Annotated in this window: 103 protein-coding genes, 2 pseudogenes and 1 riboswitch (2 of these 106 only partly in view); of the genes and pseudogenes, 48 read left to right on the top strand and 57 right to left on the bottom strand. The window is 71.9% G+C overall.

Annotated elements, in window-relative coordinates:
- The 5 genes from PV796_RS20690 to PV796_RS20670 all read right to left on the bottom strand — a co-directional run.
- Positions 1-870 carry the 5' portion of a DUF4407 domain-containing protein gene (locus PV796_RS20690; protein WP_274914790.1) on the bottom strand. It extends 429 nt beyond the left edge of the window, so 870 of the gene's 1,299 nt are visible here — the first part of the coding sequence; it begins with the start codon at positions 868-870; the stop codon falls past the left edge of the window.
- Positions 863-1,933, bottom strand: coding sequence for a hypothetical protein (locus PV796_RS20685; protein ID WP_274914789.1), 1,071 nt, complete (start codon positions 1,931-1,933; stop codon positions 863-865). The genes PV796_RS20690 and PV796_RS20685 overlap by 8 nt, the downstream gene beginning before the upstream one ends.
- Before the next feature lie 78 nt (positions 1,934-2,011).
- Positions 2,012-4,168 (bottom strand): hypothetical protein, encoded by a 2,157-nt coding sequence (locus tag PV796_RS20680; protein ID WP_274914788.1) that lies wholly within the window; start codon positions 4,166-4,168, stop codon positions 2,012-2,014.
- Positions 4,161-4,583 (bottom strand): hypothetical protein, encoded by a 423-nt coding sequence (locus PV796_RS20675; protein WP_274914787.1) that lies wholly within the window; start codon positions 4,581-4,583, stop codon positions 4,161-4,163. The genes PV796_RS20680 and PV796_RS20675 overlap by 8 nt, the downstream gene beginning before the upstream one ends.
- A 423-nt stretch (positions 4,584-5,006) precedes the next feature.
- Positions 5,007-5,702 carry a Crp/Fnr family transcriptional regulator gene (locus PV796_RS20670; RefSeq protein ID WP_274919151.1) on the bottom strand — a complete coding sequence of 232 codons (696 nt, stop codon included), beginning with the start codon at positions 5,700-5,702 and terminating at the stop codon, positions 5,007-5,009.
- A gap of 522 nt (positions 5,703-6,224) precedes the next feature.
- On the opposite strand from PV796_RS20670, the gene PV796_RS20665 reads away from it, so the two are divergent.
- Together PV796_RS20665 and PV796_RS20660 are read left to right on the top strand one after the other, a co-directional pair.
- On the top strand, positions 6,225-7,307 hold the full coding sequence (locus tag PV796_RS20665) for an HpcH/HpaI aldolase/citrate lyase family protein (protein ID WP_274914786.1): 1,083 nt from the start codon (positions 6,225-6,227) through the stop codon (positions 7,305-7,307).
- Complete coding sequence (locus PV796_RS20660; protein WP_274914785.1) at positions 7,300-8,190, top strand: HpcH/HpaI aldolase/citrate lyase family protein; 891 nt, start codon at positions 7,300-7,302, stop codon at positions 8,188-8,190. Before PV796_RS20665 ends, PV796_RS20660 begins: the two co-directional genes overlap by 8 nt.
- 42 nt (positions 8,191-8,232) lie before the next feature.
- Here PV796_RS20660 and PV796_RS20655 read toward each other — a convergent pair whose 3' ends face one another.
- Entirely contained in the window at positions 8,233-9,348 is a 1,116-nt protein-coding gene (locus PV796_RS20655; RefSeq protein WP_274914784.1) for a CapA family protein, read from the bottom strand.
- Between the two features lie 74 nt (positions 9,349-9,422).
- Positions 9,423-10,466, bottom strand: coding sequence for a helix-turn-helix domain-containing protein (locus PV796_RS20650; RefSeq protein ID WP_274914783.1), 1,044 nt, complete (start codon positions 10,464-10,466; stop codon positions 9,423-9,425).
- A gap of 51 nt (positions 10,467-10,517) precedes the next feature.
- On the opposite strand from PV796_RS20650, the gene PV796_RS20645 reads away from it, so the two are divergent.
- Together PV796_RS20645 and PV796_RS20640 are read left to right on the top strand one after the other, a co-directional pair.
- The gene (locus PV796_RS20645; RefSeq protein WP_274914782.1) at positions 10,518-10,919 is read left to right on the top strand and encodes a cupin domain-containing protein; all 402 of its coding nucleotides are present in this window, start codon (positions 10,518-10,520) and stop codon (positions 10,917-10,919) included.
- Between the two features lie 43 nt (positions 10,920-10,962).
- Positions 10,963-11,328 (top strand): hypothetical protein, encoded by a 366-nt coding sequence (locus tag PV796_RS20640; protein WP_446750694.1) that lies wholly within the window; start codon positions 10,963-10,965, stop codon positions 11,326-11,328.
- Here PV796_RS20640 and PV796_RS20635 read toward each other — a convergent pair.
- From PV796_RS20635 to PV796_RS20625, 3 genes are all read right to left on the bottom strand, one after another.
- Entirely contained in the window at positions 11,312-11,689 is a 378-nt protein-coding gene (locus PV796_RS20635) for a hypothetical protein (protein ID WP_274914780.1), read from the bottom strand. The genes PV796_RS20640 and PV796_RS20635 overlap by 17 nt on opposite strands.
- A gap of 166 nt (positions 11,690-11,855) precedes the next feature.
- Positions 11,856-12,407, bottom strand: coding sequence for a LysM peptidoglycan-binding domain-containing protein (locus PV796_RS20630; RefSeq protein ID WP_274914778.1), 552 nt, complete (start codon positions 12,405-12,407; stop codon positions 11,856-11,858).
- 244 nt (positions 12,408-12,651) lie between these two features.
- Positions 12,652-13,368 carry a 4'-phosphopantetheinyl transferase superfamily protein gene (locus PV796_RS20625; protein ID WP_274914777.1) on the bottom strand — a complete coding sequence of 239 codons (717 nt, stop codon included), beginning with the start codon at positions 13,366-13,368 and terminating at the stop codon, positions 12,652-12,654.
- A gap of 278 nt (positions 13,369-13,646) precedes the next feature.
- On the opposite strand from PV796_RS20625, the gene PV796_RS20620 reads away from it, so the two are divergent.
- Positions 13,647-14,885: a sensor histidine kinase gene (locus tag PV796_RS20620; protein ID WP_274914776.1), complete on the top strand. Its 1,239-nt coding sequence runs from the start codon at positions 13,647-13,649 to the stop codon at positions 14,883-14,885.
- 127 nt (positions 14,886-15,012) lie between these two features.
- On the top strand, positions 15,013-15,708 hold the full coding sequence (locus PV796_RS20615) for a response regulator (protein ID WP_376568727.1): 696 nt from the start codon (positions 15,013-15,015) through the stop codon (positions 15,706-15,708).
- A gap of 30 nt (positions 15,709-15,738) precedes the next feature.
- Here PV796_RS20615 and PV796_RS20610 read toward each other — a convergent pair whose 3' ends face one another.
- The 7 genes from PV796_RS20610 to PV796_RS20580 all read right to left on the bottom strand — a co-directional run bounded on the left by PV796_RS20610 (position 15,739) and on the right by PV796_RS20580 (position 22,798).
- Positions 15,739-17,526 carry an FAD/NAD(P)-binding protein gene (locus PV796_RS20610; protein ID WP_274914775.1) on the bottom strand — a complete coding sequence of 596 codons (1,788 nt, stop codon included), beginning with the start codon at positions 17,524-17,526 and terminating at the stop codon, positions 15,739-15,741.
- A gap of 108 nt (positions 17,527-17,634) precedes the next feature.
- Positions 17,635-17,721, bottom strand: coding sequence for a class III lanthipeptide (locus PV796_RS20605; protein ID WP_199812551.1), 87 nt, complete (start codon positions 17,719-17,721; stop codon positions 17,635-17,637).
- A 79-nt stretch (positions 17,722-17,800) separates the two neighbouring features.
- A complete protein-coding gene (locus tag PV796_RS20600; protein WP_199812551.1) occupies positions 17,801-17,887 on the bottom strand; it encodes a class III lanthipeptide in 87 nt (28 codons plus the stop codon).
- 124 nt (positions 17,888-18,011) lie between these two features.
- Positions 18,012-18,107 carry a class III lanthipeptide gene (locus tag PV796_RS20595; RefSeq protein ID WP_274914774.1) on the bottom strand — a complete coding sequence of 32 codons (96 nt, stop codon included), beginning with the start codon at positions 18,105-18,107 and terminating at the stop codon, positions 18,012-18,014.
- Positions 18,095-20,812: a class III lanthionine synthetase LanKC gene (gene lanKC, locus PV796_RS20590; protein WP_274914773.1), complete on the bottom strand. Its 2,718-nt coding sequence runs from the start codon at positions 20,810-20,812 to the stop codon at positions 18,095-18,097. The genes PV796_RS20595 and lanKC overlap by 13 nt, the downstream gene beginning before the upstream one ends.
- Positions 20,809-21,513 carry a GNAT family N-acetyltransferase gene (locus PV796_RS20585; protein ID WP_274914772.1) on the bottom strand — a complete coding sequence of 235 codons (705 nt, stop codon included), beginning with the start codon at positions 21,511-21,513 and terminating at the stop codon, positions 20,809-20,811. The genes lanKC and PV796_RS20585 overlap by 4 nt, the downstream gene beginning before the upstream one ends.
- Positions 21,514-21,529: 16 nt before the next feature.
- Complete coding sequence (locus PV796_RS20580; protein ID WP_274914771.1) at positions 21,530-22,798, bottom strand: beta-ketoacyl-[acyl-carrier-protein] synthase family protein; 1,269 nt, start codon at positions 22,796-22,798, stop codon at positions 21,530-21,532.
- A gap of 416 nt (positions 22,799-23,214) precedes the next feature.
- On the opposite strand from PV796_RS20580, the gene PV796_RS20575 reads away from it, so the two are divergent.
- The gene (locus PV796_RS20575) at positions 23,215-23,394 is read left to right on the top strand and encodes a DUF5708 family protein (RefSeq protein WP_274914770.1); all 180 of its coding nucleotides are present in this window, start codon (positions 23,215-23,217) and stop codon (positions 23,392-23,394) included.
- A 90-nt stretch (positions 23,395-23,484) separates the two neighbouring features.
- Here the strand turns inward: PV796_RS20575 and PV796_RS20570 are convergent, their stop codons facing one another.
- Positions 23,485-24,735 carry a helix-turn-helix domain-containing protein gene (locus tag PV796_RS20570; protein WP_274914769.1) on the bottom strand — a complete coding sequence of 417 codons (1,251 nt, stop codon included), beginning with the start codon at positions 24,733-24,735 and terminating at the stop codon, positions 23,485-23,487.
- A 384-nt stretch (positions 24,736-25,119) separates the two neighbouring features.
- Between PV796_RS20570 and PV796_RS20565 the strand changes: the two genes are divergently transcribed.
- Positions 25,120-25,776 (top strand): DUF1707 SHOCT-like domain-containing protein, encoded by a 657-nt coding sequence (locus tag PV796_RS20565; protein WP_274914768.1) that lies wholly within the window; start codon positions 25,120-25,122, stop codon positions 25,774-25,776.
- Between the two features lie 51 nt (positions 25,777-25,827).
- Complete coding sequence (locus PV796_RS20560; RefSeq protein ID WP_274914767.1) at positions 25,828-26,664, top strand: ABC transporter permease; 837 nt, start codon at positions 25,828-25,830, stop codon at positions 26,662-26,664.
- Positions 26,665-26,891: 227 nt separating this feature from the next.
- Here PV796_RS20560 and PV796_RS20555 read toward each other — a convergent pair whose 3' ends face one another.
- Complete coding sequence (locus PV796_RS20555; protein WP_274914766.1) at positions 26,892-28,619, bottom strand: thiamine pyrophosphate-binding protein; 1,728 nt, start codon at positions 28,617-28,619, stop codon at positions 26,892-26,894.
- Positions 28,616-29,875, bottom strand: a complete 1,260-nt coding sequence (locus PV796_RS20550; protein WP_274914765.1) for an aldehyde dehydrogenase family protein — start codon at positions 29,873-29,875, stop codon at positions 28,616-28,618. The genes PV796_RS20555 and PV796_RS20550 overlap by 4 nt, the downstream gene beginning before the upstream one ends.
- Positions 29,876-30,240: 365 nt before the next feature.
- Here PV796_RS20550 and PV796_RS20545 point away from each other — a divergent pair, with 365 nt between their 5' ends.
- Positions 30,241-31,518: a helix-turn-helix domain-containing protein gene (locus PV796_RS20545; protein ID WP_274914764.1), complete on the top strand. Its 1,278-nt coding sequence runs from the start codon at positions 30,241-30,243 to the stop codon at positions 31,516-31,518.
- Between the two features lie 24 nt (positions 31,519-31,542).
- Here PV796_RS20545 and PV796_RS20540 read toward each other — a convergent pair whose 3' ends face one another.
- Together PV796_RS20540 and PV796_RS20535 are read right to left on the bottom strand one after the other, a co-directional pair.
- The gene (locus PV796_RS20540) at positions 31,543-32,208 is read right to left on the bottom strand and encodes a 4'-phosphopantetheinyl transferase superfamily protein (RefSeq protein ID WP_274914762.1); all 666 of its coding nucleotides are present in this window, start codon (positions 32,206-32,208) and stop codon (positions 31,543-31,545) included.
- A 422-nt stretch (positions 32,209-32,630) separates the two neighbouring features.
- Positions 32,631-32,876, bottom strand: coding sequence for an acyl carrier protein (locus PV796_RS20535; protein WP_274914761.1), 246 nt, complete (start codon positions 32,874-32,876; stop codon positions 32,631-32,633).
- Positions 32,877-33,144: 268 nt separating this feature from the next.
- Here PV796_RS20535 and fabI point away from each other — a divergent pair, with 268 nt between their 5' ends.
- From fabI to PV796_RS20520, 3 genes are read left to right on the top strand one after another with little or no spacing between them, the layout of a single operon-like run.
- Positions 33,145-33,915, top strand: a complete 771-nt coding sequence (gene fabI, locus PV796_RS20530) for an enoyl-ACP reductase FabI (RefSeq protein ID WP_274914760.1) — start codon at positions 33,145-33,147, stop codon at positions 33,913-33,915.
- A 6-nt stretch (positions 33,916-33,921) separates the two neighbouring features.
- Positions 33,922-34,407 carry a MaoC family dehydratase gene (locus tag PV796_RS20525; protein ID WP_274914759.1) on the top strand — a complete coding sequence of 162 codons (486 nt, stop codon included), beginning with the start codon at positions 33,922-33,924 and terminating at the stop codon, positions 34,405-34,407.
- Positions 34,404-35,897, top strand: a complete 1,494-nt coding sequence (locus PV796_RS20520; protein WP_274914758.1) for a class I adenylate-forming enzyme family protein — start codon at positions 34,404-34,406, stop codon at positions 35,895-35,897. Before PV796_RS20525 ends, PV796_RS20520 begins: the two co-directional genes overlap by 4 nt.
- A gap of 326 nt (positions 35,898-36,223) precedes the next feature.
- On the opposite strand, the gene PV796_RS20515 is transcribed toward PV796_RS20520, so the two are convergent.
- The 3 genes from PV796_RS20515 to PV796_RS20505 form a co-directional block, all read right to left on the bottom strand.
- On the bottom strand, positions 36,224-36,715 hold the full coding sequence (locus PV796_RS20515; RefSeq protein ID WP_274914757.1) for a DUF6344 domain-containing protein: 492 nt from the start codon (positions 36,713-36,715) through the stop codon (positions 36,224-36,226).
- 309 nt (positions 36,716-37,024) lie between these two features.
- Entirely contained in the window at positions 37,025-37,477 is a 453-nt protein-coding gene (locus tag PV796_RS20510; protein WP_274914756.1) for a DUF5994 family protein, read from the bottom strand.
- Between the two features lie 166 nt (positions 37,478-37,643).
- Positions 37,644-37,886, bottom strand: coding sequence for a hypothetical protein (locus PV796_RS20505; protein WP_274914754.1), 243 nt, complete (start codon positions 37,884-37,886; stop codon positions 37,644-37,646).
- 249 nt (positions 37,887-38,135) lie between these two features.
- On the opposite strand from PV796_RS20505, the gene PV796_RS20500 reads away from it, so the two are divergent.
- Positions 38,136-38,591: a tellurite resistance TerB family protein gene (locus PV796_RS20500; RefSeq protein ID WP_274919147.1), complete on the top strand. Its 456-nt coding sequence runs from the start codon at positions 38,136-38,138 to the stop codon at positions 38,589-38,591.
- A 60-nt stretch (positions 38,592-38,651) separates the two neighbouring features.
- On the opposite strand, the gene PV796_RS20495 is transcribed toward PV796_RS20500, so the two are convergent.
- Positions 38,652-39,227, bottom strand: a complete 576-nt coding sequence (locus tag PV796_RS20495; protein ID WP_274914752.1) for a TerD family protein — start codon at positions 39,225-39,227, stop codon at positions 38,652-38,654.
- A 217-nt stretch (positions 39,228-39,444) separates the two neighbouring features.
- Between PV796_RS20495 and PV796_RS20490 the strand changes: the two genes are divergently transcribed.
- The 4 genes from PV796_RS20490 (at position 39,445) to PV796_RS20475 (ending at position 42,878) form a co-directional block, all read left to right on the top strand.
- A complete protein-coding gene (locus PV796_RS20490; protein ID WP_274914751.1) occupies positions 39,445-39,894 on the top strand; it encodes a BlaI/MecI/CopY family transcriptional regulator in 450 nt (149 codons plus the stop codon).
- Positions 39,895-39,898: 4 nt separating this feature from the next.
- Positions 39,899-40,864 (top strand): M56 family metallopeptidase, encoded by a 966-nt coding sequence (locus PV796_RS20485; protein ID WP_274914750.1) that lies wholly within the window; start codon positions 39,899-39,901, stop codon positions 40,862-40,864.
- A gap of 199 nt (positions 40,865-41,063) precedes the next feature.
- A complete protein-coding gene (locus tag PV796_RS20480; RefSeq protein WP_274914749.1) occupies positions 41,064-41,258 on the top strand; it encodes a hypothetical protein in 195 nt (64 codons plus the stop codon).
- Positions 41,259-41,543: 285 nt separating this feature from the next.
- Entirely contained in the window at positions 41,544-42,878 is a 1,335-nt protein-coding gene (locus PV796_RS20475) for an LCP family protein (protein WP_274919146.1), read from the top strand.
- A 50-nt stretch (positions 42,879-42,928) separates the two neighbouring features.
- Here the strand turns inward: PV796_RS20475 and PV796_RS42075 are convergent.
- A pseudogene (locus tag PV796_RS42075) lies at positions 42,929-43,045 on the bottom strand (dsRBD fold-containing protein); the annotation flags it as partial.
- A 321-nt stretch (positions 43,046-43,366) separates the two neighbouring features.
- On the opposite strand from PV796_RS42075, the gene PV796_RS20465 reads away from it, so the two are divergent.
- Positions 43,367-44,104, top strand: coding sequence for a DUF4097 family beta strand repeat-containing protein (locus PV796_RS20465; RefSeq protein WP_274914748.1), 738 nt, complete (start codon positions 43,367-43,369; stop codon positions 44,102-44,104).
- Positions 44,105-44,223: 119 nt separating this feature from the next.
- Here the strand turns inward: PV796_RS20465 and cobN are convergent, their stop codons facing one another.
- On the bottom strand, positions 44,224-47,826 hold the full coding sequence (cobN, locus tag PV796_RS20460) for a cobaltochelatase subunit CobN (protein WP_274919145.1): 3,603 nt from the start codon (positions 47,824-47,826) through the stop codon (positions 44,224-44,226).
- A gap of 34 nt (positions 47,827-47,860) precedes the next feature.
- Positions 47,861-48,010, bottom strand: a riboswitch (cobalamin riboswitch).
- A gap of 84 nt (positions 48,011-48,094) precedes the next feature.
- On the opposite strand from cobN, the gene cobG reads away from it, so the two are divergent.
- From cobG to PV796_RS20445, 3 genes are read left to right on the top strand one after another with little or no spacing between them, the layout of a single operon-like run.
- A complete protein-coding gene (cobG, locus tag PV796_RS20455; RefSeq protein ID WP_274914747.1) occupies positions 48,095-49,621 on the top strand; it encodes a precorrin-3B synthase in 1,527 nt (508 codons plus the stop codon).
- On the top strand, positions 49,618-50,250 hold the full coding sequence (locus tag PV796_RS20450) for a precorrin-8X methylmutase (RefSeq protein ID WP_274914746.1): 633 nt from the start codon (positions 49,618-49,620) through the stop codon (positions 50,248-50,250). The genes cobG and PV796_RS20450 overlap by 4 nt, the downstream gene beginning before the upstream one ends.
- Positions 50,247-51,818 carry a precorrin-2 C(20)-methyltransferase gene (locus PV796_RS20445; RefSeq protein ID WP_274914745.1) on the top strand — a complete coding sequence of 524 codons (1,572 nt, stop codon included), beginning with the start codon at positions 50,247-50,249 and terminating at the stop codon, positions 51,816-51,818. Before PV796_RS20450 ends, PV796_RS20445 begins: the two co-directional genes overlap by 4 nt.
- 14 nt (positions 51,819-51,832) lie before the next feature.
- Here PV796_RS20445 and PV796_RS20440 read toward each other — a convergent pair whose 3' ends face one another.
- A complete protein-coding gene (locus tag PV796_RS20440; RefSeq protein WP_274914744.1) occupies positions 51,833-52,603 on the bottom strand; it encodes a cobalt-precorrin-6A reductase in 771 nt (256 codons plus the stop codon).
- A 17-nt stretch (positions 52,604-52,620) separates the two neighbouring features.
- On the opposite strand from PV796_RS20440, the gene PV796_RS20435 reads away from it, so the two are divergent.
- Positions 52,621-53,784, top strand: a complete 1,164-nt coding sequence (locus PV796_RS20435; RefSeq protein WP_274914743.1) for a cobalt-precorrin-5B (C(1))-methyltransferase — start codon at positions 52,621-52,623, stop codon at positions 53,782-53,784.
- A 75-nt stretch (positions 53,785-53,859) separates the two neighbouring features.
- On the opposite strand, the gene PV796_RS20430 is transcribed toward PV796_RS20435, so the two are convergent.
- The 3 genes from PV796_RS20430 to cbiE form a co-directional block, all read right to left on the bottom strand.
- Entirely contained in the window at positions 53,860-54,204 is a 345-nt protein-coding gene (locus PV796_RS20430) for a hypothetical protein (protein WP_274914742.1), read from the bottom strand.
- A gap of 143 nt (positions 54,205-54,347) precedes the next feature.
- Complete coding sequence (gene cobM / locus PV796_RS20425) at positions 54,348-55,115, bottom strand: precorrin-4 C(11)-methyltransferase (protein ID WP_274914741.1); 768 nt, start codon at positions 55,113-55,115, stop codon at positions 54,348-54,350.
- Between the two features lie 21 nt (positions 55,116-55,136).
- Positions 55,137-56,438: a precorrin-6y C5,15-methyltransferase (decarboxylating) subunit CbiE gene (cbiE, locus tag PV796_RS20420; protein ID WP_274914740.1), complete on the bottom strand. Its 1,302-nt coding sequence runs from the start codon at positions 56,436-56,438 to the stop codon at positions 55,137-55,139.
- A gap of 553 nt (positions 56,439-56,991) precedes the next feature.
- Here cbiE and PV796_RS20415 point away from each other — a divergent pair.
- Complete coding sequence (locus tag PV796_RS20415) at positions 56,992-58,008, top strand: cation diffusion facilitator family transporter (protein ID WP_274914739.1); 1,017 nt, start codon at positions 56,992-56,994, stop codon at positions 58,006-58,008.
- Between the two features lie 341 nt (positions 58,009-58,349).
- Positions 58,350-59,363, top strand: a complete 1,014-nt coding sequence (locus PV796_RS20410; protein ID WP_274914738.1) for a hypothetical protein — start codon at positions 58,350-58,352, stop codon at positions 59,361-59,363.
- A gap of 43 nt (positions 59,364-59,406) precedes the next feature.
- Here PV796_RS20410 and PV796_RS20405 read toward each other — a convergent pair whose 3' ends face one another.
- On the bottom strand, positions 59,407-60,345 hold the full coding sequence (locus PV796_RS20405) for an NADP-dependent oxidoreductase (RefSeq protein ID WP_274914737.1): 939 nt from the start codon (positions 60,343-60,345) through the stop codon (positions 59,407-59,409).
- Positions 60,346-60,533: 188 nt separating this feature from the next.
- Between PV796_RS20405 and PV796_RS20400 the strand changes: the two genes are divergently transcribed.
- Positions 60,534-61,691, top strand: coding sequence for a betaine/proline/choline family ABC transporter ATP-binding protein (locus PV796_RS20400; RefSeq protein WP_274914736.1), 1,158 nt, complete (start codon positions 60,534-60,536; stop codon positions 61,689-61,691).
- 84 nt (positions 61,692-61,775) lie between these two features.
- On the opposite strand, the gene PV796_RS20395 is transcribed toward PV796_RS20400, so the two are convergent.
- Genes PV796_RS20395 through PV796_RS20385 form a run of 3 tightly spaced genes read right to left on the bottom strand, consistent with a single transcriptional unit; the run spans position 61,776 to position 64,167 of the window.
- Entirely contained in the window at positions 61,776-62,768 is a 993-nt protein-coding gene (locus PV796_RS20395) for an ABC transporter substrate-binding protein (protein ID WP_376568411.1), read from the bottom strand.
- Positions 62,765-63,439 (bottom strand): ABC transporter permease, encoded by a 675-nt coding sequence (locus PV796_RS20390; RefSeq protein WP_274914735.1) that lies wholly within the window; start codon positions 63,437-63,439, stop codon positions 62,765-62,767. The genes PV796_RS20395 and PV796_RS20390 overlap by 4 nt, the downstream gene beginning before the upstream one ends.
- Entirely contained in the window at positions 63,436-64,167 is a 732-nt protein-coding gene (locus PV796_RS20385; RefSeq protein ID WP_274914734.1) for an ABC transporter permease, read from the bottom strand. Before PV796_RS20385 ends, PV796_RS20390 begins: the two co-directional genes overlap by 4 nt.
- Before the next feature lie 302 nt (positions 64,168-64,469).
- On the opposite strand from PV796_RS20385, the gene PV796_RS20380 reads away from it, so the two are divergent.
- Positions 64,470-65,264: a polysaccharide deacetylase family protein gene (locus tag PV796_RS20380; protein WP_274914733.1), complete on the top strand. Its 795-nt coding sequence runs from the start codon at positions 64,470-64,472 to the stop codon at positions 65,262-65,264.
- 148 nt (positions 65,265-65,412) lie between these two features.
- Here the strand turns inward: PV796_RS20380 and PV796_RS20375 are convergent, their stop codons facing one another.
- Positions 65,413-66,684 (bottom strand): alpha/beta hydrolase, encoded by a 1,272-nt coding sequence (locus PV796_RS20375; protein ID WP_274914732.1) that lies wholly within the window; start codon positions 66,682-66,684, stop codon positions 65,413-65,415.
- A gap of 756 nt (positions 66,685-67,440) precedes the next feature.
- On the opposite strand from PV796_RS20375, the gene PV796_RS20370 reads away from it, so the two are divergent.
- A complete protein-coding gene (locus PV796_RS20370; protein WP_274914731.1) occupies positions 67,441-68,859 on the top strand; it encodes a vWA domain-containing protein in 1,419 nt (472 codons plus the stop codon).
- A gap of 297 nt (positions 68,860-69,156) precedes the next feature.
- Positions 69,157-70,872 (top strand): methionine--tRNA ligase, encoded by a 1,716-nt coding sequence (metG, locus tag PV796_RS20365; RefSeq protein ID WP_274914730.1) that lies wholly within the window; start codon positions 69,157-69,159, stop codon positions 70,870-70,872.
- 158 nt (positions 70,873-71,030) lie between these two features.
- Here the strand turns inward: metG and aspS are convergent, their stop codons facing one another.
- Positions 71,031-72,818 carry an aspartate--tRNA ligase gene (gene aspS / locus PV796_RS20360; RefSeq protein WP_274914729.1) on the bottom strand — a complete coding sequence of 596 codons (1,788 nt, stop codon included), beginning with the start codon at positions 72,816-72,818 and terminating at the stop codon, positions 71,031-71,033.
- Between the two features lie 265 nt (positions 72,819-73,083).
- On the opposite strand from aspS, the gene PV796_RS20355 reads away from it, so the two are divergent.
- On the top strand, positions 73,084-75,270 hold the full coding sequence (locus PV796_RS20355) for an ATP-binding SpoIIE family protein phosphatase (RefSeq protein WP_274914728.1): 2,187 nt from the start codon (positions 73,084-73,086) through the stop codon (positions 75,268-75,270).
- Here the strand turns inward: PV796_RS20355 and PV796_RS20350 are convergent.
- The 3 genes from PV796_RS20350 to PV796_RS20340 form a co-directional block, all read right to left on the bottom strand.
- A complete protein-coding gene (locus PV796_RS20350; RefSeq protein ID WP_274919142.1) occupies positions 75,186-76,346 on the bottom strand; it encodes an AI-2E family transporter in 1,161 nt (386 codons plus the stop codon). The two genes, PV796_RS20355 and PV796_RS20350, sit on opposite strands and share 85 nt — an antisense overlap.
- A gap of 161 nt (positions 76,347-76,507) precedes the next feature.
- Complete coding sequence (locus tag PV796_RS20345) at positions 76,508-77,461, bottom strand: pirin family protein (RefSeq protein WP_274914727.1); 954 nt, start codon at positions 77,459-77,461, stop codon at positions 76,508-76,510.
- Positions 77,462-77,632: 171 nt separating this feature from the next.
- Complete coding sequence (locus PV796_RS20340; RefSeq protein WP_274914726.1) at positions 77,633-78,103, bottom strand: SseB family protein; 471 nt, start codon at positions 78,101-78,103, stop codon at positions 77,633-77,635.
- Positions 78,104-78,294: 191 nt separating this feature from the next.
- Between PV796_RS20340 and PV796_RS20335 the strand changes: the two genes are divergently transcribed.
- The 6 genes from PV796_RS20335 (at position 78,295) to PV796_RS20310 (ending at position 86,931) form a co-directional block, all read left to right on the top strand.
- Positions 78,295-80,121 carry an acyl-CoA dehydrogenase gene (locus tag PV796_RS20335; RefSeq protein ID WP_274914725.1) on the top strand — a complete coding sequence of 609 codons (1,827 nt, stop codon included), beginning with the start codon at positions 78,295-78,297 and terminating at the stop codon, positions 80,119-80,121.
- A 304-nt stretch (positions 80,122-80,425) separates the two neighbouring features.
- The gene (locus PV796_RS20330) at positions 80,426-81,721 is read left to right on the top strand and encodes a M18 family aminopeptidase (protein ID WP_274914724.1); all 1,296 of its coding nucleotides are present in this window, start codon (positions 80,426-80,428) and stop codon (positions 81,719-81,721) included.
- Between the two features lies 1 nt (position 81,722).
- Positions 81,723-83,696 (top strand): AfsR/SARP family transcriptional regulator, encoded by a 1,974-nt coding sequence (locus PV796_RS20325; RefSeq protein ID WP_274914723.1) that lies wholly within the window; start codon positions 81,723-81,725, stop codon positions 83,694-83,696.
- Positions 83,697-83,857: 161 nt separating this feature from the next.
- Positions 83,858-84,646: a DUF4232 domain-containing protein gene (locus PV796_RS20320; RefSeq protein ID WP_274914722.1), complete on the top strand. Its 789-nt coding sequence runs from the start codon at positions 83,858-83,860 to the stop codon at positions 84,644-84,646.
- Between the two features lie 333 nt (positions 84,647-84,979).
- Positions 84,980-85,876 (top strand): hypothetical protein, encoded by an 897-nt coding sequence (locus PV796_RS20315; protein ID WP_274914721.1) that lies wholly within the window; start codon positions 84,980-84,982, stop codon positions 85,874-85,876.
- Between the two features lie 182 nt (positions 85,877-86,058).
- Entirely contained in the window at positions 86,059-86,931 is an 873-nt protein-coding gene (locus tag PV796_RS20310) for a helix-turn-helix domain-containing protein (protein WP_446750611.1), read from the top strand.
- A 154-nt stretch (positions 86,932-87,085) separates the two neighbouring features.
- On the opposite strand, the gene PV796_RS20305 is transcribed toward PV796_RS20310, so the two are convergent.
- Complete coding sequence (locus PV796_RS20305; protein WP_274914719.1) at positions 87,086-88,912, bottom strand: NHL domain-containing thioredoxin family protein; 1,827 nt, start codon at positions 88,910-88,912, stop codon at positions 87,086-87,088.
- A gap of 65 nt (positions 88,913-88,977) precedes the next feature.
- Between PV796_RS20305 and PV796_RS20300 the strand changes: the two genes are divergently transcribed.
- Positions 88,978-89,508 carry an LURP-one-related/scramblase family protein gene (locus tag PV796_RS20300; protein ID WP_274914718.1) on the top strand — a complete coding sequence of 177 codons (531 nt, stop codon included), beginning with the start codon at positions 88,978-88,980 and terminating at the stop codon, positions 89,506-89,508.
- Between the two features lie 236 nt (positions 89,509-89,744).
- Positions 89,745-90,569, top strand: coding sequence for a maleylpyruvate isomerase family mycothiol-dependent enzyme (locus PV796_RS20295; RefSeq protein WP_274914717.1), 825 nt, complete (start codon positions 89,745-89,747; stop codon positions 90,567-90,569).
- Between the two features lie 226 nt (positions 90,570-90,795).
- Here PV796_RS20295 and PV796_RS20290 read toward each other — a convergent pair whose 3' ends face one another.
- The 3 genes from PV796_RS20290 to PV796_RS20280 all read right to left on the bottom strand — a co-directional run bounded on the left by PV796_RS20290 (position 90,796) and on the right by PV796_RS20280 (position 93,837).
- Positions 90,796-92,049: an MFS transporter gene (locus PV796_RS20290; protein ID WP_274919140.1), complete on the bottom strand. Its 1,254-nt coding sequence runs from the start codon at positions 92,047-92,049 to the stop codon at positions 90,796-90,798.
- 107 nt (positions 92,050-92,156) lie between these two features.
- Positions 92,157-92,843, bottom strand: coding sequence for a GntR family transcriptional regulator (locus PV796_RS20285; protein ID WP_274914716.1), 687 nt, complete (start codon positions 92,841-92,843; stop codon positions 92,157-92,159).
- A gap of 136 nt (positions 92,844-92,979) precedes the next feature.
- Positions 92,980-93,837 (bottom strand): GNAT family N-acetyltransferase, encoded by an 858-nt coding sequence (locus PV796_RS20280; RefSeq protein ID WP_274914715.1) that lies wholly within the window; start codon positions 93,835-93,837, stop codon positions 92,980-92,982.
- Between the two features lie 203 nt (positions 93,838-94,040).
- On the opposite strand from PV796_RS20280, the gene PV796_RS20275 reads away from it, so the two are divergent.
- Positions 94,041-94,217 (top strand): hypothetical protein, encoded by a 177-nt coding sequence (locus PV796_RS20275; protein WP_274914714.1) that lies wholly within the window; start codon positions 94,041-94,043, stop codon positions 94,215-94,217.
- Positions 94,218-94,321: 104 nt separating this feature from the next.
- Here PV796_RS20275 and PV796_RS20270 read toward each other — a convergent pair whose 3' ends face one another.
- From PV796_RS20270 to pdhA, 3 genes are read right to left on the bottom strand one after another with little or no spacing between them, the layout of a single operon-like run.
- Positions 94,322-95,827 carry a dihydrolipoamide acetyltransferase family protein gene (locus PV796_RS20270; protein WP_274914713.1) on the bottom strand — a complete coding sequence of 502 codons (1,506 nt, stop codon included), beginning with the start codon at positions 95,825-95,827 and terminating at the stop codon, positions 94,322-94,324.
- Positions 95,828-95,847: 20 nt separating this feature from the next.
- Positions 95,848-96,831 (bottom strand): alpha-ketoacid dehydrogenase subunit beta, encoded by a 984-nt coding sequence (locus PV796_RS20265; RefSeq protein ID WP_274914712.1) that lies wholly within the window; start codon positions 96,829-96,831, stop codon positions 95,848-95,850.
- Between the two features lie 2 nt (positions 96,832-96,833).
- Positions 96,834-98,048, bottom strand: a complete 1,215-nt coding sequence (pdhA, locus tag PV796_RS20260) for a pyruvate dehydrogenase (acetyl-transferring) E1 component subunit alpha (RefSeq protein ID WP_274914711.1) — start codon at positions 98,046-98,048, stop codon at positions 96,834-96,836.
- Between the two features lie 325 nt (positions 98,049-98,373).
- On the opposite strand from pdhA, the gene PV796_RS20255 reads away from it, so the two are divergent.
- The 3 genes from PV796_RS20255 to PV796_RS20245 all read left to right on the top strand — a co-directional run bounded on the left by PV796_RS20255 (position 98,374) and on the right by PV796_RS20245 (position 100,673).
- Positions 98,374-99,033 (top strand): response regulator, encoded by a 660-nt coding sequence (locus tag PV796_RS20255; protein ID WP_274914710.1) that lies wholly within the window; start codon positions 98,374-98,376, stop codon positions 99,031-99,033.
- Positions 99,034-99,163: 130 nt separating this feature from the next.
- Positions 99,164-99,577 carry a pyridoxamine 5'-phosphate oxidase family protein gene (locus PV796_RS20250; RefSeq protein WP_274914709.1) on the top strand — a complete coding sequence of 138 codons (414 nt, stop codon included), beginning with the start codon at positions 99,164-99,166 and terminating at the stop codon, positions 99,575-99,577.
- Positions 99,578-99,629: 52 nt separating this feature from the next.
- Positions 99,630-100,673 (top strand): phosphotransferase, encoded by a 1,044-nt coding sequence (locus PV796_RS20245; RefSeq protein WP_274914708.1) that lies wholly within the window; start codon positions 99,630-99,632, stop codon positions 100,671-100,673.
- A 30-nt stretch (positions 100,674-100,703) separates the two neighbouring features.
- Here the strand turns inward: PV796_RS20245 and PV796_RS20240 are convergent, their stop codons facing one another.
- Positions 100,704-102,368, bottom strand: coding sequence for a protein kinase domain-containing protein (locus tag PV796_RS20240; RefSeq protein WP_274914707.1), 1,665 nt, complete (start codon positions 102,366-102,368; stop codon positions 100,704-100,706).
- Positions 102,369-102,680: 312 nt separating this feature from the next.
- On the opposite strand from PV796_RS20240, the gene PV796_RS20235 reads away from it, so the two are divergent.
- On the top strand, positions 102,681-104,339 hold the full coding sequence (locus PV796_RS20235) for a Stk1 family PASTA domain-containing Ser/Thr kinase (RefSeq protein ID WP_274914706.1): 1,659 nt from the start codon (positions 102,681-102,683) through the stop codon (positions 104,337-104,339).
- Between the two features lie 78 nt (positions 104,340-104,417).
- On the opposite strand, the gene PV796_RS20230 is transcribed toward PV796_RS20235, so the two are convergent.
- The 4 genes and pseudogenes from PV796_RS20230 to PV796_RS20215 form a co-directional block, all read right to left on the bottom strand.
- Positions 104,418-104,978, bottom strand: a complete 561-nt coding sequence (locus tag PV796_RS20230; RefSeq protein ID WP_274914705.1) for a bacterial proteasome activator family protein — start codon at positions 104,976-104,978, stop codon at positions 104,418-104,420.
- 219 nt (positions 104,979-105,197) lie between these two features.
- Complete coding sequence (locus tag PV796_RS20225; protein ID WP_274914704.1) at positions 105,198-106,016, bottom strand: hypothetical protein; 819 nt, start codon at positions 106,014-106,016, stop codon at positions 105,198-105,200.
- Positions 106,017-106,166: 150 nt separating this feature from the next.
- Entirely contained in the window at positions 106,167-107,144 is a 978-nt protein-coding gene (locus PV796_RS20220) for an NAD(P)H-quinone oxidoreductase (protein ID WP_274914703.1), read from the bottom strand.
- Between the two features lie 109 nt (positions 107,145-107,253).
- Positions 107,254-107,994 (bottom strand): annotated as a pseudogene (locus PV796_RS20215) (potassium channel family protein); the annotation flags it as partial.
- 21 nt (positions 107,995-108,015) lie between these two features.
- Between PV796_RS20215 and PV796_RS20210 the strand changes: the two are divergent.
- The gene (locus tag PV796_RS20210; protein WP_274914702.1) at positions 108,016-108,264 is read left to right on the top strand and encodes a hypothetical protein; all 249 of its coding nucleotides are present in this window, start codon (positions 108,016-108,018) and stop codon (positions 108,262-108,264) included.
- A gap of 148 nt (positions 108,265-108,412) precedes the next feature.
- A complete protein-coding gene (locus PV796_RS20205) occupies positions 108,413-108,850 on the top strand; it encodes a recombinase family protein (protein ID WP_274914701.1) in 438 nt (145 codons plus the stop codon).
- Here PV796_RS20205 and PV796_RS20200 read toward each other — a convergent pair.
- From PV796_RS20200 to PV796_RS20190, 4 genes are all read right to left on the bottom strand, one after another.
- Positions 108,792-109,100, bottom strand: a complete 309-nt coding sequence (locus tag PV796_RS20200; protein WP_274914700.1) for a hypothetical protein — start codon at positions 109,098-109,100, stop codon at positions 108,792-108,794. The two genes, PV796_RS20205 and PV796_RS20200, sit on opposite strands and share 59 nt — an antisense overlap.
- Entirely contained in the window at positions 109,097-109,336 is a 240-nt protein-coding gene (locus PV796_RS42390; protein WP_446750610.1) for a DUF7848 domain-containing protein, read from the bottom strand. Before PV796_RS42390 ends, PV796_RS20200 begins: the two co-directional genes overlap by 4 nt.
- Before the next feature lie 202 nt (positions 109,337-109,538).
- Positions 109,539-109,958, bottom strand: a complete 420-nt coding sequence (locus PV796_RS20195) for an ATP-binding protein (protein WP_274914699.1) — start codon at positions 109,956-109,958, stop codon at positions 109,539-109,541.
- A 156-nt stretch (positions 109,959-110,114) separates the two neighbouring features.
- On the bottom strand, positions 110,115-111,314 hold the full coding sequence (locus tag PV796_RS20190) for a helix-turn-helix domain-containing protein (RefSeq protein WP_274919138.1): 1,200 nt from the start codon (positions 111,312-111,314) through the stop codon (positions 110,115-110,117).
- Between the two features lie 119 nt (positions 111,315-111,433).
- Here PV796_RS20190 and PV796_RS20185 point away from each other — a divergent pair, with 119 nt between their 5' ends.
- The 3 genes from PV796_RS20185 to PV796_RS20175 all read left to right on the top strand — a co-directional run.
- A complete protein-coding gene (locus PV796_RS20185) occupies positions 111,434-111,931 on the top strand; it encodes an NUDIX domain-containing protein (protein WP_274914698.1) in 498 nt (165 codons plus the stop codon).
- 232 nt (positions 111,932-112,163) lie between these two features.
- The gene (locus PV796_RS20180) at positions 112,164-112,532 is read left to right on the top strand and encodes a type VII secretion target (RefSeq protein ID WP_274914697.1); all 369 of its coding nucleotides are present in this window, start codon (positions 112,164-112,166) and stop codon (positions 112,530-112,532) included.
- A gap of 6 nt (positions 112,533-112,538) precedes the next feature.
- On the top strand, positions 112,539-113,749 hold the 5' portion of the coding sequence (locus PV796_RS20175) for an alpha/beta hydrolase (protein ID WP_274914696.1). Its footprint extends 427 nt past the window's final position; 1,211 of the gene's 1,638 nt are visible here — the first part of the coding sequence; it begins with the start codon at positions 112,539-112,541; its stop codon lies off the right edge, out of view.

Here is a 113,749-nt window from a genome sequence, read left to right as displayed (position 1 = left end):
CTTGACGGCAGCGGCACGGGCCTGGAGGAAAGTGCCGCGCGAGGCGGTGACCTTCCCCTCCAGCTCCGAGACGCGACCGTTCATCGCGGCCAGTCGATGCTCGTTCTCCTGGGTACGGTGCGTGGCTCGGTAATCCTTCGCCTTCTCGCGCATCCGCAGGCATTCGGATGTCCGCTGGTACAGCCCGCTCGCGGCGTCACGGATGAGTTGGCGGCACTCGTTCCGCACATCGGTGTCGAGAACTTCCAGGCTGGTGTTGTCCTGGTCCACGCGCTTCTGGAGTGCGGCCGACTCCCCACGTAGCTGGGCGAGTTCGTCGGACTGACCGCCAGGCGTAGCCCCGAAGGACAGTACGTAGCGGCGGCAGTCGGACGGCGCCGCCGCAGCCGTCTGGGACGGTACCGGGTTGCACCACAGCAGGTTGCCGCGGAGTGCATCGAGTTCCCCGTTCCGTTCGTCCGTGACTCGCTCCACCACGGCAGTGGCGAATATGCGAAGCACCAACGGCTCGGCGACCACTGCACCGAGCACCAGGGCGATAGCCAGACGGAGCAGCAGGGGCCCCGCCTGGCGCCGGGCGTTCGGCTGAGGAGTGACGAGCCAGCGATCCAGGTTGAGGATGAAGAGCATCCAGATCAAGGTCGGGATCACGGCCAGGAAGGAAGCCCGGCCGAGGGCCTCGGTGGCGAAGTTCCACATGGAGAAGGCCGCTACGACCGAGGTACCCAGTACCACCCCGCCGAGCGCCGTGTACCTGCTGCGTTCGTACCCGACCCTGGCGAGCAGAGTCTCGTCGACACCGGTGAGACCACGCAGTCGTCGCGTCAACTCCAGACGCGCGACGGCCCGCGCGGTGGTGGAATCACTCAAGGAGATCGTCCTCGTCCTTGACGAAATCGTCGTTCGGCCGGCCCGGGCCACGTCCCGACCGGCCGGGCGTCTCCCGGCCGGCGGGTGCCCCGGGCTCCACGGCGCGCACGGGGTTACCGTCGCCGGAGGAGAGCTCGCCGGCACTCCCGTTCAACACCTGGTCGAGAGCCTGGTGGTAGTCGATGTAGTCACCCGATTCACCCATCTGACGCAGCAGGGTGAGCACCATGTCGCTGCGCACCTTCGCCTCCGCCGCCTCCCGGGCACGAACGTGGGCCCGGTCCTCTTCGCCCGCACGATGGCGGCGTCCAGCCTCCTCGTCCGCAACCCGGTGGACCCGGGCGGCGGCCTGGGCCACGTCGATGGCTTCCCTGGTGATCCCGAAGGCATCGGCGTGGGCCGACCCTTGGGCAAGCAGCTCGGCTATTCGGTAGGTGTCCTGCGTCTCGAACTCTCGTTGCCCACGGCGGAGTTCCTGGGACCGACGCTCATCGCGCATGGTCCGTTCCCAGCTCTGCAGGTCGTCCGAGGCATGCACGTCGGCGCTCACGAACTCGACGCTCATCCCCGCGACGCGCGGCGGCACGATCGCGCTGTAGGCGGTCAACCGGTGGGTCACCTCCCGACGCACGGAGTTGATCTCCTCCACGCGGTGGCCCGCGCTCACCTGGGGCAGTTCGCTGTCCACCGCCAGGTACGCACGCAGCGGCACTACGACGTCGACGGTCCCCTGTCGAGCGACGATCGTGGGGTCAGTGACCTGGCAGGCGAACGAAGCACTGATCGTGAAGTTGTCGGCCTCGCTCACCGACGGCACGATGCGCTCAACCTCCACGATGCGCGCCCTGGTGTCCACCAGGCTGACGGAAGAGGCGTCGAGCACGTCGGGATGGGACGGGTCGAACACCATGCCTTCCGGGAATTGGCGGTAATTGCCGCCGACCCTCAGGACATAGACCGCTCCCGGCGGCAGTACGGGCATGTCGCCGCGGCGGCGACGCCGCGTCCACCAGCTGCCCTGCACGGTGCCCAGCACGTGCTCGGCGACCACTGGATAGTTCACTTTCTTTGGCCTCCTTATTGGAAGGGAGGGGGGTGGGAGGGGGAGGAGGGGCGATGCATCAGCTGCCGCCACCGGCTATCACCCCAGCGATCCGAGAAGCACGACGGCCAACTGGCGGGCGCCGGGGATCGCGTAGTCGGGGTGCTTGAGTGCGTTGGACACGTCGTTGCTCAGCTTGTTCCACTGTCGGGCGGTCATCCCGTCGCGCATCGCCTCGCCCAGCGTCGCCACGGTGCCGGCGACCGAGGGGTCGTTACGCAAAGCCGTCAAGGTCCGGCAGAGGGCGACCACCGCTCCACGGCGAAAAACACTGAGCAGGACGTTGACCCACAGCGAGCCGAGGTGACGGGCGCTGCCCGGCACGAGTCGGAGAAGCTCCGCCGCAAGCGTGCCCACGCCCTCCAGCTTTTCCGCTTGGAGCAGTTGAGTGGTGGTGCGCAACGCGACGGCACGTTTCCGCGACCGCGGAGCAGTAGCGGCGATCTGAGTGCGCACATAGCGGAGCGTGAACAGGGCACGTTCCGGATCCTGTTCCGCGGTCTGCAGCAACAGAACCATCGACCGGCGTGCCGCGGAAGCCACCCGTTCCTGACGATGGGCCAAGAACCAGAGCCAGTTGAGGGCTTCGAGGCGGTAGAGCGCCCCAAGCGTTCCGGTCAGCGCCATAGCAGTCGTGACGGCACGGCCCGCACCGCTGCGATCCGCCCAGCTCAACGCAAGGTTCAGCGCCTGGGGCGCCAGGTGTTCGTCCTCAGACATGAGTTGGAGCGTGAGCGCGGCGGTCACCCGTTGCGCGGCTACCCCGTCGGACCACACCTGCAGCAGATACTCGTCTACTTCGGCGAGCGCATGCCGGGCGTAGAGAGCGATGCCCTTGGCCACTTCAGTGCGGACGTCCAGGTCTCCGAACTCCGAGAGGTGGGTCAGCCACTGTCGCAGTGGATACCAGAGTTCGTAGCCGTAGAGGTCGTGCAGTTCGGCGATGACGAGCGCGCGGATCCGGGGCGAGCCGAAGAGGATACGACGCTCGCTACGACTGGGGTCCTGGCCCGGTCCTGGGCGCCACTCGGTGGTGATGAGGCTGGTGGCCTGTTCCTTCCACTTCACTCGCGTCTGTGTGAAGGTCACACCGCGCAACGGCACCGCTCCCGCGCCTTCTGGCTCTGCTTCGCGCGGCGCCTCGATCTGTTCCCAATCCCGCACCTGCACGCTGAGCTGGAAGGACTGCATCTCGAAGACCCGTTCCGGTATCCCCTCCAGGAAAGCAAGGGCCGCCAGCGGAAGCAGGTCGCCGGCCGGCGGCTCCTGCTCGAACCAATTCCGGACGGTCTCCCTCTCGTTGTCCCGGAGCCGCTCCAGCACGGCCTCGGGGCCGACGCGCAACTGAGTGACCGCATCGACGATCTCCGCCGGACGGCGCAGGACCGCGATCCGGCGCTCCAGCTCCGCTGCGACATCAGGCGAAAGGTCTACCAAGGGGACCGTGCGCCGGCAGTGGTCCAGTAGCTCCAGCGGATCCGGAGCGTGCCACTGCACGCAATAGTCCTTCAGCGCCAGCCGTCTCCGTATGCCCTCGGCAGCAGTGATCACCAGATAGGAGTTGCTGCGCCGCAGTTCCTCGCTCAGCTTGCGGATCTCGAACGTCTGCACCGCGTCGACGTTCATCTCACCGACGTAGTCGAGGATCACGTAAGCCTGGTGCGACTTGGTGGCCCCTTGAGTCGCAAGTTCCGCCAGCGAATTGGCGGGAGAAAGGCTGCGCAGACCGATGTCCTGCCCCAACACCTCTCTGAGCAGAGCGAATGAGCCGGCGCCCCGCCCGCTGCTCTCCGGACCCGCCAAGACCACGATGTGGGCCGCGCCAAGCTTGGCGAGCGCCTCGTCGAAGCACGGCTGCGGAGGAAGGAAGAAACGCAGTGCCCCGTCGACCTCTTCGGGCGCCACGAACCCTGGAGCCAGTCCTGGAGTCGCGGCCGGCCCAAAGCCGAAGGTGGCGTCGGACGCCGCCACCGGCCCGTAGAAGTTGTTGGACACCCGTTGGCTCAGGACGCGGCTGAGGTCGTCGTATCCCCGGCCGTCCTCCTCTCGCTCATCGTGCCGGGCGCTCGGGCTCCAGTCGGCATCGCGGTCCGTTGCCGCCTTCGAGCGGCGCGCCTCTTGCGGCTGCACGTCCTCCTCGTCCCGATCGGCTGAAGGAACTTCGCTGAGGTCCGGGACCTCGGCGTCGTCAGCCACCGGCGCTCCCGAAACCCACCACACCGCCACGCAGGTCCACGGGAGCAGTGAAGTGGTTGACGTTGACCTGCTCGCCCCAATAACCGTGGCGAGCCTCCGAGTTATTGTCGGGACCGGAGCGTGACTCTTCCGTCGTCCCGACCTCGGAGCGAAGACCGCCCACGTCGCATCCGGGCACCTGGAGCCAGGCGGCGGCCTCGTACTCCTTCTCTTGGACCATGACACGCCGGAAGTCACCAGGGGTCACGGTGGTGTGGCCACCGGCCACCGTGGACCGGTATACGTCGTCGGAAAGCAGAAGGGCGAGGTCGGCGGACTCATGCGCCTTCAGGGCGGTGTACAGGTGCCGGGAACCGAGCATCCGAGCGGTCGCCACCACCGTCGATCCGGCAAATCCGTTGTCGGCTAGTTCCACGGGCCCTTGGTGGATGGCAGCTCGTAGCCTCATCCGGGCGGACTGGACACGGAGTCCGTTGTACTCACGTAGTTCCGAGACGAGGTGCCGCACGAAGTCGTCCACCAAACGCGGTTCCGTGCCGTCCATCGGTCGGACAGCGAGTTCTTCATCCCCTTTGGGTTGGATCTGCCACTGCGAGCGGTCCAGTCCCGTGCCACTCGCCGCACGGTAAAGAATCCGCGGAAGGTCGTGCTGGATTTCTGACTGCCTACGATCGTTGTTCCCCCCGTACCCCTGCGCATCAACGGCGATGCACGTACAGGGACGGAACCCGGCCCACTCGGCCACTCGGCCATTCCTCTCTCTAACGGCACCTCTGATGAGGTGTCGCCAGAGAGGTTAGGAGAGCCGGCACCAACGGATTCCCTATCTCTATGGGATTCACTCAACTACTTTGGCGAAAGACAGAAGTTTCGGTACGTCAAGGATCAACAACCTTCTGTAACTGCGCTCGACTAGTCCGAGTTGAGAGAGCGACGCCAGCGCCCTCTCCGCCGTCGGCAGGGCCACACCCGCGAGCGACGCCAATTCCGACTGATTGAGCGATAGGCCGATCTCGTGTCGCTTTCCGACCTTTTCCGGCGTCGGGTGCCCATAGGTCTGAGTCAATTCCACCAGCACCCTGGCGAGACGAGTGGAGGAGTCATAGGCGCGGAAGTCGATGCGGCGCTGGTTTGCCCACCGCAGCCGGGCGCTCAGCATGGCCAACATGGCCCGCATCGCGTCGGGATGACGCACGAGGAAGTCTTCCAAGTCCCTCAACTGGATGATCCGGGCGGATACTTCGCTGCAGGCGACGACGGTTCCGGAGCGAGGACGCCCTTCGAACGCGGCCATCTCGCCGACGAGGTCACCTCCCACGCGGACCGCGAGCAGCATCTCGTACCCGCTCTCCGCACTGGCGACCACCTTGACCACACCGCGGGTAAGCAGCAGAACGTGCCGACTCTCGTCACCCTGCTGAAGAAGCGGCCGGTGAGTGGGATACGCGATGCGGGTTCCATGACGCATGAGGTCTTCCAGAGTGCTGCCCTGCAACCGTCCCAGGAAGGTGGATTGCGGCCACACTTGATTCATCACTACCCCCGACTGTTTCCCGGCGCGACGCAGACACGCCCTACTCAATGGAGGCCAGCCATGCTGCCGCTGCGACGCAGGAAGACAAGAGCGCCGACGGCATCTGGCTTGATATTCCCCTGCGCCGCCCAGTATTGATCGAACACGCGCTTTAACTCATTACGGGGGCCCCAGAACATCACTCACCGTCAGGATTCGTATACGCATACGCGGACCGGCGGTTGAAGCATTGAGGCGCCATGCACTACCCCGGCGCAGGCAACCGCCTTGCCCTATTCGTCACCACTCCGGACGAGAGAGACCGAGCGACCACCCACAACTGCGCTTTGCGCGTGCCTAGTCTTGAACACTCCACGAAGCACGGGACACCCTTTGCGCGACGCTCAACCCAACAACCCCTCACCATTCGTGATCAACGGCACACATACTGCGCGGTAACAAGCGGGGGGCGGCGGGCCTAGAGTGTGCGCCGTTGGCCGGCTCCGGGTGGCGGGTCGGGTGGTCGGTGCGTTGGGAGGCAGGGTGCGCTCTCCGAAGGACTTCTTCCGTCCGTTGGCCGTGGGGGCTCCGGAGCCGGTCCGGGAGGTACCGTTCCGGCCGTCGCGGATGATCCACTTCTTCGATCCGGGCAATCCGCGGATGGCGGCCAAGGTGCCGGCCCTCGCGCCGGACGTCGATGTGCTGCTGGGCAACCTGGAGGACGCGGTCGCGGCAGACCGCAAGGAGGCGGCGCGGGCCGGGCTGGTCGAGGTCGCGCGCGGGACCGACTTCGGTGCCACGCAACTGTGGACGCGGATCAACAGCCTCGATTCGCCCTGGGCGTTGGACGATCTGCTGACGCTGGTCACCGAGATCGGCGACAAGCTGGACGTGATCATGGTGCCGAAGGTGGAGGGCGCCGAGGACATCCACTACGTCGACCGGCTGGTGGCGCAGGTGGAGGCGAAGGCGGGGGTGCGGCGGCCGATCCTGCTGCACGCCATCCTGGAGACGCCGCGCGGGGTCGCCAGTGTGGAGGAGATCGCCGGGGCGAGCCCGCGGATGCAGGGGATGTCCCTGGGACCGGCGGACCTGGCGGCCAGCCGGCGGATGAAGACGACGCGGGTCGGCGGCGGCCACCCCGACTACGTGGTGCGGGAGGACCCCCGGCCAGGGGCGGCGGACGGGCCGCGGGCGGTGTTCCAGCAGGACCTGTGGCACTACACGATCGCGCGGATGGTCGACGCCTGCGCGGCGCACGGAATCCTGCCGTACTACGGGCCGTTCGGCGACATCAAGGACACCGTGGCCTGCGAGGACCAGTTCCGCAATGCGTTCCTGCTGGGGTGCGTGGGGGCGTGGAGCCTGCACCCGGTGCAGATCGGGATCGCGAAGAAGGTCTTCTCGCCGGCGCCGACGGAGGTCGCCTGGGCGCGCCGGGTCATCGCGGAGATGGGCGACGGCACCGGTGCGGTGATGATCGACGGGAAGATGCAGGACGACGCCACGGTCAAGCAGTGCCGGGTGGTGCAGGAGCTCGCCGAGGCGCTGGCGGCGCGCGACCCCGAACTGCGGGACGCGTACGCGGCGGCGGGCGGCGGAGAAGGGGAGCGGGTCCGTGGCTGACGAGGGCTACGAGGGCACGGTGCGGGCGCGGCGGTCGGTGCTGTACATGCCGGGCGCCAACGAACGGGCGCTGGCGAAGGCGGCGTCGCTGCCGGCGGACGGGCTGATCCTGGACCTGGAGGACGCGGTCGCGCCGGACGCCAAGGAGGCGGCGCGGGAGCGGGTCGCGGCGGCGGTGGCCGCCGGCGGGTACGGCGGCCGGGAGGTCACCATCCGCGTCAACGGGCCGGGCACGCCCTGGTTCGCGGACGACCTGCGGGCGGCGGCCCAGGCCGGCCCGGACGCGGTGGTGGTGCCGAAGGTGGAGTCCGCTCAGACCGTGCGGGAGGTCGAGCGGCGGCTGGAGGAGGCCGGGGCGCCGGACCGCACCGCGATCTGGGCGATGGTGGAGACCCCGCGGGCGATGCTGGACGCCCAGGCGGTGGCCGGGGCGAGCGAGCGGCTGACGGTGCTGGTGATGGGCACCAACGACCTGGCGAAGGAGCTGCACGCAGCGCATGTGCCGGGCCGGGCGCCGCTGTTGACCGGGCTGTCGCTGGCGCTGCTGGCGGCCCGCGAGGCGGGGAAGGCGATCCTGGACGGGGTGTTCAACGACGTCCAGGACGCGGCCGGGTTCGAGGCGGAGTGCGTCCAGGGGCGGCAGTTCGGGTTCAACGGGAAGACGCTGATCCACCCGTCGCAGATCGAGCCGTGCAACCGGGCGTTCGCACCGGCGGACGCGGAGGTGGCCCGGGCCCGACGGACCATCGACGCGTTCGAGGCCGCGGCCCGGGAGGGGCGCGGGGTGGTCACCGTGGACGGGCGGATGGTGGAGAACCTGCACGTGGAGGAGGCGCGGCGGGTGCTGGCACTGGCCGCGGCGGTGGCGGGCGCCGGGCGGTAGGCGAGCGGTGGCCGGCCCAACGGGCCCGGTGGGCCGGCCGGTTCAGGCCGGCCGGAGGCTCAGGGCCGGTGCCGGGTCGAGGGCGAGGGCGCCGGGGGCGAAGCCGCGGGCGAGCCGGTCGAAGAGGGCGGCGAGCCAGCGGGCGTCCTCGGCACCGACATGGCACAGCCGCATCCGACGGGTCCGGAAGGGGACGATCCGCAGCTCCACGAGGCGGCCGGTGTCCGGCTCCAGCGCGGCGAGGTAGAGCGGGCGCAGGTCGTCGCGGTAGCGCTCGTAGCCGGTGATGCCCTCGTAGTCGTCGATGAAGTCCCCGCACCCGTGGAGGATGAGCTTGCCGGCGTAGAGCTCCAGGGGGCGCGGGTGGTGCGAGGAGTGGCCGTGGACGAGGTCCACGCCGGCGTCGACCAGGGCGCGTGCGCAGGCGGTCTGGGCACGGGGGACGGCGTAGCCCCAGTTGGAGCCCCAGTGCACCGAGACCATCGCCAGATCGCCGGGGCGCTTGTGGGCGCGGAGCAGGGCGGCGGCCTCGGTGGCGGTGGCGGGCGAGGGGCCGGCCGCCCAGTGGACGCCGCCGTGCCCGGCGGTCGCGGCCCAGGTGCGGGGGACGCCGCTGGACGGCATGCCCAGGCCGAGGACGAGAAGGCGGCGGCCGTCGGGCAGCGGGACGACCGCGGGGCTGCGGGCCGCCGCACCGTCGGCACCGGCGCCCGCCGTGCGCAGGCCGACCGCGGCCAGGCTGCGCAGGGTCTCGGCCAGCCCCTCGCGGCCGAAGTCCAGGACGTGGTTGTTGGACAGCACGCAGACGTCGGGACGGGCGGCGGCCAGACAGGGCAGGTTCGCCGGGTGCATCCGGTAGTGGATCTCCCGGCCGGGGGCGAAGGTGCCGTACCGGGTGACCGCGGTCTCCAGGTTGAGCACCCGGGCGGCGGGCGCGGCGGCGTCGAGCACGGACAGCGCCTCGCCCCAGGGGTAGCGGAAGCCGACGGGGCGGGGGATCAGGCCGCCCGCCGCCTCGGCCAGTCCGGCGTAGACCCGGGCGTCCTCGACATACGCCTCGCGCAGCTCGGGGTCGCCGGGGAAGGGCAGGATCTGGTCGACCCCGCGGCCGAGCATCACATCGCCGCAGAGTGCGAGCGTGACGGGATCAGCGGTCATCGACGTTCACCGGCTTCCGCTTCCAGGTTAGGGGCCGGGCGGCGGGCCCGTCGTACGACCGTCCGGGCGGTGTTTCACGGGAAACGGCGTGTTTCACGTGAAACGGTGCGGTCTTCCGCACTCTCCGGTCCGAAGCGGCGGCGGTAGGCGGACGGGGTCAGCCCGGTCTCCCGGCGCATCAGGGCCCGCAGATGGGCCGCTGTGCCCAGGCCGCTGCGGTGGGCGACCACGTCGAGGCGGGTCTCGCCGCGCTCGATCAACCGGCAGGCCAGGGCGGTCCGTTCGGCGGTGAGCCAGGCCAGCGGGGTGGTGCCGAGCTGGGCGCGGAAGCGGCGGTGCAGGGTGGCCGGGCTGACCGCGGCGCGGGCGGCCAGGTCGGCCACCGACAGCGGGGCATCGAGGCGTTGTTGGGCCCAGGCCAGGAGCGGGGCGAGCGACGCGTCGGGGACCCGGGGCACCGGGCGCTCCACGAACTGCCGCTGGCCGCCGTCCCGATGGGCGGCGAAGACCAGTCGGCGGCTGACCGTATTGGCGATCTCCGCGCCGTGGTCGCGGCGGACCACGTGCAGTCCCAGGTCGAGCGCGGCCGCGCTGCCCGCCGCGGTGAGGATGTCGCCGTCGTCGACGAACAGCACGTCGGTCTCCAGGCGGACGGCGGGGAAGCGGGCCCGGAAGGCGTGGGCCCACTGCCAGTGGGTGGCGGCCCGCCGGCCGTCGAGGACGCCCGCCTCGGCGAGGGTGAAGGCGCCGGTGCAGAAGCTGAGCAGCCGGGCGCCGCGGGCGTGGGCCCGGCGGACGGCGTCGAGCAGCGCGGGGCGGCGGGGCACCTCGACGTCGGGGCGCTGCGGGACGATCACGGTGTCCGCGTCGTCGGCCGCGTCCAGCCCGGCGACCCCGGCAAGGGTGAAGACGCCGTCCCGCATCACGGTCCGCGGGGAGGGCGCGCAGAGCGCGAAGTCGTAGAGCTGGCGCCCTATTTCGGGGCGCGGGAGGCCGAACACCTCGATGGCGCAGCCGACTTCGAAGGGATTGGTGTTCTCGTCAACGAGGGCGACGACGCGATGCGGACGGGACGGACGGGACGGGGCGTGGCGGGGTTGCGAGGATCGTTGCGGCATGTGCGATTCCTAGCACTCGTGGCGGCCGGCCCGGCGGGACAAGATCGCCCCATGAGCACACACCCCGACCAACCGCAGGATCTCGCGGCGGCGCTGGCCTCCTTCGACGCGCTGTGGAGCCCCCGGATCGTCACCCGGGTCAACGACTACGACGTCCGGGTCGCCAAGGTCGCCGGCGCGCACCTGTGGCACGCGCACGACGACACCGACGAGTTCTTCCTGGTGCTGGAGGGGGAGTTGTTCCTCTCGTTGCGGGAGGAGGCCGGGGAGCGGACCGTCCGGCTCCCCAAGGGCGCCGTCTTCACCGTCCCCCGGGGCATCGAGCACCGGCCCCATTCCCCCGCCGGCGCCCATCTGTTGCTCTTCGAGCCCACCGGCACCTCGACCGTCGGCGACCGGCACGAGGAGGTCCCCGACCACGTGGACGCCACCACCGGCCACCCCCTGGGGTAGCCGCGCACAGGCGGGCACGGTCGCCGAGGCATGCGGGCTGGTGGTGTTCGGCACCGGAAGCGCACGGGCGCAGCCCGCTCCGGACGGTTCGCTGCTCTCCGCGGTGGCGGGTGCCGATCTCGGCACCGTCACCGGCATGGTTTCCGGCGTGATGTGCAACAACCGTCTCGCCGACTTCACCTACAGGTCACCGGTGAACCGTTCACCACACCCCTGCGTCAACGGGCCGGTGCACAGCGGAAACAGCAAGAACAGCAAGAACAGCAACAACTTCCTCAACCACGGAAACCCCGTCGACAGCGGGAACATCGAGACGGCCAGCGGCTCCACCAACAGCCTCAACACGGTCTACGGTGCGCAGCGGGGCAGCAGCAACAACATCGCCAAGATCCTCACGTTCCGGCCCTGAGCGGGCCGAAGCGCTGCATGTGGTTGGCGCTGGCCGCCGCGGCGCCCGTGCCGGTGTTGCCGCTGTTGTTGGACCCGCTGTTGTTCACGGGGCTTCCGCTGTTACTGGGATTCCCGTTCGTCCGGACGTTCCCCGCGTCCTTGGTGTTACCGCTGTTGATGGCGCCGTTGACGCAGTAACGGGCCCGGCCCTCGCACGCGAAGCCGGACGAGAACTTCACGAGGGTGTCACCGTCCGCGTCGAACGGCCCGTCCCCCCCAGCCTCCCCGCGCCGTCGCCGGCGTCGCCCCGCCCCGCCCTCCACCAACAACACCCCGAAAAACCCGGCGAACGCCAGTTGCTCACCACTCGTCTTCTTCACTTCGCGTTCCTGTCCCTCATGAGGGGAAAGCCCCTTGGAAGACCCTTGGAAAACCCGCGGTCTTGCTACCGGCACCGAGCAGACCGACCAAGCCCGAAGTGCCGCCACCCGCCCGCGTTCACCCCGGCCGCCCACCGGATTCAGCCATGACGGCCGCGCCTTCCGCTCAGCCCCGCAAGCGCAGTTGTTGTCCCGGGTGAATGCGGTTGGCGCCCTGGGTGAGGCGGTCCTTGTTGAGGGTGTAGAGGGCGGAGGGGCCGCCGGGGACGTGGGTGCGGTGGGCGATCGCGGAGAGGCAGTCACCGGCGTGGACGGTGTAGGTGGCGGTGCGGAGGGGGCCGGGGGCGCCGCTGGCCGAACGGCGGCCGTGTTGACCGCAGTTGGGCCACGGGGACAGGCCGAGGTCCTGGGCGATGCGCTCGCCGATGGCGATCTGCTCGTCGCGGGTGGCGAGGTCGGCGCGCGGGGCGTAGCGGTGGCCGCCGTAGGCGCGCCAGGTGGACGGGGAGATCTGGAGGCCGCCGTGGTAGCCGTTGCCTGTGTTGGAGTGCCAGTCGCCGCTGCTCTCGCAGGCGGCGATCTGGTCCCAGTCGGTGCCCGTTGGCGGTGGATCGGCGGCCGCGGGGCCGGCGACGCCCATCAGCGCCAGGAGGGAGGCCAGGGCGAGCAGGGCGGACGGGATCGGTCCGGCGGTGCGTCCGGCGAGCGGCGACGGCATGGGTACTTCCTCCTGCGCAAGCGGCGTCGCGGCGTCGTGCTCGCCACGACTCGAAGCACGCAACAGGTAACCCGTCAAGAGGTCCCACGGAAGTTCCGGGCGGGCCGAGGGGATTGTTTTTCACCCGGGCGGGCCCCTGCCGGACGATTGCCGGGTGGCGCAAATGAACTGTCGCGGCGCGCGGCGGGATTCCTTTTTCCGCCGGGGAGGCGGCGGAAAAAGGAAGGCGGCCGGCGCCGCGGGGTCAGCGGAAGGAATAGGCGAAGGACGGGATGACGCAGGGCGGTTCGGGGGTGGCGACCGCGAACTCGTAAGCGGCCGAGAAGCGGAAGTTCCGTACGCGGACCGGGATTTCGGTGCCGCAGGGGCCGGGGACGGCGACCGTGCCGGTGTCGGAGGGGAAGCCGGCCTCGATCCGCTCCGGGGCGAGGGAGAGGCCGCTGCCGACGGCCTGGAGGGCGGCGTCCTTGCGGACCCAGTATCGGGTGATGAGGCGTTCGCGTTCGGCGGCCGGGCGGGCGGCGGCGGTGCGGGACTCGTGCGGGGTGAGGATCTCGTAGGGGGTGTGCAGCGGGGAGGACTCCCGGCGTACGTGGCGCACGGACTCGACCGAGAAGCCCATCTGGCGGGCGCCGTCGCCGCAGGCCACGACCAGGAGGCCGTGCGTTCCGTACAGTTCCCAGTGGGCGGCGGCGGTCATCGCGGTGCGCACCCGGGACGGGAGTCGGGCGAGCAGCCAGCCGCGCGAGGCGGCGTCGAGGGTGGCTCTGGTATGGCCGTTGAGGCCCGGACAGCTCTCGGCGGTGAGCTCGCTCCCGGAGCCGGTGGGTGGGGCGGATCCTTCGGGGCCGGGGCCCACGGGAACCACGAAGACGGGCACCTGGTCGGTGCCGTCCTGGCCGGGGAGACCGTGGTCGGCGAGTTCCGGGGCGAGATCGAGAAGAGCGGCGTTCGTTTCCACGTACTTTCCGTCCTCCACAGTTGAGCGGCGGCTCGGCCGTTCCGGAAGGCGACGGCCGGCAATCGGTGGCGACTTTGGCCTCCCCCTTTTTCGCCTACATCGATCGATACAGTCAGGCCAAGGTTTGCATGTCCTCCGTAACCTTGGAGTCATCCCTCCTGCCGATGTCCGGCTACATACTTCGATGTACGGAACGGCGATCCAATTCGGCAGTCAGGGCAAGGCGTCCGCGCATCCGGCGGACGTACTGTCCTGGTGTGTGGTTACGCCAATTCGCAATGCCCCGGCCACCCCGTACGCCGATACCGCTGCGCGATCTCCGGCTGGCCGTGGGGTTCTTCGCCGGCTGTCTGATCCTCTACGTGGTCGGCGGGGCCCGGGTGATGGGCGGGCAGGTCCCCGTGTGGCAGGCGGTGCTGCCGGTGGCGGTGTTGTGCGGCTCGACCGCCTTCCGCAGCGTCGCGCCGGGCCGGGCGGTGCTCGTCGGCACGGTCACCGTCACCCTGGAGGCGGCCGTCAGCGGCGGGTTGGGGCCGGTGCTGATCTACACGGACCTCCTGTACGCGGCGGCGCTGTACGGGGCGCCGTGGCTGTGCCGGGCGCTGCAGTTCGGGACCGTCGCGGCGACCATGGCGGCCACCGTGGTCTTCCTCCTCATCGGCGACCGGTCGGAGGGGGTGACCACCGGGCTCATCGTGGCGCTGCTGCTCATCTCGCCCGTATGGACCGGGGTGTTGATACGGAACCACAAGGAACAGGCGGACGCCGAACGGCAACGGGCGGCGCAGATCAACCGGCTCGCCGAACTGGACCGCAAGACCGTGCTCCAGACCGAACGCACCCGGATGGCCCGGGAGTTGCACGACCTGGTGGCCAACCACCTGAGCGCGATCGCCATCCACTCCAGCGCGGTGCTCTCGCTCCAGGAGGCCAAGGGCGCCGACGGGGCGGCGCCGGACGCCGACGACCCGGTGCTGCGGGCGCTGGCGGTGATCCGCGAGAACAGCGTGCAGGGACTGGCCGAAATGCGCCGCATGGTGGTGCTGTTGCGCTCCGATCGGGCGGTCGACGACGACTGGGACCGGCCACAACTGGGCGCGCTGCCCACGCTGGTGGAGCAGGCCCGACCGGCGGCCGACGCGGCGGCGCTGACGTTGGTCACGGAGTTCCCCGAGCACTTCCCCGAGGTGTCGTCGGTGATCGAGGTGACCGCGTACCGCATCGTGCAGGAGGCGTTGACCAACTGCCTCAAGCACGCGGCGGCCGGGCGGGTGCGGATCCGCTGCGAGGCCGGCCCCGAGGAGCTGACCCTGTGGGTGGACAGCCCGTTGGCCCGCCCGGGCGGGCGGGGACAGCAGCGGCCCGGAGACCCGCCGACCACCGGGGCCGGCGCCGGCCTCGCCGGGATGTCGGAGCGGGCGGCGCTGGTGGGCGGGGTGTTCGACGCGGGCCCCGACCGCTCGGCCCCCGGACGGTGGCGGGTGAGGGCGGTGCTGCCGCTGGACCGGAACTCCTGAAGAGGAAGGCCCGCGGACGCGGGCCGATCCCGCACCGGGCAGCGAGCGAGAAGGGGAGCAGACAGTGGAGCGAGCGGCACAGCAGGCACAGCAGGCGGCGGGACGGACCGTGGAGGAGGTGCGGGCGGTGGGCCCCGAGGACACCGGGTCGGGCATCCGGGTGCTGGTCGCCGACGACCAGGCCGCGGTGCGGTCCGGGCTGGTGCTGGTGCTCCAGACCGACCCGGACCTGACGGTGGTGGGCGAGGCCGGCGACGGCGAGGCGGCGGTGCGGATGGCCGACGAACTCCGGCCCGACGTGGTCCTGATGGACGTGCAGATGCCGCTGCTCAACGGCGTCGCGGCCACCCGCCGGATCGTCGAGGGCGGGCTGGCGCAGGTGCTGGTGCTGACCACCTTCGACCTCAACGAGTACATCTTCGGGGCGCTGCGGGCCGGCGCGGGCGGCTTCATCCTCAAGAACGCCGAACCGGCCGTGCTGGTGCGGGCGGTGCGCGACGTGGCCCACGGGGACGGCTTCCTCACCCCGGCCATCGCCCGGCGGCTGATCGGCGAGTTCACGCACCAGGCACCGATGCCGGCGGACGGGCCCGGGCTGCCCGACGGGGCGGCACAGGCGCTGGAGACGCTCACCAAAAGGGAGTTGGAGGTGCTGGCCTGCATCGCGCGCGGCCAGGCCAACAGCGCCATCGCCGAGACCCTCCACCTCGCGGAGGGCACGGTCAAGACGCACACCAGCCGGATCCTGTCGAAGCTGAACCTGCGCAGCCGGGTGCAGGCGGCGATCCTGGCGCAGCAGTACGGGCTGACGCCGCGCGGCTGAGCGGACCGGGCGGGCCGCGCCCGCGCCGCGTCAGCCGCCGGTGAGCAGGCGGCGGGCGAGGGCGTCGGTCTGCCGCAGCGCCGTGGCGTTGGCGCCGGGCCGCGGGAACTGCGCCGGGCCGAGCACGAAGCGGTCCCGGTGGACGGCCCCGTCCGCGTCGACCGGGTGCAGCGCGGGGCCGTCCAGCCGGGGCAGCGCCGCGCCCTCGCCGCCGGGGGTCGGGGCCAGTTCGCCGCGCCGCCACAGCGCGCGCAGCAGCGGGTCGGCGAGGCGGTCGGGGGCCGGCATCGCCAGCCGGGCGTCCAGGAGGACGGCCGCCTCGTGGACGGTGCCGGGGACGGCGGGGCTGGTGGCCCGGAAGGCGTCGCGGTCGGCCGTCACCCGCAGGTCGGGTCCGGTGAACGTGACGATGCCCGCCTCGGCCAGCGCGAGCAGTTGGGCGGCCCGCAACGGCGGCGGTCCGGAGCTGAGGAAGGTGCCGAGCGCGAGGCGGCGCAGCGCGTCGACGAGCGCGGTGCCGGCCAGGTCGCCGGCCCGCCACAGCTCCTCGACGATCTCGCCGGTGCGGCGCAGGGCGTCCACCAGGGCGCGTTCGGTGCCGGCGGCCGGGCCGGTGCGGCGGCGCAGGGTCGTCACCAGGTGGGCGCGCAGCTGGCGTTGGAGGTCGTGGGAGTCGGCGAAGGTGCGGCCGGCCAGCGGGGCGGCCAGCCGGTCGAGGTCGAGCCGGTCGGCGGGGTCGGGCACCGCCGCGGCCGCCAGTTTGGCGAGCCGGCCGGCGTCGGTGACCAGCACGGCGTACTGGGCGTCGAAGTCCGGCCAGGTCATCCGGGTGCGCTCGGGGGCGGCGGCGAACAGGGCGCGGTAGTGCCACCAGCCCAACTCGGCCCGGAACAGCGGCCACAGGTCGCGGTCGAAGTCCGCGCCGGGACGGTCGAGCGCGGCCCGGCAGGCGGCGGCGGTGGCGAAGCGCGCGGGTTCCTCGGCGGCGGACGGGCCGGCCGGGTCCGGGGCCGGCTTCGGGGGGAGCGGGACGCCGCGCCGGGAGCCCGCGTACAGGCGCGGCTCGCGGCCGGAGGGGAGGTAGCGCAGCGGCCCCTCGGGCGTGCGGACGAAGCGGCCGCCGCGACCCTCGGTCAGCAGCGCCAGGCAGTCGATGAAGACCAGGCCGAGGCCGCGGGCGAGGACCGGCGCGCCGGGCGGGATGCGCTCCAGGGCGGCCGGGTCGGCCGGTCCCGGGCCGATCCGCAGCAGGCCGGGCGGGGCGGGCTCGGGAAGGACGTCGGGGTGCCCCTGGGCGAGCACCACCCGGTCGGCGCGGACGGGCCGGCCGGAGTCGAGCAGCACCTCCTGGCGGCCGTCGTCGGTGCGCCGCAGGTCGACCGCGCGCGCCCGGTGCAGATGCAGCCGGACCGAGGCGGGTGCCGCTGCGGTCACCTCGGCGAAGAAGCGGCGCAGATAGCGGCCCTGGTCGCGGCGGGCGGCGTAGGCGCCGTCGTGCAGCGGGCCGTCGAGCCAGGCGGCGGTGGTGGGGCCGGGGCGCGGCGGGCCGGCGCAGTCGACGGTCGCGTCGGGGTAGACGGTGACCTGGTCGGCGGCGGAGTTCATCCACAGCAGGCCGGGCTGGTCGGTGTGCCAGGTGCGTCCGGCGCCGGGCGGGTAGGGGTCGACGAGGTGCAGCGCGAGCGGCCGATCGCCGTACAGCGCGGGGACGTTGGCGAGGATCCGCTCGACGAGACTGGCGCCGCGGGGGCCGCAGCCGATGACGCAGAGGGCGAGCGGTGCGCCGCGTTCCGCGGGGTGCTGCCCGGCCGTGCCCATCGTCGTCCTCCCCGTGCCGTCTGCCGTGGACCGTCCGCCGTCGGTCCGTTGGTGCCCGACGCGAGGGCCCGGTGACCCGCACCGCAGGGCGGGTCACCGGGCGCGATGTCAGCAGCCGGTGCTGACGGTGGAGCCGAGCGCCTGAGCCTCACGCTCGCCCGGCACCTCCAGGCCCTGAAGGTCCATGATGGTCATCGAAAACACCTCCCTTCCGAAGTCCCTTGGTTCTGTGTACTGTTGACAGTTCCGGTGTTCCCGGACACCGGGCGGTGCGTCAGCAGCCGGTGCTGACGGTGGAGCCGAGCGCCTGAGCCTCACGCTCGCCCGGCACCTCCAGGCCCTGAAGGTCCATGATGGTCATCGAAAACACCTCCCTCCGGGGGTGAGCAGGAGCGGTGGACAGCAGCGCTGATGCGTCGGGTGCCGTTGCGGGACACCCGGTCCGGCAGGCCGTGTCATGACGGGACGCGGTCCGCCGTCGTCATTCAGCAGCCGGTGCTGACGGTGGAGCCGAGCGCCTGAGCCTCACGCTCGCCCGGCACCTCCAGGCCCTGAAGGTCCATGATGGTCATCGAGAACACCTCCCTTCCGCGTCTTCCATGGGGCCCGCCGTCCCGGAGGGGACGGTGGGGGTCGCGGCGCCTTGGGCGCCGCTGGCGCGCTCCGGGACGGCCGGGTTGACGGCCGCGGCGGACCGCGAGTCGGTGAGGAACGGCAGCAGCGGGGTGCCCCGTTCGGCGGTGGCGACGGCCAGCAGTACGCCGGCTCCACCGGTGGCCACGTCCATGGAGATCCGGGCCCGGCCGTCGCAGGGGAAGACCGTCGCGCCGTCCAGCGTCATGGCGTGGTGCTGAAGGTTGGTCAGATGGCGGGCGAGCTGCCGCTCGGCACTCTCCGCGGGCTGCGGGACCAGCGCGCGCAGGGTGGCCAGGGTGCCGATCAGTCCGGCGCGGCCACCCCACAGGCCCGACTCGATGACGAAGTCGGAGGAGCAGGCCCGCAGCAGGGCCGGCAGCGCCTCGCGGATCCGGGCGTCCTGGCGGTACCGCAGGAGTTCGGCGGCGACCAGGGCGATGCCCGCGCTGCCGTTGTCCAGGTAGGGCAACAGCCGGAACCCCTCGTCCACTTGGAGGGTGTCCCCCGGACCGGAGGAACAGCGGTCCAGGTCGCGGTGGACGGCCCGCACCGCCTCGTCCAACAGGCCCGGATCGCCGGTGGCTTGGTGGGCGCGGAGCAGGAACAGCGCCGGTCCCGACCAGCCGTACATCAGGCCGGCGGCGTGCGCGGAGCCGGTGCGGCGGCGGTGCTCGACCGGTTCCCGGCGGGCGGCGGCCAGGGTGTCGGCGAGCCGGTCGGCCAGGTGCAGCGCGCGCTCGCGCGGGGCGGGGTCGTCCCAGGCGTCGGCGAAGTGCAGCAGGCTGAGGCCGGCGCCGGCCAGGCCGCGGTAGAGGCTGGGGCAGCGGCGGTCGGCCAGCTTGCCGCGGGCCCGGTCCAGGGACTCCAACGCCCCTTCCGTGTCGCCGAGTTCCGCGAGGACGTAGGCGATGCCGTGGAGTCCGTCGTAGAAGCCGGTGCGTTCGGCCGGCACCCGGCGGGCGGCGGCCCGCAGCCAGGCGGTGTGCGCCTCGTCGCGGGCGCCGAGCGCGGTGTGCCGGGCCCACAGGACGCCGGCCGCGCCGTGCGCGAACCCCGCGCCGCCCTCGGCGAACTGCGCGAAGTCGCCGGGGAACAGCCGGTCCTCGCGGTCCGGGGTGGCGCTGGCGCGCAGCCCGCGGTCGAGCGAGGCGAGCAGGTCCGGGGGCGGGAACGGGCCGGGGGCGCTGGCCAGGGTGCGCGGCCGGGTGCCGTCGGCCCGTACGGCCGGTGCGGCCGGGGCGAGTTGGACGGCCAGCCGGGCGACCAGTTCCTCGGGGAGGTGGAACCGGCGGGCCGCGGTCTGCAGCAGCGCCGGCGCCTTGTCGGGGGCCAGGCCGCAGAGCGCGGCGAGCGGCAGGAACAGCCAGAGGGCGATGGCCGCGAGCGCGTAGTGGTCGCCGTCCGCGCCGGTGGCGTCGGCCCGGTGGAAGCCGGGGGCGCCGAGGCTGCTGGGGGTGGCCAGGTCGATCGCGTCGGCGACCTCGAAGTCCAGCAGGACGGGGATGTCGCCGTCCTGGATGACGAAGTTGCCGGGGTGCAGGTCGCCGATCCGGACGCCGCGGGCGTGCACCGAGGCGATCAGCTCCTCGATCCGGCCGAACAGGGCCAGCGCGCGGTCCCGGTGGGCGAGCACCGCCGCCTCGTCCGGTTCCGGCACGGTCAGCGGGTAGCCGCCGGCGAGCCAGGACTGGAGGTCCTTGCCCTCGATCTCCTCCAGGACCAGGAACAGGTGGTCGCGGACCTGAAAGGTGCCGAAGGTGCGGGGGATGCCCGGGAGTCCGTCGAGCCGGCTGAGGATCTCGTGCTCGTGGGCGAGCCGGGCGACCGCGTCCCGTCCGACGCCGTCGGTGCCGGAGTGCGGCCGGCCCTCCTTGAGGACGACGGTGCGCTGGCCGGCGCCGAGCGCGTCGGGACCGGTCGGCTCGGCGCGGTAGACGCCGCCGCCGTGCGAGAAGTGCAGCGCCCCGGTGATCCGGTAGGGGAAGTCGTCCACGGCCTGACGGGCGGCCAGGGAGTCCTTGAGGACGTCCGGGAGGGCGACCCACTCGGGGGTGCGGAAGACGGGGGCGCGGCGGTCCGGTTCCCAGGTGCCGTCGGGCCGGCGGATCGCGGGGACGAGGTCGCCGTGGTCGTCCTCGGTGTAGTGGGTGCGGAAGCCGCCGTAGCGGACGTACAGCGGGCCCTCGCGAAAGCGCAGGTCGGTGAGGACGTACGGGCCGGGGCGGCCGCCGACGACGGCGTCCAGCCCGTCGAGGGTGCGGGCGAACTCGGCCTCGTCCACGGGGTAGACGGTCAGCAGCTTGCCCGCGGAGGAGCGCTGGGCGTACTTGCGGCTCAGCGCGCGCACGACGTTGGCGCTCTTGAGGTACTTGAAGTGCAGGCCGTGCCCCGTGCAGTAGGCGGCGACGTCGACGAGGGTGCGCTCGGCGTCCTCGGGGACCGCGGAGACGTGGATCTTCCAGCCCTGGTCGGGGAGTTGGGGGCCGTCCCCGGCGGGCGGGCGGCAGATCGTCCAGGTCTCGTTGTCGTCGCGGGTCCAGCCGTCGGGGAGCGGCGGGGCGGGGAAGCGGGTGGCCGCCAGGTCCCAGTTGCCGGGCCAGTCGAAGAAGACCCGGTCGGCCAGGGCGAAGCTTTCGGCGCCGTCTCTCATGCCGCACCCCGCCCGTCCTCGGCGGCGTCGCGCAGCGGGCGCGGGCCGGCCTCCTGGAGGAAGGCGGCGACGGCGCTGCGGCCGGTCTCCGCCAGGTGCCCGGCGAGGATCTCGCGGGCCTGGGCCTTGTCGTCCTCGGGCACGAAGTCCGCCAGCCCGACGGCGAGGACGCGGTTGGTCTCGCTGGGCTTGAGCGAGGCGTAGTGCTCGTCGCGGAGGATGCCCCACACGATCGCGTCGTGGTACTCGCCGTCGAGGTAGCAGTGGTCCCGCAGGATGCCCTCGACCACGAACTGGGTCTTGGTCATCAGCCGGATGATGCCCTTGTTGTAGGCGGCGGTGGTGACCTGGACGCGGTGCGCGTTGAGTTGGTGGAAGAGGTAGTCGACGAGGAGGACGACGGCCTCCGCGCCGTAGCCGCGGCGCCAGAGTTCGGGGGTGCCGATCGCGCCGCCCACGGAGTAGCCGCCGATCCGGCCGGTGCGCTGGTAGCTGACGGTGCCGATGCGGTCCCCGTTGTGGGTGCGGATCACCATGTGGCTGACCCGCCCGGAGCGGTTGGCGGCCTCCACGTCGGCGGCGCCGAGCAGCTCCCAGTCGCCGCTGAGCACGGCCGCCGGCGAGCCGGGCCGCAGCCAGTCGGCGATCGCCGCCCAGTCGTCGTCACCGGGCCATTCCAGGGTGACCAGTCGTCCCCGCATGGTGCGTCGCTCTCCTTCAGCCGGTGTAGCGGGTGAGTACGAGTACGGCGTTGTGGCCGCCGAAGCCGAACGAGTTGCTCAGGACCACGTCGCCGTCCCAGTCGCGGGGGCCCTTGGTGACCAGGTCGAGGTCGGGCTCGTCGGGGTGGTCGCAGTTGCGGATCGGCGGGACCACGCGGTCCCGTAGCGAGAGCACCGCGGCGGCGGCCTCGGCCGCGCCGGACGCGCCGAGCATGTGCCCGGTCATGCTCTTGACCGCGGTGACCGGGGTGCGGCGCAGGACGTCGGGGCCGAGCACCTCGCGCAACGCGGCCGCCTCGATGCGGTCGTTGAGGACGGTGCCGGTGCCGTGGGCGCTGATCTGCCCGACGTCCTCGGGGGCCCGCCCGGCGTCGGCGAGCGCGGCCCGCATGGCGCGGACGGCGCCGGCGCCGGTGGGGTCGGGGGCGGTGGCGTGGTGGGCGTCGGTGGTCGCGGCGTAGCCGGCCACCTCGGCGAGGATCGGCGCGCCCCGCCGCTGTGCGTGCCCGGCCTCCTCCAGGGTCAGCACGGTCGCGCCGACCGCCATGACGAAGCCGTCCCGGTCCCGGTCGAAGGGGCGGCTGGCGCCCTCGGGGTCGTCGTTGCGGCGGGAGAGGGCCTTGGCGTTGGCGGTGCCGGCCAGGTCGACGGCGGTGAGCGAGTCGTCGGTGCCGCCGGCCAGCGCCAGGTCGGCGCGGCCGTGCCGGATCAGTTCGACCGCCTCGCCGATCGCCACCGCGCCGGTCGCGCAGGCCGCGGAGACCGCGTGGCTGGGGCCGGCGATGCCGTGCTCGATGGAGAGCAGGCTGGTCGGGTGGTCGATCGCGGTGAGCACCGAGTGGTACGGCGAAACCCGGCGCGGGCCCTGCTCCTTGAGGATGTCGTACTGCTGCTGGATCGCGGGGGCGGCGCCGTAGCCGGAGCCGATCACCGCGGCGAAGCGGTGCGGGTCGACGCCGGCCGGCGGGTGCAGTCCGGCGGCGGCCAGGGCCTGGGCGGCGGCGACCGCGGCGTACTGGGTGAAGCGGTCGGTGCGCCGGGCCTGTTGGGGGGTGAGGACGCCGGTGGCGACCGGGTCGAAGTCGGTGACGTCGCCGCCGATCCGGACCGGCAGTTGGCCGGCGTCGAAGCGGGTGACGGCGCTGACGCCGCTGCGGCCGGCCAGGAGGGCGGCCCAGAAGTCCGCGGTGGTGTTCCCCAGCGGGGAGACCACGCCGCAGCCGGTGACGACGACGCGCCGCCGTTCTGCCGCCCGTAACTCCATGAAGCCCTCCTACTTTTCTGCCCCTTGTCACGCTCGGGGCGTCCGCATGACTAGAAAGATGACAGTGGAGTCACTGAGCTGTCAACAGTCTCGGCGGAGTCATCACCCAAGGAAGGGCCGGTCGGACCTGCAAAGAAGGGCTGCTACCAGCGGAAACGCCGCCCCGAACGTGACTACAAGAGTCATGAAACTTGACTGACAGGGCGTCGAGACGGTGCGGTGGTGCCGACCGCGACCCCGGCGCGCCCCGGGTACGCACCCGTACGCCGGCCCCCGGGGAGGGCCCGGCGTACATAGAAAGTGACAGGGGACGCCGGGCAAAGTGCCTACCTGCGGATGATCCGCGCCCCCGGATCCGGACGGGACGCTGGAGCGGTCAACCTGCTCGACAACGGCAACAAGGGACGAGGGAACTCATGAAGGGCATTGCCGTCGGCATTTTCCTGGCGATCGTCGGCGTCATCCTGTGGCTCACGACCAAGGAAGTGGAGACGCCATACGTCTCGCTCCACAAGGCCGGACTGGTCCTGGCGATCGTCGGCGGCGCGGAGGCGTTGTTCGCCCTCCTGGGATTGGGGAAGAAAGCGAATAAATAGCGACGCATTGGCGGCGCAATGACGGCAGCGCGGCGTCGACCGCGCTTTTGGCCGTGGCCGCCACCGAGGGCCCGGTGCGCCCGGCGGACGTCAGTTGTGCTTTTCGAGGAGGTCCGCCAGCCGTTCCCGGGCCCGGTCCGCGTGCCGGTACGCCTGGGCCCGCCGGAACAGTTCCGCGGAATACCGGAAGTGCCCGGCCGCCCTTTCCCGGTCCCCCAGCCGCGCACAGGCCGCCGCGATCTCCGAAAGCGCGGCGGCTTTCTCATGGCAGCGCCCGGTATCGGGCAGCCCGGCCAGTTCCACGCCCAACGCGCGGACCCGGTCGCGGTCGCCGGCCGCCTCGGCGCAGACCGCCTCGGCGGTGGTCAGCCAGAGCGGGAAGTCCGGGTCCTGCGTCACCGAGGCGACGACCAGCCCGCGCTCCACGATGCTCCGCGCCGCGGTCCGTTCGCCGCGGCCGAGCAGCAGCAGCGCATAGCGCCCGTTGACGGCCTCCCAGAGCCGGAAGCCGGCCGCGGGGGTCACCCGGCGGGCGGTCTCGGCCAGCAGCTCGGCGGCCCGGTCGATCTCCCCGCGGTCCCACAGGTCCAGCGCCCGGTGCAGCGCGATCCGGGCGCGCGGCCCGGGCAGCACCCCGTCCGGCGAGCGCTTGTGGTCGCCGGCCTCCGGGGCCCAGTGCGCGCAGCCGCTCCAGTAGGCGCAGCGGGTCAGCACGTCGAGCACGAGCAGCGCGTGGAAGGCGCTGCCGGGCGCCCGGGCGGCGGCCGCCTCCAGGGAACCGGTGAGCGCGTGGCGCAGCCCGTCCTGGACCCGCCCGGCGGACTCCAGCAGGTCGGCCAGGGCGATCAGGGCGCGCAGCCGGGCCTCGGCGAACGCGGCCGGGGCGAGCCCGTCCAGCATCCGCAGCAGGACATCCGCGCCCTCGTCGGCGCGGCCCAGCGAGCCGAGTATTTCGGCCATGGCGAGTTGGGCCTCGGTGGATACGTCGTCCGGGCGGGCGCCCGGTTCGGCACCGGCCAGCGCGCGGAATTCCTCCAACGCCCCTTCCGCGTCGCCGCCTTCCCATTGCCGACGGGCCGCGACCAATCGTCCGACCAGGTCGAGCCGGCGGATCCGGCCGGCGGATTCCGTGGACTCGGCCGCGCCGGATATTTCCGTCACGCCGACCCCGAGCCGTTCCGCCAGGATCTTCAGAGCGCGTCCGCTGGGAATGCGCTTACCGCGTTCGACGAGGGAGATGTAGCTGGCGGACATTTCGGACCCGGCGAGTTCGTGCTGGGTCATTCCCGCGCTGACTCGTAGCTCTTTGATTCGCCGCCCGGTGTCCGCCGGCTCAGGCATTCGATTAACCCTCCGGATTCGAACGTTTTGAGGACTCCGGCCAGTTGTCCAAATCGCCGAGTCACAATGAGTGCTAGGCACTTTACCAACCAGTCAACTAGAAGTCGATACGCATTCCGTATTCTTCACCGCCCTTCACACTCCGGTGACACGGACATTTCGTTGGTGCCCGGAGCTTTAAGACACGGGGCCGAGAGCGCACCACCGGCACCCGTAAAACCGGGCGGCTGGTAGGACGAAGAACGGCGCCCGGAGGGTTGACTGCACCTTTCGATGTAGTACCGGACGCCGATGCCCGCACCCCGCGTGACGTGGTCGGATAGGGCACACAAGGGGGGCACCCCGGACCGCACCACTACCGCCCGACCAGCGGAGGCACACCCGATGACGCAACCCCAACGCCCGGATCTGCACAAGGAATTAGGGTCCGTTTCGGACGCGTCGAAGCCCGGTGCGGTGCTCGCCTCGGACGCCGAGCGCGAGGAGATGATCGAGCGCCTGCGGGAGGCCACCGCGGAGGGCCGGCTCACCCTGGAGGAGCTGGCCGAGCGGTACGAGGCGGCCTATCTGGCCCGCACCCGCGAGGAGTTGGCCACCGTCGGCCGCGACCTGCCGACGGCTGCGCCCCCGCCGGCCGCCGGCAGCGGTTCCCAACAGCGCGTCTTCAAGGCCCTGTTCGGCGACCTCACGGCCAACAGCCCGGCCCTGGACCAGGGCATCGAGGCCACCGCCGTCTTCGGCGACCTCAACCTCGACCTGTGCGCCTCCCCGGCCCCGCCGGACGGCGGGGTGACCATCACGGCCCGTGCGATCGTGGGCGATGTGCACCTCCTCCTCCCCGAGGGGGTGCGGGTCGAGTTGGCGTGCAGCAAGGTCTTCGGCGACCTGCGCGACCTGACCCGGCCGCCCTCCGGCCCGGAGTCCGCGACCCCGGTCGTCCGCGTCACCGGCTCGGCGGTCCTCGGCGACATCGTGCTCGCCCACCCCAGCAGCGACCGCCGCACGTACTGGCAGAAGTGGTTGGACGAGCGCCGGTCCTGACCGCAGTGGCACCACACGCCGCTCACGGCGAAGGAGTAGGGAGAAGAACCCATGGCCACGTCCGAGGTGTTGCCGCACCCGGCGCCACCCGTCCCGTCCGAGGACGAGCGCCGCCTGCCGCTCCGCTCCCACCTGCGACACATCGGCGCGCTGGCCCGCCGCAGCCTCCTCCACATCCGGCAGAACCCGGAGTCGATGATCGACGCGCTGCTGATGCCGATCGTGCTGACGCTGCTCTTCGTCTTCGTCTTCGGCGGGGTGCTCGGCGCCGGTGGGTCCCGCCGGCAGTACACCGCGTTCCTGATGCCCGGCCTGATGGTGATCCTCGGGATGACCGTCGCGATGGCCGTCGGCACCGGCGTCAACGACGACTTCCGCACCGGCCTGATGGACCGCTTCCGGTCGATGCCGGTGGCGCGCTCCTCGGTGCTGATCGCCAAGGTGGTGGTGGAGACCGGGCGGATGCTCCTCGCCCTCGCGGTCCTGCTGGCCGTCGCCGCGGTGCTCGGCTTCGACGTCGTCGGCCACGGCCCCGGGGTGCTCGCCGCGATCGGCCTGACCACCGTGTTCGGCACCTCCCTGATCTGGGTCTTCATGCTGCTGGGGCTGACGCTGCGCAGCGCGCAGGCCATCCAGGGGCTGTCGGTGCTGGTCCTGACGCCGCTTCAGTTCGCCTCCTCGATCTTCGTGTCGCCGGCGACGATGCCCGACTGGCTCCAGGCCGTCACCCGCGTCAACCCCCTGACCCACATCGCCGACGCGGCCCGCGGGCTGGCCCTGGGCACGGGCCCGGTGGCCGGCCCGGTGACCTGGACGCTGCTGTGGTCGCTCGCCCTGACCGCGGTCACCGCCCCCCTGGCGCTGGCCAAGTTCACCACCAAGACCTGACCCGGACCCGTACGGGGCGCGGCAGCCCCCACACGCCACGGCGTGGCCCTCCTCCGTACGAAGAAGCCGTGCCCCGGCCCCACCCGGTATTCCCCCGTGACCGGCGGGCCGGGGTACGCACCTCAACGGGTCCGGCGGGGACCGTCGTTGGGGCGGCCCCCGCCGGGCCTACACGACAACGGGCGGGCACTCGCAAGAGCGCCCGCCCGCAGGGGTGTCCGGCCGGCTCAACCGCCGTCGACGCCCTCCCGCTCGGGGAAGTCGCCGGCCGCGCCGGCCATCCCCGGCGGGGTGTCGGAGAGCGCGACCGCCACCTCGACCACCGACGTGGTGCCGGAGGCGACCTCCCGCCAGGCGGCCGCCAGCGCGGCGTCCAGCTCGCCGGCCTCGGTCACCCGTCGGTGGCCCATCCCGTAGGCGGCCGCCAGCCCCTCGGTCCCGGTGGGGCGGGAGGCGGTGAAGGCGAAGCGCGAGCCGGTGCCGGAGACCCGGTCGAGGTTGGCCTGGAGCCAGCCGTAACCGCCGTTGTCGAGCACCACGTAGAGCACCGCGACGCCGGCGTCCGCCAGGGAGGGCAGCTCGGACCGGAAGAGGTGGAAGGCGCCGTCGCCGGCGAGCGCCACCACCGGGCGGTCGGCCGGCAGGGCCAGCCGGGCGCCGGCCGCGGCGGCCGCCCCGAAGCCCAGCGGCGTCTGCTCGCTGGGCACCAGGGACCCGCCGGCGGCGCCGAGCGTCCAGTGGGGGAAGTAGTACGACCACATGTCCTGGAGGCCGTTCTCCTGGACGAGCACCCGGCCGGCGGGGACCGCGCGGTCCAGGGAGGACAGCACCGCGGCCACCGGGACGGTGCCCGCCGGCGCGGCCTTCGCCGCCCGTTCGGCCCGGTCCGCGGCCCGCTCCCCCAGGGCGGCGCGCACCGCGCGCACCCGGTCCGCCCAGGCGTCGTCCGCCCGGTGGTCGGCGAGCAGTTCGGTCCAGCCGGCCACGATCCGGGCGGCGTCCCCGAGGACGTGGTCGCCGGGCCTCTCCAGCGCGAGGCCGTCCTCACCCAATACGGCCTGGACGACCGGAAGTTGTTCCTCCGCTCCGTCCGGCCAGCCGAACGTCGCGGTCTCCTCCAGGCGGCTGCCGAGCGCGATGACCAGGTCCGCCTCCCGCCAGAGCGCGTCGGCCGGCGGGACCGCGTACAGGCCGCTGACGCCGCAGTACAGCGGGTGGTCCTCGGCGACCGTGCCGCGGCCCGAGGCGGTGGTGAAGAGGCCCGCGCCGAGCCGTTCGGCCAGGCGCTCGATCCGGCCGTCGGCGTTGCGGTGCCGGGCGCCGCCGCCGACCAGCAGCAGCGGCCGGCGGGCCGCGGCGATCCGGCGGGCGGTGGCGTCCAGCGCGTCCGGATCGGGCCCCGGGCGCTGCGGCGCGGCCGACCGCCACCGCCCGCTCCGCGGCACGGCGGCGTCCACCACCTGCTCGGCCAGCTCCAGGTAGACGGGCCCCGGCGTCCCGTTGACGGCGCGCGCCGCGGCCGTCTCCAACAGGGCGGGCAGCCGCTCCGGGGTGTCCGCGCGGGCCGCCCACTTCACGTACGGGCGGATCGCGGTGAGTTGGTCCAGCTCCTGGAACGCGCCGGTACCGAGGTGGTCGAGCCGGGTGCCGTCGGCGATCAGGATCAGCGGGACGGCGGCCGAGCGCGCCTCCAGGACGCCGGTGAGGGCGTTGGTCAGCGCCGGACCCTTGCCGACCACGCACACCCCGGGGCGGCCCGCGGCGAGTGCGTGCCCGGTTGCCATGAAGACCGCGTTGCGCTGGTCACGGCAGAGGACGACGCGGGTGTCGGTGCGCTCCAGTTCGCCGAGGAGGGCCATGTCGTCGCCCGGTAGCCCGAACACCGCGCGGGTGCCCAGGTGGTGGAGGTAGTCGGCGACCGCCGCCCAGGCCGTCGGGTAGGTCTGTGCGGTCATCGGGCGGCCCCCGGGCGGTGGGCGGCGACGGCCTTGGAGACCAGGACCGGTTCGGCACGCACCTCGTGGCCGTCGAAGACGTAGTTGGCCATCCGGCCGTAGCCGCCGAACGGTGCGTTGCCGTCGTCGATGGAGAGCAGGGTGGTGTCGAGGGTGACCGTGGTGCGCCGGCGCAGCGCCTCGACCAGGGCCGGCGCGGCGCCGTAGACGCTGGAGCCCAGGGCGCGTTCGGTGAACATGCCGGTGGTCAGGGTGGCGGCCAGGGCCTCCTCGTCGTGCCAGGCGGCGACGTTGAAGATCGGGGCGAAGAACTCCGGCACGTGGGTGCGCGGGCTGAGGTCCTCGCCGACGACGACGGTCGGGTCCAGCCGCCGGGCGCGGAAGTCCACGTGCCCGCCGTGCACGATGCCCTCCCGGTTGCGGGCCAGGAACTGCGCGGCCTCCTCCAGCGCCCCGTCGTAGAAGATCGGCCCGAAGTCGGCGTCCGGGTCGGTGTACGGGCCGTACCGCAGCCCCTTCAACTCCGCGACCAGCGCGTCGAGGAAGCCGTCCAGGAGGGAGTGGTGGACCGCGAACAGGTCCGGGCCCAGGCAGTCCTGGCCCGTGTTGAGCGTCCGGATCTCGATGGCATCACGGGCGGCCTGCTCGACGTCCGCCCCGGGGGCGACGACGAACGGGTTGACGCCCGAGCCGAGGAAGAGCAGCAGTTGCTCGGGGGAGAGTTGGGCACGGATCTGCTCGGCGTTGCGGTAGGCGCCGGTGAACACCACGACGTCCGCGGAGCGCACCTCCTCCCCGAGGAACTCCCGCTGGCTGGCGCCGCTGAGGGTGATCGGCAGGTCGTGCCGCTCGGCGAGCAGTTCGTGCAGCCGGCGCATCTGGTCCTTGACCCGGCTGGCCGGGCGGAAGACCAACGCGTCCGTATAGAGCGCGGGGACCAGGAGGTAGAGGGCGTAGGAGTAGAGGATGACGTTGGACGGCATGAACGCGGCGAGTCGGGGGACCCGGCCGGGCCGGTGCGCGGCCACCTCGTCCAGCGCCCCGTCGAGGGTGGCGATGGTGGATTCGATCTCGTAGCGCGCGGCGCGGTGGGTGGAGATCTCGCACAGCACCTCGTGGACCGCTCCGCCCTCCTCGGCCAGGAAGTCCCGGACCCGGCGTAATGCCGCCGCGGTCCGGTGCTCGCTGCGGCCCGGGGTGCCGCTCTCCTCCTCCGACTCGGCGGCCACGGTCGGCGATGCGGGAGCGGAGCTCATATGTCCCTCCTCGGGGCGTAGTCCATGGAGGGTCAGCGTCAGCCAATTGTCATTTATTGTCAAGTAGAGTCATAGCATTCAACAGTCAGCCATGACAGCCGATCGGCTCGCAATGCCGACAAAGAGCCCCCGCATCGCGGCCGTACGCCCAGCGACCAGGATGACTACCGTACGCTGATCGTGACAAAAAATGACTCGCACCGACGGTGCGGGCCCCATACCTCGACCGCGTGCGGTTGTCCACAGGCCGCCCGCGCGCAAGGGGCCGGTGAGTACACTCAGCGTCACCGCGGAGTCCGACCCTCCCACCGGGCGTCCGCACCCCGTCACTGTCCGTCCCACCGACCCAACTGCGAGCGATTCCGTTGACGATTGAGCAGCCTGCCTTCGGGAAGCGAGTGCGGGAGGTCCGGCGCGCTCAGGGCCTGTCCCAAGGGGACCTCGCCGGGGACGACCTCTCCCCCAGCTATGTCTCGCTGGTCGAGAACGGCCGCCGCATCCCCGGCGCCAAGATCGCCCGCTCCATCGCGGAGCGGCTGGGCACCACCGTCGACGCGCTCAGCACCACCGACCGTCCCGCCGACCGGCTCGCCCAACGCCTCGGCCTGGTCGGCCAGTTGGTGGCCGCCCGCGCCAGCCAGTTGGCCGGCGACTGGCCCGACGCCCGGCGCCAGCTGGAGGCCGTGGTCGCCCAGGCCGAGGGAACCGACCACGACGAGGTCCGCTGGGAGGCGCGCTGGGAACTGGCCACCGTCCTCGGCCGGCTCGACGACCCCGCCCACCACGAGGCCGCGCTGCGCCGGCTGCTCGACGACCCGGTGACCCGCGCCGCGCCCGTGTTGCACGCCCGGGTCGCCATAGAGCTCGCCCAACTCCTGCGCGCCGCCGGCCGACTGTCGGACGCGGTCCGCTCCGCCGAGGACGCCGTGCGGGTCACCGACGGGCTGGCGGCCGGCCGTCCGGAGCGGGCCCAGGCCCAGGTGGCACTGCTCTCCGCGTCCGTCGACAGCGGCGAGTGGAGCCGCGCCGACGAGCTCGGGGCACAGCTGCGCGCGGAGGTCGGGCCGCTGCCCGCGGGCGAGTTGCGGGCCAGCGCCCTGTGGGCGGCGGCCGGCGCGCAGTACCTGACCGGTGACGCCACCGGCGCGCTGGAGCTCCTGGCCGAGGCCGAGGCCCTGATCGCGTCGACGGACGGGGTGCGCCTGCGGCTCCGACTGGCCCGCGCCCGGACGCTGTTGACGCTCGCCGCCGGCTCCCCGGCCGACGCGGACGCCCTCCTGGCGCGCGCCCGCCAGGCCGCGGCACTGGTGGACACCCCCTCGACGCGGACGTGGCTGGCCGTGCTGGAGACGGGCGGCGCGCTGCGGCACGGCGATGCCGCGGCCGCGGTCGAGCACGCCGCCGCGATCGACCCCGCGGCCGCCGAGCTCTCCCCGTTGGACCGCGCCCGCTGCCTGCTCTACGTGGCCCGCGCGCACCGCGCCGGCAAGCGCCCCGGGGACGCCGAGGAGTCCTTCAAGGCCGCCGCCGCGGGGTACGAGCGGGCCGGCGCCTTCCGGTTGGCCCTGGAGACCTGGCGTGAACTGAGCGCCGGCACCCGGGACACCGGGGGCCCGGACCCGCACGCGGTGGTCATGCCGTAGCGGGCCGCGGCCGGCGGGCGGCCGTCAAGTGGCCGCCCCACCAGAGGCGTTGGCGCCCCAGAGCCGTACGCCGCGTGCCGGGGCGGGGGTCGCCGCGCAGGCCACCCATCCCGGGCCGACCGGCAGGTCCCGGACGTGCACGACCGGGCCCAGGGCCCCGCCGGCGTCCGTCAGGGCGGGCGGCAACCGCACGGTGCCGTCGTCGGCCCCGGCCCCGCTGAGCGCGTCGATCTCGTCGACCGCGGCCAGCCCGCCCCGCCCGGCCAGCCGCAACACCGCCTCCTTGCGGACCCAGAGCCGGGTCAACTGCCGGGCCCGGTCCGCGGCCGGAGCCCGGCGCAGGCTCTCGCGCTCCAACGGGGTGAAGGGGAGCAGCAGTTCACCGAGCGGGCCGCGGGGGACGGGGTGGACGCTGAGCGCCACCGGGAGGTCGCGGGCCAGGACCACCAGGCGGTGGTCCGGGTCGTCGCCGACGGCCAGGAAGAGCCCGGCGTCCGGGGGCCAGTCGGTGTCCGCGGGCGGCCGGGCGGACACCGGGCGCCCGAAGTCGTCACGGGTCAGGGAAATACCGTCCGCCGGGCAGTGCAGCAATGTGGCCAGGAAATCCAGTAAACCGTCCGGGCGCCGAATATCCCTGGTTTCCGCCGAGCAGATGTGCAGCCGGCCGTCGGCTAATTCGGCGGAACGCACCGGCCCCCAACGCCCCTCTCCGCAAGGGGTGTTGCCGGCTCCGGCGGCCTGGTTGAGCGTATGCGCGTCACAGAAAGACTCGTCCCCCCGCATAGGTCCCCTCGCACCATGGCTCCTTTCTCCGGACAGGTCACGCCCGGGAAAGCAGTGCATTGAGTCGTCTCTTAATTACCCTCCGGAGATCCTCAAGGTAACCCTGGGCTATGCCTGAGTCAACAAGCGACGACAAGACATCGACTTTGGTTTACTGACCGGCATTACTAGTTTTCGCCAAAATGTGTCGCGCTATCGCGCGGCACCGTTTCCGCGGTCCGCGATCGGCCGCGCCCGGCGGCGACGCGACGCCCGCGCCGCCCCGCCGCGACGGTGCGCTCCGGCCGGGCGGTCCGGCCCGTCCGGAGCACGCCGGCCGGCGTTCCGACTCAGGAGGCCAGCCGCTTCTCGACGCGGATCACCAGGTCCAGCACGGTGTGCAGATCGGTCATCTCCTCCTCGGGCAGTTCGATCCCGAAGCGCTCCTCGGCGATGACGATGACCTCGGCCATCGCCAGGGAGTCCACATCGAGCTCCTCGACCAGGGACTTCTCCTCGGTCACCTCGGCCGGCACCACGCCGGCCACCTCGTTCAGGATCTCGGCGAGCTGGCCGACGATCGCTTCTCTCGTCATGGCGGTCCCTTTCTCCACTGCGGCTCCGCTGCGGGCGAGGGCGGGCGGCCGATCCGGGCAACGGACGGACCGGCACGGTCACAAACGCCCAGTCAACTGATTGACTAAACTTGACTGTTGTAGTCAACTGGAGGTCGGATGCGATGTCAACGAGTTCCCTGACTACCTCTCAGAATGCAGTCATGGCGCTAGATTTGCCCGCCGGATCCGGCGACGCTCGGTGACTCCATGGTCGGAAGCGAGTCAGGATGAGTCAGACGGAGGAGCGATGAGTGGGCTGCTCGACGGGAAGCGACTGCTGATCACCGGGGTGATCACGGAGCGCTCGATCGCCTACGCCGTGGCCCGGCTCGCCCAACAACAGGGCGCCCGGATCGTGTTGACCGCATACGGCCGGCCCACCCTGGTCGCCCGGCTCGCCCGGCGCCTGCCGGTCGAGCCCCCCGTCGTGGAACTGGACGTGACCGACCAGGAACAGTTGGACGGCCTCGCCGACCGGGTCGGCGCCCACCTCGACGGCCTCGACGGCGTCCTGCACTCCGTCGCCCAGGCGCCCCCCTCCTGCCTCGACGGCGGCTTCCTGACCGCCCCCTGGAACGACGTCGCCGGCGCCCTGCACACCTCCACCTACTCCCTGGTGGCGCTGGCCCGCGCCTGCCGCCCGCTGCTGCGCCCCGGCTCCGCCGTCGTCGGCCTGGACTTCGACGCCTCCCGCGCCTGGCCCGGATACGACTGGATGGGCGTCGCCAAGGCGGGACTTGAGGCGTGCACCCGCTACCTGGCGCGCGAGCTCGGCGGCCACGGCGTCCGGGCCAACCTGGTCGCCGCGGGGCCGCTGCGCACCCTGGCCGCCAACGGCATCGGCGGGGACGGCCCGTCGTTCGAGGAGGAGTGGGCCGCCCGCGCCCCGCTCGGCTGGGACCCCAAGGACGCCGAACCGGTCGCCCGCACCTGCCTGGCGCTGCTCTCGGACTGGCTGCCCGCCACCACCGGCGAGATCGTGCACGCCGACGGCGGCCACCACGCGATCGGCGCCTGAGACCCGATGCCCGAGGAACCGGTGGGCCCGGCGCCCGCCGTGACCCGCACCCACACCCTCGACCGGAACCACCTCGCCGCCTACGCCGCGGCGCTCGGCGGCACCCCGCACCCCGCGCACACCGACCCGGCCGCCGCCCGAGCGCTCGGCCACCCCGACGTGATCGCGCCGCCCACCTACCTCGCCGTCCTGGCCGCCGGGGCGGAGGACCAACTCCTCGCCCGGCAGCCCGGGTTCACACCCGAGGGTGCGGTGCACCGAGAGCAGTCGGTGCGCCTGGCCCGCCCCGTCCACGCCGGGGAGACCCTGCGGGCCACCGTCCGGATCGCCGCCGCCGGCACCCTCGCCGGCCGCCCGCTGCTCACGGTGGAGTCCGCCTTCCACGCCCCCGACGGCACCTGGGTGGCCACCACCACCGCGTCGCTGCTGGGCCCCGCCGCACCGGAACCGGCCCGGCGCCCCCTCGACCCCACGGGATCGGAGCACCCATGACCGACACCATCGCGCCCGCCCCGCCGATCGCCGCGGCCCACCTGCTCGACGGCGCCGCGGCCCCCGCCGACGGCACCGCCCGCCTCGGCGGCCCGGCCCTCGACCACCGGATCCACGCCGCCGCCCGCGCCTTGAGGATCCTCGGCGTCCGCCCCGGCGACCGGGTCCTGGTCCAGGGCGACAACAGCGTCGACTACGTCGTGACGCTGCTGGCCCTGATGCACCTGGACACCTCCCTGGTCCCGCTGGACCACCGGCTGCCCAAGCCGGACGCCGCCGCGGCCGCCCGCCAGTCCCGCGCCCGGTGGCAGGTCACCGCCGACCCTGCGGCGGCCCTCCCCGACTTCCCGGCCCACCGCGTCCTCCCCTACCCCCGCCCCGCCGCCGACGCCCCGCCGCACCCCGACGACGCCGTCGACCTGAGCACCTGGTTCCACCGCGACGACGCGCTGGTCCTGTGGTCCTCGGGCACCACCGGGCGCCCCAAGGGCGTGGTCAAGCCCGGCGCCGCCGTGCTGGACAACTCGCTGCGCACCATAGAGGCGTTGGGCTACCGCCCGGACGACGTGATGGCCCCGCTGCTGCCCTTCTCGCACCAGTACGGGCTCTCCGTCATCCTGCTGTGGTGGCTGTCCCGCTGCACCCTGCTGGTTACCCCCTACCAGCGGCTGGACGCGGCCGTCGGCCAGGCCGCGGCGCACGGCGCCACTGCCGTCGACGCCGCCCCGTCCACCTACCACTCGCTGCTCGGCGTGGTGCGCCGCCGCCCCGAGGCGCGCGCCGCGCTCGGACGGGTCCGCGTCTGGGGCGTCGGCGGCGCCCCGCTCCCCGCCCCGCTCGCCGAGTCGTTCCACGCGACGCTGGGCCGCCCGCTCCTCGACGGCTACGGCCTGACCGAACTCGGCAATGTCGCGCTGGCAACGCCCGAAGTGCCGCACGGCTGCGGGCGTCCACTGCCCGGCGTGCGGCTGCGCGTCATGCGTCCCGACGGCACGGTCGCCGATCCCGGCGAACTCGGCGCCATCGAGGCGCTCTCCCCCGGTCTGATGGCGGGTTACCTCCAGGAGGACGGCTCGCTCGCGCCCGTCGACCGGGACGCCTGGTATCCGACGGCCGATCTCGGCAGCGTCGACACCGACGGCATCGTGCGGGTCGTGGGCCGCCACCAGGCGGTCCACCGGCTGGGCTTCACGCTCTACCCCGAGAGCCTGGAGCGCCGCGCCGAGACCTGCGGTCGGCCGGTCAAGGTGCTGGCCGTCCCCGACCAACGCCGGGGCAGTGCGCTGCATTTCGTCGTCGCGGACCCCGAGGGCGAGGCCCCGCTCCTCTGGCGCCGGCGGCTCGCCCCGCACCTGGCGGAGTACGAACAACCCAACGCGGTCCATGTCGTCGACGACTTCCCGCTCACCGCGAACGGAAAGACCGACACCCGCGCACTCCGCGCCCAGTTGGGCCTGGCGCCGGGACCGATGCCCGGTTCCGGAGGCTGAACGGCCGCCCGCCACACGCGGTTTCACGTGAAACCGCGGCTAGCGCGTGCCCGCCGACGTCGAACGCAACGTCACATCAAAGTCTGTGGGTACTGCTGGGAGTCACTGCTGACAGTCACTGCTGTCCGTGGTGCCGTGTGCCGTGCTGCGCGCCACTGTCCCGCGCGCTGTGCCGCCGATCGATCCCGCTCATCATGCCGCTCGTGCAAGGGTCGTGCTTCCCGCTGCCCACCACGTGCGGTTCCCACCAGGTGACATGGGACTGCCGGTGGCCAACTCGTGCGCTCCGCACCGTGACTTCGCGTCCGCGCAGGCGCGGACGCGGCTCAGGCGGCACCGGCGGTGGTGTGCGCACGGCGGCGGGCCGCCGGAATGACCGGGGTGGCCGGGGCGGCGCCGGTGCACGGCGCGGTGGACAGCGGCTGGCCGCCGATGGCGCGGCTGCGGCGCGCGGTGGGGGAGGAGCCGTGTGCCTCGGCGCGGATCCGCTGCTTGATGGTCGGCGGCAGCGTCGGCAACGGGAACCTGCGGCGGACCAGACCGTCCTGACCGTGCCAGGGCGCGGTGCGCGCGGCGGGCACGAACGGCCTGACGGATTCGTCGGCAGGCATCAACGGCCGTGGTTCGTGGTCTGGTTCGGGTCCCACCGCCACCTCGGGGCGAGCCGGGTCGGGGGCGGTGGTGCCCAGGGTGCGCTGGTGGACGGCGGCCTCGCGGCGGGCCGCGGAGGCGGCGGCGGAGACACCCAGTGATGCGAGCAGTTTGCCGAGCACCGCAAGGCACACCGCCCAGAACTTCATGACCTTGGTCGCAGCCATGGTCCCTCGCTTTCGGTCGGGATCCCTGGGAGGGATCCACGCGTTCCTTCTGTTGCGTTTTCTTATGATGAGTACGCAATGGGAGGATTCACGGACCGACGCCCCCGGATCGGCGTTCTTCTGATGAACACCACTCGTCCGCAGTAGTCGCCCCCGCAAAACCGCAGGCCGAAGGCGGGCCGGGAGGCGGTGGACGGCTCGTTCCGCGGCGTTGCGGATGGGTTGGGGCGGGCCCGGCGGATGCGCGCATCGGGTTCCGGGGGTATGCCGATGACCAACGGGTAGGCGTGGGCGGGCGGTGACCGGGCGTCAGGCGGGCGCGGGCGGCCGCCAGGCGCTCCGCGGCGGCTGCGCCATCTCCGCCATCGTCCGGACCGCCGCGGCTTCGGGCGTCGCGGGCGCAAGGAGCAGCAGGTCCCAGCGGCCGTCGCCGGCGGCGACCAGGCAGAGGGTGTCCGGTCCCGGGCGGTTGGTGGTGTGGCGCAGGCGGACGACATGGCCGGCGACCAGGATGTGGCCTGGCAGCGCGGACCAGCCGCTGCCGTTGACCGTGGCGTGGGTGATCCGGGGCCACTCGAAGGGCAACGCGGCCAGCAGCTCGGGGAGTTCGGCGAGCAGGTCGGTGGAGTGCGGCCACCACACCCCGTCGATCCGTCGGGCCACCTCGGCGTGCGGCGCGATGGCCAGGCGGGCGACCGGGGGTGGTGCGTGGTGCTGCGCGGGGCGGGGGTGCGGGGAGCGGCCCTCGGGGGCGGTGGTCATGTGGCGCTCCTGACGCGACGGGCGACGACCGCTGCGGTCGCGGCCGTCGACAACGGAAGGGGCCAGGCTGAGCCCGTCGTTGAGGGATGTGGGGCCTGCCCTGCTCGAACGGAGGCGGGAGCTCGGGGAGGGGCGGGCGACGGGCGGGCGGCGCCGGCGGCGGGGGTCACCGGTCGTCGTCCGGCTCCCGGGTGGGCGGGGCCGGACCCGTCGTGCGCGCCTCCGGGCGGGCGTCGTGCGCGCGCTTGTGCCGCCGCTGCCCGAACGACTCCTTCAGATGCGCGTACCGGTGCGGTGCAGGGCGGCCGGCCGTCTGGCCGTTGACCCGGACGATGAACAGCACGCCCATCGCCACCAGGGCCAGCAGCACGATCACGCTCAAGAAGGTCTGCATGGCGTTCACCCGCATACTCCCGGGTGCCCCCTAAGCCGACACCGCGGGCATTTGTGAGAATCCTTCGCCTTCCGGTGGTTTTTCCACCGTACTCCGCGCAGTGGGAACGTATCGCGCCAAAGCCGGCTATGCCGACGGGGGGTGGCATCAGCGCACCTTCTACGGGGCAGTAGATTTTACTTACGCATGACCAAACGCATGCCTGAAGCATGCCCAGGGCTCGCCCTCCGCATGCTCGCCGCACGACCAGCCGAGGAGATCCAGATGGCGCTGTGGGACCGCATCAAGGAGTCCGCGACGACGATGCAGAGCCAGCTCGTCGCCAAGAAGAACGACCTCAAGAGCGGGGCCTTCCGCGACGCGAGCATGGCGATGTGCGCGCTGGTGGCCGCCGCCGACGGGGTCGTCGACCCGTCCGAGCGGCGGCGGGTGGCGCAGTTGATCGCCACCAACGAGGTGCTCCAGAACTTCCCGGCCGAGGACCTCCGGGTCCGCTTCGAGGGCTGCCTGGACAAGCTGGCCGCCGACTTCGACTTCGGCAAGGTCGCGCTGATGCAGGAGATAGGGAAGGTGAAGAAGAAGCCGGTGGAGGCGCGGGCGGTGCTCCAGATCGGCGTCGTCATCGGCGGCGCGGACGGGGACTTCGACCCCAGCGAGCGCGCCGTGGTGCGCGAGGTGTGCTTCGCGCTGGGCATCCCCCCGACCGAGTTCGACCTCTGAAAGCGCGGGCGGGGCGGGGGCCTTCGTGGCCCCGCCCCGCCCGTTGTGCCGCCCCGCGCGTCAGACGTTGACGCCGTAGTCCGCGGCGATGCCCGCCAGCCCGGAGGCGTAACCCTGGCCCACGGCGCGGAACTTCCACTCCGCGCCGTGCCGGTAGAGCTCGCCGAAGACCATCGCGGTCTCGGTCGAGGCGTCCTCGGTCAGGTCGTAGCGGGCGAGTTCGGCGCCGCCGGCCTGGTTGACGACGCGGATGTAGGCGTTGCGCACCTGGCCGAAGTTCTGGCCGCGGCCGGCGGCGTCGTGGATGGAGACCGGGAACACGATCTTGGTGATCTCGGCCGGCACCCCGCTCAGCGTGACGTTGAGGGTCTCGTCGTCGCCCTCGCCCTCACCGGTGAGGTTGTCGCCGGTGTGCTGGACCGAACCGTCCGGGCTGGTGAGGTTGTTGTAGAAGACGAAGTGCTGGTCGGAGGCGACCTTGCCGGCGTCGGTGCACAGCAGCGCGCTGGCGTCGAGGTCGTAGTCGGCGCCGGTGGTCGTCCGCACGTCCCAGCCGAGGCCGACCGAGATCGCGGTCAGGCCGGGCGCCTCCTTCGACAGCGAGACGTTGCCGCCCTTGGCGAGCGAGACTCCCATGCTTCCCTCCAGGTGATGGCCGGTGCCGGTTGCCGTTGGCGGTCCCCGGCGGTGAACTAGGACGTGGCGGAAAAACTACAGGACTGTAGAAGTTGGTGGCGGGGCGCGGCGCCATCGGGGTGCACCCGGAAAAGCCCTCCGGGTCGCGGCGGCCACCGCCGTAAACTGCCCCGGCGTCCCAGCCCGCGGGACGCCCGGTGCGACGGGAGGCGACGACATGGGCACCACCCCCTTCGGCAAGGCCCTCGGCGGCAACGGGCGGGAGCGGGCCCGGCGCGGACAGGGCCAGTTGGAGGCCCAGGTGCTGGCCGCGCTGCACCACGCGCCCGGGCCGACCACCGCCGCCTGGGTACAGGAGCGGCTGGGCGGCGACCTCGCCTACACCACCGTGATGACGATCCTGTCCCGGCTGCACGCCAAGGGCGCGGTCACCCGCGAACGCACCGGCCGGGCCTACGCCTGGACCCCCGCGGCCGACGAGGCCGGGCTCGCCGCGCTGCGGATGCGCCGCGTCCTGGACGGCGAACCGGACCGGGACGCCGTGCTGACCAGCTTCGTCTCGGCGCTCTCGGCGCACGACGAGGACGTGCTGCGCAGCCTCCTGGCCCGCGCCGAGGACGACGACGGCACCCCGGGCCGCGGCCCGGGCGAAGCACGCGGGGGGTGAGGAGGTGGGCGTCTTCGTCTTCCTGCCGCTGGTCCTGCCGCTCACCGCACTGCCGATCGCCCGGCTCGCGGAGCAGCACCTCCATCCCCGGGTCACCACCCGGCTGTTGACCCTGCTGGCCGCGGTCCTCGGCCTGTGCAGCACGCTCTGCCTGGCGCTGCTGGTGGTCGTCGGCACCGCCCAACTGCCCGGTAATCCACTGCCGGACGGCTGGTCGGACCCGGAGGTGCGGGCCGCCGTCCCGTACGCCGAGGTGGCCGGCGTCGCGGCGATCTTCGCGCTGACCGGGGCGTTGGTGGTGGGCGGCGGCGCGCTGCGCCGGGACCGCCGGATCCGGGAGCGGGCGCACCGCGCGCTGGCCGTCCTGCCGGCCGGCGTCGATCCGGTGGTGCTGCCGGACGACGAGCCCTACGCCTATGCCGTGCCCGGTACGCCCGCGCGGCCGGGGCGGCCGGCCCGGCCCGGCCGGATCGCGGTCTCCCAGGGGATGTTGCACAACCTGGACGACGACGAGCGACGGGCCCTGTTCGCCCATGAGCAGGCGCATCTGCACTGCCGTCACCACCGTTCGCTGCTCGCCGTCCGACTGGCCGGCTGCGTCAACCCGCTGCTGCTGCCGCTGCGTTCGGCGGTCGCCTTCAGCGCCGAGCGGTGGGCGGACGAGGAGGCGGCACGGACGGTCGGCAACCGGCGGCTGACCGCACGGGCGGTGGGGAAGGCCGCGTTGCTCTCGCGGCCCGCGCCGTATCCGTTGGTGACGCAGTTCGCGTCGCCCGAACCGGGGCCGGTGCCGCGGCGGGTGGCGGCGCTGCTCGGGCCGGTGCCGTCGGCCCGCACCTGGCCGCCGGCGCTGACACCGGCGGGGCTGGCCGCGCTGGTCGCGGCGGCCGGCACCGCGGCCTCCGCGCTCTCCTCGTTGAACGCCGCGGTAGCTCTGTTCCTCGTTCTGAAGGCGGCAACGCCGTGGTGAGTGCACACTGATCCCGGGCTCTCCAGGTCGCCATGCCGCGGACGCAATCTGTGATCCGTAGCACACCAACCAACTTCTACAGCGTTGTAAAAGTTGCCGGTAGGGTTGCGGCTGACATGCGCAACGGGCGCTGCCGGAGGGGGAGATGGCGACGAGGTGCGGACCCCTGACCTGGGAAAGCCCGCCTCCAGAGGCGGAGGTGCGATGGGTCTATCAGCCGGTCGAGGTCCAATATCCCGACGGTGCCTGGGAGTTGGGCCGAATCAGCGCATGGTGGACGGACGACGCGGGCGACACCTGGTGTCTGCTGCGCACCGTGCCCGGCGGCAGCAATCCGAAGTGGCTCCGCTACGACCCGGAATCCGTCCGGCTGTTGCCCACCGAGGGCATCTGAGAAACCGGTGCGGGCCGCCGCCCCACGGCCCGCTGCGCCCGCCGCTCTCGCCGTTCCCGGCATCCGGTGGCGCGCCCTCCCCCGCCTCCGCGTTCCCCTCCACCCAGCAAGACCAGTTCCAGAAGGACCATCGGCGTGCATGACAGGCAGACGCACAAGCAGGCGGCCCGGCGGGGCAACGGCAACCGGGGCGACCGGGCCGCGGCGGAGGGCGGCCGCGCCGAGCGCCGGCGGTCGGGCCCCGGGCGGCGGGCCGGCGGCTCCCGCAAGGCCGGGAAGGCCAGGATGACCCGGCGCGGCCGGATCGTCGCCTGGGTCGGCGGGGTGCTCGGCGTCATCCTGTTGGGCACCGTCGGGGCCGGTGCATGGGTGTACCAGCACCTCAACGGCAACATCCACGGCGCGGACGTGAACAGCGAACTGGGCAACGACCGGCCGGTCAACCTCAGCCCCGGCTCCAAGAACATCCTGGTCGTCGGCTCCGACAGCCGGGCCGGCACCGGCGACAAGTACGGCAGCGGCCTGACCACCATGCAGTCGGACACCCTGATGGTGCTGCACATCGCGGCGAACCATAAGTGGGCCACCGCGGTGTCCTTCCCGCGCGACTCCTGGGTGCGGATCCCGGAGTGCGACAAGGGCGACGGCGGGAAGTCCACGCCGCACCACTTCAAGATCAACGAGGCGTTCTCGATCGGCGGGCTCAGCGGCGACGTCCGCAAGGCAGCGGCGTGCAGCATCAAGACCGTCGAGAAGAACACCGGGTTGCGCATCGACCACTTCGTCTCGGTCGACTTCCAGGGCTTCAAGGGCATGGTCAACGCGCTGGGCGGCATCGAGGTCTGCCCCAAGCAGGCCATCCACGACAAGAAGGCCCACCTCGACCTGGAGGCCGGCTGCCAGACCATCAAGGACGAGAAGGCGCTCGGCTACGTCCGCACCCGCTACAGCGTCGGCGACGGCTCCGACCTCGGACGGATCGGCCGCCAGCAGGAGTTCATGAAGGCGCTCGCGGCCAAGGCGCAGTCCAAGCTGACCAGTCCGACCGACCTCTACGGCTTCCTGGACTCGGCGACCAAGTCCCTCACCACCGACCAGGACCTGGCCGGCATCAAGCCGCTCTACGACCTCGCCGCCACGGTCAAGGACGTCCCCTCCGACCGCCTCACCTTCCTCACCGTGCCGACCTACCCGCGCGAGGCGGACGTGCCCACCGACAAGGCCAACGTCATCTGGCAATACCCGCAGGCCAGCGAGTTGTTCGGCGACCTCGCCCACGACCGGGAGGTCGGCGCCGAGGGGAAGCAGAAGTTCGCGGAGGCCGCCAAGAACCCGATCACCGCGCGCTCGGTCCGGGTGCGGGTGCTCAACGGCACCCAGAAAACCGGCCTCGCCGGGGTGGGCGCGCAGAAGCTGCGCCAACTCGGCTTCACCGTCGTCTTCACCGACAACGGCAAGGCCACCGACAAGACCACCATCAGCTACCCGCCGGCCCTCAAGGCCCAGGCCGAGGTGCTCGCCGCGCGACTGCCGGGCGTCAAGGCGGTGGAGTCGGCGCAGGCGACGCCGGGGGCCGTGACGCTGACGGTCGGCCCGGACATCTCCTCGATCGAGAGCTGACGCGCGGCGCGGCTGAGGAGCTGATGGCTGAGGTCCGACAGCGCCCGCGCCACCGACAACTCGTCCCCGATGGCGGGGACGTTCTCGTCGGCCGGATTGCACTTGGCGGTTCCCTCGCCGATGATCTGCCCGCCCTCCTTGCCGCGCAGCCGGACCTCGGCCCGCACCTCGGTGCCGGCCTCGACGATGCTGATCTCGGCGTTCCACGTCTTCCTACGCTCACCCGTGCCGGTCACCGGAAGCCTCCTCCTACCGCAGGGGAACAGTCCCGACCACTTCAGCGTCGCACCGGCGCCCAGGGGCCGCACCCGGAAGCCTGCACCCGTCCCGTTGCGGGGGATAGCCCCATGGTCGGGCGGGCCACGGGCTGCCTAGAGTCGTCGTCATCCAGCCCGGAGCGGCGGCCGGCACGCCGCCCACCCGAGCTCGGGACACGGGGCGACGGGCACACCCGGAGCCATGAACGGAACGGATTCCGGGGGGATTTCATGCGCAGGAGCGTCCGCTTCATCGGGACGGCGGCGCTGGCCGGGGCCGGGGTACTGGCCCTCGGCGCGTGCAGCCTGGTGGCCGGCGAGACCTTCTCCGACGACGCCACGCTGTCGCAGAAGATCACGTCGGTGCGGGTGGACACCGGCAACGGCGGCGTGACGCTGCACGGCGGCAAGGGCGGGGACACCGTCAGCGTGCACCGCAAGGTCACCTACCGGGGCGACAAGCCGCAGGGGCCCACGCACAGGGTCGAGGACGGGACGCTGGTGCTCGGCGGCTGCGGCGACGGTTGCTCGGTGGACTACACCGTCGATCTGCCCGGCACCGTCCCGGTGACCGGCGGGACCTCCAACGGCTCGCTGAGCCTGTCCACGGTGGCCGCGGTGCGGGTGACCACCAGCAACGGGGAGATCGACCTGGACGGGGTGTCCGGGCCGGTGAACGTGCGCACCAGCAACGGCGCGATCACCGGAAAGGGCCTGGCGGGCAAGGGCGTTGAGGCCAGGACCACCGACGGCGAGATCGACCTCACCACGACCGCCCCGCAGAACGTCCGGGCCCAGACGTCCAACGGCGCGCTCACGGTCACCGTGCCGGACGCCCACTACCGGGTGTCCGCGCGGACCGACAACGGCGCCAAGCGGATCGGCGTCCACGACGACCCGGCCGGGCCGTACCAGCTCGATCTGACCACCGACAACGGGGAGCTCCGCGCCCGGACCGCGGGAAGCTGAGGCCGGCCCTCGCCGAACGGCTCCAGTGGCAAGGAGAGTTGAGGAGCGGCCGCGCTCATGTGGCGTGCGCGGGGCGGTGTTTCACGTGAAACACCGCCCCGTCGCTCCGTGCGGGACCGTTAGTCCTCGCCCTCCAGCTCGCCCTCGGTCTCCAGGAAGGCTTCCCGCAGCGCCGCCAGCGTCTCCGCGTCCGGCTTCTCCCACATGCCGCGGGACTCAGCCTCCAGCAGGCGCTCGGCGATGCCGTGCAGCGCCCAGGGGTTGGCCTCCTGGAGGAAGGCGCGGTTCTCCGGGTCCAGGACGTAGGTCTGGGCCAGCTTGTCGTACATCCAGTCGGCGACGACGCCGGTGGTGGCGTCGTAGCCGAACAAGTAGTCCACGGTGGCGGCGAGTTCGAAGGCGCCCTTGTAGCCGTGGCGGCGCATCGCCTCGATCCAACGGGGGTTGACGACCCGGGCGCGGAAGACCCGGGAGGTCTCCTCCACCAGCGTCCGGGTGCGGACCGTCTCCGGGCGGGTCGAGTCGCCGATGTACGCCTCGGGGGCCTTGCCCTTGAGTGCCTTGACGGTGGCGACCATCCCGCCGTGGTACTGGAAGTAGTCGTCGGAGTCGGCGATGTCGTGCTCGCGGGTGTCGGTGTTCTTGGCGGCCACCGCGATGCGCTTGTAGGCGGTCTCCATCTCCTCCCGGGCCGGGCGGCCCTCCAGCCCGCGCCCGTAGGCGTAGCCGCCCCAGACGGTGTAGACCTCGGCGAGGTCGGCGTCGGTGCGCCAGTCGCGGGAGTCGATGAGCTGGAGCAGGCCCGCACCGTAGGTGCCGGGGCGGGAGCCGAAGATCCGGGTGGTGGCGCGGCGTTCGTCCCCGTGCGCCGCGAGGTCCGCCTGGGCGTGGGCCCGGACGAAGTTGCCCTCGGCGGGCTCGTCGAGAGAGGCGACGAGCCGCACCGCGTCGTCGAGCAGGCCGATGACGTGCGGGAACGCGTCGCGGAAGAAGCCGCTGATGCGGAGGGTGACATCGATGCGGGGACGGTCGAGCTCGTCGAGCGGGATCGCCTCCAGGCCGGTGACCCGGCGCGAGGCGTCGTCCCACACGGGCCGGACGCCGAGCAGCGCCAGCGCCTCGGCGACGTCGTCGCCGGAGGTGCGCATCGCGCTGGTGCCCCACAGGGACAGGCCCACCGACTGCGGCCAGTCGCCGTTGTCGTCGCGGTAGCGGGCCAACAGCGAGTCGGCGAGCGCCTGTCCGGTCTCCCAGGCGAGCCGCGACGGCACGGCCTTGGGGTCGACGGAGTAGAAGTTGCGGCCGGTCGGCAGGACGTTGACCAGGCCGCGCAGCGGCGAGCCGGACGGGCCGGCCGGGACGAAGCCACCGTTCAACGCGTGCACCGCGTGGTCGAGTTCGGCGGTGGTGGCGGACAGCCGCGGGACGACCTCCCGGGTGGCGAAGTCGAGGATCGCGGCGACCGCCTCCGGGTGGCCCTCGGCGACCCGGGAGACCGCAGCCGGGTCCCAGTCGGCGTCCTCCATGGCCTGGACGAGGCCGCGGGCGACGGCCTCGGCGTCGTCGGCCGCGGTGCGGGTGGCGGCCGACTCGTCCAGCCCGAGCGCCTCGCGGAGCCCGGGCAGCGCGGAGGTGCCGCCCCAGATCTGCCGGGCGCGCAGGATGGCCAGGACGAGGTTGACCCGGGCCGCGCCGGCCGGGGCGGCGCCCAGCACGTGCAGGCCGTCGCGGATCTGCGCGTCCTTGACCTCGCAGAGCCAGCCGTCGACGTGCAGCAGGAAGTCGTCGAACCCGTCGTCCTCCGGGCGCTCTTCCAGGCCGAGGTCGTGGTCCAGCTTGGCGGCCTGGATCAGGGTCCAGATCTGCGCGCGGATGGCGGGCAGCTTGGCCGGGTCCATCGAGGAGATCGCGGCGTACTCGTCGAGCAGTTGCTCCAGGCGCGCGATGTCGCCGTAGGAGTCGGCGCGGGCCATCGGCGGGACGAGGTGGTCGACGAGGGTGGCGTGCACCCGGCGCTTGGCCTGGGTGCCCTCGCCCGGGTCGTTGACCAGGAACGGGTAGATCAGCGGCAGGTCGCCGAGGGCCGCGTCCGGGCCGCAGGCGGCGGACAGGCCGGCGTTCTTGCCGGGCAGCCACTCCAGGTTGCCGTGCTTGCCGAGGTGGACCATGGCGTCGGCACCGAAGCCACCGTCGGCGGCGGGCGTGGCGATCCAGCGGTAGGCCGCCAAGTAGTGGTGGGAGGGCGGGAGATCGGGGTCGTGGTAGATCGCGATCGGGTTCTCGCCGAAGCCGCGCGGCGGCTGGATGAGGATCAGCAGGTTGCCGCGGCGCAGGGCGGCCAGCACGATGTCGCCCTCGGGGTTCCGGCTGCGGTCGACGAACATCTCGCCGGGCGGCGGGCCCCAGTGCTCCTCCACGGAGTCGCGGAGCTCCCGCGGCAGCGTGGCGTACCAGCGGCGGTAGTCGGCGGCCGGTATCCGGACCGGGTTGCGGGCCAACTGCTCCTCGGTCAGCCACTCCTGGTCGTGGCCGCCGGCCTCGATGAGGGCGTAGATCAACTCGTCGCCGTCGCCGGACGCCAGGCCGGGCACCGGCTCGGTGCCGAAGTCGTAGCCCTCGGCCCGGAGGCGGCGCAGCAGCTCGACGGCGCTGGCCGGGGTGTCCAGGCCGACCGCGTTGCCGATCCGGGAGTGCTTGGTGGGGTACGCCGACAGCACCAGCGCCAGCCGCTTCTCGGCGGCCGGGATGTGCCGCAACCGGGCGTGCCGGACGGCGATCCCGGCGACCCGGGCGGCCCGTTCGGGGTCGGCGACGTAGACCGGGAGGCCGTCCTCGTCGATCTCCTTGAACGAGAACGGCACGGTGATCAGCCGCCCGTCGAACTCGGGCACGGCGATCTGCGAGGCGGCGTCGAGCGGCGAGAGCCCCTCGTCGTTCGCCTCCCAGTCGGCCCGCGACCCGGTCAGGCAGAGCGCCTGGAGGATCGGCACGTCCAGGCCGGCCAGCGCGCCGGCGTCCCAGGACTCGTCGTCGCCGCCCGCGGACGCCTCGGCGGGCTTGGTGCCGCCGGCCGCCAGGACGGTGGTGACGATGGCGTCGGCCGCGCGCAGCTCCTCGATCAACTCCGGCTCGGGGGCGCGCAACGAGGCGACGAAGAGCGGCATCGGGCGGCTGCCGGCCCGCTCGATCCGGTCGCAGAGGTCGTGGACGAAGCGGGTGTTGCCGCTCATGTGGTGGGCGCGGTAGTAGAGCACGGCCACCGTCGGGCCGGTCGCCTCCGAGGCGGGGCGCTCCAGCGGGCCCCAGGACGGCGCGGCCGCGGGCGGCTCGAAGCCGTGGCCGGTGAGCAGCACGGTGTCGCTGAGGAACCGGGCCAGTTGGTCGAGGTTGGCCGGGCCGCCGTGCGCGAGGTAGGCGTGCGCCTCGGCCGCGATGCCGACCGGGACCGTGGACGCCGCCATCAACTGGGCGTCGGGGGCCTGTTCGCCGGTGAGGACGACGACCGGGCGGTGCTGGTCCGCGGCCAGCAGCACGTCCAGGCCGTCCTCCCAGGCGCGGATGCCGCCGAGCAGGCGGACCACGACGAGGTCGGTGCCCTCCAGGAGCCCGGGGAGCTCGGCGACGTCGAGGCGGGCGGGGTTGGCGAGCCGGAACGGCACGGGACCCGTGGCCGCGCGGGCGCTGAGCAGATCGGTGTCGGAGGTCGACAACAGCAGGATCACGGCGCAGCCCTTCCTCGGGGATTCCACGCCCCGGGTGGTCGTATGGACGGCGGGAGTTCCTGGCTCACCCGGCGGTGGCCGGGTTCACAGTGGCGGGACCGCGCCGGATTCTCACCGGGCTTCCTCCCTTGGCGCCGTCGCTGGCGTCCGGCGGGTCAGCCGACCCGCCGACCTGCATAGTAAGGGCTGCGGCCGAGCCGCGGGAGCCCGCCTGGAGGGGCCGCCCGTACGCCCCCCTCACCCCGGTTCCGGGATCCGACGCGTAGGTATGCTCGCCGCCATGCCGCCCTCCCCCTCTCGACGCCCCGACCGGGCCGGACCGCCCGTACGGGACCGCGGTGACGCCTGCCCGGGAGCGCTGCGACTGCATCCCGCCGCCGACGGCGAACTGGCCCGAGTCCGGCTGCCCGCAGGGGACTTGACGGCATCCCAGGCCCGCGCGCTGGCGGACGCCGCGGAACTCCTCGGCGACGGCCACCTCTCGCTCACCTCCCGCGGCAACGTCGAACTCCGCGGCCTGCCCGACGACTGCGGCGGCCGCCTGGCCGCCCTCCTCACCGACGCCGGGCTGCTGCCGTCGGTCCGTCATGAGCGGATCCGCAACGTGCTGGCCTCGCCGCTGGCCGGGCTGGACCACCACACCCCCTCCGACGTGCGGTGGTGGGCCCGGAGCCTGGATGCGCTGCTGTGCGCGAGCGAGCCGGCGACGGCCCTTTCGGGCCGTTTCCTGTTCGTCCTCGACGACGGGCGGGGCGATGTGGCGGGGCTCGGCGGCGATGTGACCTTGCTCGCAGAATCCGGCCGACGGGCCCCGGCGGGCACCGCGTTCGCCCCGGGGGCGGCGTCCGGGCACGGGGCGCTGCTCCGCGTCGGCGAGGACCCGGCGGCGCTGCGGATCGCGGCGGACGACGTCCCGCGGGCGGCGCTGATCGCCGCCGAGACCTTCCTGGCCGCCGCGGCCGAGAGCGACAGCGGCGCCTGGCGGGTCCGCGAACTCCCCGCCGCGCGCCCGCTCACCGTCCACGACGTGCGGGGTGCGCTGCGGGCCGCGGGCATCACCGCCGAGCCCGCCGCCCACGCGGCGGCGACCGGCCCGCGGCCGGCGGTGCCGTACGCCGATGCCGCCGTCCCCGGCCCGGTCGAGGGCCCGGGCGGCCGCCGCGCGCTGGTGGTCCTGGCGCCGCTCGGCCGGCTGACCGCGGGCCAGTGGCGGCTGTTGGCCGAGGTCGCCGCGGCGGACGGCTCCGGCGCGCTGCGCCTCACGCCCTGGCGCGGCATCGTCGTCCCCGGCCTGCCGGCGAGCGCGGCGGACCGACGGCTGGGCGAGTTCGCCGCCGCCGGTCTGGTCACCGACCCGGCCTCGCCGTGGCGCGGGGTCACCGCCTGCACCGGCCTCCCCGGCTGCGCCAAGTCCCTGACGGACGTGCGGAGCGATGCGTCGGCCGCCCTCGCCACGGGCCGGCCCGTCCCGGCGGGCGACTCCGCCCCGCCCGTCGGCCCGCCCGTCCACTGGTCGGGCTGCGCACGGCGCTGCGGTCATCCGCACGGCGCCTGGATCGACGTCCTGGCGACGCCCGACGGATACCGCACCACCGCCGTGCGCTCCAACTCCACGGCCCCGGCGGATGTTTCACGTGAAACGCCCCGACCGAGCGCCGTTTCACGTGAAACACCACAAGGTCCGGCTTCTTGCGTACGGGCCGAACCGGCCCCTGGCACACGGGACTTGGCACCCCCCGCCGACGCCCCACACCCCTCTTCCACCCCTCAACCCACGACCCCGAGGCTCAAGTGACCGCGTTCGACTACGAAAAGGACGGGGCGGCCATCTACCGCCAGTCCTTCGCCACCATCCGCGCCGAGGCGGACCTGTCCGAACTGCCCGCCGATGTCAGCCGGGTCACGGTCCGCATGATCCACGCCTGCGGCATGGTCGATCTCGTCCGCGACCTGGCCTTCACCCCGGGCGTCGTGGCCAGTGCCCGGGCCGCGCTGCGCGCCGGTGCGCCGATCCTGTGCGACGCCACCATGGTGGCCAGCGGCGTGACCCGCAAGCGACTGCCCGCGGACAACGAGGTGCTGTGCACCCTCGGCGATCCGGCCGTTCCGGAGCTGGCCGCCCGGATGGGCACCACCCGCAGCGCCGCCGCGCTCGAACTGTGGCGGGACCGGCTGGAGGGCGCCGTGGTCGCCTTCGGCAACGCCCCCACCGCCCTCTTCCGGTTCCTCGAAATGATCGAGGAGGGGGCGCCGCGCCCCGCCGCCGTCCTCGGCATCCCGGTCGGCTTCATCGGCGCGGCCGAGTCCAAGGACGCGCTGATCGGCCACCCGTCGAAGCTGGAGCACATCGTGGTGCGCGGGCGGCGCGGCGGCAGCGCCATGGCCGCGGCGGCGCTCAACGCCCTGGCGAGCGAGGAGGAGTGAGCGTGCGCGAGCAGCAGTCCCCCAGCGGTGCGCCGGACCAGCCGGCCGCACACTCCCCGCGGCACTCCACCGGACGCCTCTACGGCGTCGGCCTCGGCCCCGGCGACCCGTCCCTGATGACCGTGCGGGCGGTGGAGGTCATCGCCGAGGCCGATGTGGTGGCGTACCACAGCGCCCGGCACGGCCGTTCCATCGCGCGCTCCATCGCCGCCCCGCACCTCCGCCCGGACCACATCGAGGAGGCCCTGGTCTACCCGGTCACCACCGAGTCGACCGACCACCCCGGCGGCTACCGCGGCGCCCTGGACGAGTTCTACGAGGCGGCGGCGGCGCGGCTCGCGGCCCATCTCGACGCCGGCCGCACGGTCGCGGTGCTCTCCGAGGGCGACCCGCTCTTCTACGGCTCGTACCAGCACATGCACAAGCGGCTGGCGCACCGCTACCCCACCGAGGTCGTGCCCGGCGTCACCTCCATCAACGCCGCCGCGGCCCGGCTGGGCACCCCCCTCACCGAGGCCGACGAGGTGCTGACCGTCCTCCCCGGCACGCTGTCCGAGGAAGAGCTGACGGCCCGTCTGAGCGCCACCGACTCCGCGGTGGTGATGAAGCTGGGCCGCACCTTCCCCACCGTCCGCCGCGCCCTGGAGCGCTCCGGCCGGATGCCGGAGGCCCGCTACGTCGAGCGCGCCACGATGGCCGGGGAGCGCACCGGCGCGCTGTCCGACATAGACGCCGACAGCGTTCCGTACTTCTCCGTCGCGGTCGTCCCCAGCCGCATCGCCACCGCGGCCGAGGAGCCGGAGCCGGCCGCCGCGGACGCCGGCGAGGTGGTCGTGGTCGGCACCGGGCCGGCCGGTCCGCGCTGGCTCACCCCGGAATCCCGCGGCGCCCTGGCCGCCGCCGACGACCTCGTCGGCTACGCCACGTACCTGGACCGCGTCCCGGTACGCCCGGGCCAGCGCCGGCACGCCACCGACAACAAGGTCGAGTCCGAGCGCGCCGAGTTCGCCCTGGACCTGGCCCGCCGGGGCCGCCGGGTCGCGGTGGTCTCCGGCGGCGACCCGGGCATCTTCGCGATGGCCACCGCGGTCCTCGAAGTGGCGTCCCAGGAGCCCTACCGCTCCGTCCCGGTGCGGGTGCTGCCCGGTGTCACGGCCGCCAACGCCGCCGCCGCCCGCGCCGGCGCCCCCTTGGGCCACGACTACGCGGTGATCTCGCTCTCCGACCGGCTCAAGCCCTGGGAGGTGATCGCCGAACGGCTGCGCGCGGCGGCCGCCGCCGACCTCGCACTGGCCCTCTACAACCCCGGTTCCCGCAGCCGCACTTGGCAGGTGGCCAAGGCCCGGGACGTCCTGCTGGAGCACCGCGCGCCGGACACCCCGGTCATGCTCGCCCGCGACATCGGCGGCCCCGAGGAGTCGCTGCGCACCGTCCCGCTCACCGACCTCGATCCCGCCCAGGTCGACATGCGCACGATCCTGCTGGTCGGCTCGTCACAGACCCAGCGAGTGCGGCGCGACGACGGTACGGAGGCGGTCTGGACGCCGCGACGGTACCCGGAGCGCTGACCGCTCACGGGGCGTCAGCCGAGCAGCGCCCGCACCCACTCCACCGCCGCGGCCGGTTCCGCGGCCACCGGCACGCCCTCCGGAACCGGTGGCCGCTGGACGACCACCACCGGCACCCCGGCCTCCCGGGCGGCGGCCAGCTTGGGTGCGGTCGCCGCGGCGCCGCTGTCCTTCGTCACCAGGACGTCGATGCGGTGGCGGCGCAGCAACTCCCGTTCCCCGTCGAGGGTGAACGGGCCGCGGTCCAGGAGCGCGGTCATCCGGGGCGGGTGCGGTGCCTCGGGCGCGTCCACCGACCTGACCAGGAACCACTGGTCCGTGAGGTGGGCGAAGTGCGCCAGACCCATCCGGCCGGTGGTCAGGAAGACCCGGCCGCCGAGCGCGGGCAGGGCGGCGGCGGCCTCGGCGAGGGTGGGGACCGGGTGCCAGACGTCGCCGGGTTGCGCGCCCCAGCCGGGGCGGCGCAGCGCCAGCAGGGGAACATGGGCACAGGCGGCGGCCCGGGCCGCGTGGAAACTGATCGTGCCGGCGAAAGGATGGGTGGCGTCGATGAGCGCGTCCACCGCGTGCTCCCGCAGCCAGCGGGCCAGGCCCTCGGGGCCGCCGAACCCACCGATCCGCACCTCTCCGGCGGGCAGCCGCGGCGCCGCCACCCGACCGGCCAGTGAACTCGTCACCCGCACCGCCGGCTCCGTCACCAACGCCGCGGCCAGCCGGCGGGCCTCCGTGGTGCCGCCGAGGATCACCACATGGCGGACGGGGTCATGGACGGGTGCGGACGACATGAGCGGCGGGAACCTCCGTGGGTGAAACGCAACCGAAGGGTACGGGAGGCCGCAGCGCACAGCTCGCGCACACCGGGCTGCGGCACGGGTGGACCACCGGGGCGTGCGCCACCGCGGCCGGCACGGCCGCCTACACCGCGCTGTTGAGCGGCGAGTTCCCGGACCCGGTCACCATCACGCTGCCGAAGGGGCAGACGCCGGCCTTCGCGCTCGCCGTCGAGGAGCTGACCGCCGCCGGAACGGGACCCGCCACCGCCATGGCCGGGGTGGTGAAGGACGCCGGGGACGATCCCGACGTGACGCACGGGGCACTGGTGCGCGCCACGGTGCGGGCGCTGCCGACCGGGAGCGGCGTGGTCTACCGGGCAGGTCCCGGCGTGGGCACGGTCACCCGTCCTGGACTCCCGCTGGACGTCGGCGAACCCGCCATCAATCCCGTACCGCGCCAACTGATCCGGGAGCATCTGGCGCGCGTCGCGGAGGCGCACCGGGGACCCGGCGCGACCGCGGACGTCGAGGTCACGATCTCCGTCGACCACGGCGAGGAGATCGCGCGCAGCACCTGGAATCCGCGCCTGGGCATCCTGGGCGGACTGTCGATCCTGGGGACGACCGGGATCGTCGTGCCGTACTCCTGCTCGGCGTGGATCGACTCGATCCGGCGCGGGGTCGACGTGGCCCGGGCCGCGGGCCGGCGGCACGTCGCCGGCTGCACCGGCTCGACGTCGGAGAAGGTCGCGGTCGCCCTGCACCACCTGCCGGAGGACGCGCTGCTCGACATGGGGGACTTCGCGGGGGCGGTGCTCAAGTACATCCGCCGCCATCCCGTCGACCGGCTGACGATCTGCGGCGGCTTCGCCAAGCTCTCCAAGTTGGCGGCCGGGCACCTGGACCTGCACTCGGCGCGGTCCCAGGTGGACAAGGGCTTTCTGGCCGAGCTGGCCCGGCGCGGCGGTGCCGACGAGGCGCTGGCGGAGGCGGTGGCCGGCGCCAACACCGGCCTCGCGGCACTCCAGTTGTGCACGGCGGCCGGCGTTCCGCTGGGCGATCTGGTGGCGGCCACGGCCCGGGACGAGTCGCTGGCCGTCCTGCGCGGCGCGCCGGTCGCGGTCGACGTCATCTGCATCGACCGGGCGGGACTGGTGGTGGGCCGGGCGGAGCCACGGGGGCCGGGTGCCTAGCACGGCCGGCGCTGGAGGTTTCACGTGAAACCCGCGCCGGCCGGCCAGGACCCGGCCCCCGCCGTACGCCGCTCGTCACATCCGCGGCAGCATCTCCCCGGTGCCCAGGCCGTCCTCACGGCCAGCGTCGTTGGCACGCCCCATGTCGTCCGCGCGCCCGGCGCCGCGACCGAGCTTGTCCTTACGCTGCCCCTTCCGGCGTTGGTCCTCGCGGGCCCGATCCATCCGGTCCCGCACACAGTTGGCGTCTCCGCCGGTGAGCGAGCCCAGTGCGGTCCCAAGGGCACAGGCGACCATCTGGATGGGGCTGTCCTTCATCCGGGGCGGGTTGTCCTTGCCGTTGGCGCTGGCGACAGTGCTACCGGTGAGGGTCAGTAGGGTCGCGGCGACGACCGCGCCGGCGGCCATTCTGGTACGCATCGTGGACGTGCTCCTTAGCGTCGGTCCCCCTGGGTGTCGACGCTTCCTTACCGGCGTCCGACGTCAGGAAAACAGACTTTCACCCCGATGCGGTCATACAATTCAGTCGGACAGGCCTGGTGCGCACGACTCTTGACGTCTTCTCAGGCGCCCTCGCCGCACGGCGTGTGCGGCCGCTCCCGCTCCGGCGAATAGAGGTGGCTGTCGCGGAACTGCTCGGCCCCCAGCGTGCGGCCGACCATGATCACCGCGGTCCGGACCACCCCGGCGGCCTTCACCTGCCCGGCGATGTCGCCGAGCGTGCCGCGCAGGACGAGCTCCTCGGGCCGGGAGGCCATCGCCACCACGGCGGCCGGGCAGTCCGCGCCGTAGTGCGGCAGCAGTTCGTCCACGATCCGGTCGACGTACATCGCCGCGAGGTGCAGCACCAGCAGCGCGCCGCTGCGGCCCAGGGTCGCCAGGTCCTCGCCGTCCGGCATGGGCGTGGCGCGCTGGGCGACGCGGGTGAGGATGACGGTCTGGCCGACGGTGGGCACCGTCAGTTCGCGCTTGAGGGCGGCCGCCGCCGCGGCGAACGCCGGCACGCCCGGCACGACCTCGTAGGGCACCCCCGCCGCGTCCAGCCGGCGCATCTGCTCGGCCACCGCGCTGAAGACGGACGGGTCGCCGGAGTGCAGCCGGGCGACGTCGTGGCCCTCCTCGTGCGCGCGGACCAACTCCGCGGTGATCGCGTCCAGATCGAGCTGCGCGGTGTCGATCAGCCGGGCCCCGGGCGGGCATTCGGCGAGGAGTTCGCGCGGCACCAGGCTCCCCGCGTAGAGGCACACCCCGCAGGAGGCGAGGGTGCGGGCGCCGCGCAGGGTGATCAGGTCGGCGGCGCCGGGGCCCGCGCCGATGAAGTGAACGGTCATGCTGTCGATCTCCTGGGGAGGTTACGAGGGGTCCTGGGGGCGGGACGGCACGGCGGTCCCCCGCGGGCCGGGCTCCATTGCACCGGGCCGCGCGGGCTTCACCGCCGACCACTGGGTGACCGGCATCGCCTGCCGCCACCCCGTGAAGCCGCCGACCGGCACCGCATGGGCGACCGCGAGCCGCACCAACTCGCCGCCGTGCCGCCGGTACCACTCGGTCAGCAGCGCCTCGGACTCCAGCGTCACCGTGTTCGCGACCAGCCGGCCGCCCGGGGGCAGCGCCTCCCAGCAGGCGTCCAGCAACCCCGGCGCGGTCAGCCCGCCACCGATGAACACCGCGTCCGGCGACGGCAGTTCGGCCAGCGCGGCGGGCGCCGCCCCGTGCACCACCTGAAGGCCCGGGACGCCGAGCGCCCGCGCGTTGCGGCCGATCCGCGCCGCCCGTGCCGCGTCCCGTTCGACGCTGACCGCCCGGCAACTGCGGTGCGCGCGCAACCATTCGACGGCGATGGAGCCGGAGCCGCCGCCGACGTCCCAGAGGAGTTCGCCGGGCGCGGGGGCGAGCGCGGCCAGCGTGGCCGCCCGGATGTGACGCTTGGTCAACTGGCCGTCGTGCTCGTAGGCGTCGTCGGGGAGTCCGGGCACGACCGGCAGCCGCGGGGCGTCCGGCTCCCGCGCACAGTCCAGCGCGATCACATTGAGCGGATCGCCGGCGGGCGCGTCCCACGCCCGCGCGGTGCCGTCGACCAACCGCTCGCGCGCGCCGCCGAGTTGCTCCCACACCCGCATCCGGCTCGGGCCGAAGCCCCGCGCCCGCAGCAGCGCCGCGACCTCGCCGGGCGTCCCGGCCCCGGCCGACAGCACCAGCACCCGCCGCCCGTCGTGCAGCGCCCGCACCAGGTTCTCCGCGGGCCGTCCGACGAGCGTGACGACCTCGGTGTCCTCCACCGCCCAGCCCAACCTGGCGCAGGCGTACGCCACCGACGACGGATGCGGCACCACCCGCAGCGGTCGCCGTACCACGGGGTCCTCCGCCATCACCTCGGTCAGGGTCCGCCCGATCCCGTAGAACATCGGGTCCCCACTGGCCAGCACGCAGACCCGCCGCCCGGCGTGCGCGGCGAGTAGCCCGGGGACCGCGGGTCGCAGCGGCGAGGGCCACGCCACCCGCTCGCCCGTGCACTCATCCGGCAGCAACGCCAACTGCCGCGCCCCGCCGATCAGTACCTCGGCCGCACCCAACTCCCGCCGCGCGGCCGGCGCCAACCCGTCCCAGCCATCGGCCCCGATACCAACGACGGAGAGCGGAAGCGGGGGAGTCACGGCGGGGTACCTCGGGGCGCGAAGGGACGGGGCTTGCGGAACGGAGCCCGTCGGGGGACGGGTGCCGAACTCTACTGACCGGCCGGGCCGCCGCGGCTTCCGGGGAGGCCCCACGCGCCGCGGCACGTTCCGGTGCGCCCACCCCGCGCCCTCCTGCACGCGATGCGCAATTACTTGCTATTACTGTCCGGGGGCCCGGAACGAGGCGGGCCCGGCCATGGACCGGACAGCGCGCGAGGGGGATCCGCGCGCTGTCCTCTTTTCTTCCCACCCGCTCGCCGGAATCCCACCGCACCGCGGGCCGGTCGCCGCCGCCCGTGAAACCGCACGCATGTTTCACGTGAAACCGGGTGTCTCCCGCAAAACGCCGAACGCTCCCCTCCGGGACAGAATCCGCCGCCGCTCGCGCGCTCCCGCAACACACCGCTCTGACCAGGCACGATAGCCCGTTCGACGGTAATGACAACGGTCACCGGTGCAGCCTTTGGATCTTTTCCCGAAGTGCGGTTTGCTTCGCAGCGACGAGCAAGGTGGAGCCGAGAAGGAGCGCGCCATGACCGAGCACGCCCACAGTGGACACAGCCATGCACACAGCCACGCCCACGGGGTCTCCCCCGACGCCGACCGGCGCTGGCTGCGGGCCGCGCTCATCCTGCTGACCGCCTACATGGCGATCGAGGTCGTCATCGGCTTCCTGGCGCAGTCGCTGGCGCTGATCTCGGACGCGGCCCACATGCTCACCGACGCGGTCTCGATCGTGCTGGCCCTGGTCGCGATGCGCCTGGCCGCGAAGCCCGCGCGGGGCGGCTACACCTACGGCCTCAAGCGCGCCGAGATCCTCTCCGCGCAGGCCAACGGCATCACCTTGCTGGTGCTCTCCCTCTGGCTGGCCTACGAGGCGGTCCAGCGGTTGATCTCGCCGCCCGAGGTCACCGGCGGCCTGGTGGTGATCACCGCGCTGTCCGGTGTCGTGGTGAACCTGATCTGCACCTGGTTCCTGTCGAAGGCCAACCGCTCCAGCCTGAACATCGAGGGCGCCTACCAGCACATCCTCACCGACCTGTTCGGCTTCATCGCCACCGCGATCTCCGGCCTGATCGTGCTGACCACGGGCTTCGCCCGGGCCGACGCGATCGCCTCGCTGGTCGTCGTCGCGCTGATGCTGAAGGCCGGCACGGGGCTGGTGCGGGAGTCCGGCCGGATCTTCATGGAGGCCGCCCCGGCCGGGATCGATCCGGACGCGCTGGGCGACCACCTGGTCGCCGGGGAGCAGGTCGTGGAGGTGCACGACCTGCACATCTGGCAGATCACCTCCGGGCAGCCCGCGCTGTCCGCGCACATCCTCGTGGCCCCGGGTGGCGACTGCCACAAGGTCCGCCGCAGCCTCCAGGAGCTGCTGCGCACCGAGTACGGCATCACCCACGCCACCCTCCAGGTCGACCACCTCGGCGAACAGGACGAGGACGAGCTGCTCACCCTGGGCCCCGGGCCCGGCCCCGTGCAGCCCTCCGGCAGCCACTGCGACGACTCCCACGGCCCCGTCCACCGCCCCGGACCGCACCGGCACTGACCCCACGCCCCTCCCGGGTTCGCCCCACTCGGCTGAACCCGGCCCGGGCACGGGCCCGCACGCCGTCAACCGGCACCGCCGCGGTGCTCGGACGACGGCGCACGGGAGCGGCCCGATGGGGTGGACAGTGATCGCCCTGGCCTGCGCGTTGTCCGCCCCCAGGGTGGTCCGGGCGGTCCGGCGCGGAAAGGCCCGACGGTCCGGCTGAGCACCGCGCGAGCGCCGTGCCGTCGCGCGTCCCCGCGGTCACCCGTTGGCACCGGCCCCGCTCGCGACCGCCCCCCGCACCGACTTGCCTGGAGGGTGGCAGCAACCGCCGGGGCAGGAAGGACCGCGACGCGATGTCAGCGAGTGCACCCGCACGCGCCGACGGCCGGGAGGCGGAGGCGCGTTGCTCACCGGGACGGCCGCGCCGGGCCCGCTCGCTGGCCGGCGGAGCGCTGCTGGTGATCGGAGCGCTGCTGCTGCCGTTGAGCCTGGCCGCCGTCTGGGCCCGCGCCGAACTCACCGACACCGACCGCTATGTGGCCACGGTCGCCCCGCTCGCCGGCAACCCCGCCATCCAGGACGCCGTCGTCCACGACGTCACCAACGGCGTGATGCCCCACGTCCGGCTCGACGGGCTGCTCAAGGCCGTCCCCCGCGCCGAACGACCGGCGCTACGACGGAAGTTCACCCTCGGCATCCGCGAGTTCGTCGACAAACAGGTGCGTCAGGTCGTCACCGCCCGCACGTTCCCCGCGCTCTGGACCGGGGTGCACCGCACCGCCCACCGGACCCTGGACGGCACCCTCGCCACCTCCGGCAACGCCCCCGTCACCCTCGACCTCGCACCGGTCCTCGCCCGCGTGAGGCACCAACTCACCGGGAACGCCCTGGGCATTGACATCGTTCGCCACGTGCCGCCCACCGGCACCTCGATCGTGCTGCTCAAGTCCCCCGACGTGCCCCACTTCCGGACCGGATTCCGGGCCGCGCGCACCGGTGCCCGGCTGCTGCCGCCGGCCGCCGCGCTCTGCCTCCTGGCCGGGCTGCTGCTCGTCCGCCGCCGACGCCGCGCGCTGGTCGGCACCGCGCTCGGCTGCGCGCTGGCCTGCGCCCTGCTGTCCGCGACGCTGGCGCTGCTCCGCGCCCGGCTCCTGAACGCCCTGCCCACCGCGGTCTCCCGCCCCGCCGCCGACGCCTACACCGACGCCCTGACCGCCGCCCTGCGCACCGGTGTGTGGAGCACGATCGGCGCGGCCGCGCTCGTCATCGCCCTCGCCACGGCCGGCCCGCTGGCCGCCCGCCTCCGCCGCACGACGGTACCCAAGCACCGACCGCGGACGGTGCCGGGCCCCGAGGCGACGCCCTAAGGACCGTTGATCCGTTGGACAGGCCCTAGCGGGGCGAACTGGCTCAGATCGCCAGGACGGTCTTCCCCTGCGCCCGCCCGGTGCGGCTGGCCGCCAGCGCCTCCGGGGCCTGCTCCAGGGGGACTTCGAGGCCCACCAGGACCGTGAGGCGCCCCGCGTCGAGGTGCCCGGCGAGGATCTCCAGGAGTTGGGGGGAGGGGCGGTTGACGAAGTTGAAGCCGCGCAGATTGTGTTCGGTGAGGACATCGGCGTCGGCGGCGCCGATCAGCGAGACCGCCACCCCGCCGTCCCGCACCGCCCGGGTCATCTCGACGAAGCCCTTGGCGTCGCTGGTCATGTCGATCAGCACGTCCACCCCTTCCGGGTGGGCCGCGAGGACCTGGTCGGCGATCGGGCCCGCCGTGTGGTCGACGGTCTCCGCGGCGCCCAACGTGCGCATCAACTCCGCCTTGGCGGGGCGGGCGGTGGCGATGACCTCGGCGCCGCGACCGGCCGCGATCTGGGTGGCGAAGGTGCCGACCCCGCCGGTCGCACCGACGATCAGTACCCGCCGTCCCTCAACGACCCGGGTCTCCTCGACGAGGTTGTACGCGGTCATCCCGGCCGTCGGCACGGCCGCCGAGGTCGCGTAGGTCACGCTGCGGGCGGCCAGCGCGATGTCGCCCTCCCGGGCCGCGGCGAACTCGGCGTAGGAACCGCCGCCCCGCTCGGGCCGCTGGAACTGGCCGAACACCGGATCCCCCACGGTGAACCGCCGCACGCCACTTCCCACCGCGACCACCTCCCCCGCCCCGTCCGCGCCCAGCACCAGAGGAAAGGTGGCCTGCATGGCTCCGAAGTGGCCGTCGGCCAGCTTCCAGTCGATCGGGTTAAGGCCGGCCGCGGCCAACCGCACCAGGACCTCACCGGGTCCCGGCTCGGGCTGCGGCAGCTCCATCAGTTGCGGGTCCTCACCGAAGGCGTTGATTGCTACGGCTCTCATGTGGCGTTCCCTTCCACCCTTCCGAGGAGGCGGCCGAAGTGGATCGTAAGCACGCCGAACGGGCCGGGCGCGGGAGGACGAGAGGCGGTGCCCCCGAAGCACTCGTACGGCCCCCGCCGCCGTTCCGTTTCCCCACTCGATTGCCCGCATGACGGGAACGGCGACGGGGCGCGGGATTCAATGGCGCAATGATCCGGTTCGAGTCGGTCACCAAGCGCTATCCCGACGGGACGACGGCCGTCGACGACCTCTCCTTCGAGGTCGGCAAGGGCGAGTTGGTCACGCTGGTCGGTCCGTCCGGGTGCGGGAAGACGACGACCATGATGATGGTGAACCGGCTCATCGACCCCACCGAGGGCCGGATCCTCGTCGACGGTGCGGACGTCTCCGGAGTCGACCCCGTGCGGCTCCGCCGCCGGATCGGCTACGTCATCCAACAGACCGGCCTCTTTCCGCACCGGACCGTCCTCGACAACACCGCGACGGTGCCGGTGCTGACCGGCTGGAAGCGGGCCAAGGCGCGGGAGCGGGCCGCCGAACTCCTGGACCTGGTCGGCCTGGACCCGGCCGTCTACGGACCGCGCTACCCCGACCAGTTGTCCGGCGGGCAGCGCCAACGGGTGGGGGTGGCCCGCGCGCTGGCGGCCGATCCGCCCGTGCTGCTGATGGACGAGCCGTTCGGCGCCGTCGACCCGGTCGTCCGGGACCGCCTCCAGAAGGAGTTCCTGCGGCTCCAGGCCGATATGCACAAGACGGTGCTGCTGGTCACCCACGACATCGAGGAGGCCATCCGGCTCGGCGACCGGATCGCGGTCTACGGTGCCGGCCGGATCGAGCAGTTCGACACCCCGGCGCGGGTGCTCGGCGCGCCCGCGACGCCCTATGTCGCCGAATTCGTGGGCGCGGACCGGGCGTTGAAGCAGCTCTCGGTGACCTCCATCGACCGCGACGACCTCGAACGACCGCCGTTCGCCCGGCTCGCCGAGCCGGCCGCGGAGGCGGTGACCCGGCTGCGGGGCGAGGACGCCCGCTGGGCGGTGGTGCTGGACGCCGACGGTGCGCTGCACGGCTGGGTGGGCACGGAGCGCCTGGCGGGCGCGGGCGGGACCGTCGCGGACCACGCCCGCCGCATGGAGGCGTGGATCCCGGTGACCGGGACGCTCAAGGACGCGTTCAGCGAGATGCTGAAGCACGACGCCGGGTGGATCGCGGTCCTGGACGGCCCGCGGCTGGTGGGCGTCCTGACCCCGACGACCCTGCACGAGGCGCTGCGCCGCACCATCGCCCCGGAGGTGCGGGGGGTGTCGCGGGGGCGGCCGGAGGTGGATTCCGTCCCGACGGAGTGAGTCGGGCGCGGAGCGGACGCGGTGTTTCACGTGAAACGGCGTACGCAGCACGGTGTTTCACGTGAAACGCTCTCTCGGGCGGCGTCAGCCTTTCCTCAACAGCCCCTTTTCCATGAGGTAGTTGTGGGCGACTTCGGCGGGGAGTCGGCGCCAGCTATCGACCTGTTCGTTGAGCCGAGCCAGATCCTCGGTGGTCAGCACCGTGTTGAGGCGGTTCAGCGCGGCGGCCGGGCGGGCGCCGCCGGCCCGCGCGCGGTTGACGACGGGGACGATGTAGTCGGCGTTCTGGAGCTTCCGGTCGTCGGCGAGGACGACGAGTCCGAACTGGTCGAGGGTGGCGTCCGTGCTGGTGGTCAGCACCATCTGGTCCTGACCGTTCTGCACGGCCTGTTTCGACGGTGTGGTGCCGACCCCCTTCGGATCCACGGCGGTGATGTCGATGCCGTAGGTCTTCCGCAACCCGGGGGCACAGAAGGGACGTTGGACGCACTCGTCACCGGCCGCCAGCCGCACCGGCAGCTTGGCGCGACCCAGGTCACTGAGGGTGCGGAGGCGGTGCTCGGCGGCGTAGGAGGCGCGTACCGCGAAGGCGTTCTGGTCGACGGCGCGGCCCGGCGGGAGCACGGTCAGACCGCGCGGCGCGGCGAGCCGGCGCAGCGCGGCCATGGTGACGTCCAGGTCGGGGGAGGCGACCGGAGCCGCCTCGGGCCCGTGCTCCTTGGCGTTGAGCCAGTCCGCGAAGGTGGCGGCGTATTCGGGGACGACGTCGATCTGGCCGGCCTCCAGCGCCGGTTCGTACAGCTCGCGGTTGCCGACGGTGAGCAAGTGGGTGCGGTAGCCGGCCTGCTGGAGCAGCGTCGCGTACATCTGGGCGAGCAGCTCGCTCTCGGTGAAGCCGGCCGAGCCGATGGACAGTTCGTGACTGTCGCCGGGCTCCGCGGTGATCGCCCCACGGTGCTCCAGCGACGGCCCACCGATGCAGGAGGCCAGCCCGGCCAACACGACCAGGGCCACCAACGCGGTCCGCGGGCCGCGGTACGGGCGGCGCGGGACCGGCGTCGGGCGGGCCGCGCTCACGGGGTCCGTCCGCGCGCCCGGGCCGGCGCGTAGCGCTGCACCAGCTCGAACACTCCCTCCATCAGCAGCGCGAACACCGCCACCACCACCGCACCGGCCACCACCTGCGGGGTGCTGGCGAGGTTGAAGCCCGCGGTGATGATCCGGCCGAGCCCACCGCCGCCGACCAGCGCGGCCAGCGTGGCGGTGGCGACGAGTTGCACGGCGGCGATCCGCACGCCGGTCAGCACCAGCGGCAGCGCCAGCGGCGCCTCCACCCGCCACACCAGTTGGACCCCGGTCATCCCCATGCCCCGCGCGGCCCGGACCACGTCCTGGTCCACCCCGCGCATCCCGACATAGGCGTTGGTGAGCAGCGGCGGGATGGCGAACAACACCAGCGCGATGATCGTCGGCCACTGCCCGTGCCGCCCGATCGGGGTCAGCAGGAGCAGCACGAGGACCGCGAAGGTCGGCACCGCGCGGCCGACGTTGGCCAGGTTGACCGCAAGCGCGCCGCCGCGGCCCAGGTGTCCCAGCGTCAGCGCCACCGGCAGCGCGATCAGGGCGCTGAGGACGAGGCAGGCGAAGGTGAGGACGACGTGTTGGGCGAGGCGGTGCCAAATGCCGTTCTCCCCGGACCAGTTGGCGGCGGTGGCCAGCCAGGCCCAGACCGCGGCGAGGGTGCTCATGCCCGCCGCCCGGAGGCGGCCGACAGCGCCCGCCCGCGGGCCGGCCGGGGGCTCCGGCCGGCCCGCCGCCAGGGCGTGAGCAGCCGTTCCGCGCCGAGCAGCAGCAGGTCGAAGGCGACCGCGATGAGCACGCAGAGCACGGACGCGGTCAGCACCTGCGCCTTGAAGAAGGAGTTCATCCCGGCGTAGATGAGGTTGCCCAGCCCGCCGTACCCGACGATCGCGCCGACGGTGGTCAGGGCGACCGCGGAGACCGTGGCGATGCGCAGCCCGGCCATCGCGGCGGGCACCGCCAACGGCAGCTCCACCGTCAGCAGTTGCCGCATCGGCCCGTACCCCATGCCGCGGGCGGCCTCCTTGGCCTCGACGGGGACTCCGCTCAGCCCCGCCAGGATGTTCCGGACGAGCAGGGTGAGGGAGTAGAGGGCGAGGCCGACCACGACGAGGGCGGCGGAGAGCCCGTAGGCCGGCAGCAGCAGCGAGAACATCGCCAGCGACGGGATCGTGTAGAGCACGGTGGTGAGGCCGAGCACCGGGCCGGCCATCCAGCGCCGTCGGCGGGCCAGCAGCGCCAGGGGGAGGGCGATCACCAGCCCGAGCCCCACCGAAACCACCGTGAGCTGCACATGCTGGCCGACCGCGTCGAGCAGGATCTGGCGGCGGGAGGTCAGGTAGTCGCCGCAGATCCAGTCGTTGCGGGCCAGGCAGTCGTCCGGCGGGGCGGTCACAGCAGAAGTCCACCGCGGGCGCGACGGAGTGTCGCGCGGAGTGCGCCCGATCGGGCTGTCACCAGGCTCACACCACCCTTCCCACACTTCTATACACATGGTGTGTACCTGGTCTGTATAGTCGCTGAAGTCCGTTCGACAGACGGTCGGCGCACCGGGCCACGACTCCGTCCGCGCCCGCTTCGTCGTGCCCGGAAAACGGGTCGCGCGCGCTCCCGGCCACCGCCGGCGAGCACCGGGCCACGCGGAAGAGCGCCGAAAAAACCACAGCAGCCAGCGAACGACTCCAGGAAAGATCTCGCATGTCGAAGCAGATATCCGCGGCCCGCCGCTCGTCCATAGCCGGGCTGCTGACGGCCGCCTCCCTGGCCCTGGCCCTCAGCGGCTGCGCCTCCTACGACGTCACCGCGCCCGCCGACGCGCGGGCCGAGGCCACGTCGTCCGACGCCAAGAACGCCAGGGCCGGGGACGCCGGCAGCGGCGACGTCGACTGCAGCAAGGCCAAGTGCGTGGCCCTGACCTTCGACGCGGGCCCGAGCGAGAACACCAACCGGCTGCTGGACGTCCTCAAGGAGAACAAGGCCCACGCCACGTTCTTCATGCTCGGCAAGAACCACATCGCCGAGCGCCCCGCCGAGGTGAAGCGGATCGCCGCCGAGGGCCACGAGTTGGCCAACCACACCTGGTCCCACCAGATCCTCACCGACATCAAGCCGGACGAGGCCAAGCGCGAGATCTCCCGCGTCCAGGACGAGGTCCACAAGATCACCGGCAAGACGCCCACGCTGATGCGCCCGCCGCAGGGCCGGACCGACGAAGAGGTCTCCAAGATCAGCAAGGAGCTCGGCGTCGCCCAGGTCCTGTGGAGCGTGACCGCGAAGGACTACCAGACCACCGACTCGGACCTGATCACCAAGCGGGTGCTCGACCAGACCAAGCGCGACGGCATCATCCTGCTGCACGACATCTACAAGGGCACCGTGCCGGCCGTCCCCGGCATCCTCAAGGAGCTGAAGAACCGCGGCTACACGGTCGTCACCGTGTCCCAGCTCCTCTCGCCCGCGAAGCCGGAACCGGGGATGGTCTACCGCCCGTGAGCCGGGGGCCCGTTGGAGCGGGATCCCGATGAAGGGGGCGGGCGACCGGGGCCGGGAACGACGCCCCACCCGCGGCCGCACGACGAAGGGGGCGCCGGACCATCCCGGCGCCCCCTTCCGCGCGCCGCCGTCGCCGGCGGCGGCCACCTCACCCCTGGGGGTGCTCGGCCTCAACCCGCTTGTGGGACCGGTCCTCGGCGGGCGTCTGCGCCTTGGACACCCCCTTCGCCTGACCCGGCGTCGGCTTGTTCGGCTCGGTGTCCTGCGGGAACGTCAACTGCTGGCTCTGCCACTCCAGGGCCGGGACGACCTCCCGCCGCCAGGTCCCGAACTGGTGGCTACCGCGGGGCAGGATGATCGAGTCGACCCGCATCGGCGGCTTCACCGCGTGGATGAAGTCCATGGTGGCGCCGTAGTCCGACTCGCCCTGGCGACTGCTGGCCACCAGCGCGGAGATCTGCGGCGCCGGCAGGTTCTTCAGCCGCCACTGGAGGTCGTGCTCGCGCTGATGCTGGGCGCCGGTCGGCCCGGGGCCGAAGAGGCTGCCGGTGGTGAGGTCGTCCTTGATCGCGTAGTCGCCGGAGAGCGAGACCGCCGAGGTGTACGCCGTCGGGTTGCGCATCGCCAGTTGGAGCGAGCAGGTGCCGCCCGAGGAGTACCCGAACGCGCCCCAGGCGCTGGGGTCGTGGCCCACCCGGTAGGCCGACTTCATGGCGTCCGGGAGGTCCTTGGTGAAGAACGTCTCGGCCTGCGGACCGCCCGGCACGTCGACGCACTCGGTGTCGCGCGGCGGCGCGATGGTGGGCCGCACCATCACCAGCACGGTCGGCTGCATCTTGCCCTGCGCAATCAACCGGCCCGCGTTCTGCGGGATCTGGAGGTGCTGCGCGAGGTTCATGATCCCACCCGGGTAGCCGCTGATGACGACCATGACGGGGAACCGCTGCCGGTGGAACTGCTGTTGGAAGTACTGCGGCGGCAGATACACGAAGGCCGGGTTGATGGCCCGGGTGCGGCGGCCGATGATCCGTACGGACTCGACCTTGCCCACCTTGTCGGCGGGCCCCTTCGGCAGTCCGGTCACCCGGTCGAGCCCCTGCGGGCCGGCGGGTTGGATCAGTCCGCCCTTGATGTTGCCGACCGTGGCGTACTGCCCGTCCCCCTGACTCACCGCGGCCGGGGCCTGCTCGTTGTTGCCCAGCAACTCGTCCCAGTTGCCGTAGAACTCGAAGTTCGCGTTCACGGCGAGGGCGAGCGCGGACACGATCGAAAGCTGGGTGACCACGATGGCCCCCAACCTCCCCAGCACATGGCGCCAGCCGTTGCGCGACAGCCGGGGCCAGAGCCACACCGTCGCGGCAACACAGGCCACCGCCAGCACGATCACCGTGATTTCGAGCGACTGACTGGTCAGCCCCATGCGCCCACATCTCCCGTCACCCTCGAAAGGGTTCTTGCCTTCTCACCGGCCACCCCCGAGGCACAACGGGCGGTCAGGACAATGGTCACCGGAGAAGACGGGCTCATCCGCGAATCGGATACCTGAGCGACTTACTTCTTACCGAGCTCTTGCCTGTTTGTTTCCCCCACGTGATGTGCGCGGGCGGGGCCGGTAGATCCCTCTCAACTGACGTAACCACGCGCATGTTTCACGTGGAACGAAGGGCCGGTGAACACCCGGCGACAAGACGCCCACGCGACCGTCGGAACCTTCCAGCGGCCGGGCGGCCTCCCAGCCCTCCGCCATGAACTGGCCGCCGCACCAAGCATGTTGGCGCCGCCGAGGCGCGTACCTCACGCCACCACAACGACATCCCCGACAAATTCTCTATCCCTCCCTCACCTTGGATGCCTCATAGGGCACTTCTGCACCACCTATGAGGTCAAGACCCGCCATACAAGCGACCAAGTAGCCCCCCACAAACGAGCAATCGGGATTTTCCGCAAAGACCGCGCACGCGCTTTCCGGAAACGGAACGTCTCTTTCCGGACCGACGAGGCACCGGGCGAAACCACCTCCACGCTCAACACCCCCGTATGGCCCAACCATCTGGGGCGCGGGTTCCCACGATCAAGCCGGTGCTGGCCGCTACCCTTACGTATCCGTCCTGGTCAGGGACATGTCCGCGCTTCACGGACATTCGCCGCACCCACCACACGCAAGAGAGGTCAGCCGATGGGCATTCGGAGTCTGCTGCGCAACGCTTTCGGTCGTTCAAAGGCGGCCCGCAACGAATCCCCCGACGCCCGGAAGAACACCGACAAGCCGGAGGCGGTGACGATCCCGGAGGCCCGCGAGGAATCCACCCCGGCTCCGGTCGTCCCGCCCACCGCGCCCCCGGAAGCCGAGGTCCCGGCCGCCCGCACGGCGCCCGCCGAGCCGGCGCCCGCGGCGGCCCCGAAGACCGCCTCACTTCCCGCCCAGAGCAGCCCGGTTGACCGTGCGCCGGAGCCCGCGGCGAAGGCGGCGGCCCCGGCGGCGACCGAGACTCCCGTACGGGACGAGCCGACGGCCGTCCGCGAGGCGCCGAAGCCGGCGGCCGACGCGACCGCGCCCAAGGACGAGGCCGCCGCCAAGGACCTCGATGAGCCGCGGCCGGGCGCCGAGGCCGGCGCGCCCGTCGCCCCTGACTCCGCCGCCGACCTGGTCAGCCAGGCGTTCGACAATCCGGCGACCACCGCGGAGGGCGACTCCGAGCCGAAGCCGGCGGCCCAGCCGGAGCAGGAGAAGGAAGAGCAGAAGGAGACGGTCGCGGCGGCGGTGACGCCGCAGAAGGTGGTGGACGAAGCCCCGGCCGCGGCCGACGAAGCGGCCGAGGCGCCGACCCCCGCGGCCGCGCCCGACGCCCAGGCCGCCGAGCCCGCCGACGAGGCCCCGGCCCCCGCCAACCCGGTCGCGGCGACCGCGCCCGCGCTCCTCCCGCTGCACGAGGCCGCGCGCGCCACGCTGGAGAAGCACGGCCTCGCCGCCCAGCGCGCCACCGTCTACCTCGTGCTCGACCGCTCCGGCTCGATGCGCAACTACTACAAGGACGGCACGGTCCAGCACCTCGCCGAGCAGGCCCTCGGCCTCTCCGTGCACCTCGACGAGCAGGCCACCGTCCCGGTCGTCTTCTTCTCCACCGACGTGGACGGCACCGCCGACCTGGACCTCGCCACCTACGAGGACCGCATCGACGAACTGCACTCCGGCCTCGGTCACATGGGCCGGACCAACTACCACTGGGCCATCGAGGCCGTCGTCACGCACTACAAGAAGTCGGGCTCCACCGACCCCGCCTTCGTCATCTTCCAGACCGACGGCGCGCCGACCTCCAAGCCCGCCGCCGAGCGGGCCCTGTGCCAGGCCGCCCAACTCCCCATCTTCTGGCAGTTCATCGGCTTCGGTGACCCCGACGCCAAGGGCTTCGACTTCCTCCGCAAGCTAGACGACCTGACCATCCCAGAGAAGCGCGTCGTGGACAACGCCGGCTTCTTCCACGCCGGTCGCGACCCCCGGAGCCTCTCCCACGAGGAGCTCTACCAGCAGTTGATGGTCGAGTTCCCGGAGTGGCTCGCCGAGGCCCGCGCCGCCAAGGTCCTCAAGGACAGCTAAGCCACCGCCGCACCCCGCAAGCACAGGCCGCGGCCGGACCCGATTCGGGCCCGGCCGCGGCCTGTGCCACGCGTAGGCGTTTCCCGTGGAAAGGAGGGGAGTCCGGGGTCGCGTGCGTGATGATGGACGGGAGTGGGCGGGGCACGTTTCACGTGGAACGAGCGGGGCGCGGCGCCCCTCATCCACCCGTTGTGGGCCGGAAAATACCCGCGCGGAGCCCCCCACCCCGTCCAGTACGATATTGACGTTGCGTAAAGCAAATCATCACTCACCGTAGCGACTTGGGAGCAGCCGGCAATGGCTCGACACCTCATCACCAGCGCCCTTCCGTACATCAACGGGATCAAGCACCTGGGCAACATGGTGGGGTCCATGCTCCCGGCCGACGTGTACTCCCGGTACCTGCGGCAGCGCGGTCACGACGTCCTCTACATCTGCGCGACCGACGAGCACGGCACGCCCGCCGAGCTGGCGGCGAAGGACGCCGGGCAGTCCGTCGCCGAGTTCTGCGCCGAGCAGCACGACAAGCAGAAGGCGATCTACGACGGCTTCGGGTTGCAGTTCGACCACTTCGGCCGGAGCTCCTCGCAGGAGAACGTCGCGCTGACCCAGCACTTCGCGCGCAAGCTGCACGAGAACGGCTTCATCGAGCAGCGGGCCATCCGCCAGGTCTACTCCAACGCCGACGGCCGCTTCCTGCCGGACCGCTACATCGTCGGCACCTGCCCGCACTGCGGCTACGACAAGGCGCGCGGCGACCAGTGCGAGAACTGCACCCGTGTCCTGGACCCGACCGACCTGATCGACGCCCGCTCGGCGATCAGCGGCAGCGGTGACCTGGAGGTGCGCGAGACCAAGCACCTCTTCCTGCTGCAGTCCAAGCTCCAGCACGAGGTCGAGGGTTGGCTGGAGGGCAACGGCAGCAAGGAGTGGCCGACGCTGGCGTCGTCCATCGCCCACAAGTGGCTGACCGAGGGCCTCCAGGACCGGGCGATCACCCGCGACCTGGACTGGGGCGTGCCGGTACCGGCCGACGTGTGGCCGGAGTTGGCCGCCGAGGGCAAGGTCTTCTACGTCTGGTTCGACGCCCCGATCGAGTACATCGGCTCGACGAAGGAGTGGGCGGAGCTGGCGCCGGAGGAGCGCGACTGGAAGTCGTGGTGGTACGAGGCCGATGACGTCCGCTACACGGAGTTCATGGCCAAGGACAACGTGCCGTTCCACAGCGTGATGTTCCCGGCGACGCAGTTGGGCACCCGCGAGCCATGGAAGCGGGTCGACTTCCTCAAGGCGTTCAACTGGCTCAACTACTACGGCGGGAAGTTCTCCACGTCGCAGCAGCGCGGCATCTTCACCGACGCGGCGCTGGAGCTGCTGCCGGCCGACTACTGGCGCTACTTCCTGATGGCGCACGCCCCGGAGTCCGACGACACCTCCTTCACCTGGGAGCTGTTCTCCTCCTCGGTCAACAAGGACCTGGCCGACACCCTCGGCAACTTCGTCAACCGTGTGCTCTCCTTCTCCCGGAAGCGGTTCGGCGACGAGGTGCCGGCCGGCGCCGAGGCCGGCGCCGCCGAGCAGAAGCTGGGCGAGGAGATCGCCCGGCTGCTCGCCGAGTACGAGGGCCACCTGGAGGCGCTCCAGTTCCGCAAGGCCGCGGCCTCGCTGCGCGCCCTGTGGAGCGCGGGCAACTCCTACCTGGAGGAGAAGGCCCCCTGGCTGGAGATCAAGACGGACAAGGACGCGGCGGCGCTGACGCTGCGGACCGCGATGAACCTCATCCACCTCTACGCGGTGGTCTCCGAGCCGTTCATCCCGGCGTCGGCGAAGGCCATGCGGGGCGCGTTCGCGCTGGACGGCGACACGGCCACCTGGGTCTCGCCGAAGGAGGCGCGGGCGCTGGCCTCGGTGCCCGCCGGGACGTCGTTCACGGTCCCGCCGGTGCTCTTCGCGAAGATCACCGAGGACGACCTGGCGGCGTACCGGGAGCGGTTCGGCGGCGAAGAGGGCTGACCTCCGGCGCGTAAGGAAGCACGAGGGCGCCCCCGGACCGGATCGGTCCGGGGGCGCCCTCGTGCGTGGTGCGGGAGCGGCGGTGCAACGGCCGTTCCCGGATTGCCGGATGTGCCGGGGCCCGGGAACACGGCTGCGGTCCCGGGCCCCGGTGCGCCTTACTTGGTCGGCTTGTACGGCGTCGGCTTCGCCGGGCCGGTGCGGATGTTCAGGTGGAGCTCCTTGAGGCGGGCCTCGTCGACCTCGGAGGGGGCGCCCATCAGGAGGTCCTGGGCATTGCCGTTGAGCGGGAAGGCGATGGTCTCGCGGATGTTGGGCTCGTCGGCGAGCAGCATCACGATCCGGTCGACGCCCGGGGCGATGCCACCGTGCGGCGGGGCGCCGAACTTGAAGGCGCGGAGCATGCCGCCGAACTCGGCCTCGACGGTCTCCTTGTCATAACCGGCGATCGCGAACGCCTTGTACATGACGTCCGGCTCGTGGTTCCGGATCGCACCGGAGGAGAGCTCGGTGCCGTTGCAGACGATGTCGTACTGCCAGGCGAGGATGTCCAGCGGGTCCTTGGTCTCCAGCGCCTCCAGGCCGCCCTGCGGCATGGAGAACGGGTTGTGGGAGAACTCGATCTTGCCGGTGTCCGCGTCGCGCTCGAACATCGGGAAGTCGACGATCCAGCAGAAGCGGAACTCGTCGTCGACGAAGTGGCCGGCGCGCTTGGCGGCCTCGACGCGGACCGCGCCCATGATCTTGGAGACCTCGTCGAAGTCGCCGGCGCCGAAGAAGACGGCGTGGCCGGGCTTGAGGTCGAGGGCGGCGACCAGCGCCTTGACGTCGTCCTCGGTGAGGAACTTGGCGATCGGGCCGGCGAGCGCGTTCTCCTCACCGACGCGGACCCAGGCCAGGCCCTTGGCGCCCTGCGCGACGGCGAAGTCGCCGAGCTGGTCGAAGAACTTCCGCGGCTGGTCGGCGGTGTCCGGCACGGCCAGGGCCCGGACGTGCTTGCCGGCGAACGCCTTGAAGCCGGAGTTCGCGAAGACGTCGGAGACGTCCACCAGTTCCAGCTCGGCGCGCAGGTCCGGCTTGTCGGAGCCGTACTTGACCATCGCCTCGCGGAACGGGATGCGCGGGAACGGGGAGGTGACCGTGCGGCCGTTGCCGAACTCGGTGAAGAGCTCGGTCATCAGCTTCTCGACGGGCTGGAAGACGTCCTCCTGCTCGACGAAGCTCATCTCGACGTCGAGCTGGTAGAACTCGCCCGGCGAGCGGTCCGCGCGGGCGTCCTCGTCGCGGAAGCAGGGCGCGATCTGGAAGTACCGGTCGAAGCCGGCGATCATCAGCAACTGCTTGAACTGCTGCGGGGCCTGCGGCAGCGCGTAGAACTTGCCGGCGTGCAGACGGGACGGGACCAGGAAGTCGCGGGCGCCCTCGGGGGAGGTCGCGGACAGGATCGGGGTCGCCATCTCGTTGAAGCCGAGGGCCACCATCTTGTGCCGGATCGCGGAGATCACGGCGGTGCGCAGCATGATGTTGCGGTGCATGCGCTCACGGCGCAGGTCGAGGAAGCGGAACTCCAGGCGCTTCTCCTCGTTGACACCGTCCTCGGCGTTGATGGTGAAGGGGATCTGCTCGGCGGCGCCGAGCACCTCGACCTCGGTGACCTCGATCTCGATCTCGCCGGTCGGCAGGTCCGGGTTGACGTTGTCGGCGCCGCGGGCGCTGACCTTGCCGTCGATGCGGACGACGGTCTCCTTGGTCAGCGAGCCGAGGGCCTCGTTGGCCGGGGTGCCGGGGCGGGCGACGAGCTGCACCAGGCCGTAGTGGTCGCGCAGATCGATGAAGAGGATGCCGCCCAGGTCACGTCGATTGTGCAGCCAGCCGCTGAGGCGGACATCGGTGTTGACGTCCGCGGCTCGGAGCTCGCCGCAGTTATGGGACCGGTACCGATGCATCGCTCATCCAAGTCGTCGCGAGTCGAGGTGGGGAGCCGTCGGGCGAGAAGGGGGACACCGGGCCCGCTGGCCCGATCACCGCGTGGATCGCCCGAAAGACCACCCCGGGAATGGCATAACCGCTCCAGGTTACCGTCCGGCCCCGACCTCCTGGTTGACATATCCCCATCAGGGTCCCCGGGCGCGGGAGCGGGCACCCGGGCTGGGACGATGGTCACGTCCGGCTCGCTGGTCGAGTCACTTCAAATCCACCTAAAGTGATGCAATGCGCACCAAGGACCTCCTGGCCGCCCTCGCGACCGGCCTGTGGCGCTGGGACAACGCATCGGGCCGGGTGACCCTCGACGCCGAGGCGGCCCGGCTGCTGGGGCTTCCCGCCGAACCGGTCGAACTGACCGAGGCCGCCGTGCGCTCCCGTTTTCACCCCGTCGACTTCGCCGAGATCAACGGCGTGGTCCAGCTCGCGGTCTCCGAGGGGACTCTCGCCGAGGCCCGGCTGCGCATCGTCGACGAGCGCGGGCGGGTCCAGCGCATCGTCCGCTCCCGCACCCGGCCGCGGATCGTGGACGGCGACTTCGAGCTGGTCGGCACCCTTCAGGAGGTGCCCGAGCCGCAGCCCGGCACGTCGGCGGCCGTGACCCCGGTGACCGGCGACTGGCGCCGCTCGCGCGAGGCGTTCCTGCTGGACGCGGGCCGGGCGCTGGCCGAGGCGCGGTCCACGGCCGAGGTGCTGCGGGTCGCGGCCGGGCTGTCCATGCCGGGCTTCATGCCGGACGGTCTGGCGGTCTTCGGCATCCAGGGCGACCGGCTCTCGGTGATCGGCCACCACGGCCACCGCCCCGGCGACGAACTGCCGTTCTCCGAGATGATGCTGGACACCGACTACCCGGCCGCCGAGGTGGTGCGGAACGGCCGGGCCATCTACCTCCCCACGCCGGAGGAGTACCAGCGCCGCTACCCCGCCACCTGGCCGCTGGCCGCCCCCTTCGACCGCACCTCCTGGGCGTTCCTCCCCCTAGTCAACGCCGGCCGGACGATCGGCGCCTGGATGGCCGGCTTCGCGCAGCCGGTGACCTTCACCCCGGACGAGCGCTCGGTGCTGACCACGGTCGCGCGGATGCTGGCCCAGGCGCTGGCCAGGGCCGGGATGCAGGAGTCCCAGCAGGAACTGGCGGTGGGGCTGCAGCGGAGCATGATGCCGACGGTGCAGCCGGACATCCCGGGGATGGCGGTCGCCGCCCGCTATGTGCCGACCGGCGGCGGGCTGGAGGTCGGCGGCGACTGGTACGACATGATCCCGCTGCCGTCCGGGCGGATCGCGCTGGTCATCGGCGACGTCCAGGGCCACGACGTGCGGGCCGCGGGCCTGATGGGACAACTGCGGATCGCGCTGCGCGCCTACGCCTCCGAGGGCCACCACCCCGATGCGGTGCTCTCCCGCGCCTCCCGTTTCCTGGCCGGGATCAACGAGACCGAGTCCCACGGCCACGGCGAGGACCAGCGCTTCGCGACCTGTCTGTACGTCGAGGTGGATCCGGCGACCGGCCTGCTGGACGTGGCGCGGGCCGGTCACCCCGACCCGGCGATCCGGATGGCCGACGGCGCGGTGATGGTCCGACCCACCGCCGGCGGGCTGCCGTTGGGCATCGACCCGGACACCGACTACCCCACCACCCGGATCGTCCTGGAGCCCGGCGAGACCATGTTGGTGTGCACCGACGGGCTGATCGAGACCGGTGGACACGACCTGGAGACCGGCTGGGGGCGGCTGCGCGGCGTCTTCGAGGCGCACGGCGGCGCGGTGGACGAGGGCAGCGCGGAGAGCCTGGAGCGGCTGGCCGACGCCCTGGTCCAGGCCGTGCACGGGCCCTCGTCGCACCACACGACCGGTCCGCTGGTGGACCGCCGCGAGGACGACATCGCGCTGCTGTTGCTCTCCCGCGAGAGCGCAAGCTGCGGGCTGGGCGCCGGCGACCGGCTCGCCCGACGGCCCGGGCGGCGCACGGTGTTCTCCGTCGCGCAGGCCGAGCCGGAGCGGATCGCCGCGGCGCGCCGCCAGATACGCGATGTGCTGCACGACTGGACCGACCCGGATCAGGTGGACTCCGCCGTCCTGCTGGTCTCCGAGATCGTCACCAATGTGCTGATGCACACCGACGGGGACGCGCTGCTGGTGGCGGAGGTCTCCGGTGAGCGCGGCTCCCGGCGGCTGCGGGTCGAAGTGGCCGACGCCAGCGACGAGTTGCCGCACCGCCGCAGGCCCGGCGAGCTGGCGTCCTCGGGGCGCGGCCTGGTGTTGCTGGAGCTGCTGGCCGGGGAGTGGGGCGTGGACCCGCGCGGGGACGGCAAGGCGACGTGGTTCGCGCTCTACGAGGACGCCGGGGCGGCGGGGGAGTCGCCCGGCCCGGTGTCGTCGGGACCGGAGGAGTCCCTGTCCGAGCCCGCGGCGTAGTGCCTGCGCAGTTCGTGCAGGACGCCGGAGGCGGCCGCGGTCAGCGGGACGGAGAGCAGCATGCCGAGGATCCCGGCGACGCTCGCGCCCGCCGTGATCGCCAGCATCACGACGGCCGGGTGCATCTGCACGGTGCGGCTCTGGATCATCGGCTGGAGCACATGGCCCTCCAGCACCTGGACGGCGACGACCACCGCGAGCGCCCAGAGCGCGATCACGAATCCCCGGTCCGCGAAGGCCACCAGGATCGCCACCGCACCGGAGATGAACGCGCCCAGGTAGGGGATGTAGGCCCCGACGAAGACCAGGGCGCCCAGTCCGAGGGCCCCCGGGACGTCCAGGACCACCAGGCCGACGGTGATGCAGAGGGCGTCGATCAGCGCGATGAAGGTGGTGCCGCGCATGAAGCCCTCGATGGACTGGAAGCCGCGGCGGGCCATCCGTTCCAGGCGCGGCGCCGAGTCGCCGGGCGCCCAGTCGTGCAGGGCCCGGACCGCCTTGTCCGAGTCACGCAGGAAGAAGAACGTCAGCAGCAGGGCCAGCACCGCGGCGGCGATGAACTGCCCCACGATGCTCACCCCGGCGAGGACCCCCGAGGCCGCGGTGGAGCCGAACCTGGTGACCAACGTCTTGGCGTGGCCGGCCAGATCGGTGAGCGAGTTGCCGGCCACCCCGAAGCGCCGGGAGAGGTCCGCGGCCGCGTCCTTGAGGGAGGCGATGATCTGGTCGCCGGTGTCGACCAGCGCGCTGATCACGACGTACCCGGCCCCGCCGACCACGATCACCAGCACGGCACAGGTCAGTCCGGCCGCCAGAGAACGGTTGAACCGCATCGCCACCAGCCGCCGGTACATCGGCCCGAGCAGCGCGCTACCGAGCAGCGCCAGCAGGACGGGCGTGACCGCGGCGCTCAACTCGACGCAGAGCCAGATGCCGAGGGCCACCACCGTGGCGACCAACAGCCCGACCGCGCACCAGGCCGCGGCACGGCGCGCCTCGATCGGCAGCAGCGGCACGGTGTGCGGCGGCCGGCCGGGCTCGGCACCGCTCCGGTCTTGATCCGAGTCGTTTCGCACCATGACAGTCCACCACGGCGGAGCGGCAGTTGAGGGGTATTGGACGGGCTCGACCGCTATGCGCGACCCGCCCGCCGATCCGGCGTTTCACGTGAAACATGCGTGCGGGGGCGGCGTTTCACAGGAAACGTCGCCCCCGCGGTGCCGCCATCGGCGGCCGCTCACCGCGCGTCGGCGGGAATCGTGCCCAGGCGGCCGGCCTGGAAGTCCTCGAAGGCCTGGGCCAGTTCGGCGTGGGTGTTCATCACGAACGGGCCGTAGTGCATCATCGGCTCGCGGATCGGCAACCCACCCAGCAGCACCACCTCGAAGTTGGGGCTGCGCGACTCCTGGCTCTCGTCGGCCCGGATCGTCAGCGCGTCCCCCTCTCCGAAGACGACGGTCTGGCCCATGTGGAACGGGCGGCCCTCGTCGCCCGCCGTGCCGCTCCCGGCCAGGGCGTAGGCGAGGCCGTTGAAGTCCGTGCGCCAGGGCAGCGTGACCTGGGCGCCCGGGCTCACGGTCACGTGCATCATCGTGATCGGGGTGTGGGTGATGCCGGGCCCCTCGTGGCCGTCGATGTCACCGGCGATCAGCCGCAGCAGCGCACCGCCGTCCGCCGAGGTGAGCAGCTTGACCTGGCCGCCGCCGATGTCCTGGTAGCGCGGCGCCATCATCTTGTCGCTCTTGGGGAGGTTCACCCAGAGCTGGAGGCCGTGGAAGAGGCCGCCGGACATGACCAGCGACTCCGGCGGCGCCTCGATGTGCAGCAGCCCGGAACCCGCCGTCATCCACTGGGTGTCACCGTCGTTGATGACCCCGCCGCCACCGTGGGAGTCGCGGTGCACGAAGGTGCCGTCGAGCAGGTACGTCACGGTCTCGAAGCCGCGGTGCGGGTGCCACGGGGTGCCCTTGGGCTCTCCCGGCGCGTACTCCACCTCGCCCATCTGATCCATCATGATGAACGGGTCCAGGTGCTTGTAGGCGATCCCGGCGAAGGCGCGGCGCACCGGGAAGCCCTCGCCCTCGAAACCGCTGGGGGCGGTGGTGACGGCCAGCACCGGACGGGTGCGTGCCCCGGCGGACGCGGCCACCTTCGGCAGGGCCAGCGGGTTCTCAACGGTCACAGCGGGCATGACGACCTCCTCGATCGTTCGCGTTTCAATAAGTTAGTTGAAAACTGAACGACTGACAAGGCGTGCGGCATTCCCCATCGCGCCACGCCCGCGTTGCCGCAGGTCAGCGCTGGGCTCCCGAGGGGCAGGGGAAGGAAGACGGGGCGGTCGCGGACCGCCCCGGGGGAGTCGTCAGCCGTACATCCGGCGCATCGCGAAGTCGACCATCTGCTCCACGGCCTTGGCGTCGAAGACCATCCGGTGGTCGCCCTCCATGTCGAGGACGAATCCGTAGCCGGTCGGCAGCAGGTCGAGCACCTCGGCGCCGGTGATCACGAAGTACTTGGACTCCTTGCCGGCGTACCGGCGCAGCTCCTTGAGCGAGGTGAACATCGGGATGACCGGCTGCTGGGTGTTGTGCAGCGCCAGGAAACCGGGGTTGTCGCCGCGCGGGCAGTAGATCTTGGAGGTCGAGAAGATGCCCTGGAAGTCCTCGGCCGACATCGAGCCGGTGGTGAAGGCGCGCACCGCGTCGGCGAGGGAGGGCGGCGACGGCTCGGGATACAGCGGCTGCTCGCCATAGCCCCCGGGGGCCGGTTGCTGCGGCGGGGGCGGTGCTCCGTACTGCTGCCCGGCACCCGCGTTCTGGTCGTAGCCGTACATGCGGCACAGCGTACTGAGTCGAGGAGGGCGCGGGGGACGCTCGTCACAGATCGGCCGCAGGGGGTTGCCCTTTATTACCGATGGGTAGCATCATCGTGGCTACTTGCTGGTATTGCGTATCGAGGTCCCTTCCTCGCGTCGAGGTCTTCCTCGGACAGAGGTCCTCCCGAACCCTTAACGGAGCCGTACCCATGGGGCACTACAAGTCGAATCTCCGCGACATCGAGTTCAACCTCTTCGAGGTGTTCGGCCGTGACAGCGTGTACGGCACCGGACCGTTCGCGGAGATGGACGTCGACACCGCCAAGAGCGTGCTCTCCGAGATCGCCCGGCTGTCGGAGAACGAGTTGGCCGACTCCTACGCCGACGCCGACCGGAACCCCCCGGTCTTCGACCCGGACACCAACACCGCACCGGTGCCGGACACCTTCAAGAAGAGCTACCAGGCGTACATGGACGCCGAGTGGTGGCGCCTGGGCATCCCGGAGGAGATCGGCGGCACCACCTCGCCGCGCTCGCTCCTGTGGGCCTTCGCCGAGACCATCCTGGGGTCGAACCCTGCCGTGTGGATGTACGCCTCCGGCCCGGCCTTCGCCGGCGTCCTCTTCGAGGAGGGCACCGAGCAGCAGAAGCACATCGCCAAGATCGCGGTGGACAAGGGCTGGGGCTCCACCATGGTGCTGACCGAGCCCGACGCCGGCTCGGACGTCGGCGCCGGCCGCACCAAGGCGGTGCAGCAGGAGGACGGCTCCTGGCACATCGAGGGCGTCAAGCGCTTCATCACGTCCGGCGAGCACGACATGGCGGACAACATCCTCCACTACGTCCTCGCCCGCCCCGAGGGTCACGGCCCGGGCACCAAGGGTCTGTCGCTCTTCCTCGTGCCGAAGTACGAATTCGACTTCGAGACCGGCGAGTTGGGCGAGCGCAACGGCGTCTACGCCACCAACGTCGAGCACAAGATGGGCCTGAAGGCGTCCAACACCTGCGAGATGACCTTCGGCGACCGCCACCCGGCCAAGGGCTGGCTGATCGGCGAGAAGCACGACGGCATCCGCCAGATGTTCCGGATCATCGAGTTCGCGCGGATGATGGTCGGCACCAAGGCGATAGCCACCCTCTCCACCGGCTACCTCAACGCCCTGGAGTACGCCAAGGAGCGCGTGCAGGGCGCGGACCTGGCGGCGTTCACCGACAAGTCCGCGCCGCGTGTGACGATCACCCACCACCCGGACGTGCGCCGCTCGCTGATGACGCAGAAGGCGTACGCCGAGGGCATGCGCGCCCTGGTGCTCTACACCGCGACCGTCCAGGACGAGATCCTCGTCAAGGAGACCGCCGGCGAGGACGCCTCCGCCGAGCACGCGCTGAACGACCTGCTGCTGCCGATCGTCAAGGGCTACGGCTCGGAGAAGTCCTACGAGCAGCTCACGCAGTCGCTGCAGACCTTCGGTGGCTCCGGCTACCTCCAGGAGTACCCGATCGAGCAGTACATCCGGGACTCCAAGATCGACACCCTCTACGAGGGCACCACCGCCATCCAAGGCCAGGACTTCTTCTTCCGGAAGATCGTCCGCAACCAGGGCGCCGCGCTGACCGGGCTCGCGGAGACCATCAAGAAGTTCCTGGCCGACGCCGAGGGCGGCGCCGAACTGGAGGGCGCGCGCGGCGAGCTGGCGAAGGCCGCCGAGGGCCTGGAGGCGATCGTCGGCGCCATGCTGACCGACCTCGCCGCCACCGAGAAGGACGTCAAGTCCATCTACAAGGTCGGGCTGAACACCACCCGCCTCCTGATGGCCTCCGGTGACGTCGTCGTCGGCTACCTGCTCCTCAAGGGCGCCGCGGTGGCCACCGAGAAGCTGGCCGGCGCCTCGTCGAAGGACAAGGCGTTCTACGCGGGCAAGATCGCCGCCGCGAAGTTCTTCGCGCACGACGTGCTGCCGGGCGTCGCGGTCCAGCGCGCGCTGGCCGAGTCCGTCGACCAGTCCCTGATGGAGCTCGACGAAGCCGCGTTCTAAGAGTGCGCCGGGGTGTGACGGTCCGGGCCCGTTCCCGGATCGTCATCCGGTTCTCACAAACCTCTCAGAATCAGTGCACACACTGACAACTGCCCGCCTCCTCCTCCCCCGGGGAGGCGGGCACCAGTGCGTCGGGACGGATGGTGCGGACGGGCCCACCGGTGCACCTGCTACCGATCGGGACGGGATCCGGCCGGCGCCGACGGCGGTTCCGCTCCGGAATGCGAAAATCGTGGCCGGAAGGCAATGGAGTCGCGCCCTAGGACCACACGGAAGTGCGGAGTTGGCTCCTTATGCTGAATCCATGACCAACTCCGCCCGCTTCGACCGCGGCCACACCGACGACCTGATGTCCTTCCTCGCCGCCAGTCCCTCGCCGTACCACGCGGTGGCGAACGCGGCGGAGCGGCTGGAGAAGGCCGGCTTCCGTCAGGTGGCGGAGACCGACGCGTGGGACGGCCGGAGTGGCGGCGCCTACGTCCTGCGGGGCGGCGCACTCATCGCCTGGTACGTCCCCGAGGGCGCGACCGCCGCCACTCCGTACCGCATCGTCGGGGCGCACACCGACTCCCCCAACCTCCGCGTGAAACCGATCCCGGACACCGGCGCCCACGGCTGGCGGCAGATCGCCGTCGAGATCTACGGCGGGACGCTGCTCAACACCTGGCTCGACCGCGATCTGGGGCTCAGCGGCCGGGTGACGTTGAGCGACGGCAGCGACCGGCTCGTCCACGTGGACCGGCCGCTGCTGCGCGTGCCGCAACTGGCCGTGCATCTGGACCGGTCGGTGAACGTCGAGGGTCTCAAACTGGACAAACAGCGCCATATGACGCCTATTTGGGGCCTGGGCAAGGTCGCCGAGGGCGACCTGATCGCGTTCGTCGCCGAGGAACTCGGGGTTCCGGCCGGGGACATCAAGGGCTGGGACCTGATGGTGCACAGCGTGGAGCCACCCGCCTACCTCGGCCGCGACCGCGAACTGGTCGCCGGGCCGCGGATGGACAACCTGCTGTCCGTGCACGCCGGTACGGCCGCGCTGATCGCCGCGGCCACCGCCGGCGGCGAGTTGACCGCCATCCCGGTGCTGGCCGCCTTCGACCACGAGGAGAACGGCAGCCAGTCGGACACCGGCGCGGACGGCCCGCTGCTCGGCACGGTGCTGGAGCGGTCGGTCTTCGCCCGCGGTGGCACGTACGAGGACCGCGCCCGGGCCTTCGCCGGCACCGTCTGCCTGTCGTCGGACACCGGACACGCGGTCCACCCCAACTACGGCGACCGGCACGAGCCGGGGCACCACCCGGTGCCCAACGGCGGGCCGATCCTGAAGGTCAACGTCAACCAGCGGTACGCCACCGACGGCAGCGGGCGGGCGGTGTTCGCCGCGGCCTGCGAACGGGCCGGGGTGCCCTGGCAGACCTTCGTCTCCCACAACGCGATGCCGTGCGGCACCACGATCGGCCCGATCACCGCGGCGCGGCACGGCATCCGAACCGTCGACATCGGCGTCGCGATCCTGTCCATGCACTCGGCCCGCGAACTGTGCGGCGCCCAGGACCCGTATCTGCTCGCGAACGCCCTCACGGCCTTCCTGGAGAGCTGAGTTGGAATTCTCACTGCTCGGCCCGATCTCCGTGCTGAGCGGCTCCGCGGAGCTGCCGCTCGGGCCCGCCAAACGGCGCAGTGTGCTGGCGCTGCTGCTTCTCCAGCCCAACACCACCGTCCCGCTTGAGCAGTTGATCGACTCCCTGTGGGAGGACGAACCGCCCGAACACGCCCGCACGGTCGTGCAGGGGCACGTCTCGCGGCTGCGCGCCACGCTCGCCACGGGCGGCGCGGAGGCGTACGGCATCGAGTTGGCCACCCACGGCTCGGCCTATCTGCTGCGGCTGCCCGAGGAGTTGATCGACGCCCACCGGTTCGGTGAACTGGTCGCGCTGGCCCGCCCGGAGGCCGCGCCGTCCGACGCGATCCCGCTGCTGCGGGAGGCGCTGGGACTGTGGCGCGGGCCGGCGCTGACCGGCACGGTCACCAGCCCGCCCTTCGCGGCCGCCGCGCACGCGCTGGAGGAACGCAGGCTCTCCGCGGTGGAGGCGCTGGCCCGGGCGCACGGGGCGCTCGGCGACCACGAACAGGCCGCGGCCGTCCTGTACTCCGCGGCCGTCAACCACCCCCTGCGGGAGGGGCTGATCGCCGCGCTGATGCGGGCGCTGTTCCGGACCGGACGGCAGTCCGACGCGCTGGAGTGGTACCACCGCACCCGGCGTTTGCTCAGCGAGGAGTTGGGGGTCGATCCGGGGGAGCGGTTGCGCACGGCGTACGAGGAGATCCTCCGGGCCGAGGCGGACGGGGACCGGAAGGCCAGCGCGCCGGCGGCCACCCCGGTCGACCCGCGCACGTTTCACGTGAAACAGGACGGCGACGCGCCGACCCCCGCCAAGGGGGCCGCGGCCGGCGACGCCGGTCCGGCGGCGGGTGCGGAGGCCGGCCGGAACAGGGCCGGTGCCGCCCCCCGGCTGCTGCCCAGGCCGCCGGCCCGCTTCCTGGGGCGCGAGGGTCAACTGGGCGCGCTGTCCGAGGCGTTGGCGGACCGCACGACCGGGGAGAGCCCGCTGGCGGTGGTCGTGGGCCCGGCCGGGGTCGGCAAGACCGCGTGCGCGGTGCAGTGGGCGCATCTGCATGCCGGTGCCTTCCCCGACGGCCAACTCTTCGCCGATCTCCGTGGGTTCGGGGAGGGCGACGAGGCCGCGCCGGCCGAGATCCTGCGCGACTTCCTGCTGGCGCTCGGCACTCCGCCGGAGCGGGTGCCGGGCTCCGCGCAGGCCGCCTCGGCGCTGTTCCGCTCGCTGGTAGCCGAGCGCCGGCTGCTGGTCGTCCTGGACAACGCGCGGAGTTCGGCGCAGGTGCGCACGCTGCTGCCCGGCGGCCCGCACTGCGCCACGGTCGTCACCAGCCGCAGCCGGCTCGACGGGCTGGTCGCCACGGACTGCGCCCGGCCGGTGGGACTCCAGGCCATGGGGCACGCGGAGGGCACGGCGCTGCTCGGCGCCATGCTCGGGCCGGATCGGGTCGCGGAGGATCCGGCCGCGGCCCGCGAACTGGTGGATCTGTGCGACGGGTTGCCGCTGGCGCTGCGGGCCGCGGCCGCCCAGTTGACCGCCCGACCGCGCTGGCGGCTGGCCCGGCTGGCCTCGGCGCTGCGCGACGAACGGCGGCGGCTGGCGCTGCTGTCGGCGGAGGACACCGGCATCGCGGCGGCGCTGCGGATGTCCGTCGCCCGGCTGTCCGCGGACGACGCCCGGCTGCTGAGGGCGCTGGCGAACAGCCCCGACGGCCACCTCAACGCGTCGGCGGCCGCGGCGCTCGCCGGGTACGACCAGGAGCGGACCCAGGACGCGCTCGAACGGCTCGCGGAGATGCACCTGGTGGACGAGGAGGCCACCGACGTCTACACGATCAGCGCGCTGACCCAGCTCTTCGCCCGGGACGCGAACGGGGAAGGCGGACGGCGACGGGAGGGCGACGGCGGGCCGGAGCCCGGCGGGCCGGGTGGACGTCCGGGCGGTGGGGCCGGCTGAGCCCGGCCGCCGCGGGGGGCGGGCGTTAGGCGGGCGTTAGTCGCACGGCAGCGGCGCTGGGCAGTCTTGTGGACAGACCACAGGACAGACCAGGCCGGGCCGGACAGGCAGGGCCGCACCGTGGGGCGCGCCACCGCCCCGTCGACCGGGGGAGACCGGATATGCCTCGCACCGACGCCACCACCGCCCGCGCGCCCCGGGCCGCCCGCCGCCGTACGCTGCGGATCGCCGCGGCCGGGCTGACCGCGGTCGCCGCACTCACGCTCACGGCCTGCGGCCAGGACAACCCGCTGAAGACCAGCGAAGCCAAGCCGTTCGACCCGGCTCCGCAGGACTCCAAGGACCCGGCGGCCAACGGCGCGCGGGGCGGGCAGGACACCAACGCCTCGGTGGACACGGCCAACGGCGGCACGGTGGGCAAGGGCGGCAACCACGGCAAGGACGGTGCGGCGGGCGCCGGGACGCACAAGACGTCGGGCGGTGCCGCGCCGTCCGCCGCCGAGCGGGGCAAGGGCTCCGGCAGCCGGCGGACAAGCTGCGACGCCGCGAAGATCCGCATCGTCGCGAAGCCGTTGACCCGCCCGATCAACCACCTGATGCTCCAGGCCACCAACACCTCCGGCGTCGCCTGCGACCTCTACGCCGCGCCCGTCCTGCAGTTCGACGAGGACCAGGCGGCGGTGGCCGAACTGCCGGACAGCACACCGCAGTCGGTGGTCACGCTGGCGCCGGGCGAGTCCGGCTACGCCGCGGTGCTGCTGTCGGGTGCCGACGGTGCCGGGCACGGCCGCAAGGCGACCTCGCTCTCCGTCAGCCTCGCCCGCCGCGACGGCCAGGGGAGCTTCGGCGGTGCCGCGAAGGTGGCGCTGCCGGGCGGCTCGTCGTACATCGACGACAGTGCGCGGGTGACGTACTGGCAGACGGACCCGAACACGGCGGCCTCCTGGTGATCCGGGCCGCCGCCCGGCAGGCGATCCGCCGCCCCTGAAGCAGGGCGCCCGCGACTCCCCCAGCGGGCGCCCTTTTCCTTTCGTTCGCCGCCCGGGTGGCCTCCTCGTCCGCCCGCGACCGTCCCGTCATGTCCCACCCGGCCCCGCGCGATGTCCCGGAATCGCTTGTCCCGTGGCATGTCTTGGCAGGTCAGGGCCTTGTGGGAGGCGAAGTGCGTCCCATGGTGGAGTGGTTGGCGGCCGACGGCCCGCATCCCGCCCCACCATGGTCTCCGTCGCGGCGAACGGAGCACCAGGACCGCACGGCGACCGACGTTTCGGAGGGTCATCGGCATGGACGGACACGGCACCACGCAGCCGGGGGACGGCACAACCCCCGCGACGGGCACGGCCTGTGCGTCGCGTCGGCCGCTGCTGCGCCGGGCGGTTCCCGCGGTCGCCGCGGCCGGTCTGACGGTCACCGGGATCGCCGGGGTCGCGCACGGCGCCGGGGGCGGAACGCCGCGGGCCGCGGCGGACACCTTCCCGACCTGGGGCACGCGTTGGGTGGTGCACACCGCCGCCGACACCGGGTCCCCCGCCGTCGGGATGCTCAACACCTCGGGGCCGGGCCGGGACCGGATCGCCGTCGACTACCAGGTCGACACCGGCCACCGGGTCTGCGAGGGCGACGCCTGCTCGACGTACATGGCGCACCTCACCGGGCCGGTGAACGGCTTCGTCACCGTGGTCGCGGTGGCCATACCCCAGGACCGGCTGCCCGACATACCGGTCCAAGGGGGCCCACCGCCGCAGCCCGGCCGCTCCCGTCAGGAGATGTTGGCGCGCGCCGCGACCTGGCTGACCGCCGACAACGGCGCACAGGTCCCGTACAGCCAGTCCGAGGTCTGGAAGGACGGCTACCGGCAGGACTGCTCCGGCTATGTGTCGATGGCCCTCGGGCTGTCGACGCCGGGCACCAACACCGTGGGGCTGGCCACCGACCGCGACCTCGCCCGGCCCATTGCGCTGGGCGCGTTGCGGGGAGGCGACCTCCTCATCGACGCGACCGGCGACGGCGACCACCGACACGTCGTCATCTTCGAGAAGTGGAACGACGCCGCGCACACCTCGTACACGGCCTTCGAGCAGCGCGGCGGCCATGGCACCGACCACCGGAGCCTGACCTACGGACTGCCGGGCGGCGACGCCGAGTTCAAGCCCTACCGGCCGGTGGTCTTCGGCGACTGAAGGCGTCGAGGACCACCGGCCCGTCCCTCGCATCCGGGCCGCGGCAATCGCGGTCAACGGCGCGCTGTTTCACGTGAAACGTCACTGAACGGTCCGCGTTCGTTCCGGATCGCGTAACGAGGGGCACTTCCGTCACAGGGGAGCGGAAGTGCCCCTCGCGCGCGCATGTCCGCTGTGCTGGAATGCCAGACGTGCCTGGCCACGAAAAACGCGTCACGAACATCCGCCGCAAGCCCCTGGCCCCACTCCCCGCAGAACTCGCCGGTCCCATACGGGACTTCGTCGCCGCCCTACGTCGCATGCACGGGGAACTCGGCTACAGCCTCCAGGAGTTGGCGAGCCGACTACCCGCCAGCAGATCGTCCCTCTCGCGTTACCTCCGCGGCCAGAGCCTGCCCGACGAGCGGCTGCTGGTGCAGTGGTGCAAGCTCTCGTTCACGGGCGAGGACCGGCTGCCCGGGCTGGTGGAGCTGCTGCACCGCGCCCAGGAGGCGGCGGACGAGGCGCCGGAGCCCGCCTCGGTGTCCGGCGCCGAGGTCGACCCGAGCGCCGACGACGCGCAGGGCGCGGAGGAGCCGGCGCGGGTGGATCCGGCGGAGGCGGCGCCCGGGCGGCGTCGGCTGCGACTGCTGCTCGCCGGGCTCGGCACCGTCGCCGTGCTGGCCGGGGCCGCGTTCACCGTGCTGGCGCTGACCGGCTCGGACGCCGGCGGTCAGGTGGACACCGCGGAAGGCCTGGCCACCGGCTCCGCCCAGATCACCGTCAACAACGTCGAGCGGGCCTGCCAGCACAGCCGCACCGACTACTGCGCGCTCGGGCTGGCGCGCGATCCCTACGCGCCGTATCTGCGGCCCAACATCGTGGGCCATGTGTGGCACGGCGATGCGCTGCACGCGATCTGCAAGATCGCCGACGGGCTCACCGTCACCGACGAGGCGGGCGGGCACAGCAGCATCTGGTTCCGGGTCGACCGCGACGGCGGCCCGGCCTGGATGCCGGGCATCCGCGTCCGGCCGGAACAACTGGACAACGGGCTGCCGCGGTGCCGGGACTAGGGCGCTTCTGACGGAGCCGGCTCGCTGGCCCTGACCGGCTGCCACAGCGGCTCCTCGACGTCGCGGAAGAGCACCGAGGCCGGCGTCGGCAGTTGATGCCGCGCGCCGGCCCCGGGTCGTCGCTCCGCGGTGACCCCGGCCGCTCCGGTCGGGGCTACTGCGCGTCCAGCCCCGCCAGGACGAGCCCCAGCCGGGCCGCGCCGCCCTCGGTGATCCGGACCGGAACGCCCCAGTCCTGCTGGTGCACATGGCAGGCCGGGTACTCGATGTCCGGGGCGTCGTCGCAGGACGCGGCCATCGCCGAGACGTGCAGCACGCCCTCGGTCACGCCGTCCGCGAGGACCAGGTCCCGCGCGAGATCGGTGCCCGCTCCGGCGCCGTCGGCGAGCAGCTCCGGCGGGGTGACGCTGACCAGCAGCCGCGTCGACGGGCCGTAGCGGGTGTCCAGCTTCTGGCCGGCCGGGGCCTGGAAGACCACGTCCAGCCGGAGCGTGCCGGGGGCGATGTCGGTGGCGGCGCGCTGGGTGCGGTGGGCCACCGCGGCGACCCGCACCGCCTCCTCCGGAAGCCGCAGCCGGGTCAGCCGGTGCCGCGCGGACTCCACCACCACGATGTCGTCGTCGACGAGGACCGCCGCGGAGGGCTCGCGCAGATCGGTCGCGAGCGTGGTCACCTCGCCGCTGGCCGGGTCGAAGCGGCGCAACGCGTGGTTGTAGGTGTCGGCGACGGCGACCGAGCCGTCGGGCAGCGCGGTCACGCCCAACGGGTGCTGGAGCAGCGCCTGTTCGGCGGCGCCGTCGCGGTGCCCGAAGTCGAAGAGCCCGGTGCCGACGGCGGTGCGGACCACATAGCCGTCACCGGGGGCGTCGCCGTCGCCGCTCGTCCCCCGCTCGATCCAGCGCACCGCGCTGGTCTCCGAGTCGGCGATCCACAGCCGGTCGCCGGCCGCCGCGAGCCCGGAAGGCTGGGCGAACCACGCCTCCGCCGCCGGGCCGTCGACCAGCCCCTCGTTGGTGGTGCCGGCCGCCACCGCGACCGTGCCGTCGGCCGGGTCGTAGGTCCAGATCTGGTGGACCCCGGCCATCGCGATCCACAGCCGGTCCTGCCACCAGGCGAGGTCCCACGGCGAGGAGAGGTCCACCTCGCGGGCCGGGCCGGAGGTCGGCGAGCCCTGCCACCATTGCTTGCCCGTACCGGCCACGGTCTCCAGGGCGCCGGTCGCGGGGTCGAGGACCCGGATGGCGTGGTTGACGGTGTCCGCGACGGCGACCCGGCCGTCGGGCAGCAGCGCCAGCCCCTGCGGCTCGTTGAAGGAGTCCGGGCCGAGCCCGCGCTCACCGGACCCGATCCGCCGCACCACCTGCTCGCCGTCGGCCGCCAGTTCCACCAGCTGGTGCCGGGTGGTGTCGGACACCAGGAAGGTGCCGCCGGGCAGCCGCACGGCCTTGCCGGGGAAGCGGAGGTCGGTGGCGACCGGCTCCGGCGGGACGTAGGGGCCGTCGCCCCGGCGCAGCGTGCCCTTCTCGGAGTGCTCGGCGATCAGCTCCTCGACCAGCCGCTCGATGGCGTGCGCATGGCCCTCGCCCGCGTGCTGGGCCACGACATAGCCCTCGGGATCGATCACCACCAGCGTCGGCCAGGCCCGCACCGCGTACTGCTTCCAGGTCGCGAGGTCGGGGTCGTCGAGCACGGGGTGCTCCACGCCGTACCGCTCGACGGCGTCCACCACCGCCTGGTGCTCGGCCTCGTGCACGAACTTCGGGGAGTGCACGCCGATGATCACGACCGAGTCGCGGTGGCGCTCCTCCAACTCGCGTAGCTCATCCAGAACGTGCAGACAGTTCACACAGCAGAACGTCCAGAAATCGAGGATGACAACGCGTCCTCGCAGGTCAGAGAGGGTGAGGTCATTTCCGCCGGTGTTGAGCCAGCCGCCCTTGCCGATCAGCTCGGGGGCCCGGACGCGCGCACGTGAAGCCATGTGGACATTCAACGTCACTCCGCCGCACACGCATTCCGCAGGGGCCGTGGGGAATGCGTCACCCCATGTCGCACTCCCACGGGGACCACTCCCCGCGCCCCCGCAAGTACTTCGTGCACGACCGGATCTTCGGCATCGGCGACGACTACTGGGTCGACGACGATCACGGCCGGCACGCCTTCCTCGTGGACGGGAAGGCGATGCGGCTGCGGGAGACCTTCGAGCTCAAGGACACCGAGCGGCGGGTGTTGATCACCATCCGCAAGAAGATGTTCAGCCTGCGCGATGCGATGACCATCGAGCGCGAGGACCAGCCGCTGGCCACGATCAAACGCAAGCGGCTGTCACTGCTGCGCCACCACTACCGCGTCGAACTGGTCGACGGCACCGAGCTGGACGTCAGTGGCAAGATCCTGGACCGGGAGTTCGCGGTCGAGTACGACGGTGAGCTCCTCGCCGAGATCTCCCGGCGCTGGCTGACCGTCCGCCACACCTACGCGGTCAACGTCGTGCGGGAGGACGCGGACCCGGCGCTGCTGATCGCGGTGGCGGTGTCCGTGATCAGGATGGCGGAGCGGGAGCGCGAGGGCGAGTGAGGGCGCATCGACGGCCGGTCAAGCCCCCTGCATCGGGGGCGAATTGACCGGTTTCGCCGGCTCCGCACCCCTCAGGACCAACGAATCGCGCACAGTACCAGCGGCAGCACTTTCGAACGGCCCCGTCGTCAAACATCGGCCTACGATGGTCACCCGAAAGCACTGCAGGGGTGCCCGTGCGCAGCGTAACTTAACTGCCAGACAGCAGCCCGCGTACGAACCGTTCGAGGGGTCCCGTGACCGTCCATCCCAGCCTTCAGTCCTCCATCGACGCCTGGACGCATTCCATAGAAGCGATAACCGAGTTGGTGACGCCGCTCGTCGAGGGTGAGTGGAGCCGGGCGACGGACCTGCCAGGTTGGTCCGTGCGCGACATCGTCTCCCACGTCATCGGTCTGGAATGCGAGATGCTGGGCGACCCCCGGCCGATCCACACGCTGCCCCGCGACCTGTACCACGTGCGCAGCGAGTCGGCCCGTCGGATGGAGGTCCAGGTCGACGTCCGCCGGCACCACACCGCGCCGGAGATGCTCAGCGAGCTGGAGTACACCGTCATTCGGCGCTCCCGGCAGCTGCGGAACGAGACCCGCCAGCCGGACACCGTGGTGCGCAGCGCGCTCGGCGAGGAACGCACCCTGGAATTCGTCCTGGAGCAGCGGGCGTTCGACGTCTGGGCACACGAGCAGGACCTGCGCCGGGCGCTCGGTGAGCCGGGCAACCTCGACTCCCCCGGTGCCCTGGTGACGCGCGACCTGCTGGTCCGGGTGCTGCCCGGGATCGTCACCAACCGCGCGAAGGCGCCGGCCCGTTCGACGGTGGTCTTCGACGTCAGCGGTCCGGTGGAGTTCATGCGCACGGTCCGGGTGGACGCCGAGGGGAAGGCCACCGTCGACGGCAGCGTCTCGCTGGGCCCGACGGTGACGCTGACGATGGACTGGGACGCCTTCCACCGGCTGGCCTGCGGCCGGATCCGGCCGTCCGTCCTCGGCGACCAGATCAAGATCGACGGTGACCACGAGCTGGCCCAGGCCATCCTCGACAACATCGCGGTGACGCCGTAACGGGCCCCGCGGCGACGCGAGGAGACACGGAGTGCGGCCTCCCGCCGCTCAATCCTCCTGCGCGGGGCGGGAGTTAGCCGTTTCACGTGAAACACCCCGTTGTTTCACGTGAAACCGCGAACCCCGGCCTCCCCCGTCAACTGATCGTTGAACGCGGGGAGATGGCATCCCCGCCACCGGGAAGCAGTGGACGGGGATGTCACGAACGACGTCGGTGGCGGCCGCCTCAGGCGGGGACGTGAACGGCCTCGACCCTGCTGACGACCAGCCGTTCCTGCTCGCGCTGCACCGCCCGTCGACGCAGCCGGAGGATCTGCGAGACCCCGATGGCCTCCAGCGCGAAGACCGAGGCGAAGGCGATCCGGTAGTTGTCGCCGGTGGCGTCGAGCAGGACGCCGATGGCGAGCAGCGTGGTCATCGAGGCGGTGAAGCCGCCCATGTTGACGATGCCGGACGCGGTGCCCTGGCGCTCCGCCGGGTTGGCCGGCCGGGCGAAGTCGAAGCCGATCATCGAGGCGGGGCCACAGGCGCCCAGCACCACACAGAGCACGACCAGCAGCGCCATGGGCGCGTGGGCGGTGGGCCAGCACAGGGTGAGTGCCCACAGCAGCGCGGTGGCCGCGACGGTGCCCAACGCCAGCGGCAGCCGGGCCGCGTGGTGGCGGGCGATGATCTGCCCGTAGACCAGGCCGACGGCCATGTTGGAGAGCACGACGAGGGTGAGCAGTTCGCCGGCGGTGCCGCGGGAGAGCCCTTGGGCCTCCACGAGGAACGGCAGGCCCCACAGCAGCAGGAAGACCATCGCCGGGAACTGGGTGGTGAAGTGCACCCACATGCCCAGCCGGGTGCCGGGCTCGCGCCAGGCGTCCAGGATCTGCCGGCGCACGAACGCGGCACCGTTGTGCTCGCGGGGCGCCGGCGGTGGGGCGAAGCCCTCGGGGTGGTCCTTGAGGAAGGCCAGCAGCAGGACCAGCACGACGATGCCGCCCAGGGCGCTGCTGGCGAACGTCGCGCTCCAGCCGAAGGTGTGCAGCAGCCGCGCCAGGACGAGCGTGGAGACCAGGTTGCCGGCCATCCCGACCAGGGCGGCGATCTGCGCGATCATCGGGCCGCGACGGGCCGGGAACCACCGCGAGCCCAGCCGCAGCACGCTGATGAAGGTCATCGCGTCACCGCAGCCCAGCAGCGCCCGCGAACCGAGCGCCATGCCGTACGAGTCCGAGAACGCGAAGCCGAACTGTCCCAGGGTGTAGAGGATCGCGCCGAGGGCGAGGACCTTCTTCGCGCCCAGCCGGTCGACCAGTAGGCCGACGGGTATCTGCATGCCCGCGTAGACCAGCAGTTGCAGGATCGAGAAGGTGGACAGCGCCGAGGCGTTGATGTGGAAGCGGTGCGCGGCGTCCAGGCCGGCCACGCCGAGACTGGTGCGGTAGGTGATCGCGACGAAGTAGACGGCGACGCCGATGCCCCAGACGGCAATGGCCTTGCGGCCGCCGGGCGGGTCCGAGGGCAGCAGCCGGGCGCCGCCGCCTCCTATGCCGCTGCCGGTGGAACTCTCGCCTCCGGCGGCGCCATCGGTACGGCCACTCATCGTTCGTCCCCCCGCGCGAGATTGCGGGCCCAACTGACGTGTCGCTGCACGGCGTCGGTGGCCGCGTCGGCGTCACCGGCCCGCAGCGCGTCGAGGATTTCGGTGTGCTCGGTGATGTTCTTGGCGATCCGGTCGGGGTGGGAGTGCATCACCGCGACGCCCATCCGCAGTTGCCGGTCGCGCAGTTGCTCGTAGAGCCGGTCCAGGATCTGGTTGCCTGCGCTGCGCACGATGGCCGCGTGGAACGCCCGGTCGGTGGCCGACAGGGCTGCCAGGTCGCCCGCGGCGGCCTGCTCCCGCATCGTCTCCACCAGCGCGTTCAGTTCGTCGATCAGCGCACCGGCGGCGGGCACGGCCTTGGCCGCCGCGTGCTTCTCCACCAGCAGCCGGGTCTCGACGACGTCGGCGATCTCCTGTGCGGAGACCGGCAGGACCAGCGCGCCCTTCTTCGGGTAGAGCTTGATCAGCCCCTCGACCTCAAGGCGCAGCAGCGCCTCGCGCACCGGGGTCCGGGAGACCCCGACGGCGTCGGCGAGCTCCCCCTCGGTGAGCAGCATCCCGCCCTCGTAACGGCGGTCCAGGACGGCGTCCTTGATGTGGGTGTAGACCCGCTCGGCGGCGGGCGGTGGTTTGGCGGTACCGGACTCCCTCGCGGGGGCGGTGGGCGCGGACGCTGATGGCATGCACACAGGATAGATACAACAGAAAGGCGAACGGTGAACCATTCCGCGATGCGGACGATCAACGAGATGTTTGTCCTGGTAGAGGCGTTATGCGGGGCCGGCCGCCGCCCGCGGCGGGGCCCCGGCCGGCCATCCCTCAGCCCCGCATGCGCCCCTGCGCGATCAGCCGGTCCACCACCTGCCGGTGGGCGGGCGCGCAGCGCTCCCAGGACTCCGCGCGGTCGAACCACGCGTACTCGGCGATCTCCCGGCCCAGGGCGGGCTCGATGTCCTGGGGTCCGCCGACGAAGCAGGTCATGTGCAGCCGGCGGCCGTTCTTGCCGTGCGCGAAGTCGTGGACGACGAACTCCTCCGACAACTCCTCGGCGGGGATGCGCAGTCCGAGTTCCTCGGAGAGCTCCCGCGAGAGCGCCTCCCGTGCGGTCTCCCCCGGTTCGTACTTGCCGCCCGGGAGGTAGAAGGTGTCGTTCCCCCGCGTCCGCACGCTCAGCAGCCGCCCGTCGCGCACGTGCAGCCAGGACACCGACCGCAGCGGTGCCTCGCGTGCCGCGACGATCAGCGGGTGGCCGGTCCGCTCGTCGATCCGCCGCCCGCGCTCCGTGAACCCCAGGTGCGCGCAGAACCGCCGGGCCCGGGCGCTCTCCTCGAAGACCTCCAGGGTCAGCGCCCCGCACCGGGCGGCCGCGTGCTCCACCAGTTCCCGGCCGATGCCCGCCCCCTGCGCCTCCGGCGCCACGAACAGTCCACCGATCTCGGCACCGCCCCGGCCCTCGTCGCCGGCCAGGAGCCGGAGCAGCCCGACGACGGTCCCCTCGCGCTCGGCGACCCAGTTCTCGGCCCGGACCAGGTACACCTCGCGGAGGAGCCGGGCCCGTTCTCCCCGGCCCTCCCCCTCGATGAACGGATGCGCCTGCCGCGCTGCCCGGGACCACAGGTCGCACACCGCGCCCTGGTCCTCGTCCCGATAGCGGCGGATGATCGTGTGACTCCTCATTTCGCCGACCGTAAACAGCCCCGCCGACGGCGGCAAACCCTTTCCGACGGATGCCCGGCGCTAACGAAAGAGGGACCTCCGGGGGACCGGGGTCCACCTCAAGGCGTACGCGGATCCGTACCTGACGCGTAGGGAACGGCCCGGAATCCATGGGTGAATGGAGACAGGGAGCCGAGAGGCCCCGTCGGACAAGGGGAGTTGACATGCAGACCAGGACGCACACCGGCCGCCGCACCCGCAACGCCACCGTGCTGGCGCTGATCGTCGCCGCCGTGTGGGCGGGCGCCGCGCTGACCCGTGGCGCCGCACAGGTCGACCCGTCCGCCCCGACCGGCCCGTTGGCGCACCTCAGCCGCGCGGTCGAGCTCATCCGGGGCTGAGTGGCCGACCGGAGGCCGCCACCAACAACGAAGAACGGGGCGCCGTTTCACGTGAAACTCACCGACGGTTTCACGTGAAACGGCGCCCCTGCTGCCGATCTGGCTCAGCCCCAGGTGATCAGGCGCTTGGGCCGCTCCAGGACCGCCGCGATGTCCGCGAGCAGCTTGGAGCCCAACTCACCGTCGATCAGGCGGTGATCGAAGGAGAGCGCGAGCGTGGTGACCTGCCGCGCCTTGACCCTGCCCTTGTGGACCCACGGCTGGAGCTTGATCGCGCCGAAGGCCAGGATCGCCGACTCCCCGGGGTTGAGGATCGGGGTGCCGGTGTCGACACCGAAGACGCCGACGTTGGTGATGGTGACCGTGCCGCCGGACATCGCCGCCGGGGTGGTCTTGCCCTCGCGCGCGGTGGCCACCAACTCGCCCAGTTCCGCGGCGAGCTGGGGTAGCGCCTTCGTGCCCGCGTCCTTGATGTTCGGGACGATCAGGCCGCGCGGGGTGGCCGCCGCGATCCCGAGGTTGATGTAGTCCTTGTAGACGATCTCCTGATTCGCCTCGTCCCAGGCGGCGTTGGCCTCCGGGTGGCGCTTGAGGGCGACCAGGAACGCCTTGGCGACCAGCAGCAGCGGGTTGACCCGCAGCCCGGCCATGTCCGGGTCCTGCTTGAGCTCCTGGACGAGCTTCATCGTGCGGGTCACGTCGACGGTGATGAACTCCGTGACGTGCGGCGCGGTGAAGGCGCTGGCGACCATCGCCTGCGCGGTGGCCTTGCGCACGCCCTTGACGGGCACCCGACGCTCGCGGGCCGCGTCGAAGGCACCGACGGCGGCCGCCGCTGCCGGAACTCCCACCGCGGGCGCGGTCGGCGCGACGGCCGGCGCCGCCTCGACCGGAGCCACCGCGGCGTGGACGTCGTCGCGGGTGATGACGCCACCCGGCCCGGTCGGGACGACCATCGCCAGATCGATGCCCAGGTCCTTGGCCAGCTTGCGGACCGGGGGCTTGGCCAGCGGCCGCCCGGCGGCGGGCACCGCGGGCGGCTCCGCGACGGCCACTGCGGTGGCGGCCGGAGCGGGCGCGCCCCGCCCGTTCAGCTCCGCCTGGAGCCCGGCGGTCACCGGCTCCGACGGGGCCCCAACGGACGCGTGCGGAACGCGCGTTGCGGGCTGCGGGCCGGCGCCCGGCTGCGGCTTGCGCGCCCGGCGCTTGGTCGAGGACGGCGCGGCGCCGTAGCCGACCAGCACCGCCTGCCGGCCCTGCGGCTCGGCGTCCTCCTCCGCGGCGTCGGCGGGCGCCTCGCCCGCACCGGGCTGCCCCTGGACGGGCCCGGCGCCCGGGTCGGTGTCCACGGCGATGATCACCGTGCCGACGTCGACGGTGGTGCCCTCGTCGAAGTTCACCGCGTGCACCACCCCGTCGTAGGGGATGGGCAGTTCGACGGCGGCCTTGGCGGTCTCCACCTCGCAGACGACCTGGCCGTCGGTGACGGTGTCACCGGGCCTGACGTACCACTTGAGGATCTCGGCCTCGGTGAGGCCCTCGCCCACGTCGGGCATCTTGAACTCGCGGATGCGCTGCGCGTTCGCGGCGCCGGCGGTCCCTGCAGTCATGGTCACGACTCCCTCAACCCTCAGTACGCCAACGCGCGGTCAACGGCGTCGAGCACCCGGTCCAGTCCCGGAAGGTACTCGTCCTCCAGCCTGGACGGCGGATAGGGGGCGTGGAAGCCGCCGACCCGCAGCACCGGAGCCTCCAGGTGGTAGAAGCAGCGCTCGGTGATCCGGGCGGCGATCTCCGCACCCGAACCGAAGAAGACCGGCGCCTCGTGGACGACGACCAGCCGGCCGGTCTTCTCCACCGAGGACTGCACGGTGTCGAAGTCGATCGGGGAGATCGAGCGCAGGTCGACGACCTCGACCGACTTGCCCTCCTCGGCCGCGACCTTGGCGACGTCCTCGCAGACCTTCACCATCGGGCCGTAGGCGGCCAGCGTGAGGTCGGAGCCGGGCCTGGTGATCCGCGCCTTGTGCAGCGGGTCCGGGATCGACTCGGTGTCCAGGCGCGACTTGTCGTGGTAACGGCGCTTGGGCTCGAAGTAGATGACCGGGTCGTCGCCGGCGATGGCCTGCTGGAGCATCCAGTAGGCGTCGGAGGAGTTCGACGGAGAGACGATCTTGAGTCCGGCGACGTGCGCGAACAGCGCCTCGGGCGACTCGGAGTGGTGCTCGACGGCGCCGATGCCGCCCGCGTAGGGGATGCGGATGACGACCGGCACCTTGACCTTGCCCAGCGCCCGGGCGTGCATCTTCGCGAGCTGGGTGACGATCTGGTCGTAGGCGGGGAAGACGAAACCGTCGAACTGGATCTCCACGACCGGGCGGTAGCCGCGCAGGGCCAGGCCGATCGCGGTGCCGACGATGCCGGACTCGGCAAGCGGGGTGTCGATCACCCGCTCGTCGCCGAAGTCCTTCTGCAGGCCGTCGGTGACGCGGAAGACGCCGCCCAACTTGCCGACGTCCTCACCCATGACGAGGACCTTGGGGTCGGCCTCCATGGAGGCCCGCAGCGACGCGTTGATCGCCTTGGCGATGGTGATCTTCTCGTGGACGGCCATGGTCAGTTCCCCTCCGCGGCGGCGTCGGCGTCGGCGAAGGACGCCTGGTAGGCGGCGAACTGCGCGCGCTCCTCATCGACGAGCGCATGCCCGTCGGCGTAGACGTTCTCGAAGATCGCCAGGTGATCCGGGTCAGGCATCGCCCGTACGACGTCGCGGACCCGCTTGCCCAGGACGTCGCTCTCCTCCTCGATCGCGGCGAGGTAGGCGTCGTCGACGAGCCCCGAAGCCTCCAGGTACTTCCGCAGCCGCAGGATCGGGTCCTTGGCCTCCCAGGCCAGCGTCTCCTCGTCGGGGCGGTACCGCGTCGGGTCGTCGGAGGTGGTGTGGGCACCCATCCGATAGGTGAACGCCTCGATGAGCATGGGGCCTTGGCCGGTGCGCGCCCGCTCCAGCGCCGCCTTGGTCACCGCGAGACAGGCCAGCACGTCGTTGCCGTCGACCCGGACGCCGGGGAAGCCGAAGCCCCGGGCGCGCTGGTAGAGGGGGACGCGGGTCTGCTTCTCGGTGCGCTCGGAGATCGCCCACTGGTTGTTCTGGCAGAAGAAGACGACCGGGGCGTTGTAGACCGCGGAGAAGGTGAAGGACTCGGCGACGTCGCCCTGGCTGGAGGCGCCGTCACCGAAATACGCGATGACCGCGGAATCGGCGCCGTCCTTCTGCACGCCCATCGCGTAGCCGGTCGCGTGCAGCGTCTGCGAGCCGATGACGATGGTGTAGAGGTGGAAGTTGTTGCTGTTGGGATCCCAGCCGCCGTGGTTGACGCCGCGGAACATCCCCAGCAGGTTCGTCGGGTCGACGCCGCGGCACCAGGCCACGCCGTGCTCCCGGTAGGTGGGGAAGACGTAGTCGTCGTCGCGCAGCGCGCGGCCGGAGCCGATCTGGGCGGCCTCCTGGCCCAGCAGCGAGGCCCACAGGCCCAGTTCGCCCTGGCGCTGGAGGGTGGTCGCCTCGGCGTCGAACCGCCGGGTGAGCACCATGTCGCGGTAGAGCCCGCGCAGTTCCTCGGCGGTGAGGTCGATCGCGTAATCCGGGTGCTCGACCCGAATCCCTTCCGGGGTCAGGAGTTGTACGAGCTCGTCCTGCTCCGCCTGGTCCGGCCCGGCGCTGTTCCTGGCCCTGGACGGCGACGCCTTTTTCGTCGTCGCCTTTTTGGCGGTGGTGCGCTTGCTGCCGTCGCGGGCGGTTTTCCGCTCGGCAGTGCCTTCCACGGTCACGTGCTGCTCCTCCGTCTGTCCGGCCCCCGGGGTCCGCCGGTGGCCGTTTGCGGCTCACCCGGTATCCGATACGGCGCACGGGGTGTGTGCGAACGCGGCCGGATCCGGGTGGAACAAAGCGCCCCGGAGTGGCCTGCTCATTGCACGTTACCCATTGTCAAAGCCGAAGTGGAAATGGCGCTGACCTGCGATTTTGCTTGGATTTCCAAGTAAATCGCGAAGGCTGGGAACAACTCCTGGTCACAGCGTTGCAGGCCGCCGGGACAACGGCACGTTATATCGGTGACCTGGAGCACGGGAAGAGTTGATGTGTGAGACTGGGAAGGTGCGCGAAGACGGAAAAATCACGGTTTTCCTGCTCGATGACCACGAAGTGGTCCGGCGGGGTGTCCACGAAATGCTGTCGGTCGAGGAAGACATCGAGGTGGTCGGCGAGGCCGGCACCGCGGCCGATGCGCTGGTCAGGATCCCGGCGACCCGTCCGGACGTGGCCGTGCTCGACGTCCGGCTCCCGGACGGCAGCGGCGTCGAGGTCTGCCGCGAGGTCCGCTCGCAGAACGAGGACATCAAGTGCCTGATGCTCACCTCGTTCGCCGATGACGAGGCCCTCTTCGACGCGATCATGGCCGGTGCGTCCGGTTATGTCCTCAAGGCGATCCGGGGCAGCGAACTCCTCTCCGCCGTCCGCGACGTGGCGGCCGGAAAGTCGCTGCTCGACCCGGTGGCCACCGCCCGCGTCCTGGAACGACTTCGCGACGGCAACGCCACCAAGAGCGACGACCGGCTGGCGAGCCTCACCGAACAGGAACGCAAGATCCTCGATCTGATCGGGGAGGGACTGACCAATCGCGCAATCGGCGAACGCCTTCACCTCGCCGAAAAGACGATCAAGAATTACGTTTCCAGCCTGCTTTCCAAGCTGGGTATGGAACGCCGTTCGCAGGCCGCCGCCTATGTCGCACGGCGGCAGGCGGAAAGGCGCTGAGCAGCGCACACACCCGCCGGGCAGGGCCGCGGAGCCGACGATTCCGCGGCCGCCGGCAGGGACCAACGTCCCGTCGATCGGGGGCGGCCGTCCCTATCCGACGCCCCGCCGGCCGGGCACCCTAGAGGCCATGCTCACCGACGTCTTCCGTGCCATCGAGCTGCTGAGCACGACCCCCTACGGCCGGGTGTCGGCCAGCCGGCGGGCGCTCCCCTTCACCACCGTGACCCGGCACCTCGTCGTCGACGGCCGGCTGCTCCTGCGGCTGCACCGCGGCTACGACTACCACCGGGCGCTGGACGGCAGCGTCGTGGCGTACGAGGCGGACAACGTCGGCGGCGCCCGCGACACCTGGTCCGTGCAGTGCACCGGGACCGCCCGGGTCATCGAACCGACCGCGGGGGAACGGGAGTTGTTCGGCCGCACCCCGCGGCTGGCCGACGGGGTACCGTACGATCCGGTCTACCTGCGGGTCGCGCCGGAGTTCGTGACGCTGCATCACCTCACGGACGTCCCGGTCTTCGGATTTGCACACCCTCTGTAAGGCTTTCCGGAACACCCACTCCACTGGGCGAAGTTGATCTAACATCTGGCGCGTGCTGCGCTCATCTGTAGTCCGGTCGGCGGCGATGCCCGACCGCGACACCCTCGGATCCCTGTTGCGCCACTACGACCGTGCCGGGGCGCCACTGTCCTGCGAGCCCGTCGCCGAAGGACTGCTCAACCACGGCTACTTCCTGGCGACCACCGGCGGCCGCTACTTCCTCAAACACCACCTCGACGGCGACCGCGTCGCGCTCGCCCGCCAGCACCGCGCCACCCGCCGGCTGGCCGGCCGCGGTCTGCCGGTCGTCCCGCCCGTCACCGGCACCGACGGCCGGACCTTCACCGTCCTGGACGGCCGCTGCTACGCCCTGCACCCGTGGATCGAGGGCCGACATCTCAGCGGCACCGCGCTGACCACCGGTCAGTCGCGCCGGCTCGGCGCCCTGCTCGGGCTCGTCCACACCACGTTGGAGCGGGTGATGGCCGACGAGCCGGCGCCGCCCCGGCCGCCCGGTACGGACGCCGCCGCCGATCCCGAGCGGACCTTCGAGACGATCGACGAACTGCTGGCGCTGGCCCGCGGCGCCCGCCCGCGCACCAGCTTCGACGAGCTCGCCGAGCACCGCCTCCTGGAGCGCCGGGCCCTGCTGGAGCGGCAGGCGCACCGCCGGCCGGCCCCCGGCGCGGAGCCGGCGGCGGGCTGGGTGCACGGGGACTTCCACCCGCTGAACGTGCTCTACCGCGGCGCCGAACCGGCCGCGATCGTCGACTGGGACCGGCTGGGCGTGCAGCCCCGCGCCGAGGAGGCGGTGCGCGCCGCCGCGATCTTCTTCGTCCGCCCCTGCGGGACGCTGGACTTGACGAAGGTCGCCGCGTACGCCGACGCCTACCGGAGCGTGTGCGGGGCCGGCCCCGAGGAGCTGGCCGCGGCCGTCCACCGGGTGTGGTGGGAGCGGTTGAACGACTTCTGGATGCTCACCTGGCGCTACCAGCTCGGCGACCGGCGGACCGATCCGCAGTTCCCCGCGGCGGCCGCACTGGCGGTGTGGTGGACCCGTGAACTCCCCGCCGTGCGGCGGGCGTTCACGGGCTGACGCGCGCGGGGGGCGTCAGCCCGATCGCCGTCAGCCGGCGGTCGTCCCGCCCAGGGGCGTGCCGCCGGTGCCGCCGTTGGTGCCCGGGGTGCCGCCGGTGTTGGTACCACCGGTGTTGGTGCCGCCCGTGTTGGTGCCGCCGGTGGTCTTCCCACCGTCGGCAGACCCGCCGGTGTTGTCACCGCCGCCCGTCGTCCCGCCGGTGGTCTTCCCGCCGGTGGTACCGCCGTCGCTCGTCCCGCCCGTGGTGTCGGTCGGCGGCTCCGAGGACGGCGACGACGTGGTGGGCGGCGCGGACGACGGCTGGGTGCTGGGCTGACGGCTCGGCCGGTGGGTGTAGCCGCTCCCGCCGCCGCTGGTACCGCCCGGGTAGGTCTCGGGGGTGCTCGGCTCGTCCGACGGCGACTGGCTGGTCTCGTCCGACGGCGACGACGAGGGGGAGTGGGAGACCGGCGGCTGCTGCGGGGTGTGGCTGGAGCCGCCGCTGTTCTTCACCGCGAAGGCCACGCCCGCCGCGATGGCGACCAGCGCGAGCACCGCGATCAGCCAGATCTTGCCGCGGCCGCCCTTGGACTGCCGGTACCCGCCCTCGTAACCGCCGTCGTCGTCCCGCATCCCGCGCGTCAGGGCCGGCTGCGCCGTGGTCTGCCCGGCGTCGGGGTGGGGGAGGACCGTGGTCTCGGCGGCACCGCCGCGCAGGGCCATGGTGTGGCCGCCCTCGGGCAGCGCGACCGGGCCGGTGTTCCAGGTGCCGGTGTGGCCGCCCTGCTCGTGCAGCATCTGCAACGAGTACTGGACCAGACCGCGCATCTCCTCGGCGGTCTGAAAACGGTCGTCGGGGTCCTTGGCCAGCGACCGCATGACCAGGCCGTCCAGCTCCGGCGGCACCGACTCGGCGACCTGCGAGGGCGGCACCGGCATGTCCTGGACGTGCTGGTAGACGACCGAGAGCGGGGTCTCACCGGTGAACGGCGGCCGCTGCGCGAGGAGTTCGTACAGCAGGCAGCCGGTGGCGTAGAGGTCGGAGCGGGTGTCGACGGTCTTGCCGAGCGCCTGCTCCGGGGAGAGGTACTGCGGGGTGCCCATGACCATGCCGGTCTGGGTCATGGTCGACTGCGCGCCGTGCAGGGCGCGGGCGATGCCGAAGTCCATCACCTTCACGGCGCCGCTGTTGGTGATGATGACGTTGGCGGGCTTGATGTCGCGGTGCACGATGCCGTGCTGGTGGCTGTAGGCCAGCGCCTCCAGCACACCGGAGACGATGATCAACGCCTGGTCCGGCGGCGGGGCGTCCGCGTTGAGCAGCAGATCGCGGATGGTGTGGCCCTCGACCAGCTCCATCACGATGTAGGGCACGGTGTTGCCGCCGACGAAGTCCTCGCCGGAGTCGTACACGGCCACGACCGCGTGGTGGTTCAGCCCGGCCACCGACTGTGCCTCGCGGGTGAAGCGGGCCTTGGACACCGGGTCCTCGGCGAGGTCGGCGCGCAGCAGCTTCACCGCGACGGTGCGGCCCAGGCGCACGTCCTCGGCGGCGAACACCTCCGCCATGCCGCCGCGGCCGAGCCGGTGCGTCAGGCGGTAGCGCCCGTCGCCGACCAGCCCGCCGTTGCCCCACATCTCCGGTGCGTCGGGGACATGCGAGCCGGTGGCGTCAGGATCGGACGGCCCTTCGGGGCGCTGCGTCGGTGCCATCGGTCCTCGCCGTCGAATCGATCCGCGTTACAGCGGTAAGGTCTCGGTCTTCGCTAGAGCACGCTACAGGTTCCGCGGCACCCACCGGTCCGTCGTGGACCGGCCATCAAACCTTCCGGATGCCAGGTGTGGCAAGTTCATCAGAGGTGAACGGGACCCCGAAACCCCCCGTGTCCGTGTCCGGATCTTGCACATCTGGTCACGGAACGGGCACACAGCTTGACGTGTCCGCGGCCTGGGGCAGACTTGGCTGCGGAATTCTAGATTTCGATCGCTAGACACAGGGCCCTGCGCCCAGGGGGAAGCGGAACGATGAGCCAGGACGGCGCTCAGGGCCAGTTCGGGGGCCGTTCGGTCGGCGGTGGACGTTACCAGCTTCGTGATCTTCTCGGCGCCGGCGGCATGGCCTCCGTCCACCTCGCCTACGACAGCGTGCTGGACCGCGAGGTCGCGATCAAGACGCTGCACACCGAGCTCGGCCGCGAGCAGGCGTTCCGCGAGCGCTTCCGCCGCGAGGCGCAGTCAGTGGCGAAGCTCACGCACACCAACATCGTCTCGGTCTTCGACTCCGGCGAGGACGAGCTCGACGGCGGCATGGTGCCGTACATCATCATGGAGTACGTCTCCGGCCAGCCGCTGCGTTCCGCGCTCGACGCCGACATCGCCCAGCACGGCGCGATGCCGACCGACAAGGCGCTGAAGGTGACCGCCGACGTGCTCGCCGCGCTGGAGGCGAGCCACGAGATGGGCCTGGTCCACCGGGACATCAAGCCGGGCAACGTCATGATGACCAAGCGCAACGTCGTCAAGGTCATGGACTTCGGCATCGCCCGCGCCATGCAGTCCGGCGTGACGTCGATGACGCAGACCGGCATGGTCGTCGGCACCCCGCAGTACCTCTCGCCCGAGCAGGCCCTGGGCCGTGGCGTGGACGCCCGCTCCGACCTGTACTCGGTCGGCATCATGCTCTTCGAGCTGCTGACCGGTCAGCTCCCGTTCGACGCGGACTCGCCGCTGGCCATCGCCTACGCCCACGTCCAGGAAGAGCCGCCGGTCCCGTCGAGCATCAACCGCTCGCTGCCGCCGGCGGTGGACGCGCTGGTCGCCCGGGCACTGAAGAAGAACCCCAACGACCGGTTCCCCACGGCCGAGGCGATGCGGGACGAGTGCCTGCGGATCGCCGGGTCCGGGCAGTCCGGGGCGACGCCGCTGATCATCAGCGGGGGGCCGCGGGCCCGCACCAGCGGGGCCTCGGTCTCCTCCGCGGTGTTCCCCACCGCCTCCGGCAACCCGCAGGCGCCGGTACCGCCCAACGTCCAGCAGCCGTACCAGCCGACCCAGCCGGCCTTCGGCCCGTCGACGCCGCCGCCGGTCAACAACGCCTACCCGACGCCCGCCCCGGGTCCGGCCCCGACGCCGGCGCCGTTCGCCAACGCCGGCTTCCAGGCCCCGCCTCCGCCGTTCCCCGGGCCGCCCGCGCCCCCGGTGGCGAGGGGAATGCCGCCGGCGCGCCCGCGGAAGAACAACAGCCCGGTGATCATCGTGGCGGCGGTGGTGGGCGTCATCGTGGTCACCGCGATAGCCGTAGGCATCGGTCTGAGCGCCGGATCCGACGGCGGCAGCGGCGGCACCGACAACCCGACGCCCGGGTACTCCTACTCCTCGCCCACGTCGAACGTCCGCCCCGAGGACAAGACGGCGACGGTCCAGACGTCCGAGTGCACCAACCCGACGCCGAGCTACAGCGAGAAGGGCAAGGTGCTCTTCCCCAACTTCAAGTTCAAGAACCTGGAGTCGGTCAAGCAGTGCATCGAGGCCGCCGGCTGGAAGTACAAGGTGGTCAGGGAGGAGAACGACGGTATCTGGGGCAAGAACACCGTCACCGACCAGACCCCGGCCGCCGTCAGTTGGTGGAACCCACGCAGCAACGACACCATCCGGCTGACCATCTCGACCGGTCGCAGCAACTGACGCCAGCGTCCCCCTGACAACGGGAGGGGCCGGCACGCGGGATGCGTGCCGGCCCCTCGGCCGTTCCGGGAGCTGCGATCAGAGGTACGGGCCCGACCGGGCACCGTCGTGACCGGGCTGCTCCGGGTGGCCCTCCATGGGGGCACCGGGCGGCAGCGCGCGGCGCATCTGCTCCAGCTGGGCACGGGCGGCCATCTGCTGGGCGAAGAGCGCGGTCTGGATGCCGTGGAAGAGGCCCTCCAGCCAGCCGACCAACTGCGCCTGGGCGATCCGCAGTTCGGCGTCGGTGGGCACCGACTCATCGGTGAAGGGCAGGGAGAGCCGCTCCAACTCCTCCACCAGCTCGGGCGCCAGCCCGTCCTCCAGCTCCTTGACCGAGCTGGCGTGGATCTCCTTGAGGCGCACCCGGCTCGCCTCGTCGAGGGGAGCCGCCTTCACCTCTTCCAGCAACTGCTTGATCATGCTGCCGATGCGCATGACCTTCGCAGGCTGCTCGACCATGTCCGTCACCGGAATCTCACGGGGTTCGTCGTCCCCGTCCCCGCCACCGGAGCCGGCGCTGCCGAGCGCCATGCCGTCCGGGCCGACGACCAGGACGTGCTGGTTCTCCTGCGACCGTTCGTTCATCGGCATATCCATGCCGCCATTCTCTCGTACGACGGGTCGGAACAGTGGTGCCCTTGGCAGAAGGTGATCCACCCGTCTCCGGAGGGTCTCTTGCACCTCGGACGGAACACCGACATTCACCCAGGCACACGGGACTTTCGCCGCACCGCTTCACTTCACACGGCACCGCGGAATACCGACCGTTTCACGTGAAACGGCGAGGCTCGATGGCGTTTCACGTGAAACGAGGGCTCAGCGGCGCCGCAGCCGAAGCCCCAGGAACGCGAGCCCCAGGCCCGTGAGCGTCATCCCCGCCCCCATCGGCAGGACCCGTTCGACCCGGGTCCCAGGAACATCGAGGGCGTACGGGCTGGCTCCCGGTTCCGGACCGGCCGCGGTGTGGTCCGGCTCAGGTGCGAGCGAGGGCGCCCGCCGGTGGTGGGCCGGAGCGGGGGCGTCGGCGAGGTCGCGGGGGCGCGTGGGGGACGGCCGGGTCGCCTCGTTCGCGGCCCGGCCGGAGCCCGACGGAGCCGGGGACTCGTCATCGTGCCGCGCCGGAGCGGGCCGGCGGGGCGCATGCCGGGCGGGGGCGGGAGCAGGAGCGGAGGCGCGGGGAGGCGCGGACGGCTCGGCGGCGTCCGCGTCCGCGGAGTCGTCCGTGACGTACTCCTCGGCGTCCGCCGCCGGGTCCGGACGCCAGGGGAAGTGCGGGCCGAAGAAGTGGTGCGGGTGGTGGTGTCGCGGCTCGTGGGCGAACGGCCCGGCGGGGTCGTTCGGAAAGCCCGGCAGGGTGCCGGAGACTCCGAGGACGATGTCCGGGAGGTCCCGGAAGTCGTCGGCACCGGGGAGGTCCGGCAGCCGTTCCGGGGCGTCGGGATACTGCTCCTCCAGGCGATCCTCGGCCAGCGGGGGATCCGCCGCGAAGTCGTCCAGCGGCTCATCGGGGCGGGCGGCCGGGGTGGCGCGGAGGTCGGCGGCCAACGCGGGGCCGGCGGTCATGGAGACGGGCAGCGCGGTGGCGACCACCAGCAGACTTGAGGCAATGCGCGTACGGAACCCTGGAGCGACCACGGTGCCCCTCCCGTGCCGAGCCGTCGAGTGACGTGCCCAGCGTCACACAGCGGTTCGACCGCGGCATCTCGGGCAGGTCGGCCGAGTGACCTGCCGGCACGGGGAGGGGCGGGGGCGATCAGCGGCCCCGGAGTCGACGGGCGGGGCGGCTCAGACCGTCAGAATGACCTTGCCGATGTGCCCGCTGGCGTCCAGGACACGGTGCGCCTCGGCGGCCTCCGCCATCGGCAGGGTCCGGTCCACGATCGGGCGGACCTGGCCGTTGCCGATCAGCGGCCAGACGTGCTCCCGGACGGCCGCGACGATGGCCGCCTTCTCGCTCACCGGACGGGCCCGCAGACCGGTGCCGGTGATCGCGGCGCGCTTGGAGATCAGCGCGGCGAGGTTGAGCTCGGCCTTCACGCCGCCCTGGAGCCCGATGATCGCCAGCCGGCCGGCGACCGCCAGCGCCTTGACGTTCCGCTGGAGGTACTTGGCGCCGATGATGTCGAGGATGACGTCCGCGCCCTTGCCGTCGGTGGCCTTGCGGATCTCCTGGACGAAGTCCTGCTCGCGGTAATCGATGAGGATGTCGGCGCCCAACTCCGCACAGCGGGCCAGCTTTTCGGGGCCGCCCGCGGTGACCGCGACCCGGGCACCGACAGCCTTGGCCAACTGGATCGCCATCGTGCCGATGCCGCTGGCGCCGCCGTGCACCAGCAGCGTCTCGCCGGGCCGCAGGTGCGCGATCATGAAGACGTTCGACCAGACCGTGCAGGCGACTTCGGGGAGCGAGGCGGCCGTGACGAGGTCGACGCCGGGCGGCAACGGCATCACCTGGCCGGCCGGGACGGCGACCTTCTCGGCGTAGCCGCCGCCGGCGAGCAGCGCGCACACCTCGTCGCCGACGGCCCAGCCGTGCACGCCGGGGCCGACCGCCGCGATCCGCCCCGAGCACTCCAGGCCGGGGTACGGGGAGGCGCCGGGCGGCGGGTCGTAGAAGCCCTGGCGCTGGAGCAGGTCGGCGCGGTTCACGGCGCTGGCCGCGACCTCGATCAGGACCTCGCCCTCGGCGGGCTGCGGATCGGGCACTTCGGCCCAGACGAGGGCTTCGGGGCCACCGGGCTCGGGGATGGTGATCGCTCGCATGGGCGCGAGGCTACTCGCCGACCGGCCACGGGGGCGAAAGGGCGGGGCGCGGACACGTTCTCCGCATAGCCCCCGGGATCCGACGCGCGCCCGCCCCGCCGACGCTCCGTCAATCGTCCGCCGGGCGCATCGGGGAGACCCCGGTGCCGGGCAACGTCGGCTTGGCGGACGGCTTTCCGGGGACGTCGGACTCCTCCGGCGGCGCGGCGCGGACGATGGTGATCAGCCGGTCCGCGGTCTGCAACGGGCTCGCCTTCGGGTCGTCGTAGCCCAGCAGCCGATGGCCGCGCAGCACGGAGACGACCAGGTCGTCGGTCTCCCGGACGGACTTGCCGACCTCGGACTTGATCACCGGCCGCTCCACCAGGTCCAGCCCGCTGCCCTGTTGGATCAGGTCCTCCATGACGACGCCCGCGCTGGGGCTGTGCACCGACAGTCCCAGCAGCCGGCCGGCGGCACTGGCCGAGGTGATCACCGCGTCGGCGCCGGACTGGCGCAGCAGGGGCGCGTTCTCCTCCTCCCGCACGGCGGCGACGATGGTGGCGCGCTTGTTGAGCTGACGGGCGGTCAACGAGACCAGGACGGCGGTGTCATCGCGTTGGGTGGCGATGACCACCTGGTGCGCGCGCTGGATCTCGGCCCGCAACAGCACGTCGCTGCGCGTCGCATCGCCGACCACCCCCGCGAACCCCTCGGCCACCGCGGACTCGACCACCTTGCTGCTGGGGTCGACGATGACGATCCGCTCCCGGGGCAGTCCCGTGGCGCACAGGGTCTGCACGGCGGACCGGCCCTTGGTCCCGAAGCCGACGATGACGGTGTGGTCGCGCAAGGCGTTTCTCCAGCGTTTTGACGAAAGTAACCTAAGCCCATGGACAACGAGCCTGTGCAGATGGCCCGTTGGGGCGATCTCAAGGGACAGAACTGGGCCGGTCTCGTCCGTCTGTCCCTCGAAGTCGACGAGGAGTCCACCGCTACTGAGAACGACGCTACCGACAATGCGAAGGCCAAGCCCACCTTCTGCCCCATGACCGGGCGGGACATCAAAGGCCGCGACGAGCAGGAGAAGGGCAACTGCTCGTTCGTGGAGTCACGGGGCGGGCGGTACGTCTGCACCTAAGAGGAACCGGACACCAGCGCGTGGAAGCGGAAGCGCGTCCGCCTGCCCAACGGGGAGATCGGCTTTCGCGTCGTCCGTCCCGTGTTCGAGGGGTCGCTCGAAGACCTCAAGCGCGAGATCACGCCGAACGGCCAGCGAAATCGACGGATTGATCGTCACCAACCTCGACCGGCTCGCCCGCGACAATCGGCACCTCGAAGACGCGATCGAAGTCGTCGAGAACTTCGGACGCCCGATCATCGACTCCACCGGCTCTCTCGATCTCCTGACCGGCAACGGCCGTACGGTCGCGCGCATCGTGACTGCCACCAACGGCAAGCAGTCAGCCGACACCGCGCACAGAGTGGCCCGCAAGCACCGTGCGCCGCAGCAGGTAGGAATCCCGGCGGGTGGCACCGGGGTTCGCGATCGTGGGCCCCAGCCGGACCACCCCGCGCCTGCCAAGGTTTCAGGGGTGGTCCGGTATGACGTCTGTGGTTATTGTGCGCGAAGTGAGCACCATCCCCAGGAGGGTTGGCACGCTCCTGTCAGTGATCTGCCGCCGTTCGCCGTCGCAGCAGCGCCCGGTACAAAGCGCCGGGCTTGATCCCGAACTTCGCCGCGATCTCGTCACGCGTCACGCCGCCGGAGCGCAGCCGTTCGTACTCAGCCACCGCCCTACGTGTTGCCGAGTCCGGGCGCGCCGTTCCCCGCAGCGGAACCTCATGACGCCGAAGCAGGTTGTAGAGCGCCCACGTCGAGATCGCGAACCGCTCCTCCAGCCGCTTCACAGGCAGACCCTCGTTGTACAGCGCGATGATCTCCGTCGCCCGCTGCTCATGCTGGTCAGCAGTCATCGCCGAGCCCCTCCCACGAGGGAAGCCCGGAAGAACGTCGTAACCGCGCACCGGAAGTCGGTGTGCCCCGTCTGCTCCGCGTGCCGCAAGCACCACGCATCCGGCCCATCGGCCGTGACCGCCGGGCTGGACTTCTGTCCGCAGGTCATGCACTGGTGCTTATAGATCGACCCGCTGTCCGAAGACTCGACGTCCAGGCCCCAGTTCGCGACATGCCAGGTCTCGGTGGTCGCCATCACCGCCGCCCCCACCCATCACGGCGCACGGCCAGCTCTTCCCCGGCATCGATGCTGAGCGACGGGCCCTCCTTGAACGTCAGCACCGCCAGAGGGCGCCCCGACGACCGAACGCCAGACCGGACCCCCTTGACCTCTCGCCACCGGCCGCCGACGCAGACCACGTCGCCACTGCGAACCTTCAGCACGGACAACCGCGCCATCACGCCTCACCTCCGTCGGGGGCCGCAACGACGGCCCACACCAACTTCCCGATGCCGCCGTCCCGCACCTCCGTGCCCCAGCAGGCAGCCAGCGCAGCAACGATCGTCAGGCCCCTGCCACCGTCGGCGTCGACGTCGGGCACACAGGGCTGCGGCCAGCTCTGGGCAGCGTCATGTACTTCGATACGAACGCCGTGTGGCTCCCGGGAATACCGCGTCTCGATCTCCCGGCCGCGGGAACCTTGGGCATGGCGCACTGCGTTGGTCAGCAGCTCGGACAGCACCAGGAGGGCATCGTCGGAGACCTCGGTCAGCCGCCACCGGACGAGCACCTTGCATAACTCGGCACGGGCCAGCGCGACGCAGCGTGGATGCCGCGCCCAGCGGCTCACCACCGGCCGACCTCCGGTCCTGGCCACGCTTCTTCGGGTGAGGGTGACCGTCGCCCTGCGATCCACCGTCGCACACCGCCTTCCAGACGCCTACGGGACGTCGAACGGTGAGAAGGTAGGCCCCCAAACACGAGCGGACTCGGAAGATAATTCCGGGTCCGTGATTTTCTTCTTGGTCTCGTGCTAGGCGATCGCCCCTAGGGCCACGGCGAGTTGCTGCGCGTCCCGCCGATGCGTGCGCTTGTGCAGCCTACGCGCCAGGTCCCGGGCGAACTCATGAGCCTTCATCTGCTCCGGCGCGGTCCTATAGGCCCGCTTCAGATTGTCCACCGCGTCATCGGTCTGTCCAGCCTCCCCGTAGGCCCGAGCGACGTCGAGCCGCAGCCGCGCCCGTCGTTCCTTGGGAAGCCCGACCGCCCGCACCGTGGGCGCTATGTCGACGGCCCGCTGGTAGTCCTCGAACTCAAGGGCGGTCGCAAGCCGGTGGATGCCCACGTTCGCCGGACCGAAGGCGGTCCACATCTCGTTGCCATCCGCGCCCAGCCGCTCGGCCGCTTCGTTCGCCTTGCCGAGCATGTACGTGGTCATCTCGCGGTTTCTCATCCGGGCGGCGGCGATGGAGCCGTTGAGGAACAGCGTCCCGTACAAGGAGAGCGCCACCGGGGAGGACTCCCACCAACCGCGCTCCAAGCCGTCGGCACTGTCCAGAGTGCTCTTCACTGCTTCCGCCGCCAGGTTGGCCCCGAGCTGCACGTGGGCGATCCCCCGCCGCAAGGACAGGATCGCAGCGGTGTCACCCGACTCAAGCGCCGCGATCTCGCCTTGATCCGCCGCCGTCCACGCCAAGTTGGTCTCGCCCAGCTTCCGGAGCAACGCCGCCGCGACGTGACACGCCAGGGCGAACAGCCTTTGCGCCGCACGGCGTTCGTCACCCGACGCCTCGTTCATCGCGGACCGCGCGTCAGCCAGCAGGCGGGGCAGCCGGTCAGCCAGCGAGGCGAACTCCCCAGCCTGATACAGCTCCCACGCGGTCCCGACCTCCATCTCCAGGAGTCCCAGCCTCAGCGGTTCCCTGTTGGTGATCAGAGAACCGGCCAGCCGCCGGGACTGCATGAGCGCGGCCCGGATGGCGGGCACACTGGCCGCGAACCCGTCGCTGTCCTCCAGCAGCACCGGCGTTCCTTGCAGGTCCTCAAGGTGTACCCGCAGCGCATCAGCCAGATCCGCCAGCATCTTGACGTTGTTCACGGGAATCCGGCCGGTCTCGACCCGGTACACCCAGTCCTCGGATCGCCCCAGCAGCTCGCCGAGTTGGCGCTGCTGCACGCCCCGGCGCTTGCGGTAGAACCTCACGCGCTTGCCGAACTCAAGATGGTCAGTCATGCCGCGCACGGCCGCCCTCCCCTCGCTCTGCCCCACCGAGTGTCACACGACGTGCATAACGAATGACAGGGTTCGAGGCATCTCTCGCCTGCGGGGCAGAGGTCGTTAGGGTCGGCGACATGGCCGAGAACGAGCACGAGCAGCGCATGGCAACTCCCCGGATGGCAGCGGGCGCGCTGTTCTTCGACGACCAGGACCAGGTCCTGTTGGTCAAGCCGTCCTACAAGCCGAAGTGGGAGATCCCGGGCGGGTACATCGAGCGAGGAGAGTCACCCTTGGCCGCCTGCCGACGGGAGGTCGAGGAGGAGCTCGGCATCACTCCGGCCATCGGGCCGCTGCTGGTCGTCGACTGGGCCCCGAGCGAGGCCGAAGGCGACAAGGTCCTGTACGTGTTCGACGGCGGGCAGCTATGCCCCGAGCAACTGGCCAGGATCAATCCCGCTTCTGACGAGTTGCTGGCTGCCGAATTCCACCACGCAGACAAGCTCGATGAACTCTTGATCCCGCGACTTTCCCGGCGCGTGAAGGCCGCTATCACGGCCAGGGCCCTGGCGCACTCCGTGTACCTGGAACACGGCGAGCTACCCAAAGACGAGCGAGACCCCGCCACGCCCTGAACGAGACAGAAGGTGATGGGTAGCTTCTCTTCCGAAGGGTTGTGAGCAGCTCCAGCAACCAGGGACTCGACAACTGCAGCGCAGTGAAGGCCGACTGGCACAGTATTGGCCGGATGTAGCCGTTTAGGTGAGTTCTGGAGTCATCGCGTACGTGTCAGACTGTCCACGCCTGAGGGGCGCTTGACAATGCTCCCTCACGGACTCAGGAGAAAACGGGGAATCGGGGGGAACTTTGTCGACCACCAAAGTCAAGCCAACTGCGCTTCGCTCGGCCGCTACCCATAGCGAAGAGATGCAAGCCGGCATAGGAACTGCCCTTGGGAGCCTGAACGCACAGCACCAGGGCATAACGGGGCAAACAGAGGGGTTCGAATTCGTTGGGGAACTGATGAAGACTCATCAGTCTTGGCATGATCGACTCATCGACGTCCAGAAGGAGTGCGGCGAGGTCGCACGCTCGCTCAGGGACACTGCGGACAACTACGAGAAGAACGACGAGACAACCGCCCAGTCGTTCACCCGGCCTGCTGCCGGGAACAACTCTGTCTCCATCCGCCCAGCGATGCAGAGCACCGCCAACCTCGACAATCCCTTTGGATAATTCTCGATGACTCTAACCGTACAAGTCCTCCAGAACCTCCGCCTTTCCGCGCTGGAAGGTGCAAAGGAAGAATGGGCGCAGATCAATCGTCGACTCGGGGGCTATTCTGACCGACTCGACGCATACATGCGCCGCCCACTGGAGCGTGAATGGTCCGGAGAGGCAGCCGATAAGGCACAGCAGCGCATGAGCAAACTAGGCGAGAACTTCCAGTTCGGCGCCCAGGAATGCGCGCTGATCGAGACAACGTTGGACGGGGTCATCACGGAACTTCGAGCGCAGCAAAAGGCGCTTGATCAGGCATTGAACGAAGCCACCACGAAGGGCTACAAAATTGCGCCGACCGGTGAGGTTATCTACGCCGACGAGGGCGACATACCCACCGGTGACCCTGACGCAGGAGTGCCGGCAAAGGAGCAGGAGCGGCGCGGCCTTGAGGGCAACATATTCTCCGTCTTGCGCAATGCTGCGGAGATAGATGCTCGCTATCGAGTTGCCCTGTCGAGATTGCAGGTCGCCCGAGGGCTTGCCGTAGACGGCATGAAGTCACAGCGGGACGCCTCGGACATTTCCAAGATCGCGGGACCGGCCGTCGGGCTTGAATCGGCTCCAGCGAAGGGGACGGACCCGAAGAAGGTCCGGGACTGGTGGAACGGTCTAAGCAAGGAGGAGCAGGAGGAGCAGCTGGCACTGAATCCGATCATTATCGGAAACCTAGACGGGATACCCGCAAAGACTCGCGATAAAGCCAATCGAGTTAATCTCGACAGGTTGATTGCCGCGTATCCGGACCCTGCGCCGAACGAGGTGAAGGACAAGCACGACGGCTTCAAGGCGATCAGAGAGCGCCTAGAGAACGGCGATGGGAAAGAGCCGGAACCGCTTCTGCTCGGCATCGGACCGGAGGGCCAGGGACGAGCCATCCTGTCGTATGGGGATCCCGACACAGCGGACAATGTCGCCGCCTACGTACCTGGTTTCAGCACCACACTCGCAGATGTGGGAGGAGAGGACGGAGGGCGCGCCGAGAATGTCTGGGATTCCGCGAATAAGGCAGATCATCGACAAAAAACTGCCTCGATCGTCTGGCTTGGATACGATGCGCCGCAAGGTCCTGAAGTTGCGGGAACAGGGCGAGGTGAGCAGGGCGGGGCGGACTTCGGAAAATTCCTGGACGGCATCCAAGCGACCCATCATGGAGACCGCCCACACGTTAC

Origin of the sequence: Streptomyces sp. WZ-12 (assembly GCF_028898845.1) — a bacterium.
Taxonomy (GTDB): Bacteria; Actinomycetota; Actinomycetes; order Streptomycetales; family Streptomycetaceae; genus Streptomyces.
This window is presented reverse-complemented; position numbering and strand designations above follow the sequence as displayed.

Bases quoted from the DNA above. Each gene is read 5' to 3' on its own strand.
- PV796_RS20510 (WP_274914756.1), bottom strand. From the start codon at position 37,477: ATGACCACCGCCCCCGAGGGCCGCTCCCCGCACCCCCGCCCCGCGCAG.
- PV796_RS20610 (WP_274914775.1), bottom strand. From the start codon at position 17,526: ATGGGCACGGCCGGGCAGCACCCCGCGGAACGCGGCGCACCGCTCGCC.
- PV796_RS20400 (WP_274914736.1), top strand. From the start codon at position 60,534: ATGATCCGGTTCGAGTCGGTCACCAAGCGCTATCCCGACGGGACGACG.
- PV796_RS20440 (WP_274914744.1), bottom strand. From the start codon at position 52,603: ATGTCGTCCGCACCCGTCCATGACCCCGTCCGCCATGTGGTGATCCTC.
- PV796_RS20630 (WP_274914778.1), bottom strand. From the start codon at position 12,407: ATGCCGTCGCCGCTCGCCGGACGCACCGCCGGACCGATCCCGTCCGCC.
- PV796_RS20190 (WP_274919138.1), bottom strand. From the start codon at position 111,314: ATGACTGACCATCTTGAGTTCGGCAAGCGCGTGAGGTTCTACCGCAAG.
- PV796_RS20505 (WP_274914754.1), bottom strand. From the start codon at position 37,886: ATGCGGGTGAACGCCATGCAGACCTTCTTGAGCGTGATCGTGCTGCTG.
- PV796_RS20520 (WP_274914758.1), top strand. From the start codon at position 34,404: ATGACCGACACCATCGCGCCCGCCCCGCCGATCGCCGCGGCCCACCTG.
- lanKC (WP_274914773.1), bottom strand. From the start codon at position 20,812: ATGAGAGACGGCGCCGAAAGCTTCGCCCTGGCCGACCGGGTCTTCTTC.
- PV796_RS20580 (WP_274914771.1), bottom strand. From the start codon at position 22,798: ATGGAGTTACGGGCGGCAGAACGGCGGCGCGTCGTCGTCACCGGCTGC.
- PV796_RS20600 (WP_199812551.1), bottom strand. From the start codon at position 17,887: ATGACCATCATGGACCTTCAGGGCCTGGAGGTGCCGGGCGAGCGTGAG.
- PV796_RS42390 (WP_446750610.1), bottom strand. From the start codon at position 109,336: ATGGCGACCACCGAGACCTGGCATGTCGCGAACTGGGGCCTGGACGTC.
- PV796_RS20495 (WP_274914752.1), bottom strand. From the start codon at position 39,227: ATGGGAGTCTCGCTCGCCAAGGGCGGCAACGTCTCGCTGTCGAAGGAG.
- PV796_RS20310 (WP_446750611.1), top strand. From the start codon at position 86,059: ATGCCAGACGTGCCTGGCCACGAAAAACGCGTCACGAACATCCGCCGC.
- PV796_RS20240 (WP_274914707.1), bottom strand. From the start codon at position 102,368: ATGGCACCGACGCAGCGCCCCGAAGGGCCGTCCGATCCTGACGCCACC.
- PV796_RS20515 (WP_274914757.1), bottom strand. From the start codon at position 36,715: ATGGCTGCGACCAAGGTCATGAAGTTCTGGGCGGTGTGCCTTGCGGTG.
- PV796_RS20670 (WP_274919151.1), bottom strand. From the start codon at position 5,702: ATGAATCAAGTGTGGCCGCAATCCACCTTCCTGGGACGGTTGCAGGGC.
- PV796_RS20415 (WP_274914739.1), top strand. From the start codon at position 56,992: ATGACCGAGCACGCCCACAGTGGACACAGCCATGCACACAGCCACGCC.
- PV796_RS20265 (WP_274914712.1), bottom strand. From the start codon at position 96,831: ATGGCCGTCCACGAGAAGATCACCATCGCCAAGGCGATCAACGCGTCG.
- PV796_RS20475 (WP_274919146.1), top strand. From the start codon at position 41,544: ATGACCCGGCGCGGCCGGATCGTCGCCTGGGTCGGCGGGGTGCTCGGC.
- PV796_RS20620 (WP_274914776.1), top strand. From the start codon at position 13,647: ATGCCCCGGCCACCCCGTACGCCGATACCGCTGCGCGATCTCCGGCTG.
- PV796_RS20320 (WP_274914722.1), top strand. From the start codon at position 83,858: ATGCCTCGCACCGACGCCACCACCGCCCGCGCGCCCCGGGCCGCCCGC.
- PV796_RS20655 (WP_274914784.1), bottom strand. From the start codon at position 9,348: ATGACCGCTGATCCCGTCACGCTCGCACTCTGCGGCGATGTGATGCTC.
- PV796_RS20535 (WP_274914761.1), bottom strand. From the start codon at position 32,876: ATGACGAGAGAAGCGATCGTCGGCCAGCTCGCCGAGATCCTGAACGAG.
- PV796_RS20315 (WP_274914721.1), top strand. From the start codon at position 84,980: ATGGACGGACACGGCACCACGCAGCCGGGGGACGGCACAACCCCCGCG.
- PV796_RS20330 (WP_274914724.1), top strand. From the start codon at position 80,426: ATGACCAACTCCGCCCGCTTCGACCGCGGCCACACCGACGACCTGATG.
- PV796_RS20525 (WP_274914759.1), top strand. From the start codon at position 33,922: ATGCCCGAGGAACCGGTGGGCCCGGCGCCCGCCGTGACCCGCACCCAC.
- PV796_RS20500 (WP_274919147.1), top strand. From the start codon at position 38,136: ATGGCGCTGTGGGACCGCATCAAGGAGTCCGCGACGACGATGCAGAGC.
- cobG (WP_274914747.1), top strand. From the start codon at position 48,095: ATGCTCGCCGCCATGCCGCCCTCCCCCTCTCGACGCCCCGACCGGGCC.
- PV796_RS20405 (WP_274914737.1), bottom strand. From the start codon at position 60,345: ATGAGAGCCGTAGCAATCAACGCCTTCGGTGAGGACCCGCAACTGATG.
- PV796_RS20250 (WP_274914709.1), top strand. From the start codon at position 99,164: ATGCTCACCGACGTCTTCCGTGCCATCGAGCTGCTGAGCACGACCCCC.
- PV796_RS20575 (WP_274914770.1), top strand. From the start codon at position 23,215: ATGAAGGGCATTGCCGTCGGCATTTTCCTGGCGATCGTCGGCGTCATC.
- PV796_RS20220 (WP_274914703.1), bottom strand. From the start codon at position 107,144: ATGCGAGCGATCACCATCCCCGAGCCCGGTGGCCCCGAAGCCCTCGTC.
- PV796_RS20270 (WP_274914713.1), bottom strand. From the start codon at position 95,827: ATGACTGCAGGGACCGCCGGCGCCGCGAACGCGCAGCGCATCCGCGAG.
- PV796_RS20565 (WP_274914768.1), top strand. From the start codon at position 25,120: ATGACGCAACCCCAACGCCCGGATCTGCACAAGGAATTAGGGTCCGTT.
- PV796_RS20585 (WP_274914772.1), bottom strand. From the start codon at position 21,513: ATGCGGGGACGACTGGTCACCCTGGAATGGCCCGGTGACGACGACTGG.
- PV796_RS20235 (WP_274914706.1), top strand. From the start codon at position 102,681: ATGAGCCAGGACGGCGCTCAGGGCCAGTTCGGGGGCCGTTCGGTCGGC.
- PV796_RS20345 (WP_274914727.1), bottom strand. From the start codon at position 77,461: ATGCCCGCTGTGACCGTTGAGAACCCGCTGGCCCTGCCGAAGGTGGCC.
- PV796_RS20430 (WP_274914742.1), bottom strand. From the start codon at position 54,204: ATGCGTACCAGAATGGCCGCCGGCGCGGTCGTCGCCGCGACCCTACTG.
- PV796_RS20200 (WP_274914700.1), bottom strand. From the start codon at position 109,100: ATGACTGCTGACCAGCATGAGCAGCGGGCGACGGAGATCATCGCGCTG.
- PV796_RS20185 (WP_274914698.1), top strand. From the start codon at position 111,434: ATGGCCGAGAACGAGCACGAGCAGCGCATGGCAACTCCCCGGATGGCA.
- PV796_RS20605 (WP_199812551.1), bottom strand. From the start codon at position 17,721: ATGACCATCATGGACCTTCAGGGCCTGGAGGTGCCGGGCGAGCGTGAG.
- PV796_RS20210 (WP_274914702.1), top strand. From the start codon at position 108,016: ATGGACAACGAGCCTGTGCAGATGGCCCGTTGGGGCGATCTCAAGGGA.
- PV796_RS20570 (WP_274914769.1), bottom strand. From the start codon at position 24,735: ATGCCTGAGCCGGCGGACACCGGGCGGCGAATCAAAGAGCTACGAGTC.
- PV796_RS20490 (WP_274914751.1), top strand. From the start codon at position 39,445: ATGGGCACCACCCCCTTCGGCAAGGCCCTCGGCGGCAACGGGCGGGAG.
- PV796_RS20560 (WP_274914767.1), top strand. From the start codon at position 25,828: ATGGCCACGTCCGAGGTGTTGCCGCACCCGGCGCCACCCGTCCCGTCC.
- PV796_RS20410 (WP_274914738.1), top strand. From the start codon at position 58,350: ATGTCAGCGAGTGCACCCGCACGCGCCGACGGCCGGGAGGCGGAGGCG.
- PV796_RS20285 (WP_274914716.1), bottom strand. From the start codon at position 92,843: ATGCCATCAGCGTCCGCGCCCACCGCCCCCGCGAGGGAGTCCGGTACC.
- PV796_RS20380 (WP_274914733.1), top strand. From the start codon at position 64,470: ATGTCGAAGCAGATATCCGCGGCCCGCCGCTCGTCCATAGCCGGGCTG.
- PV796_RS20550 (WP_274914765.1), bottom strand. From the start codon at position 29,875: ATGAGCTCCGCTCCCGCATCGCCGACCGTGGCCGCCGAGTCGGAGGAG.
- PV796_RS20355 (WP_274914728.1), top strand. From the start codon at position 73,084: ATGCGCACCAAGGACCTCCTGGCCGCCCTCGCGACCGGCCTGTGGCGC.
- PV796_RS20555 (WP_274914766.1), bottom strand. From the start codon at position 28,619: ATGACCGCACAGACCTACCCGACGGCCTGGGCGGCGGTCGCCGACTAC.
- metG (WP_274914730.1), top strand. From the start codon at position 69,157: ATGGCTCGACACCTCATCACCAGCGCCCTTCCGTACATCAACGGGATC.
- PV796_RS20375 (WP_274914732.1), bottom strand. From the start codon at position 66,684: ATGGGGCTGACCAGTCAGTCGCTCGAAATCACGGTGATCGTGCTGGCG.
- PV796_RS20280 (WP_274914715.1), bottom strand. From the start codon at position 93,837: ATGAGGAGTCACACGATCATCCGCCGCTATCGGGACGAGGACCAGGGC.
- aspS (WP_274914729.1), bottom strand. From the start codon at position 72,818: ATGCATCGGTACCGGTCCCATAACTGCGGCGAGCTCCGAGCCGCGGAC.
- PV796_RS20645 (WP_274914782.1), top strand. From the start codon at position 10,518: ATGAGCACACACCCCGACCAACCGCAGGATCTCGCGGCGGCGCTGGCC.
- PV796_RS20300 (WP_274914718.1), top strand. From the start codon at position 88,978: ATGTCGCACTCCCACGGGGACCACTCCCCGCGCCCCCGCAAGTACTTC.
- PV796_RS20275 (WP_274914714.1), top strand. From the start codon at position 94,041: ATGCAGACCAGGACGCACACCGGCCGCCGCACCCGCAACGCCACCGTG.
- PV796_RS20340 (WP_274914726.1), bottom strand. From the start codon at position 78,103: ATGTACGGCTACGACCAGAACGCGGGTGCCGGGCAGCAGTACGGAGCA.
- PV796_RS20390 (WP_274914735.1), bottom strand. From the start codon at position 63,439: ATGAGCACCCTCGCCGCGGTCTGGGCCTGGCTGGCCACCGCCGCCAAC.
- PV796_RS20650 (WP_274914783.1), bottom strand. From the start codon at position 10,466: ATGCCGCAACGATCCTCGCAACCCCGCCACGCCCCGTCCCGTCCGTCC.
- PV796_RS20305 (WP_274914719.1), bottom strand. From the start codon at position 88,912: ATGGCTTCACGTGCGCGCGTCCGGGCCCCCGAGCTGATCGGCAAGGGC.
- PV796_RS20370 (WP_274914731.1), top strand. From the start codon at position 67,441: ATGGGCATTCGGAGTCTGCTGCGCAACGCTTTCGGTCGTTCAAAGGCG.
- cobM (WP_274914741.1), bottom strand. From the start codon at position 55,115: ATGACCGTTCACTTCATCGGCGCGGGCCCCGGCGCCGCCGACCTGATC.
- PV796_RS20335 (WP_274914725.1), top strand. From the start codon at position 78,295: ATGGGGCACTACAAGTCGAATCTCCGCGACATCGAGTTCAACCTCTTC.
- PV796_RS20230 (WP_274914705.1), bottom strand. From the start codon at position 104,978: ATGGATATGCCGATGAACGAACGGTCGCAGGAGAACCAGCACGTCCTG.
- fabI (WP_274914760.1), top strand. From the start codon at position 33,145: ATGAGTGGGCTGCTCGACGGGAAGCGACTGCTGATCACCGGGGTGATC.
- PV796_RS20465 (WP_274914748.1), top strand. From the start codon at position 43,367: ATGCGCAGGAGCGTCCGCTTCATCGGGACGGCGGCGCTGGCCGGGGCC.